Raw genomic sequence first — 111,348 nt, forward strand, 5'->3', positions numbered from 1 at the left:
CGACCGCACGGTGCAGCTCGGCCCCGCCGCGGCCGGCCAGCCGGCGCACATAGTGGCCGGTCGCCAGCGCCTCCGCCCCCAGTTCGCGCGCGGTGTTCAGCAGGTCGCGGAACTTGACCTTCTGGTTGCAGCGCACGCAGGGGATCGGCGTCTCGCCGCGCAGATAGCTGTCGGCGAAATCATCCATCACGTCGCGGGTGAAGCGCCCCTCGTAATCCAGCACATAGTGCGGGATGCCGATGCGGTCGGAGACCCGGCGGGCGTCGTAGATGTCCTGGCCGGCACAGCAGGCGCCCGCCTTCTGCACCGCCATGCCGTGGTCGTAGAGCTGCAGCGTGATGCCGACGACGTCATAGCCCTCCTCCCGCAGCAGGGCGGCGGTGACGGAGGAATCGACCCCGCCCGACATGGCGACGACCACGCGGGTATCCTGGGGGCGCTTGGGAAGTCCGAGGGAGTTCATGGCGCCCTATATGGGCGGCGGCGGGGGCCGGGCAAGCGCTGTCCGCCCGCCGGCCCCGGTCCGCGCCTTACTTCATGGCGTTGTTGCTGCCGCCGGGCAGGCGGACGGCCAGGCCGTCCAGCTCTTCCTTCATGATGATCTGGCAGCCGAGACGCGAGGTCTTGGTCAGGCCGAAGGCGAGGTCGAGCATGTCCTCCTCGTCCTCCTCGGCCTCCTGCAGCACGTCGAACCATTCCGGCTCCACGATGACGTGGCAGGTGGAGCAGGCCAGTGAGCCCTCGCAAGCGCCTTCCAGGTCGATGCCGTGCTTGTGCGCGATCTCCAGGACGGAGAGGCCGAGCGGGGCGTCCACCTCGCGGCGGGTGCCATCGGGCTCGATGAAGGTCATCTTGGGCATGAACGGAAACCTCTGTGGTCGGTCGTTGAGACAGGTGAGTGGGATACGGGTGAGGGGGAACCGGGCGAGGCGATCACGGCCCGCGCGGCGCCAGCGCGGCGCGGCGGTCCCGCGCCTCCTGGGCGAGCGCTTCGAGCTGTTCCAGGCGGGCGAGGATGCGCAAGGCCCCCTCCGACCTCGCGGGATCGGCCTGGGCGTTGCGCAGCGCCGGGGCGAGATACTTGATGCAGGCCTCGATCCGCTGGGTCACCGCGTTGCCCAGCCGGTCGACCGCCACGGCATCCTCGGCGGCCGCGGCCGCGGCGAGCTGCTCGGCGAGGTCGGCGACCTCCTCGTCCGGCGTCTCCGGCGGCGGCAGGGGAGAGACGTCCATCAGGGCGAGCAGCGCGCGGGCACGGCGCACCGGGTCGCGCAGCGTCTCGAACGCCTCCTCCAGCGCGTCGGCCTGGGCGCGGGCGTTGGCCTGTTGGCGGGCGCCGCGGGCAGCGAAGCGCTCGGGGTCGAGCGCACGGCTGAAGCCGGCGAACTGGCGCCCCACCTGTTCGAGGTCGAGGTCGAAGCGCCGCTCCAGCCCCAGCCGGGTGAAGGGGTCGAGCGCGCGGGGCGGCAGGACGGCCCCGCAGGCATGGCAGAACAGCGCACGCGCCGCCACCGACCGGCCGCACAGCCAGCACGGCTCCAGATCGCCGTCGATGGTGCCGGCGATGCCCCGCTTGCCGGGAGGAAGGCCGGAATCGGAAGTGGTCATGGTCGCTGTCCGTCGAGCCGCCTTGGCCGTTGCCGCTTCGGCGGGGATCCGGGCGGGTCATACCGGACACCGGGCGCCGACGCAACGGCCGAAATATGACGCCCCTGTCCCGTCATGCGGCGCGGGCACGCCGCGCCATGGCGATCCAGGCCTCCAGGAAGCGGTCGACCGCCGCCTCGTCGCTGTCCCAGCCCAGGCTGACACGGATGGCGGAGGAGGCGGTGGAGGCATCCTCGCCCATCGCCGACAGGACGTGGGAGGGCTTCACCTTGCCGCTGGAGCAGGCGGAACCGGCGCTGACCGCCACGCCTGCGAGATCCAGCGCCATCACCTGCGTCTCTCCCGACAGGCCCGGCAGCACGAGGCAGCTCGTGTTGGCGACGCGCGGCAGGGTGGCGCCCATCACCCGGGCCTGCGGGGCGGCGGCCAGCGCCTCGCGTTCCAGCCGGTCGCGCAGGGCGGCGAGATCGCCGGCCAGCGGCAACTCGTCGCGGGCCGCGCGGGCCGCGGCGCCGAAGCCGACGATGCCCAGCAGGTTCTCGGTCCCGGCCCGCCGCCGCCGCTCCTGTCCGCCGCCGCGGATCAGCGCCTCCGGCTCCAGACCCTCGGCCACCAGCAGGGCGCCGACGCCGGCCGGTCCGCCGAGCTTGTGGGCGGACAGAGTCAGCAGGTCGGCGCCGAGCGCGCCGAGCTCGACCGGCAGACGCCCCGCCGCCTGCACCGCGTCGCAGTGGAGCAGCGCGCCGCGGGCGTGGGCGAGGCGGGCGGCCTCCGCCACCGGCTGGATCACCCCCGTCTCGTTGTTGGCGAGCATCAGGGAGACCAGCGCCGGCCCGGCCCCGTCGGCGAGCAGGCGGTCGAGCGCCTCCAGGTCGACGGCGCCGGCGCGCGTCACCGGAATGCGCAGCGCATCGGGCTCGGCGGCCAGCACCGAGTCATGCTCGATGGCCGAGACGAGGATGCGGCGGCCGGGGAAGCCGCGCAGTGCCAGGTTGTTGGCCTCGGTCCCGCTGCCGGTGAACAGGACCTGCGCCGGCTTCGCCCCGACCAGGGCGGCGACCGTGGCGCGCGCCTCCTCCACCGCCCGGCGCGCCGCGCGGCCATGGGCGTGGACGGAGGACGGGTTGCCGGCGATCTCCATCGCCTGGAGCATCGCCGCCTTCACCGCCGGCTTCAGCGGAGCCGAGGCGTTGTGGTCGAGATAGACGCGGGTCATGGCGGCAGCGGCCGGGCGGGCGCGAGGGGTCACTCGGCGGCGACCGCCGCTCCCTCCGGCGAGGCGGGGGCGCGCAGCGTCAGGCCGCTGGTGCCGATGATCCGCCGCTCCACCACGTCGGCCACGGTGACCGAGCTGAGATACATGTGGATCTGGTTGCCCAGCTCCTCCCACAGGTCGTGGGTCAGGCAGCGCGAGCGGTTGGTGCGGCAGCCCTGCGGCGTGCCGTTGGCGCAGCGGGTCGTGCGGATCGGCTCGTCCACCGCCAGGATGATGTCTGAGATGCGCGTGGCGTCCGAGGCGTGGGCCAGCAGATAGCCGCCGCCGGGGCCGCGCACGCTCTTGACCAGGCCACCCTTGCGCAGCTTGGCGAAGAGCTGCTCCAGGTAGGAGAGCGAGATCTCCTGCCGCTCGGCGATGTCGGCCAGGGCGACCGGGCTGCCCTTGCTGGTGGCGGCGAGGTCGACCATCGCCATGACGGCATAGCGCCCCTTGGTGCTCAGTCTCATCGCGTGTCTCCTACCTTGATAAGCGGTTCCGCCTGATGCGGGATATCGTGAAACTGTCCGGCCGGATCAACAGCGCGGGGCCGCGGCGCCGTCGGCCAGAACCTTCTCGCCGGCCGGCGCGGCCGGGGCATGCCCGGTCTCCAGCTCCTCCACCCGGCGGCGCAGGGCGGTCACCTCGTCCAGCAGGCCGGTCAGCGCGCGGGCGACCGGGTCCGGCAGGTCGCCGCAGGGCGTGCCGTAGGGGAGGAAGCGGCCCGTGTCGGTCCTGTCGCGCGGCGTCACCGGCTTGGCGGGAATGCCGACCACGGCGGTCGCCGCGGGCACGTCGGCCACCACGACGGCGTTGGCGCCGACGCGCGCGCCGTCGCCGACGGTGATGGCGCCCAGCACCTTGGCCCCGGCCCCGACGATCACGCCGTTGCCGAGAGTCGGGTGGCGCTTGCCCTGGTTCAGCGAGGTGCCGCCCAGCGTGACGCCATGGTAGAGCATCACGTCGTCGCCGATCTCCGCCGTCTCGCCGATCACCACGCCCATGCCGTGGTCGATGAAGAAGCGGCGGCCGACGGTGGCGCCGGGGTGGATCTCGATGCCGGTGAGGAAGCGCGAGGCCTGGGAGACGGCGCGGGCCGCCAGCGTCCAGCCGCGGGTCCAGCAGGCATGGGCAAGGCGGTGCAGCAGGATCGCGTGCAGGCCGGGATAGCACAGGGCCACCTCCAGCCGGGACCGCGCCGCCGGGTCGCGGGCCATGATCCCATCGATCTCTTCGCGAAGAAGCTTGAACACGCTGTCACCCGCCGTGATATAGTCCGCCCTCTTGCCGGGAGAGCGATCTTTCGCAAGAAAACTCGGACCCACGCCCGGCGGGTCATCCGGTTCATCCGGTGGCCGTATGCCGGGGTGTCTTGCGGGTTGCCCCGATGGACCTGTGGACGCATATAAGATGACCAAGCAAAACGGTCAAGAATTGTATGCGCCGCTCCTGGTCCGCGACGGGCATCCTCTTGCGTGCAGCGGGGTTGCTACCTGCCGGCTCCGCGGAGGAACCGCCAAACCTTTGTTCGCGTCAGGATCGTCGCTCCCATGCCTGAAGTGATCATCAATGGACCGGCCGGTCGCCTGGAAGGTCGCTACACCCACGGCACGACGCCGAACGCGCCGGTGGCGCTGCTGTTGCACCCGCACCCGCAGCACAACGGGACGATGAACAACAAGGTGGTCTTCACCCTGTTCCAGTCCTTCACCAAGCGCGGCTACTCGGCGCTGCGCTTCAACTTCCGCGGCGTGGGCCGCAGCCAGGGCACCTACGACAAGGGGGAGGGGGAGCTGGCGGACGCCGCGGCGGCGCTCGACTGGCTGCAGACCTACAACCCGAACGCCCCGGTCTGCTGGATCGCCGGCGTGTCGTTCGGCGCCTGGATCGGCATGCAGCTTCTGATGCGCCGGCCGGAGATCGACGGCTTCGTCGCGGTGTCGCCGCCGGCCAACCTGTTCGACTTCTCGTTCCTGGCGCCCTGTCCGTCGTCCGGCCTGATCATCAACGGCGAGCGGGACGAGCTGGTGCCCCAGGCCGCGGTGACCAAGCTGGTGACCAAGCTGTCGCACCAGAAGGACATCCGCATCGACCACCGCGTCGTTCCGGGGGCGAACCACTTCTTCGCCAACCGGACCGACGACCTCGCCACGCAGGTGGACGAGTATCTGGACCGGGCGCTCGGCAACCCGATCGCCGAGGTGGCGGAGTAAGGGCGCCGGACGGCGCCCCCTCCCCGGGTCACGTCATTTCGGTTCGCCGGCCGTCCTTACCCGCCGCCGGCACCGGTCACTGTTCGGCGCAGCCCAGCACCCACACGTCGTAGATCGCGTGTTCCATCGCCGACAGGGCGGGGCTGGAGGCGAACATCCAGCCGCTGAAGACGGGTTCGGCCTGCTCCCCCGGCTTGATCTCCACCACCTCGAGGAAGGCTGCGGATTCCGGCGGCTCGATCGGCGGGTTCTCCCGGCAGGCGCGCAGCGTGATGCGCAGGCTGCCTAGCGCCCTGGTCTCCCCCACCTTGATCGTGAAGGTGGAGGTGCGGGCGGTGATCTTGTCGAGGCCCTGCAGCTTCGCGGCGGGGCGGTTGATCATCTCGTCGGGCGTCGCGGCGAAGGCGGGCGACAGCCCGGTCGGCAGGAACAGAAGCGCGGCCGCCAGGGCCGCGCTCCGCAATTGGAACATCATCAGGTCCATCGCTTCCGTTGTTTCGGACGGCGCGGTTAAGGCTCCGCCTTACTAGCCCGGAAACGGGGTGCCGTCCACTCTACTGGGCGACGCCGTCCGCAGCGGCGCCATGCGCCGGCGCGGTGTTGTAACCGCCGCCCGTGGTCCCAGCGGTGGTGCCGGTCGTCGTTCCGGTCGTATCGGTCGCCGCGGTGCCGGTCGAGCCGCTGCCCGATCCATCGGTGGTGGTCGTGGTGGTCGTGGTCGTGGTGCCGGCCGGTCCGGTGGTCGTCGTGCGCTTCGTCGCGGTGTGCCTGCGCGGGGAGGACTCGCCGCCGATGCCGCCGTCCTTCTCCACCTTGTCGGTCACCGCGCCGGCGCCCGCACCCGCGCCGGCACCGACCACGGCACCGACCGGGCCGCCGACCAGCGCGCCGGCCGCCGCGCCGCCGAGCATGCCCGACCCGGCCTTCTCCTCCACAGTGTTGCCACAGGCGCTGACCATCAACCCAAGGCCGAGAGCGGCCAGGACATGCGCGCGCATCGTCTTCCTCCTGCAATCATCGACGCGATTTGCGGGAGAAACGCAGGCGGGGCCGTGGAGGTTCCGGTCCTCCCCCGTTCGGAGGAGGGGCGGTCAGGCGGCCTTCACGGCGGCGAAGCGCAACCGCACATAGTCGGCGGTCCACCGCCCGCCGGCGTCGCGCAGGTCCGGGGCGGCGGCCTCCATCACCTCGGCCAGCAGGGCGGGGCGGTCGGCCTCGGGAACGCGGTTGAGGAAGCTCTGCGCGAAGGTGCCGAGCCAGCCGGCCATGTCGGTCGGCAGCGGGGTCGGCCGCGGGATCAGGGCGATGCTGGTCACCGTGAAGCCGTGCGCGGCGAGGCGGGCGCCGTATTCCTCCGTGGTCGGGAAATACCAGGGGTTGGCCGCCTTGCCGTCCAGCCCGCGGCGGCCCAGCGCGTCCTCCAGCGCCGCGACGATGCGCTGCACGTTGCCGGCGCCGCCGAACTCGCCGACGAAGCGTCCGCCCGGCTTCAGCGCGCGGGCGACACCGGCGATCACCGCATCCGGCCGGGTCATCCAATGCAGGGCGGCGTTCGAGAAGACCGCGTCGAACTCCTCCCGGAAGGGCAGGGCGTGGCCGTCGGCCAGACGGGCATCCAGCCCGCGCGCCGTGGCGGCGGCGACGAAGTCGGGGCTCGAATCGACGCCGACGACGCTGCAGCCTGCGGTGACCAGCCGTTCCGTCAGCGTGCCCTCGCCACAGCCGAGGTCGAGGATGCGTTCCCCCGGCCGCGGGGCGAGAAGCTCCACCACCGGCATCCCGAGTTCCGGCACGAAGCCGGCATGCTGCTTGTAGCCCTGTGCTTCCCAGCGGGTTCCGGTCGTCACGGCGGTTGTCCTCCTGGTGGTGGCTGGTGCCGGAATGCGAACGGGGGCCGGCGGGGCGTCATGCCCCGCGGCCCCCGCGTCCGATGGCAACTGCGTCGCCCTTACAGCTTCGGCGGCTGGCCGCCCTGCTGCTGGTCGCCGCCCTTGCTCATGTTCTGCAGCGAGAAGATGACCTGGCCGAGGAGCTGCTCGATGCCCGGCGTGCTCTGGGTGTATTCGATCCGGCCGTTCGGCGCGATGGTGTCGGGATCGCCGCCCGGCTCCAGCGACAGATACTTGCCGCCCAGCAGGCTTTCCGAGGCGATGACCGCCGCGGTGTCGCGCGGCAGCTTGATGGTGGGGTCGACCGACAGGTGGACGACCGCCTGATAGCTCTTCGGGTCGAGCGTCAGCCCGACGACCGTGCCGACCTTCACGCCGCTGATCCGCACGTCGGACCCGCTCTGCAGGCCGGAGATGCTGGAGAAGTTGGCGGTCAGCGCATAGCCCTGCACCTTGCGCAGGTCCGCACTGGTGTAGGCGAAGGCCAGGAAGAAGGCGGCGACGACGAGCACGACGCCGCCCATCACGGTTTCGATCACATTCCGGCGCATTGGATGTTCCTATCGGGCGTCCGGGCGGCTCACGCCGGCGTCCACGGCTCGTAATCGCCGGTCGCCGACACGCGCTTGCCGCCGGCGAGCTGGTGCCCGGGCGGACGGTAGGCCTGGGTCGAACCGGACATGTTGGGCTGATGCTCCTTCACCCACGGCTTGTGGAAGGGGCTGGAGCCCTCGGGAATCGGGTCCTTGGTGATGTAGTGCAGCCAGGCGTGCCATTCCGGCGGGATCTTGGAGGCGTCCGGCTCCCCGGCATAGATCACCCAGCGGCGCTCGCGCAGGTGCGTCTTGCCGTTCTTGTCGCGGTAATAGACGTTGCCGAAGCGGTCGGTGCCGACCTTGACGCCGCGGCGCCACGTCACGAACCGGATGTGGATGTTCGCCAGTCGGGTGAACAGGGAGACTTTCTCGCTCATCGTCGCTCGCGGATACGGGGGACGGCGGCGCCCGGCAAGGGGCGGCCCGTCATCCATCGGGTGGGCCGGTCGAATGCGGGCGGCACTATGACACCGCCCATGCGGTACGTCCACAGGCAGCAACGCGCTTTTTGCCGCTGCGTCAGGCGACGGGCGGTCGGGCGATGCGGCGTCAGGCGATGCGCCGCTCGGTCAGCAGCAGCCGGACGGCGAAACCCAGGAACAGGATGCCCGCCATGCCGTCGAGCACCACGCGGACCCGCGGGCTGGCGAGAATCCGCCGGGCCGCGCCGGCGCTGAGCGCCGCGATGGCGGTCATGTAGAGGCCGCCGAGGCTGCCGAGGATGCCGCCGAGGATGAAGGTCTGCAGCCCGACATGGCCGAGCGCGGGCGCCACGAACTGCGGCACGAAGGCCAGGTAGAACAGGATGACCTTCGGGTTCAGCAGGTTGGTCAGCAGGGCCTGGAGGAAGACGGTCCGGCTGCGCGCCGGTGCCGCGGACGGCAGGGCATCCGGCCCCGCACGGCGAGTCGCCCAGGCGGCCTTGAGCGAGCGCAGACCGATCCAGGCGAGATAGGCGCCGCCGGCATAGCGCAGCGCGTCGAACAGGGCCGGCGAGGCGGCGATCAGCGCGGTGATCCCGGCGGCGGCGAAGGAGGCGTGGAGCAGGTTGCCGGCCGTGATGCCGGCGGTCGCCACCAGGCCGCCCCGCCGCCCGTCGGAGATGCTGCGCGACAGGACCAGCAGCGAATCCGGTCCCGGCGCGAGCACCAGGACGATCGCGGCGACGAGATAGAGTTGCAGCAGATGCGGGTCGAGCGGCATGGATGGACCTCCTTCGGCCGGGGCCGGTCAATCGGGCCAGCGGCGGTGCAGCCACAGCCATTGCTCCGGCCGGTCGCGCACCCATTCCTCCAACAGGCGGTTCAGGGTTTCCATCAGCAGCCGGGCGTCGGCGTTGCGGTCGCCGCCGGCCGGATAGGCCACCGGCGGCAGGACGGTGACGCGGAAGCGGGCGCCCTCCAGCCGTTCGGTCCGCGCCGGGCAGAGCGGCACGTCGAACTTCATGCCGAGTTGGGCGGCGGCCGGGGCGGTCATGGCGTCGCGGCCGAAGAAGGGGACGGGGATGCCGTCGTTCATCTTCTGGTCGATCAGCATGCCGACATGGCCGCGCCGGGCCAGCACCTTCAGCAGGGCGCGGGCGCCGTCCGGCCCCTTGGGGATGTGGGTGCCGGTGGCGGCGCCGCGCAGCCGCACCAGCATCTCCCCCACCTTGGGGTTGTTGGGCGCGCGGTAGACCAGCGCCAGCTCCATCCCCAGCTTGCGGGAGACGACCGACTGCACCTCCCAGTTGGCGAGGTGGCCGGAGACCATGATGCCGCCCTTGCCGTCGTCGCGCATCGCCCGGACATGCTCGAGGCCGACGACCTCGCAGCGGCTCTCGCCGATCTCGTCGAGGTGGGGGTACTCGGCGATGGTGCGGCCGAGATTGTCCCACATGCCGCGGATGATGCGGTCGATCTCCTCCCGGCTCTTCTCGGGGAAGGCGCGGGTCAGGTTGCGCCGCGCGGTGCGGGTGCCGGGCAGCCAGGGGCCGAGCGTCCGGCCGATCCGGCCGCCCAGCGCCGAGGCGCGGTCGAGCGGCAGGGCGGCGAACAGCCGGCAGGCGGCCCCCACCAGCGCGGCCTCCACCGGGTGGGCGATATGGCGGGTCAGCCACTTCTGGAGCGGGCTACGCGGCTTCGCCATGCGGTCCTCCGGCCGGCGGCAGCCGGTCGAGCAGTCGGTTGAGGGCGGACGGATCCTGCCAGGCGACGCCGACCCGGACGACGGTGAGCTGGTCGCGCAGGTCGGGCGGCAGGCGCACCGCGTCCTTGGCGGTCGTCACCAGCAGGGCACCCAGCCCGGCGGCACGGTCGAGCAGGGTGACGACCTCGTCGCGGGCATAGGGATGGTGGTCGGCGAAGCCGGTCCGCTCCACCACATGGGCGCCGATCTCCTCCAGCGTCGCGAAGAACTTGGCCGGCCGGCCGATCCCGGCGAAGGCGAGCACCCGCCGCCCGGCGAGGGCGCGGCTCTCCGCGTCCGGTTCCAGCCGGGCGTGCAGCACCGGCAGCCCGGGGGCGTGCCGGCCGGCATCGTCGGTGACGCCGGCGCGGTCCTCGCCCATCACCACCAGCGCGTCGGCGCGCCGCAGGCCGCGCGACACCGGCTCGCGCAGCGGGCCGGCCGGGACGATGTGGCCGTTGCCGAACCCGACGGCGCCGTCCACCACCACCAGGGAGAGGTCCTTGGCAAGGCCGGGATTCTGGAAGCCGTCGTCCATGACGATCGCGCCGGCCCCGGCGGCGGCGGCCATCTTTGCGCCGGCCACCCGGTCGCGGGCGACCCAGCAGGGGAAGCGGCCGGCGAGCAGCAGCGCCTCGTCCCCCACCGCCTGCGCGTCGTGGTGGTCGGGGTCGACCCGCAGGGGGCCGCGCTCGTGGCCGCCATGGCCGCGGATCAGCGTGTGGACGGCGAGGCCGCGCGCCGCCAGCGCGGCGGCGACGGCCAGCGTGACGGGGGTCTTGCCGGCGCCGCCGGCCACCAGGTTGCCGACGCAGACGACGGGAATGCCCACGCGCCGGGGCCGGCCGGTGGCGAGGCGATGGCGGACGGCAAGGCCATAGACCAGCCCCAGCGGCGCCAGGGCCCAGGCGGCGGGACCGGCCGGGCGGTACCAGAAATCGGGCGTCCTCACCGCGACGGCCCCCTCCTCACGCCGCGGTCCGGATGCCGGCGGCATCCAGGACGGGGGCAAGCTGGCCGAGCGCCCGGTCGATGATCCGCCGGTTCTCCTCGGTCACCCGGGCGGCGGCGGCGGTGACGCGGCTCCTCGCCGTCTCGTCGGTCAGCAGGCGCTGCACCGTCTCGGCCAACGCCGCCCCGTCCGCCACCGGCAGGGCGCCGCCCGCCTCCTCCAGCATCCCGGTGATCTCGCCGAAGTTCCACATGTGCGGGCCGTAGAGCACCGCGCAGCCGAGCAGGGCCGGCTCAACCGGGTTCTGCCCGCCGTGCGGCACGAGGGAGCCGCCCATGCACACCACCGGGACGGTCCGGTAGAACAGGCCGAGCTCGCCCATGGTATCCGCGACATAGACCGCGTCGGCCGGGCCGGGCAGGGCGCCGGCCGAGCGCTGCGCCACGGCAAGCCCGCGGTCGCGCATCAGCCCGGCGAGTGCCGTCCCGCGGTGGGCGTGGCGCGGCACGATGACCGTCAGCAGTCCGGGCAGGCGCGGGGCCAGCGCCTCATGCACCGCGGCGGCGATCTCCTCCTCCCCCGGATGGGAGCTGGCGAGCAGCCAGACCGGCCGGCCGGCGAGGGCGCGGCCCAGCGCCTCCATCGGTTCGGCGGCGGCGGGCGGCGGCTCGGCGGAGAATTTCAGGTTGCCGACGCTGGTGACGCCGGAGGCCCCCAGCCGGCGCAGCCGGTCGGCGTCGCCCTCCGTCTGGGCCAGCGTGACCTGGAAGGTGGCGAGCAGGGCGGAGACGAAGCCGGACAGCCGCCGCCAGCGCCCGAAGGAACGCTCCGACATGCGGGCGTTGACCAGCGCGGCGGGGATGCGGCGCGACCGCACGGCGGCCAGCAGGTTCGGCCAGATCTCCGACTCCGTCCACAGCACCGCGTCGGGGCGCCAGTGGTCGAGGAAGCGGTTCACCGCCCCCGGCAGGTCGACCGGCACATACTGGTGGATCGCGCGGTCGGGCAGGCGGCGGCCCATCAGCTCGGCCGAAGTGACGGTGCCGGTGGTCATCAGCACCGTCAGGTCGGGGAAGGTGGCGAGCAGCCGGTCGATCAGCACCAGCATGGAATTGGCCTCGCCCACGCTGGCGGCGTGGATCCAGACCAGCCGGCCGGGAGGACGCGGGCGCGAGGCCATGCCGAAGCGCTCCGCCTGGCGGGCGGAGTCCTCCTTGCCGGCGGCGCGGCGTCGGTCGAGGTAAAGACGTACCGCCGGCCCGGCGATGGTCGTCAGGCCGCGGTAAAGGGCAAGCAGCATTCGGTGCGACACATGGGCAACTGGACTGGTGCGGCCGGCCCCTCCGCGAAGGGGCCCGACCGCCCGACGGCCGGCACCTTAGCATGCCGCCGTTGCCGGAGCGAAGGGGAAGCTCAGGCCGTCCGGCGCAGGAATGCCGGTGACCGGCGCAGCCGCGGCAAGACGCCGCTGCGGGTGAAGATGACGAGGTTGCCGGCCAGCACCAGCGGCAGCCCGGCCGCCGCCCAGATCGTCCAGTGATAGCCTTCCAGCAGGGTGGAGACGGCGAGCGCGATCACCGGGAACAGCACCGTCGCATAGGCCGCCCGGTCGGCCCCGACCCGCGCCACCAGCGACAGGTAGGCGAAGAAGCCGACGACCGAGCCGATCACCGCCAGATAGGCGAGGCTCAGCAGGTAGCGCGGCGTCGGCTCGATCGCCGGCGGCAGGCCGCGCAGCCCGATCCACAGGCCGAGCAGCGCCGCGCCCCAGCTCATGCCGCGGACGATGGCGTTCGGCAGGTCGGTACCGTCGGCCGTCGCCCTGGTCGAGACGAAGTTGCCGACCGAGAAGACGTAGGTGCCGCAGAAGGCCAGCGCGATGCCGATGGCGGTGTCGCGCCCGCCCTGCACCTCCAGGACGGACTCGCCGAACAGCAGCGCGATGCCGGCGATGCCGAGCGCCGACCCGGCGAGGGTGCGCGGCGATGGCCTCCGGGCGAGGAAGATCCACTGGTTGACGGCGTTGAAGACGGTTGCGAAGGTGAAGACCAGCGAGACGATGCCACTGGCGACGTAGCGGGAGCCGCCGTAGATCAGCACGAAGTTCAGCCCGAACAGGCAGACGCCCATCGCGGCGAACCAGAGATGCCGGCGCCACGCCACCCGCCGCAGCCGGCCGGTCAGCGCCAGCCCGGCCCACAGCACCGCCGCGGCCAGCAGGAAGCGCCAGAAGATCGAGACCTCGGTCGGGACGACGCCGAACTGGAGCTTGATCGCGTACCAGGTGAAGCCCCAGGCGAAGACGACGGCGGCGAACAGCAATGCGGTCATGGCGGTCGGATTCCTTTCTTCGACGGACAGGATCTGCCATGGCCGGGGCCGGACGGTCTGTCAGCGCCTTGCGCATTTGGCGGGGGCGGTCTTGTCAGCTTCTTGCTGCAAAGAACGGCCGAACCCGTTCCCGCCCTTGCGCGCGGCGGGCCGCCGGGTGTCTGCTGGGGACACCATGCAGAGCTTCGACGGCTATACCATCCACGACGTGCTGAGCCGCGCCGGCGTCCCGCTGCGCAGCGGGGCGGCGCTCGGCGACGGGGTGGCGGTCGCCCTGTGGGAGCGGGACGAGACGGCCGACACCCGCTACGAGGCGCCGAACCACCACACGCTCAGCCTCTATCTCGACGGCGGCACCGGCATTGCCCGGCGCGACGGCCGCCGCGTGCTGCGCGGCGGCGGGCCGGGCAGCCTGTGCGTGATGCCGCAGGGCGTCACCACCGACTGGGACGTCAGCGGCCCGGTGCGGATGCTGCACCTCTACGTCCCGCGCAAGGCCTTCGAGCGGGCGGTGGTGGAGGGGCTGGACGCCGATCCGGCCGCCGTCACGCTGCGCGACGACACCTATGTCCAGGATGCGCTGGTCGAGGGGATGATCCGCGGCGCGCTGCTGCCGCTGCGCTGGGAGGAGCCGGCCGACCGGGTGGCGGCCAGCCATGCCGCCCGCATGCTGGTCGCCTGCCTCGCCACCCGCTTCACCAACCGGGCCGCGCCGGCGGCCTTCGCCCGCGGCGGCCTCGCCCCGGCGGCGGTCCGCCGGGTGCGCGAGTTCGTCGAGACGCGGCTGGAGAGCCCGCTGACCATCGACGATCTCGCCGCCGTCGCCGGGCTCAGCCCCTACCACTTCGCCCGCGCCTTCAAGCGGGCGACGGGGGAGGCGCCGCACGGCTATGTGCTGGGCCGGCGGGTCGAGCGGGCCAAGGCGATGATCGCCGCCGGCCGGCCGCTGGCCGAGGTCGCCGCCGCCACCGGCTTCAGCAGCCAGAGCCACCTGACCGCCCGCTTCCGCGAGCGGGTGGGGGTCACGCCGCTCGCCTACGCGAAAGCCCTTCTCTAGGGCCGGTCCTCAGGGCGTCGCGCCGGTGAAGGGGCGCAGGTTGGAGAGGAACTGTTCCGCCGACCGCCGCCAGGAATAGCCGAGCGCGTAGTCGCGGCATTTGTCCGCCGGGATGGCGAGCGCCCGTTCGACCGCGCGCTTGAGGTCGGTGTCGAGGCAGCCGACGCCGGCCCCGTCCACCACGTCGAGCGGCCCCGGCACCGGGTAGGCCGCCACCGGCACGCCGGACGCCAGCGCCTCCAGCAGCACGAGGCCGAAGGTGTCGGTGCGCGAGGGGAAGACGAAGACGTCCGCGGCGGCATAGTGGCGGGCCAGCTCCTCGCCCTGCTTGGCGCCGGTCCAGTGGACGTCGGGGTACTTGCGCTGAAGCTCCTCGCGGGCGGGGCCGTCGCCGACCACCACCTTGCTTCCCGGCAGGTCGAGCTTCAGGAAATCCTCCAGGTTCTTCTCCACCGCCACGCGGCCGACATACATGGCGATGGGGCGCGGCAGGGCGAGGAAGTCCTTGCCGCGCGGCCGGAACAGCTCGGTATCGACGCCGCGGGTCCAGCGCCGGATGTTGGTGAAGCCGCGCGCCTTCAGCGTGTCCTCGATCGTCTGGGTCGCCACCATCACCGCCGCGGAGGGCTTGTGGAAGCGGCGGACCACCGCATAGGACAGGGCGAGCGGCACCGGCGCCCGGTCGCGCACATATTCGGGGAAGCGCGTGTGGTAGGCGGTGGTGAAGGGCTTGCCGTGCTTCAGGCAGTAGCTGCGCGCGGCGAAGCCGAGCGGCCCTTCGGTGGCGATGTGGATGCAGTCGGGCCGCATGCCCTCGATCATCGCCCACAGCCGCCGCCGGGCGCCGATGGCCAGGCGGATTTCCGGATATGTCGGCATCGGCACGGTGCGGAAGCGGTCGGGGCCGATCACCTCGACCGTATGGCCCATCGCCTCCAGCTCCTGCCGGACGGTGCTGATGGTGCGGACGACCCCGTTGATCTGCGGATACCAGGCGTCGCTGACGATCAGGATGTTCACGCCGCCGCCTTCGCCTTCTCCGGAGTCCTGGCCGGCGGCTGCCTGCCGCTGTCGCGCGACCGCATCACCTCCGCCCAATGGATGATTTCGAGGGCGCCACTGTGGTGTTCGACCAAAGCGGTGCAGGACTCGACCCAGTCGCCGTCGTTGCAATAGAGAACCCCTTCCATGTCGCGCATCTCGGCGGTGTGGATGTGGCCGCAGATGATGCCGTCCACCTTGCGCCGGCGGGCTTCCTCGCCCAGCGCCTCCTCGTACTTGCCGATGAACTCGACCGCGGTCTTGGCCTTGTGCTTCAGGTAGGCCGACAGCGACCAGTAGCTGAAGCCCAGCTTGCGGCGCGCCCAGTTGAACAGGGTGTTGAGCTGCAGCAGCACGACGTAGGCATGGTCGCCCAGCAGGGCCAGCCACTTGGCGTAGCGCACCACCGCGTCGAAGCGGTCGCCGTGGGTGATCAGGAAGCGCCGGCCGTCCGCGGTGGTGTGCACCCACTCCTCCACCACATGCACGCCGCCGAACTGCAGCCCGACATAGTCGCGCGCCGCCTCGTCGTGGTTGCCGGGGATGTAGTAGACCTGCACGCCCTTGCGCGCCCGGCGCAGGATCTTCTGCACCACGTCATTGTGCTGCTGCGGCCAGTACCAGGACTTCCGCAGCCGCCAGCCGTCCACGATGTCGCCCACCAGGAACAGGTGGTCGGACTCGGTGTGCTTGAGGAAATCCAGCAGATAGTCGGCCTTGCAGCCCCGTGTCCCCAGATGGACGTCGGAGATCCAGATGCTGCGATAGCGCGTCACCTCGGGTACGGCGTCCATGCCCCGCTCCATCGCCGTTTCGCAAAAGGTGCCAGAAAGACGACGACCGTATAACGGCAATCACCCATCTTGACAACGGCTAGTCAAAAGCGCACCTCCATGCGCGAAGATTTTGTATATGGAGCGATGATCTGTCGTTTTACTGTAATGGTCTCGACCATTTTTCGTCATGGATGTGAAACACTACCGGCCTGGCCGGGCAGCGGACGGAGCGAATCGTTGCGTGACTACTCGGAGCCGCAGGCGCGGCGGCGTTTCCTGGTGATCCACAACCCCGTCGCCGGCGCCCGCCGGGCGCGCCGGCTGCGCGCCGTGGTCGCGGCGCTGGAGACGGACTTCGGCGCCGCGGTGACCGTGCGGGCGACCACCGGCCCCGGCGACGCCGAGGGCATCGCCCGCAGCCTCGTCCCCGGCGCGACCGACGCCCTGGTGGTGGCCGGCGGCGACGGCACGATCAACGAGGTGATCAATGGCTTGGCCACTCGTGGGGGCCTTGCCGCCGGCGGGGAGGAGGCGGTGCCGGTGCCGCTGGGCATCGTGCCGCTCGGCACCGCGAACGTGCTGGCCGGCGAGCTGGGACTGCCTGTCGCCTCGGCCGATGCGGCGGCGGCCCGCGCGGTGGCCGAGGTGCTGGCGCGCGGCGCCGTGCGGCCGGTCCATCTCGGCGTCGCCAACGGGCGCTGCTTCGCCATGATGGCCGGGGTGGGGCTCGACGCGCGGGTGGTGGAGACGGTCGATACCCGGCTGAAGCGGCTGATCGGCAAGGGCGCCTATGTCGTGGAGACGCTGGTGCAGCTCGCGCTGCGGCCGGACGTGCGCTACCGCGTCACGGTGGACGGGCTGACCAGCGAGGTCGCCTCGGTCATCGTCGCCAAGGGGCACTTCTACGGCGGCCGCTTCGTCTGCGCGCCGGAAGCCCGGCTGGAGGAGCCGCTGCTGCAGGTCTGCCTGTTCCCGCGTCCGGGGCGGTGGAACGCCGTCCGCTACATCTGGGGCGTGACCGCCGGCCGGCTGCGGCATTTCCCCGACTATCGCGTGGTGCCGGCCGAGCGCGTGGTGGTCACCGGCCCGCCGGGCGACGCGGTGCAGGGGGACGGCGACGTGGTGGCCCGCCTGCCGGTGGAGATCGCGGTGGCCCCCTGGACCCTGCCCGTTCTGGTCGGGCCGGTTCCGGTCAGCGCGGTCCCGGCGGGGCAGGGGGGCTGACCTCCGGCCTCCGCCATTGGGCCGACTGCAAGCCTGCCGACCCGGGGGCTATAGTGTGGGGGATCATGGCCGGGAGGAGCGGCGGCCGGCGAACAGGAGAAGGTCCCGCGCGATGAGGAAGCCCACGACAGTCACCCTCGCCACGGCGCTGACCGCCGGTCTGCTGCTGGGGGCGTCGCCGGCGCCGGCCGAGAAGCCGGACTGGGCCGGCGGAGGCCAGGGGGCCGGCCATGGTGGCGGTCACGGCAGGGGGCAGGGTCCCGACAAGGAGGCGCCGGGCGGACGCCCGGACCGCGGCCCGCCCGCCGACCGTGCGGAGCCTCGCCCGCCCGGTCCCGGCCGCGTCTCGCCCGCGGAGGTCACGGTCATCCGCGGCTGGTTCGAGGCCCATCCGGTCGGCGTCGAGCCCTTGCCGCCGGGGATCGCCCGCAAGGTCGGCCGCGGCAAGCCTCTGCCGCCGGGCATCGCGAAGAAGATGGCGCCGGTCGAGCTGCGCCAGCGCATCCCCGCCTGCATGACCGGGTGGGAGTGCATCCTGCTGGGTGCCGACCTGCTGATCCTCGACGCCGTCCACGACACCGTCGCAGACATCGTCCGCGATGTGGTGCGCTGACGCGCGCGGCGTGGCGCGCTGACGCGAAGACGGCCCCGCGGGCCTGACCCGCGGAGCCGTCTCGTTCGGGCTGGCCTCACAGCCCGGCGATGGTCATCCCGTCGAGGCGGACGGTCGGGGCGTCCATGCCGAAGCGCAGCTCCAGGTCGTCGGCGGCCTCCAGGTTCAGGAACATGTCCTTCAGGTTGCCGGCGATGGTCACCTCGTTGACCGGGTAGGTGAGCTGGCCGTTCTCGATCCAGAAGCCGCCGGCGCCGCGGCTGTAGTCGCCGGTGACGCCGTTGATCCCCATGCCCATCAGGTCGGTGACGTAGAAGCCGTCCTTGATCTCGCCGAGGATCGCGTCGCGGCTGCGCTTGCCCGCCGCCATGTAGACGTTGGCCGGCGCCGGGCTCGGCGGGCCGGAGGTGCCGCGCGCCGCATGGCCGGTGGTGGAGAGCCCGAGCTGCCGGGCCGAGCGCAGGTCGAGCAGCCAGGTGGTCAGCCGTCCGTCCTCGATGATGGTGCGCCGCTGCACTGCCACGCCCTCCGCGTCGAAGGGGCGCGAGCGCAGGCCGCGCTTCACGTGCGGGTCGTCGATGATGGTGACCGACTCGGGGAAGATGCGCTGCCCCATCTTGTCCTTGAGGAAGCTGGTGCCGCGGGCGATGGCCGGGCCGCTGATGGCGCCGGTCAGGTGGCCGAGCAGGCCGCGCGATATGCGCGGGTCGAACACCACCGGGACGCGGCAGCTCTTCACCCGGCGCGGGTTCAGGCGGCGGACCGCGCGCCGCCCGGCTTCGCCGCCGATTTCGCCGGCGTCGCGCAGGTCGGTCCCGTAGACCTTCGTGTCATAGTCGTAGTCGCGCTCCATGCCGGTGCCGCTGCCGGCGAGGACGGAGACCGACAGCGACTGGCGCGACACGGCATAGCTGCCGGCGAAGCCGTTGGAGGCGGCAATGGCGATGGTGGAGCGGCTCCACCCGGCATCGGAGCCTTCGGAGTTGGTGACGCCCTCGATCGCCAGGGCGGCCTCCTCGGCGCGGCGGGCCCGTTCGATCAGCAGTTCCGGCGCCGGCTCGTCGGGATCGAGGATGTCGAGCGACGGGAACTGGCGGGCGAGTTGCTCGGGGTCGGCGAGGCCGGCGAAGGGGTCCTCCGGCACCACCCGCGCCATGGCGACCGCGCGCTCCACCAGCTCGTTCAGCGCCGCGGCGCTGCGGTCGGTGGAGGAGACGATGGCCTGCCGCCGGCCGACGAAGACGCGAAGGCCGAGGTCGCCCGACTCCGACCGCTCCAGCTTCTCCGTCTTGCCCAGCCGCCAGCTCAGCGACACCGACGCGCTGTCGAACAGCACGGCGTCGGCGGCATCGGCGCCGGCGGCACGGGCCTTGCGGATCAGGTCGTCCAGCAGGTTCAGCAGGTCGGGCTGGTCGTAGGGCGATGCGGACATGCGGATCTCCGGTGGGTCTCGGACTTGTCTAGCAAATGGGGGCCCGTTTCAGAAGTGGAAGCGGCGCGGAGGGGAAAGAGGCATGCCGCCCCTTGCCCCTCCGCGTGCCGCGCAATCCGGACCGGCGCGCCGTCCCGCCCCGGTCAGGCGGCCGAGTGGCGGCCCGCCGCCTCGGGGACCGGCAGCTTCAGCGCGAAGGCGCCGTTGCCGAGCAGGGCCTGGACCAGCAGGGCGACCGTCCAGAAGACCGGGAACTCCCATCCGCCGTTGGCGGCGGTGAACAGCCAGCCGTTGCCGGTGTGCTGCAGCGTCGCGCCGATCATGATCGGCAGCAGGGCGAGCGCGATCCAGCGGGTGTAGAGGCCGGCGATCAGCAGCAGGCCGCCGCCGATCTCGCCGAGGATGACCAGATAGGCGAAGACGCCGGGATAGCCGATGCTCTCGAAGAAGCCGACGGTGCCGGCGACCCCGAAGGTCAGCACCTTCAGCAGCAGGCCGTGGGCCAGGAACAGCACCCCCAGGCTGACGCGCAGCAGGAAGGCGGCATAGGGGGCGGTGCGGCTGTCGACGGTGGCGTCCTTGCCGGCGGTGGCGGTGTCGATGCTGATGGTCATGATCGTGATCCTCATCCCGTTTGGTGAAGCCCCGGCGGGGCGGTTCGTCTGGAGATGAGATTAGCGGTTTCCAAGAGAGGGATAATCCGCTGACCATAGGAATGATTGTTCTCCTAAAAGGAACAGTTGTTGCGGGGCGGGATGATTCGGTACCGACTGCTTGATCCCGTATCTGCGCAGGATTAAATCATCCCTGGACGCGGATGAGTTTTTCGGGAGGGGACGATGGCGGTGATCCAGGAGCGCCTTCCTGCGCATGGCCTCTACACTGTGGCTGAAGCGGCCTATGTGGCGGAACTCGACAGCAAGGCCATCAACAACGAGTTCGAGCAAGCCATCCTGGAGTCGGCCTCCGCCGAGCGTCTAGTCTCCCGCCCGTCGCTGTTCTACGTCGTAGCCGTGAAACCGCTCCGCGCGCAGATGAGCACAGAGGCTCGGCGGATGCTCCATCGCGGCTTTCTCGACGCCTTCAATGACGGTCGGCCGCTGGTCGAATTCGGTTACTTCCAGATCGCGATACCGCGCATCGAGGAGGACGTGGCACCGCGGCTTACGCTCGTGGAAAAGCTCCGCGACATGATCGAGATCGTGCCGGGTGTCGCCGGGGGGGAGCCGGTATTCACCGGAACCCGGATCAAGCCGCGGCTGGTTGCGGAAATGGTCCGAACCGGAGCGCCGGAGGCGGAGCTGTGCCGGGACTATGGCCTGTCACGGGAACAAATCGAGCTTGCCACGCTTTTTGACGCCCTGTATCCAAGGCGTGGCCGCCCGCCCGCAGCCCGCCGGAATGTCAGGACGCATGTTCTTCCTCCTCGATGAGAATGTGGCAAAGTGCTGTGCGGAACCGACCCCCGTCTATACCGCCCAGCGCAGCATTCATGTGGAGGGGCTGGGGCCGCAGGCGCCCGATCTCGACATTTTCCGCTTCGTCCTTGCGGCCGGCTGCATTCTGGTCACCAAGGACGGCGACGATTTCGAATCGATCATGCGCGAGTGGGGGGAACCGGTTCCCATGGTGGTGTTTCCCGGTGCCACCCGTGCGGCCGAGCAGCGTAGCCTGCTGCTCCGGGCGGCCGCGATCATCGAGGACGAAGTGCGGCAGGCGCCCGTGCGGCAGTTCACCTTCGACGGGGACGGGACCCTCGTCAGCTACGATTTCTGATTCGCGGACGCGCCCTCACTTCCAGATCGGCGTTCCGCTGCCGGGCAGGCCGTAGCTGGCCCATTTGCGGGTGACCTCGTCGACCACCGACTGGTCCATGCGGATCTTCTCGCCCCACTCGCGCTTGGTCTCCGGCGGCCACTTGTTGGTGGCGTCGAGCCCGACCTTGCCGCCGAGGCCCGACTCGGGGCTGGCGAAGTCGAGATAGTCGATCGGCGTGCCCTCTATGACGGTGATGTCGCGCGCCGGATCCATGCGGGTGGAGACCGCCCACATCACGTCCTTCCAGTCGCGCGCGTTGATGTCGTCGTCCACGACGATCACCCACTTCGTGTACATGAACTGGCGCAGGAAGGACCACACGCCCATCATCACGCGCTTGGCGTGGCCGGGATAGGCCTTCTTCATGCTGACCACCGCGATGCGGTAGGAGCAGCCCTCCGGCGGCAGCCAGAAATCCACGATCTCCGGGAACTGCTGGGTCAGCAGCGGGATGAAGACCTCGTTCAGCGCCTCGCCCAGCACCGAGGGCTCGTCGGGCGGCCGGCCGGTGAAGGTGGAGAGGTAGATCGGGTTGCGCCGCATGGTCATCGCCGTGACGGTGAAGACCGGGAAGCTGTCGACCGAGTTGTAGTAGCCGGTGTGGTCGCCGTAGGGCCCCTCGTCGGCGTACTCGTCCAGGCTGACATGGCCCTCCAGGATGATCTCCGCCTGGGCGGGGACCTTCAGCGGCACGGTCTTGCAGTCGACCAGCTCCACCTTCTTGCCGCGCAGCAGGCCGGCGAACTGGTATTCCGACAGGGTGTCGGGCACCGGCGTGACGGCGGCCAGGATGGTGCCGGGGTCGGCGCCCAGCACGACGGCGCAGGGCAGCGGCTCGGTCCTGCCGCTCGCCTGCCAGCGGCGATGGTGCTGGGCGCCGCCGCGATGCTTCAGCCAGCGCATGATGGTCTTGTTCCTGCCCAGCACCTGCATGCGGTAGATGCCGAGGTTGAAGTCGTCCTCGCGCTTGCCGGTCGGCCCCTTGGTCACCACCAGAGGCCAGGTGATCAGCGGCGCCGGTTCGCCCGGCCAGCAGCTCTGTACCGGCAGCCGGCCGAGGTCGATCCGGTCGCCGGTCAGCACGACCTCCTGACAGGGGGCGGAGCCGACGGTCTTCGGCTTCATCGCCAGCACCGTCTTGGCGAGCGGGATCAGCTCCAGCGCCTCGCGGAAGCCGCCGGGCGGCTCCGGCTGCTTGAGGAAGGCCAGCGTCTCGCCGACTCCGCGCAGCTCCAGCGGCTCGCGGTCCATGCCCCAGGCGACCCGCTCCACCGTGCCGAACAGGTTGACCAGAACCGGCATCTCCGACCGCGTGCCGTCCGCCTTGACGACGTTCTCGAACAGCACCGCCGGCCCGCCCTCGGCCAGCAGGCGGGTCTGGATTTCGGTCATCTCCAGCACGGTGGACACCGGCTCCTTCACCACCACCAGCCGGCCGGTCTTCTCCAGCCGGTCGAGGAAGTCGCGCAACGAGGTGTAGGGCATGGGCGGGCGTCCGTGATGATGAGGCGTTTGCGAGGGGGTAACCTTCGACTGCGCAGCGCCGGCGTCAAGGGGGCGCCGCCGAACGGGAAGGCTCAGGCCTCCGGCAGCAGGCGCCAGATCACCGTCTCGCGGGAGGTGCGGTCCTCCAGCTCCAGCGAGGTGGGAACGGTGTAGCTGCCGACCTTCTCAAGCCCGCTCTTCGGCACATAGGCGCGGCCTGGATCGCCCATCAGCACGATGGTGCCGGTGGCGGCCACGGCGCGCAGCCAGGCGGTGACCCGCTCGGCCATCGGCCGTTCGTAGCAGACGTCGCCGGCCAGCACGACGTCGATGCCCGGCAGCGGCCGGCCGACGAGGTCGGCGCTGACCGCCTTCACCTCCACCCCGTTGATCCCGGCGTTCAGGCCGATGGCGGCCAGTGCGAAGCGGTCGATGTCGCAGGCCTGGGCGCGGGCGGCGCCGGACTTCATCGCGGCGATGGCGGCCACCCCGGTTCCAGCCGCGAAATCCAGCACCGACCTGCCCGCCACCAGCTCCGGCCGGTCGAGCACCAGCCGTGCGACAGCCTGTCCGCCCGGCCAGGCAAAGGCCCAGTATGGAGGAGGGAGATTGCCCTGCGACAAGGTCTCCTCGGTGGCCTGCCAGAGTGGGGTGACTTCGGTTGCGAGATGAAGCTGTATTTCGGGAATCAGCGGAGTCGTCGTGACGGTCGTGTTGTCGCGGACGAAGTCTAGCGGGGCGATGTTGTTCATGTCTGGATTCCGACGGTTCCGCTGCGGGAGCGATCTTCTGGCCCCGGCCCGGTCAGGTTACAGATTTCAAACGGTGTAGACAGGGCTGGGCTCCCGTGTTACCCGTTCGGAAAGGGGAAAACAAAGGGTAAGGGGGACATATGCGGCCGAAGGCATCCGTTATCGGCCTTTCGCTCGCTGTGATCGTCGCGCTCGGCCCTCTGTTGGCCAAGCCAGCCGCGGCGCAGGACTGCGTGCGGACGGTGCGGGCCATCTCGGACTTCACGATTCGCGGCGATGCCTGGACCTGGTGGAACACCGCCGCCGGCAAGTATGAGCGGGACCACACCCCCGCCGTCGGATCGGTCCTCGTCTTCAAGCGGACCGGCCACATGCGCCGGGGCCATGTCTCGCTGGTGAGCGCGGTGATCGACCGCCGGACCATCGAGGTCGACCACACCTGGATCGACGGCGACGGGCTGCGCCGCGGCATGCGGGTGGTCGATGTCTCCCGCAACAACGACTGGTCCGCCGTCCGCGTCTGGCACGAGCCGACCGACCAGCTCGGCATGCGGGTCTACGCCGCCTACGGCTTCATCATGCCGGAGGGCGAGTCGCCGAATGGCGGGCGCCTGCTCGACGCCGGCGACCGTGGCATGGACACCGGCTTCACCGTGGCGCCGAAGGGCCGCCGCGCCGCTCCCGGCCCCGGTCCGCGCCTGATCGAGGCCTCGCTGAAGGGCCACGCCGTCGGCGTCCCGGGCCGCAAGCCGCAGATCCTGACCGCCTCGCTCGACAAGGCCCCGAAGCCGGAGCGTGTCGCCGAGGCCGTGCTGCCGGCGCGCAAGCCGACGGTTCCGGCCGCGACGGTGGGGATGGTGGCCTCGGTCGAAGGGCTGCGCACCCTGATGCCCGGCCGCAAGCCCGGCTCCAGCGCGGTGGCGGAGCTGGCGGCGGAGTAAACCGCCCGACACGTGAACCGCCCGACATCTGTCGAGACGACCCGAAAAGGCGCCCGCCACCGGCAGGGCGCCTTTCGCGTTTCCGAGATCGCCGCGCCGCGGATTTCCGTGTCAGATCTTGCCGGCCAGGATCGCCGCCAGCACCAGCCAGCCGAACCAGCGGTTGGACTTGAACTTGTCCAGGCAGTCGTTCTGGTCGTCCGGGTTCCAGGTCGCCACCTGCCAGGAGAGCTGCAGGGCCGCCAGCGTCAGCGCCGGCAGGAAGAGGCCGCCCAGCCCGCGAGGCGGCCGGCCAGACCGATCCCGACGAAGGTCAGGGTGTAGAAGGCGTAGATCCAGATCTTGCTGGTGTCGCCCAGCCGCAGCGCGGTGGACTTCACGCCGATGCGCGCGTCGTCCTCCTTGTCCTGGTGGGCGTAGATGGTGTCGTAGCCCAGTGTCCAGGCGACGCCGGTGACATAGAGCACCACCGCCGGCCAGCCCAGCCCGCCCTGCACCGCGGTCCAGCCCATCAGCGCGCCCCAGTTGAAGGTCAGCCCCAGGAAGGCCTGCGGCCACCAGGTGATCCGCTTCATCAGCGGGTAGGTGAAGACCAGCGCCAGCGACAGCACGCCGAGCCCGACCGCCTGCCAGTTGAACTGCAGCAGCACCGCCAGCCCCAGCAGGAGCTGCAGCAGCAGGAAGGCCAGCGCCTGCTTCACCGACACCTGCCCGGACGGGATGGGGCGGGAGCGGGTGCGCTCCACCATCGCGTCGAACTTGCGGTCGAGGATGTCGTTGACGGTGCAGCCGGCGCCGCGCATCACCACCGCCCCGATGGCGAACAGCACCATCATCCACAACAGCGGCGCCCAGCCCGCCGGGTCGCGCGGGGCGGCCAGAGCGACGCTCCACCAGCAGGGGAACAGCAGCAGCCAGGTGCCGATCGGCCGGTCGAGTCGCGCCAGCGTCACATAGGGCCGCAGCGCCGCCGGGGTCAGGCGCATCAGAAGGCTGTCGCGCCGGATGTCGGTGTAGCCGGCCGGTTTCGGCGAATCGGTGGTGGTCATGGCGGACGGACCCCTGGTCTGACCTGTCGGTGCTATGGAGACGGATGGCGTGCGCCGCCGACCCTATCGGCCCGGCGATTCCACAGCAAGCGGGTCCGCGTTCCGGCAAAAGCACTTGTTCCGGAGTGTCGGGGCCGATACAGATTCAGGGGTATACCCAGCAAGGCTCTGCAACCCGGCATGGACATGATGAAGAACGAGGCGCGGCTGGTCGTCGTGATCGATGACGAGGCCATCATCCTGGCCGGTATGGAAATCATGCTGGAGAGCTGGGGCTATCAGGTCGTCGCCGCCGAGGGGGTGGAGGAGGCGCTGGGCGCGCTGGCCGGGCGCGGCTGTCCGTCGGTCATCGTGTCGGACTACCGGCTGCGCGGCGGCCTGTCGGGGGTCGAGGCGATCAAGACGCTGCGGCAGGCCTGCGGTGCCCAGGTCCCCGGCATCGTGCTGACCGGCGACACCAGCAGCACGCTGTCCGCCGCGATCACGCGCGACGGGCTGAAGGTTGTCCACAAGCCGGTGAAGCCGGACGATCTGCGCCGCCACATCGACCACGCCATCGAGACGGCCGGCTGACCCGTCGCGGTCGACGAAGGCTCCCCCGGCCAACGCCCGACTGACGGACGCCTGCCGGCCCGCTATAGTCGGACCCGCCGAACGCGGAGACCGAACGATGACCGACGAACCCAGGACTCGCCTGTTTGTGGACAGCCCGCTGGCCGAAGGGCTCAGCGTCGGGCTCGACCATGAGCGGGCGCATTTCCTGCGCCATGTGCTGCGGCTCGACCGCGGCGACGCGGTGGCCGTCTTCAACGGCCGCGACGGCGAGTGGCTGGCGCTGATCGACGGCTTCGGCAAGGGCTGGTGCTCGCTGGCGGTCCGGCATCAGCGCCTCCCCCAGTCGGGGGAGCCGGACCTCTGGCTGCTGTTCGCGCCGCTCAAGAAGGCCCGCATCGATTTCGTGGCGGAGAAGGCGACGGAGATGGGCGTCTCGCGTCTGTGGCCGGTTTTCACCCGCCGTACCGATCCCAACCGCGTCAACCTGGACCGGCTGCGCGCCCACGCCGTCGAGGCGTCGGAACAGTGCGAGCGGCTGACCGTGCCGGATCTGTCGGAGCCGGTGCCGCTGTCGCGCGCCCTGGCCGACTGGCCGGAGGGGCGGACGCTCTTCCTGTGCGCCGAGTCCGGCGCGGCGCGCCCGGTCGCCGAGGCGATGCGCGAGCGTGGCCGCGGCCCTGCCGCCCTGCTGATCGGACCGGAGGGCGGGTTTGAAAAGTCGGAACTTGACGAAATTTCCAAACTCTCCTTTGTTGTGCCGGTGGGGTTGGGGCCGCGCATCCTGCGGGCCGATACGGCAGTCGTGGCGGCACTGGCCTGTTGGCAATCCCTGGCCGGCGACTGGACGGCCGACGGCGGCGAGCTGCGCCCTCCCTTCCGCTCACCGGTCGAACCGACCGTCTGATCCCTTTTCCTTCCTGCGGGAGCTTCCATGTCCGCACCCCCGAAATCGCGCGGCGAACCGATCACCGACCGCCGGCAGCTCGTGGCCTATCTTGAGTCCGGCTGCAAACCCGCCGCGGACTGGCGCATCGGGACCGAGCACGAGAAGTTCGCCTACCGCACCTCCGACCTGCGGCCGCTGCCCTATGAGGGGCCGGACGGCATCGGCGAGCTGCTGAAGCGCCTGACCCGCTACGGCTGGGATCCGGTGGAGGAGAACGGCAACATCATCGCGCTGACCCAGGGCATGGCGAACATCACGCTGGAGCCCGGCGGCCAGGTGGAGCTGTCGGGCGCCCCGGTGGCGACGCTGCACCAGACCTGTGCGGAGGTACACACCCACCTGCGCCAGGTGAAGGAGGTCGGCAACGAGCTGGGCATCGCCATGATGGGGCTGGGCTTCCAGCCGAAATGGCGCCGGGACGAGATCCCCTGGATGCCCAAGGGCCGCTACAGGATCATGCGGGACTACATGCCGAAGGTCGGCTCGCTCGGCCTCGACATGATGACGCGGACCTGCACCGTGCAGGTCAACCTGGACTTCTCGTCGGAAGCCGACATGGTGAAGAAGTTCCGCGTCTCGCTGGCCCTGCAGCCGATCGCGACGGCGCTGTTCGCCAATTCCCCCTTCACCGAGGGCAAGCCGAACGGCTTCCAGAGCTACCGCAGCCACATCTGGACCGACACCGATCCCGACCGCACCGGCGATCTGCCCTTCGTGTTCGAGGACGGCTTCGGGTTCGAGCGCTATGTCGACTACCTGCTCGAAACCCCGATGTACTTCGTCTACCGCGACGGCACCTACGTCGACGCGGCCGGCCAGTCCTTCCGCGACTTCCTCGCCGGGCGGCTGCCGGCCCTGCCGGGCGAGGTGCCGCTGATCACCGACTGGGCGGACCATCTGACCACCGCCTTCCCCGAGGTGCGGCTGAAGAAGTACCTGGAGATGCGCGGGGCGGACGGCGGCCCGTGGCGGCGGCTGTGCGCCCTGCCGGCCCTGTGGGTCGGGCTGCTCTACGACGATCAGGCGCTGGACGCCGCCTGGGATCTGGTGAAGGGCTGGACGCAGGAACAGCGGGCCCATCTGCGCGCCGAGGTGCCGCGCAGCGGCCTGCGCACCGCCATCGGCGACCGCACCGTGCGCGACGTCGCGCTGGAGGTGCTGGCGATCGCCCGCGGCGGCCTCGTCCGGCGTGCCCGCAACGACAACTGGGGCGACGACGAGAGCCACTTCATCGACACGCTGCAGGCGATCGCCGAATCCGGCCAGAGCCCGGCCGACGAGCTGCTGGAGAAGTTCAACGGCCCGTGGGGCGGCAGCGTCGACCCGGTGTTCCGCGATTACGCCTACTGAGCCCGCGCCTGCTGAGCCGGCATCGCCCGGCCCCGTCCCGTCCGGCGGGGCGCGGATAAGGAAAGGCCCTTCCCCGGGAGATCGGGGAAGGGCCTTTTCCGTGTGCGCCCAGCATTGGCGCGTTCTTGAGGGTGTAAGTCCCTCCGTAAGCTGGTCACGGCGAACGAAGAGAAGCGCAACTGCGGAAGGGCAACCGACCGTGGGAAGGAAGCGTGGATCGCAGCTGCGGGCCGATGAACAAGAACCGGATATGAGGCGGTGCCGACCAGGGCGAGCGGGCATGGAACCGCGAAGCTCTTGTGACCAAGGGTCGGTGGCGTAAATCCGGCGGTCGTGCAGCGAAGGAACGCGTTCTTACCTGGGGAGATCCCGCCTTGCGCCTGAAAGGGCGACGGCGTCGAGCCGGAGCGGGAAGTCAGCAGAGGCCATAGTAGGCGAGGCGCGAGCCGGACCGAAGGGCCGAACGAGGGAGAATGGAGTCCACCCGACGATGCGTGAGGCCATGCGTCAGATGCCGGAGTGCTGCAAGTTCTCCAGCCGATCCTCGATCCCGGCTTCAGCGACCACAGTTACGGCTTCCGTCCCGGCCGGAGTGCGCACGACGCCGTCCTTGCGGCGCAAAGCTTCGTGCAGTCCGGCCGGCGGATCGTCGTGGATGTGGACCTGGAGAAGTTCTTCGACCGGATCGACCATGACCTTCTGATCGACCGTCTGTCCAAGAGGGTCCCGGACCCGGCCATCATCCGGCTGGTGCGGGCCTACCTGGATGCCGGCGTCATGGAGGACGATGGGGCGGTCGCACGGCGTCGGACGGGTTCCCCGCAAGGGGGACCGCTGTCGCCGCTGCTGGCCAATCTGATCCTGGACGAGGTGGACAAGGAACTGGAACGCCGGGGCCATGCCTTCTGCCGCTACGCCGACGACTGCAACGTCCATGTGCGGTCGCGTCGGGCGGGAGAGCGGGTGATGGCCCTGCTGCGGCGCCTCCATGGCCGGTTGCACCTGACGGTGAACGAAGCCAAGAGCGCCGTGGCCCCCGTCTTCGGCCGCAAATTCCTCGGCTATGCCTTCTGGGCCGGACCGAAGGGAGAGGTCAGGCGGAGGGTCGCCGACAAGGCGATCACGGCGTTCAAGGACCACATCCGCGACCTGACGCCCCGGCTGACGGGACGGTCGATGGCCGCGGTGGTGGCGAGGCTGCGCGATTTCCTGCTGGGCTGGAAAGCCTACTTCCGACTGGCGCAAACTCCAAAGGTCCGGCGAACGCTGGACGAATGGATACGCCACCGGCTGCGGGCCATTCAGCTCAAGCAGTGGAAGCGGGGGAAGACCATCTTCCGGGAACTGACGGCCAGAGGGGCCAAGCCCGCCGTCGCCCAACAAATCGCGGCCAATGGCCGACCCTGGTGGGGCAACAGCGGCAAGCTTCTCAATGCAGTCCTCACGATCAAATGGGCAGACCAACTCGGACTGCCCAGGCTCGCATGACCTCAATCCCCCGAACCGCCCGGTGCGGACCCGCATGCCGGGTGGTGTGGCAGGGGGGCGACCTTCTCGGGTCGCCCCCTATGCCGATTGGGCGGGATGGTCTCCGCCGGTGCCGGCGTCGTCAGTAGAGCCCGCCGGTTCCCAGCGTCGGCGCCGCGGCCGGGGCCGAGGGCGTCTGGCCGCCGGAGAAGGCGGCGTTGGGGTCGCCGTACTCCGAGCCGGGGACCGCGCCGCTCCAGGCGCCCAGGCCGCCGCCCTGGCCGGAACCGTCGAGCACGATCTGCGGACGGTCGGGGTTCGGTTCGGTGCCCGGCAGGAAGGCCTCCCAGATCGCCTTGCGGTCGCCCGGCTGGGCGAGCTGGCCGTTCGACGGATTGACGCGGACCAGCCGCAGCCCCGGCGGCACGCGGAACGGGGTGGCCGGCTTGTCCTTCAGCCCCTCCGCCATGACCTCCTTGAAGATCGGCACGGCTGCCGAGCCGCCGGTCTCCCGCGCGCCGAGCGAGCGCGGCTGGTCGAAGCCGATGTAGGTGCCGACGACGAGGTCGGGCGAGAAGCCCATGAACCAGGCGTCCATGCTGTCGTTGGTCGTGCCGGTCTTGCCGGCCAGCGGCTTGCCGAGCGACAGCAGGGTGGTGGCGGTGCCGCGCTGCACGACGCCCTCCAGGATGGAGACCATCTGGTAGGTGGTGCGCGGATCGTTCACCTGCTCGCGCGTGTCGGGCACCGACGGGGCGGGCAGCCCGTCCCGCCAAGCGGCGTTGGTGCAGCCCTCGCAGGGGCGGTTGTCGTGGCGGAAGATGGTCTTGCCGGTGCGGTCCTGCACCCGGTCGATGAAGGTCGGGGTGATGCGCCGGCCGCCGTTGGCCAGCATGCCGTAGGCGGTCGCCAGGCGCAGCACCGTCGTCTCGCCGGCGCCGAGCGCCATCGGCAGGTAGGGCTGCAGGTTGTCGACGATGCCGAACTTCTCGACCAGCGCCTTGACCTTGTCCATGCCGATCTGCTGGGCGAGGCGGACGGTCATGACGTTGCGCGACTTCTCGATGCCGACGCGCAGCGGGGTGGGGCCGTAGAACTCGTGGCTGTAGTTCTCCGGCCGCCAGATCGGCTGGCCGCCGCCGGGATTGTATTCGAACGGCGCGTCCATCACCAGCGAGGACGGGGTGAAGCCCTGGTTCAGCGCGGTCAGGTAGACGAAGGGCTTGAAGGAGGAGCCCGGCTGCCGCATCGCCTGGGTGGCGCGGTTGAAGGCGCTCATGTGCGGCGAGAAGCCGCCGACCATCGCCAGCACGCGGCCCGTGTGCGGGTCGAGCGCCACCAGCCCGCCCTGGACGGCCGGGATCTGGCGCAGCGCATAGGTGGCGGGCGGATAGTCCTTGCCCTTGTCGTCCTTGGCGGCCGGCTCCACCAGGATCAGGTCGCCGAGCTTGGCGACGTCGGACGGGCGCCGCACCTCCGGCCCCAGCCGGTCGTCGTCCCGCACGGCGCGGGCCCAGCGCAGCTCGGCCAGCGGGATGCGCCCGCGCGACCCGTCGGGAAGCCCGATGTCGAGCGCGTCGGGCAGGTCGTCCTTCAGCACCACGGCCAGCTTCCAGCCCTCCGACCCGGTGGGCGGGGCGGTCGTGGACAGCTTCTTGGCCCAGTTGTCGAAATTGTCCATGCGGCCGACCGGGCCGCGCCAGCCGTGGCGGCGGTCGTACTGGACCAGCCCGTGGCGCAGCGCGCGGGTCGCCGCCTCCTGCAGCTTGGGGTCCATCGAGGCGCGCACCGACAGGCCGCCCTCGTAGAGCGCCTGTTCGCCGTAGAGCTTCACCAGCTCGCGCCGGATCTCCTCGGAGAAATACTCGGCGGTCACCACCTCCTGCTCGTCGCGCTTGCGCACGGCCAGCGGCTTGGACTGGGCGATGCGGCCTTCCTCGGGCGTGATGTGGCCGTCCTCGACCATGCGGCCGATGACCCAGTTGCGGCGCGCGACGGCGGCGTCGCGCTGGCGCTCCGGATGATAGTTGCTGGGGGCCTTGGGCAGGGCGGCGAGATAGGCGGCCTCCTCGATGTCCAGCTCGTCCAGCGCCTTGTTGAAATAGTTCAGCGCGGCGGCGGCGACGCCGTAGGAGCGGTATCCCAGGAAGATCTCGTTCAGGTACAGCTCGAGGATGCGGTCCTTGGTGAAGGCGCGTTCGATGCGCACCGCCAGGATGGCCTCCTTGATCTTGCGGGTGATCGAGACCTCGTTGGTCAGCAGCATGTTCTTGGCGACCTGCTGCGTGATCGTGCTGGCGCCGACCGGGCGGCGGTCGCGGCCGAAATTCTCCAGGTTCACCAGGATGGCGCGGGCGATGCCGATGGGATCGACGCCCTTGTGCTCGTAGAAATTCTTGTCCTCGGCCGCCAGGAAGGCGTTGATGACCCGCTTGGGCATCGCGTCGATCGGCACGAACACCCGGCGCTCGGAGGCGAACTCCGCCATCAGCCGGCCGTCGCCGGCATGGACGCGGGTGGTCACCGGCGGCTGGTAGTTGGCGAGCTTCGTATAGTCCGGCAGGTCGCGGTCATAATGGTCGAGCAGATAGACCAGACCGCCGGCGCCCGCGAGCGCGAGCATGACGAACGCCATCAGAAGCGACAGAATAAGGCGCATGACCAATCCCAACAGGCAACGGCGACACCGCGCGTCCCCCTCGGGGGAGGCGCGGAATGGCACGGGCGGGCGGCATCCTACACCGGCCGGTGCGGCGCGCCGACTCCCTTCCCGGCATGTCAGGAAAATGTGACGCGCCCAAGGCACCCGCAACAGAAGCTTGGGCGGGGCAGACCGGCGGGGGCGGCATAAGACGGGGCACCCCGGGCGGGTGTCCGGTGGGGAAACCGGAGACCCTCCGTCAGCCGCGCCGGCCGGAGGAGAGGGAGCGGAAATAGGCGTCAACCGCCCGGGTCAGCGCCCGGCCCAGCCGCTCGCGGTGCTCCGGCGTGGTCAGCAGGTTCACGTCCTGGCGGCTCGACAGATAGCCCATCTCGATCAGGACGGAGGGGATGTCGGGCGCGGTCAGCACGGCGAAGCCGGCCTGACGGTGCGGCTTGTTGGGGATCAGCTTGACCTCTCGGCCGAGCTGTTCCAGCGCCGTGCGGGCGAAGCGCTTGGAGTGGTTCCGGGTGTCGCGCTGGGCGAGGTCGATCAGGATCGTGGCGACGAGGTCGTTCTCCGCCGACAGGTCGAGCCCGGCCAGCGCGTCCGCCCGGTTCTCCTTGGCGGCGAGCGTCTCCGCCTCGCGGTCGGACGCCTTGTCGGACAGGGTGTAGATCGACAGGCCGCGGATCGAGCCGCTGCCGATGCTGTCGGCATGCAGCGAGATGAACAGGTCGGCGTCGGCCTCGCGGGCGATGGCGACGCGCTCGCGCAGGCGGATGAACACGTCCTTGTCGCGGGTCAGCAGCACCCGGTAGCGGCCCGACGCCTCGAGCTGCCGCTTGGCCTCGCGGGCGGCGGCCAGCGTTATGTCCTTCTCGTGGATGCCGTTCACCCCGATGGCGCCGGGATCGACGCCGCCATGGCCGGGATCGAGCACGATCAGCGGCTTCTCCGCCTTGGACGGGGCGCGCGGCGCCTGGGGCGCCTGGGTCGGGGCGGCCGGCGGAGCGGCGGGCAGGGCGGCGGGGATGATCGGCGGCGGCGGGGCAGGGGTGGGAACCACCGGGACCGGCCGCACCTCGCCGCCGTGACGCGGGGTCGGCGGTGCCGCGGACGCGGTGCGGCGGAACTCCTCCGCCGAGACCCGCTCGATGTCGAGGACGAGGCGCGACTGCCGGCCGTCGCGCGGCGGCAGCATCATGGCGTCGCGCACCTTGGCCGGTCCGGCCGTCTCGAAGGTCAGGCGCAGCGTTCCCGGCTCCACCACCGCATAGCGGTAGCGCGAGACGATCCCCTTGCCTTCCACGGGAACGGAACCGCCGGGCCACGCCAGCTCCGGCAGGTCGACGACGATGCGGTAGGGGTTGGCGAGCGTGGTGATGCGGAAGGGCACGGCCTCCGTCACCTCCAGCACGAAGCGGGTCATGTCCGGGTGGAGGCCGAGCCGGGCGTCGATCACCGCCGGGCGCGCCACCGGCGGCGCCATCAGGGCGGCGGTCGTCTGGGCCGAGGCCGGGGTCAGGCCGGCGGCGAGGCCGGAGGCCAGACCGGCGGCGAGCGCCCACAGCAGCACCATCGCCGCGGCGAGGGCCGCGCCTGCAGTCGTGCCGAACCAACGTCGCGTCGGCCGGCGAAGGAAAGGCAGCCGCGGCATGCGTGGGGAAACCGGTGGGCAAACTCAGGTCAACGCTATCTCCAGCTATAGCGGAGCGAAATCAACGTCTTCAACGGTGACGGTGAGGCGCCGCATCAATTCCCGCCGAGGGTGCCGTTCGTGCAACACCCGGTCCGGTATTGGCCGGTGTTGCGGCCGGGGTTCCGGTCGGGCGAATCGGTCGCGCTGCTGTGCAGCCTGCGGGCGATTTCCGCATTGTGCGAGAGAAAGCGCTTGTCTATGGTAGCGATGCGACATACCGCGAACCGCCAGATCCCACTCCGGGCCGTCTTTCGACGGACCAGCCGGCGCCGGGGCCTGCGGCGTCGTCCCGGGAACCGCTCCGCCGGCTGCGATCGGCGATGCTTCCTCCCGGGCATGACGCGATCGGTTGGTGGTCAGAGGACGAAACCTCGAAGCCGGTTGCGGCCGCAAGGCCGGAACCCGGTGCCTGTTGACCGACCCGTCCTGGCTGCTTTCATCAGCGCCGTTCGACGGACTCGCCGCCGGTGCCGCAGGCTTCGCCCACAACAGATGACGCGTCCGGGTGGCCTTTGTCGGTCGCGCGGGCCGGCCGGGGCCGCGTCATGGGGATCTTGTATGGCAAAACGCATGCTGGTGGACGCCACGCATCCGGAAGAAATCCGGGTTGCCGTGGTGAACGGGAACAGGCTCGAGGATCTGGATTTCGAGATCGCGAGCCGCAAGCAGCTCAAGGGCAACATCTACCTCGCCAAGGTGACCCGGGTCGAGCCGTCGCTGCAGGCGGCCTTCGTCGAATACGGCGGAAACCGGCACGGCTTCCTGGCCTTCTCGGAAATCCATCCCGACTATTACCGCATCCCGATCGCCGACCGCGAGGCGCTGCTGGCCGAGGAACGCCGCCTGGAAGAGCAGGCGGAAGCCCGGGCCGAGGCCGCCGCCGACGGCGCCGTGATGGCCGAGCCGGTCCGTCCGGAGCAGGTGGTCGAGGAATGGTCGCCGATGCCCAGCCCGATCGGCGGCGACAACGACGCGGCCGACGGTGACCTGGAAGCCGGCGACGACGAGACCGGTGCCGAGGACAATGGGGTCGATCTTGCCGGCTCCGACGAGGGCGGCTCCGACGAGGGCGACGCCGGCGCCGAGGCCGCCGCCGCTCCGGAGAACCCGGACGTCATCGGCGGCGACGAGGTGGACGAGGTCCAGCGCCGCCGCCCGCGCCCGCTGCGCAGCTACAAGATCCAGGAGGTCATCAAGCGCCGGCAGGTCATGCTGGTGCAGGTGACGAAGGAGGAGCGCGGCAACAAGGGTGCGGCGCTGACCACCTACCTGTCGCTGCCCGGCCGCTACTGCGTGCTGATGCCCAACACGGGCCGCGGCGGCGGGATTTCCCGCAAGATCACCAACCCGGCCGACCGCAAGCGGCTGAAGGAGATCCTGTCGGACCTGGACATTCCGGACGGCATGGCGGTCATCCTGCGCACCGCCGGGCTGGAGCGCTCCAAGCCGGAGATCAAGCGCGACCTCGAATATCTGCTGCGCCTGTGGGACGACATCCGCGAGCAGACGCTGAAGTCGACCGCGCCCTGCCTCATCTATGAAGAGGCGAACCTGATCAAGCGGTCGATCCGCGACCTCTACTCCAACGACATCGACGAGATCTGGGTCGAGGGCGAGGGCGGCTTCCGTACGGCGCAGGACTTCATGGGCATGCTGATGCCCAGCCACGTCAACCGCGTGCAGCTCTACCGCGACACCTCGATCCCGCTGTTCCACCGCTACCAGGTGGAAACGCAGATCGAGGCGATCCACAGCCCGGTGGTGCAGCTCCGCTCCGGCGGCTACATCGTCATCAACCCGACCGAGGCGCTGGTCGCCATCGACGTCAACTCGGGCAAATCGACGCGCGAGCGCAACATCGAGGAGACCGCCTACAAGACGAACCTGGAGGCCGCCGAAGAGGTGGCGCGCCAGCTTCGCCTGCGCGATCTCGCCGGGCTGATCGTCATCGACTTCATCGACATGGAGGAGTCGCGGAACAACGCCGCGGTCGAGCGTCGCCTGAAGGAGGCGATGAAGAACGACCGGGCGCGCATCCAGCTCGGCCGCATCTCCGCCTTCGGCCTGCTGGAGCTGTCGCGCCAGCGCCTGCGCCCGTCCCTGCTGGAGACGAACTTCGAGCGCTGCCCGCACTGCGCCGGCACCGGCGTCGTCCGTTCGGTCGAATCCGCCGCTCTTCATGTGCTGCGCGCCATCGAGGAGGAGGGCATCCGCCGGCGGTCGTCCGAGATCACCGTCGCCGTCCCGACCTCCATCGCGCTCTACATCCTCAACCAGAAGCGCGGCGAGCTGGCGAAGATCGAGGAGCGGCACGGGCTGCGCGTCATGGTGCAGGCCGACGACACGCTGATCGCCCCCGACCACCGGCTGGAGCGGGTGCGCGCCCGCACCGGGGCCGAGGAGGGTCCGCTGGTCAGCGCCGACCGCGTGCTGGCCGAGACCGACCGGGTGCTCGCCGCCGAATCGGCTGAGCAGGCCGCCGCGGAGCTCGAGGCCGACGAGGAAGGCGACGAGGAGGCCGAGGGCGAGGGCGCCGAGCGCTCCGAGGCCGAGGCCAACGGCGGCAGCGAGACCGAGCGCCGCCGCCGCCGCCGCCGCCGCCGCGGCCGTGGCCGCGGGGAGCGCGACGAGGGCCGCACCGGCGAAGAGGCGGGGAGCGAGGCCGCCGCCGAGGGCATCGCTGCCGACAGCGTTTCCGAGGAGGGTGTCGCCGCCGACGCTTCGGCCGGTGAGGCCGATGCCGACGCCGATGCCGACGAGGACGGCGAGGACGAGGGCGCGCCGGAGGGCGTGGAGGCCGGTGACCGTGCCGGCGGCGAGCGCAAGAAGCGCCGCCGCGGCAAGCGCGGTGGCCGTCGCCGGCCGCGTCGCGAGGGCGCCGAGGGGCTGGAGGCCGGTCAGGCCGCCGGGTCCGAGGATGCACCGGTCGAGGCCGCTCCGGCCCAGGCCGACGTTCGCCCGCAGCCCGCTCCGGCGGCCGAGGTCGACGATCTCGACTACATCCTGACCGGCGAGGAGCCGGCCGAGGCTGCCGCGCCGGAGGTCCCGGCCGACACCGCGGTCGCCGCTGCCGAGGCTCCGGCCGTCGCCGAGGAGGCTCCCGCGAAGGCTGCCAAGCGGCCGTCGCGCAAGGCCCCTGCGGCGAAGGCTCCCGAGGCCAAGGCTCCGGCCAAGAAGGCGTCGACCCGTGGCGGCAGGAAGGCCGCCAAGGAGACCCCGGCCGAGGCGCCGGCCGCCGCTGCTCCGGCTGCCCCTGCGGATGCCCCTGTGGATGCCGAGGCCGCGACCGAGAAGGCTCCGGCCCGCAAGCGGTCGTCGAAGAAGGCCAAGTCGGCCGCTGCCGAGGCTCCGGCCGAGGCTCCGGTGGCAGCCGCCCCGGTCGAGCAGGCGGCCCCGGCCGCGGCTCCGGCCAAGAAGCGGTCGTCCAGGAAGGCCAAGGGCGGTGCGGCGGAGGCTCCGGCCGAAGCGGCGCCGGCACCGGCGGCGGTGGAGGCTGCTCCGGCTGCCGAGGCTGCGAAGAAGCGGCCGGCCAGGAAGCGCAAGACCGCGGCCGAGGCTCCGGCCGAGGCGGCGCCCGCTCCGGCGATCAGCGAGCCGGTTCCGGCCCCGGCCGCCGGACCGACGCCCGCGCCGGACGCGGAGGCTCCCGCGCCCGCTGGCAAGCCGCGCCGCGGCTGGTGGCAGCGGTAAGCCGCTCGGGTCACGATCCGGGACTGGAAAAGGCGCCGCGAGGCGCCTTTTCCTTATCCGGGACCAGAACGAGGGACGGACGAGGATGAGCAAGGCCTTCACGCGGGAGACCGATGCGCCCGACGACGATGACGACGTCGAGGACGCGCAACCACTGCCCAAAGGCTCGAAGAACTACATGACCCCGCCGGGTTTCCAGCGCATGCAGGAGGAACTGCGCCATCTGCTGCGCGTGGAACGGCCGAAGGTGGTGGAGGTGGTGTCCTGGGCGGCGGGCAACGGCGACCGCTCGGAGAACGGCGACTATCTCTACGGCAAGAAGCGGCTGCGCGAGATCGACCGGCGCATCCGCTATCTGAACAAGCGGCTGGAATCGGCCACGGTGGTCGATCCCGCCGACCAGAAGAACCGCGACCAGATCTTCTTCGGCGCCACCGTCACCTATGCCCGCGAGGACGGGGCGGAGAACACCATCAAGATCGTCGGGGCGGACGAGGTCGATCTCGACCGCGGCCATGTGAGCTGGGTGTCGCCCATCGCCCGCGCCCTGCTGAAGGCCCGCAAGGGCGACCTCGTCGACCTGCGCACCCCGGCCGGGGTCGAGCAGATCGAGGTGTTGGACATCCGTTACGACGTGGGGTGAGGCGCGGCCCCCTTCCGCGGCGGGCCCTGCCGCGGAAGGGGGCGCCGTCCCTTACTTGCCCTCGCGCCAGGCGATCAGGCGGCGGGCCGCCTCGGCGATCGTCTCCTCGGAGCCGGCGAAGCTGAAGCGCAGGAAGCGCCGGCCGCGGGCAGGGTCGAAGTCGATGCCCGGGGTGCAGGCGATCCCCGTTTCGGCGAGGATCCGCTTGGCGAGTTCCTCGCTGTCGTCGGTCATGTCCGACACGTCGGCATAGATGTAGAAGGCGCCGTCCGCCGGGGCCATCCTGCCGAATCCGGCCTTCGGCAGTTCGCGCAGCAGAAGCTCGCGGTTGCGGGCATAGCGGGCGATGTGGCCCTCCAACTCCTCCACGCAGTCGAAGGCGGCGACGGCCGCGATCTGGCTGATGGTGGGGGCGGAGATGAACAGGTTCTGCGCCAGACACTCGACCGAGCGGATCAGGTCGTCCGGCACCACCATCCAGCCGAGCCGCCAGCCGGTCATCGAGAAGTACTTCGAGAAGCTGTTGACGATCAGCGCGCGGTCGCTGATCTCCGCCGCCGTCACCGCCTCGGTGCCATAGGTCAGGCCGTGGTAGATCTCGTCGGAGACCAGGCGGACGCCGTTGGCGTCGCACCAGCGGGACAGGGCGGTCAGCTCGTCCCGGCTCAGCATCGTGCCGGTGGGGTTGGCCGGGCTCGCGACGATCAGCCCCTGCACCGGGCGGTCCAGCTTCTCCAGAAGCTCGACGGTCGGCTGGAAGCGATGCTCCGGCCCGGTCGGCAGCTCGACCGGCTCCACCCCGATGGCGGTCAGGGTATGGCGGTAGGCGGGATAGCTGGGCGAGGCCATGGCGACCCGGTCGCCCGGATCGAAGGCGGCGAGAAAGCCGAGCTGGAAGGCGCCCGAAGAGCCGGTCGTTACGCAAACGCGCTGTTCCGGCACCGAAACCTTGTAGCGATCCTGGTACCAGCGGGCGATGGCGCTGCGCAGCGGCGGGATGCCGAGCGCCGTGGTGTAGCCCAGCGGATCGCTGCCGGCGAGCGCGCGGGTGGCGGCCTCCACCACGCCCTTCGGCGCGCCGGAGGAGGGCTGCCCCACCTCCATGTGCAGCACCTCCAGCCCGGCGGCTTCCCGCTCGGCGGCGGCGCGCATCACTTCCATGACGAAGAACGGAGGAATTTGCCCACGCTTAGAAATTCCAGGCACTTAGCGATACTCCGTTGCCCACTGGGAAACTATTGGGAAACACAAGCGCGCCGAAAAAGGGCAGCTAGCGCCGCCCTTGGTATCACGTAGCCTGCTCAAACACCATTGCCCCACTGTTGACCCAGCCAACCACGTCAGAGCGGCGATAGCGGACGGATCGGGTTCCCATTTGAATGGGAGCAGGAAAGCGCCCAGCGCAGCGCATCCGCCACAGCGTCGTGCGACTCACGCCAAGCATCATCCGCACTTCGGACTCTGTTAAAACCAGCTTCTCAGTCATCTAGCGCCTATCGGATTTCCGGTCGCGCGGGATTGCGGACCAAAAAGCCGTTGGGCTTCCGGATCCAAGAGGTTGGGCACCTCCCACATAGAAGGTCGGCAGGTCTCCTCTATAGGGAGGATTTAGCCCGACCTCCGCATAGCGTGGTCGCTCTTGAGGAACAAAAAGGGAACATGGTATCGTCTGTGCTGGGTTGCGGAGAGGGAACGATGAGGGCGGAACGATTTGGTACTTTAAGTAGCTACATGGCGCGCGGCGCACGCATCCCGCTCCGCTGCCGCCTATGCGGCCATGCGGCAGATGTCGATCCCGCACCCCTTGCGGAGCGAATCGGCGCAGACGCCGATCCGAACGCTCTGAACTGGAAGTGTTCACGCTGCGGCGCATTTGGTAGCCAGATCGGCATCAGTCGACCAAAATGACCAAGGGGCCGAAACCGGCCCCTCTGTCTCACCACGCAACGAAGTAACCTCTCTCCCATCCTCCAAGCCGCCGCACCTTACGAAGCGCCGCCCGCTTCGACATGTGGACGCTCAGTAGGTCATCTCCACTATATACAAGGTACATCGCGCCTTCTCCTCACACAGCGGCGCCGCTCGACACCGTGCCGCGAAGCTCGCGGCACTCCGCCCTAACTGCTTCAAGCTCGGTACGGATCGACGCAGCATAGTTAAGCACATCACAAACAACCGCAACCATCCCGGACATTAGATCCCGTTCCGAGATGTTTGCTCCAATATCACGCTGTAGCCTATCCAAGTGATCTACAAGAGAATCAAAGGATCCGCTCTCAAACATGCGTGCCTCATCATCATATGTGTTATTGTGATAAAAAGTGTTACCCATATCGTTTTATCAAGTCAACGGTAAAAATGCGGCTAAATAATAATATGGTAAAGCCATATTCTGTCCGGCTCCGCCGGATCATGTGTCGTCAAGGGCCGCGTATTTAAAGTACTTTGCCAAGCGCGCGGAGCGAACGGTTTAGGCATTAGAGAGAACCAGCGGATTTCATCCGGCCACATCCCGCCGCCAAAAGAAGGCGCTTCACTTCTGGTGAAGCGCCTTCTTTTAAATTAGGCTGTCTAGAGCATCCTCGGCCGTCTCGACATAAAACCGAGCAAAGACGTTCTGCTGTTCCGCATCGTCCACTAGGGTGTTACTCCAGACTTCCTGAGTAACACGCTTGCGAAGATCCGGCTTAATATCCTTCTCTATGCACTTATCGACTGCCTTTTTGCTTGCATTTGGCAGCTTCTCCCGACACATCTCGGCAATATCTCCAAGGATAGCCGCTATATAATCTTCTCTTGTGCTATACATTACTCTCACACCAAGTTGTTGAAGTGCTGACGAACAATTGCGGAATGCGATCCGTCGCGTGTAGGATCCATCCCGCACGCGATGTCAGCCGCGAACGCGACAACAAATGTCCCCATCGCCATGCAATCATCCTCTGATTTGTTAAGTCCGCTCTACCAATTACTTTGGCTAAACAGGATGTCAGCCAATTGATAAGCAGGCTTAAGTTTACGATGCGCAAGACGTCTAAGCGTATCGCTCGTGCAGTTCTCCATGTATGTCTCATACGCGGCCTTTTTTACGCCGCGAATGCATGCCAGTCTCAAAATATTACTCATCAAGTCCATCCTTTATTCTGGTAGCTTGCTAACCACATCAACCCTGAAGCAGCCATTTTTGACGGTGTAGAGCCACAGCCGCCCGCCAGAGGCTGTGCGTCCGGCCGTAGAATAGGTTTGGTGTTGCACGAGCGCGGCCTTCTTCAGCAGTTCCGCGCCTCCCTTCGGCGGCAGGGTCGCGCCGACAAGGGCCGGATACAGGTGGATGCCGTCCCCGAGTTCCCTCACACGGGCGGGGACACAGGTTGCAGTCTGCTCGACGGTGTTGAATTCGACCGCTGAGACCTCAGCCGCCCGCACACGCTTGCGCTCAGGATCGTACCCGGCAATCACGTAAAGTTCGCCGTCGTCCAGGTCCCAATAGTCAATGGCCTCGTCAAGCCCGACGCGGGCAATCTCGCATAGGTCATCGAAGGACGTTGCGTCGGTGGATTCGATGTGATTGACGAGACGCCACGTCACAAGCTGAGTGCCCTACCCGCAAAGGGCAATACCCTTTGCGGGTAGACACACTACTTTTGTCATCGCGTGTTTGGGCTGATACTCCAGGTCAAACGCCAGTTCATCGCAGAGGATTTCCGCCCTCGCGGCTGTTAATGACAGGTTGAAAATTGACATGTTAGTCCTTCATTAGCTTAGATCAACCGCAACGAATTGCGGAACAATGACAGGGCGCGCAATGGCAACAAATGCCATTTCTGCCAGCGCCTTCGTGAAGATGTCCTTCAGGCTGTCGGTAAAGTCGCGGAACGTCACCTTCCCGCCCTTCAGCATCTTGGCAAAAAGGTCTTCCCACGCATCGCCGATATTGTCGAAAGCCCTCAAAAAGGCGCCTTCCATCGTGTTGGTTTGCTTGGCGATGTCGATTGCGGCGCTCTGATAGGCGTTCACCAGTTCCGGAGTCATCTTTCCGTTGTCGGAGAGGATCTTGAAACTCTGCTGTAGACGATCCAACCCAAGGCGAAGCTTCGTCTCCCCGTCGCCGTAGTGTTCAAGGATCGACTGCCCTTCCTACGCCGCCTTGGCGTACTCGCGGGAGGCTTCCACGGCTTCCAGCTTCAACCGGATTTCCTCGCGGGTGGATGCAAGATCCTTGTCCTTCGCGTCCAGTCCCAGCGCGCGAAGCTGTCGCTCCACTTCGATTTCACGGGAGACCTTGGCGTATGCGTCGGCACCGTCCAGCGTCGCCGCTGCGAGGCGCTTGGTTTCCTCCGTCTCGATTCCCAGATCCTTCGACCGCTTCAACGCCTGTAGCTTGAGCGTTTCCGCTTCGATGGCGCGGAACCCTGCCTGTAGCTCGTTCAGGCTCACGCCTGCGCGCTGGGCTAGGTCATCCAGCGAAGTGGGAATAATCTTCGCCTGCTTGGCGAAGTTGGTGAGGAAATCCACGGTGCGTTCAAGCGCCTTTGTATCAAGCACAGTCATGTCGCCCATGGAGAGCGCTTCGGCTGCTACCTTCGCATTGGCGAGTTCAAGCCGCAAAGCGGAGTATGCTACCTCCGTGCGCCACACGGCTTTTTCTTCCGTCGTCATGGACTCGGCTGCCTTGTTGGCGCGCTCAATCGCCGCGTCGCGGGTTTGGGTGATGGCGTCCAGCGTGGTCTTGTAATCCTCAGCCGAGATAAAGGGCTTGGACTGGTCCAGCTTCTTAAGCGATTCCTGATATTCCGCGTTCGCTTTGAAGACCGGATCGTTGGCTTTCCGCAGTTCGGCGGCACCGCGCTTCGCAGTGTCAATCCGCTGCTGCCAAGCCCGTTCGTCGGCTGACATAGCCTATTCTCCTGCCTCAACGGCGGAACGGAGCATATCCGTCTGAATTCCATCCAGTTCCTTCACCAGTTCGGCGCGTTGATTCTGGAGCCCCTTCCGCATCCAACTGATGGGGTTGTGAGCAATCTGCGAATTAATGGTGTTGATTTGGCTCTACAGGTCAGCAGCGCGTTCCTGCGGCTTTGGACCGGCAAGGAAGTTGTTCGCCGCTTGAAGGGCTTTCTCCGGGAGCTATAGGAAGAACTTGTACAAGTCAGAGAGATGCAGTTTGTTATCAAGATTGATTAGAAGCTGATCCCACTAATTCGAGATCCCAGCGTTTATCTGTTCAACGGTCCGGGGAATGGTAGAGAAATCCTTGTTCACCTGATCCGTCATGTTGCGCAGCGCTTTCAACACAACATCGGTTGTGATTAGCCCCTCGCTGGCAAGGCTCTTCAGTTCCCCGGTCGTTACGCCCATCGTGCGGGCGATCTCCCGAGTCAGGGCGGGCATGTTCTCGGCAAGGGACCGGTACTCGTCCCCCTGAAGGCGTCCGCTGGCAAGAGCCTGTGACAGCTACGTCAGGGAGGAAGCCGCTTCCTGCGCCGTCTGACCGGACACCTTGCCCAGCTTCAGGAAGGTTTCGGTAAGGCTGGAAACGTCGCTGTTCGCCAAGCCGATGTCCTTGCCGACACCCGCGAACCGGGCCATGGCCGAACCCACGTCGCCCACGGCCACGCCAAGGCGGTTCGCGATGGCGACCGTATCGGCGTACAGCACCTTGGCCGATTCCATGCTGCCGCTCGAAGCGTTCAGCTTCCCGATCAGCAGGTTCATGGCGTCAACCGGCCTTGCCATAGCCGCGCCCGCTGCAAGGGCCGCTGCGCCCAGTACGGTGAAGCCCAAGGCAACCCCGCCGATGACACCCACAGCCGCACCAGCGGCCACGCCAGCAGCGCGTAGGCCCGTTGCAACCGCGCCCACGTCTCGTGCGACGCCGCCCGCCGCAGGGGACAAGGTGCCAAGTGCGGAGATGACTCCACCAAATCCCCGGTTCAGGGTCGGGAGAAGGCCGTTGGTGCGCGCGATCTCATGATTGAGAGTGTTCATGCTGCGGGCGAATTCGCCCTACGCCTTCGCGCCTTCCATGGACCGGGCACCGAACGTCTGGAGGGTGCTGCTGTAAGTGGACAGGGCTGCGCGGGCGCGGTTGATCATATCCGCGTTGCCGTCCATCTATCGCCCAATGCGCTGAACCATAGATTCGGTGCGGGTAAGAGCGGCCTGATAGGCGCGCTCATTGGCAAGAGCCTGCCGAGCGATATCGACGGCGTTGCGCCCGGCATTCGATCCACCCGAGCTACCGGGACGGAAGTTGGAACCACCCGGCGCGTTGGCGCGGGCCTGGATATCGGACAGGCGCCGGACCTTGCGTTCCGTCTCGGTGACGAACTGATCGACCTGCTTCTAAGCTGCGGAGAAATCGATACTCGCCGAAAGAACAAAATCACTCATAATCATAACTCCTCTGATGTTCTTGTGGAGCTATCACAGCGTGATCGCGAAAAAAATCTACTGAGATCAAAATCTATCCGCTGCGCCCCCTCCCGCGTCGCTCAACATAACCAGCGAACATTCCTTTTCTGAACGCTCGCCGGATCGTCTCGGGATGCTTACCAACTAAGCTCGCAAACTGATCTACAGTCAAAAATGACCGTACAGTTTCGGAATATTCTTGAAGAAATAACATAGCTCCTCCTGACTAAAACACGCAGTATTATACGACATTTTGCTGTATATTGGAAGTCATTGGAGCAATATGCTTGAGTAATTAAAGAGATTTAGTAGGTCAGCGGTTAGCATCGGGAGTGTATCCGCTCCAAATGCACCATCCGCGCCGATAGCGAATCCAGTTTGATCAACCTGCGATCCGGGCGCTGGATCGAAACGGCGGTGTTGGTGTAATACTATTGAACCAACATTTCTCGTGGCAGGTAAAAATGCTCGTTAGGGCAGCAATAGCTATAGCGCTAATCGTGGCCGCAACCTCCGCTGCAAACGCCGCGCAGAAGACTAATAACGCCAAAATGATTCAGCAGTGCGATCAAACTCTTCGAGAGTATCTGGTGGCTCCGCTGGAGGCAAAGAAGATGTATGGAGGCTACGGGCAGTATCCGGACGGAAGAGTGTTCGTGAGTATATGCTTCCAAGCCCGCAACTCCATAGGAGGTTTCGGAACGGCTGGTGGAGAATGCATATTCAATGTATCCGGCATCATGACGGATTCTCATATGGGACAGTCATCTGTGCAGAACGCGGCTATATGCGCGATGGCGGAAAGTCTATCTAAGAAAAAATAGGAACCTTCTGGTTCCTTTTGTTAACCGTTGACACGCCTCTGACGCAAGCGCCAATGGTATAAGGAAGACCACACTTCGGTGTGGTCTTTTGATCCTCCATTTTCTATGCCTTCTTCAGCAACTCGCGGAAGTCAGCTACGAACTTGTTCCTCCTGATTCTTCTGGAGGATGTCGTAGTCGGCCTTGAGTGCGACGACCTCACCGAACTCCTTCTTCATCTCCCCACGCAGTTCGGCCTTCGCCTGCTCCAGCATCTTGCGGAAGTCAGGCATGAACTGCTCTGCCGCCGGATGGACGTATGCGCCGTCCTTCTCGATGGAACCCGCGACCGTCATGTTCATGAAGGTCTGGAACTCACGGGCGGCGGGAGTATTGGAGCGCTGGGCGACGCGGCGAACGGCGGTAGCGTTGATGAACAGCGGGGGACGGCCGCGCTTTTGAGCATAATTTATGATTTTAACCTCATCGTCGCGCGCGCCCTGCTGCTTGAGGTAGCCGCTGGCTGCGTTAGTGTTGATGTAGAGCGGCGGACGGCCACGACGATTTTCCGAAACGACGTTTTGGAAATTCCTGACTTCATCGTCCTTGACGCCGTGGATCGCGGTGCGATCCGGCGAACAGCAGCAGCGTTCAGGAAGGCCGGTTCGTGAACGCTGCTGTTGATCGGCGGGGCTGCATGGCGGAAACGCCGTTTTTGGGGCGCTTTTTGGGGAGCGAGAACCGCGCGAAAAGCTAGGGTTTCCAACGGGTTGAAGGCGATTTTGAGTAGCTGTGGAGCTTGGAACCCTATACGCACTATACGTATTTGGAAAAAAAAACGTGTGTTAGCTATACATACAAAAAAAAAGGAAATACCTGTGTGAGAATAGGTCCCAAGGTACATAGGTCCCCTTTTTTCTTAAAATAGCTAGGATTTTCAACGGTTTGAGAGGTGGGGAGCGTCGTCTAGCAGGCCCGTTTTTCGGCCATTTTCGCCTAGTAGGCCCCCTCCACGAAGCCCATTCCTGTTCTTTTATTGCTTCTCAACGTGCTATTTTGTTCAATCATTACTTGCACCCCCCTACCACTCGTTTGCGTCCGCGCGATGACGCGCGGTGCAGACGCCTTTGGTGGGAAGCCCGTCCGAACCGTCACCGGCAACGGTGAGACTTGGTTCTGCGCCATGGATGTGTTCAAGGCGCTTGGGAATGACAACCCCAACGTCGCTGAACTGACCAAATGGTACGGCGTCGAAAATGGCGAAGCGCGCGTTCTGACTAAGAAGCAGGCTAACATCAGGACGCCTGAGCTTAGGGCCGCTTTCCCCAACCGTGGCCTGACCTTCATCAACGCTACCGCCGTTCGCCGCGTCGCCCAGCGCTCCAATACTCCCGCCGCCCGCTTTTACCAATGGGTCGATAGGACGCAGGCATCATTACTGAAGCGGCATTCTGCCAGTGTCCAGTAAAGTACTTTACGGAAGAAGGTCGGTTCCGATCTCCTATGCCAGACGCCCGAAACCATGCTTCAACGATCTGTTGACATCCTCCCTCTATAGGGAGGATTTGGCTTCCAGGGATCTGTCATCGCTCCGCATGAAGAATTCCGACCTATTCTCTCGCGCTACGCAGTGCCCATCTCCCGCGTATAGCTTCTTGCGACTTCGAGGGGCCAACACTCTCCTTCGTACTCAAGATCAAGCTGAAGAAGTCGGCGCTCTACGCGAAGGAGTAGCAGCTTTGTCTCCGCGCCATGGCAGGCGCGACTATGCTCGCGCACCAGACAGACTGCCCTACAGGTGGGGGATTCGCCTGTTACCATGCTGCGCGCCATAGCCGTACCTCCAACTTCCAGAGTCGGGAGATTCTACTACTTTTAACGTATCTGGCGCAGCACGTAATTCGAGGGATGAGAGCGGGAATACGGATATCCACCCGCCGCCGCGCACATAAACTAAAGCCCAGCTTACGCAGCTTTACCTTCAAGCGAGCGGTGCCCTGTTGCTCGCGGTGATATTAGACCATATCTACCAGCTTGCGCTTTGCATCACTGTCGCCTTGAATGTACCGCTGCGTGGTGGCGAGCGACGAATGCCCGGCCAACTCCTGAACGTCGCGGAGCGATCCACCGGCTTCCACAACACGCTTGGCGGCTTTGGTGACGAAGGTGCGGCGCCCCGAGTGGGAAGAACACCCGTCCATACCAAGCGCGTCATAGAGCCGATGAAACCACACCGTGACGGACGCAGCGCTCATGCCGGGGCCGCGTTCGGAGTGGATCACGGGCTTATCGGTTCCGGCTTTCCCGTCGCGCAGGGCGATGGTGTGAAGGTCTACCAGCGCAGCGCGCAGTTCGGTGTTCAGAGGGATGGTCCGTCCGCCGCGCTTCCCCTTGGAAGCCTTGTTTTCCAGGGCGATTGCGTCCCCCACGGTGCCGTTACTGTCCGTGACCATGCCCCAGGTCAAGCCCGCGATCTCCTTTGCGCGCAGCCCCGCCTTGACGCTCAGCAGCACCATGACGCGGTCGCGGGCGGGATAGCGCGTCCCCTCGACGTGGGAGAGGACGGCCTTGATCTGCTTGTCGCTGAGCGTCTTCGCCTGTTTGCCAAGTGCCATAAATCGGGCCTCCCTGCGCCCTGGTACCGATAAGGTTTCGACCGCTGTTCCAATTTTCTTATCAGTTTAGCGGGTGCTTGGCAATGCTAATGTGCTGAAGCCCTTGCTGCACCTAGACTGATAATAGAACATAAATTTCCTTATCAGTCCAAAGTTATGCAAAGCGCTACACCTGCAAAGTTGCCCATCTATCCCCTTGCGCCAGAAGGTCATACGCTGCTAAGAGCCAATCTAGCGCTAAAGCTAGGCAACCTTATAGCGTTGTTCCGAGTAAAGTAAGTAAAGCATAAGCGCCATACCCGGCATTGCATGATATAGTTCTACCTATTCACGATTGGTAACGAAAACGTCACTTATCGCTACCAATTTTGTTAAGTAAATCTCTCCGGAGGGACCCAGAGGGGTAGTACCCCCACTGTCCGAAAACTGCGACAGGTGGCGCACATGGCGCACGCTAATGCTTAATCACAGGATCCAGGTTCGAGTTATAAGGAACCAGAGTTGAAACCACAATTGTGCATAAAGGATCCAGGTTTCAACGCACGCCACCGTTCGGACAATACCGCTACGAATACAATATATAGCACGGAAAACACAATATTTGGTTCTCAACGTCTCTGGTTCGGGGGCTTAGTGCAAGAAAGTCCATCTTGCGGGGGACTTCCATCAGGCGCATCGTTACAAGAAAACCTAGACGCGGCAACGTGTTGGACGCACTTTTGGGGGATCTACGGACCTTGGGTGCCTCGGAGCCTGTGTTCTACATTATGATTCTAAGAACAATATGCGTATAGATTTTGGTGTGCTCCACCCCCATCGGCACAGTTTCACGTCGTTGCATTGCATTCTGTGGCAAGAAAGTGATAGAATAATGCAAAGTCGTGGACAAAACTAGCGACGATGAAAAGGAGAATTGCACAATGAAAATAAATGAGTTTTGCAAGCAAAACGGATTGGGTGTTAGAGCCTTCAAGGCATTACATCTTTCCGCAGTTCAGAGAGGAGACGAAATCGCGCGTAAAGTACTTTACGCCCTAGGTCCAGACGGTGGATGGGAACTGGCTGACCCAGGCTAGGCTAGGGAGTGGCTTTACTATGAGCGCGCAAGGGGAAGCAAACAACATTCTGGAGCAAAGACGCGAGCGGAACCAAAAAAGCCTTAGACTTTTGATCATATTGAACCTCCGGCGGGCTTTATCCGGGTACCCAGTGCTTCGCGCTATGCAATTAAATTCAGCGACGTGCCGGTTATCATCGACCTTAAAACAGGCCAGCCAGTCCACACCTTCCAAGTCAATAGTGCTGCCCGCGTGATGCTTCACGTCTACATTGCCGGTGTTCGCAAGACGATGAGATGGGCGCGGTTCGTATCTGCCGCAGCCGCACAGGTAGCGGTAGGCGTTCCGGCGGACCTATCACGCCTTGAAGCCTCGCACATTAATCATGCTAGCGACTCCATGGAACTTTCTGAAGTGACCCTAGAGCCAAGATCGCGTAATCTTGCACGCGAAAAGTACCGTGGAAAACTAACCACGCAGAAAGTTAAGGAGATCGCGGCAGTCGCTCAGAACGAACTGAATATATCCCAGCTAACTGCTGCTGACTTCCCCAAGAATTACAATCCGTTTAAACCAACCCTATCGAAATCCGTGATTGTGGCGTTTGTGAAGCGCCAAGCCGCAGCACACTCTGTGTCCCAAACAACTATCCGTAAATTAATCAGCTTCACACACTCAAACGAGTCGTTCAATGCTCTGATGCGCGACGCATATCCAGACTTCCAAGATGTTATTATGCGGTCATTGAGCAAAAGCGAATAATTTCTTGGAAAGAAAGCGGCGAGATTACTATCTTGCCGCTATTGCGGCATTGACTTTGCAGTGTTATAATATTGTCGAAACAGTAAGTTCTCTCCCTCAACAAACAAATAAAGGACTATGATGAATCATGATGAACTAATTTCCCTTGACGACGCCGCTCGATACTGCGGCGTCACCAAGGCAACAATCCGCAGCCGAATTCGGCGCTTCGGCTTTACCTCGATCTAGCGCTTTGGCCGACGCATCTACCTACGGCGCAAAGAATTCCTTGCCAGCCCCATTTCCTTTGCACTGTGAGTAAAAGAAATGCAATATCACGATCCTAAATTCTTCAAGGGCGCGGATGGCAGCTAGCTTGTGTCGCGCTTCCCGTATCCGGGAGAATACACCGTAACGTCCCACGCCAGCCCTTTGGAGCGCGCCATTGCTCAAGCGGCGGGACTTCGCATTGTAGAACCTGACGCAGAGGGGCGAATTACTCAGCCTCTCTCTGAGTATTTGGCTGATGACAATAGCCTTCTGGACCGGAAGTGGACCGCGGTAGTGGATGAGATTCGCAACGGCCTAACTCCACCCGCCACCGAACCCGACGCCAAGCCCACGATGGAACGTGCACCCGCGCGCTTCATCCGCGGCGACCTTGGCGGTATTGAGATAACTCGCTTTGCAGACGGCAGCGAGTGCACCCACTCGACTGGAACGCGCAGCCGCTTCGTTGAGCCTGCACTGGAAATCAAACCCCGGACCTTCGATCCGTTCAAGACGGATATGCAGGGGTATGTTGAAGCGCGCAGCAAGGGCCTGACCCCTTCAGTCCATATCAACACATCGTCCGGCCGAGCCGATCTTTCCGAGTCGTTTGACCTCGACGCATACCGGGAGTACCGGGAGGCGACCGCCTCACGCGGATGGCTGGACGACTGGCGCGCAGCGCGCGAACGTGGAGAGGTACCCGAGGTGCCCGCATGATCACCCTCCCGCACTGCTTCGACGCTGATATCCCGGAGGGCTTCTCGCCCTCACCGGATGCGCAACGTCCTGCCCCTCTACCGGACGGACCCGCTACAGGCCCAACACAGCCTGATTCAAAAGACGCCCCGTCCCCCACACGCCGCGAACTGTTCGCAGACCTCAACCGGCTGAAGCGCCGCGCGCACCGCGCGCCTGGAGAGGAGCCCAAGACGTGGGGCGCGCCATGACGCGCGCCGAGGCACTCGTGATCATCGCGCTCGATACCATCCTCCATCTGAGAGACGAAACCATCGCCCAGCGCCAGCGCGCGCAAGACGCCAAACCTCGCACGAAGCGGCGGAAGCGCCGCAAGGTGAAGGCCAGGAAGAGGCTGGCACGCCATGTATGAGCCTGATTTCACCCCCTTTGGCGACGGCGACGGCGAATATGCCGCCATCAGAATCCCCGGTTGCGCGCCCATCGTCGTCATTCGCGAGCGGGTGCGCGGCTATAGCTGGTTTAAATGCCCTGCCGCTATCGGCGGCGCGCTTGTTCTGGTGCTCAACCCCAACACCCGACAATACGACGTAAAAGGGTATTGTTAAGCATGAGGGGGTGCCCCACAGACGCCCTGTTCGCGCGGCAGCACGCTTCGCCGGAAGCTCCCGGCCCTGTAGCGCGCTCCGATCACTTCATGCGAGGCTCATACCGCCGCGCGTCGGCACTCAAGACGTCCTGTCCGCCTTGATCTACCACCACAACGCCCCACCGCACCAATGCGGCGGGGCGTTGTCGCTGGGGGATAAAAATCACAGCGACCGCAGGTAATCGCGCCACTTCTCCATAACAGCGCGCTTCGCCTCCATGTAGGCGAATTGATTGTAGTGTCGCGACGTTACATCACCAAATGTATGGTTAAGAACTCGTTTCAAATCTTCTAGGCCAACGCCTAGTTCTGCGAGGTTAGTTGTCATCGTACGCCTTAAATCGTGCGCTGTGAAGTTTGGAACGATATTCCTCATATCGTTGTAATCTCTTACCGTATGGGACAAAGAACGTGGATTGTATAGTTCATCTGTCTTCGGATTGACGAAGTAGAAGCCGCTCTTCGTTGCTTCTCCGAGAAGTTCGATGTGCCATTCAGTCAGGGGGAGGACGTGGATTTGTCCGTTCTTCGTCCGGTTTCCCTGAAGAGTCCATGTCCTCTCAACAAGATCAATCTCGCTCTTGTGAATGAAAAGACACTCGGACTTCCGTTGTCCTGTTGCGATAATCCAGCGAATTGCCCGGCGCATTGGGTCGGCATTTGCCGCTTCGGTGTTGAGGTACCGCCAGAAGTCCTTAAGTTCTTGTTTGGACAGGTAGCGGTCCCGCCGCTCCACTGGCGCAGGCATCTTCATGCCCGCCATCGGAGAGAACTGGATAAGCTGTTCTTCTACCGCATGGTTTAGGATGGCGCCTAGGTACTGCTTCACGAAGCGCGCCATGGACTCTTTCCCTTCGTCCATGTAGCGGGCAATTACGTCTTTAGCGTCTTTGCGCGTGAACTCGCCCACATCGATTGATCCGACGTGCGGTATTATCGATGTCCGAATCGTTCGTGCACGGTCGTTGGCTGTCTTGTTTCGCTGGAAAGCCGCGCTGGCGATATAGTCTTCAGCCACTTCGGCAATCGTCTTCGACGCCTTCGACGCCTTCGACGCCTTCGCGCCGTGCGTGGCTCCCTCCGTGCCGGATTGCTCCTTAGCCGCTTCGGCTGCAATTCGGGCATCCTTCACGCCCATCGTAGGAAACTTGCCAAGGGTTACGGTTTTGATTGCCTTGCCGACTCGGAACCGAGCAACCCAGACCTTCGAGCCATTATCACCGGCACCGACGCGCAGCCACAGGCCAGGAACGATATCGTCTTTGAAGTCCGTCCGCGCCTGGACCTTAAGCCCACGAACGGCTGTGTCTGTCAGCCTTGGCATGGGTACCCTCCCGATCATTTTGACCGGGCGGAGCTTACGCTTCCCTGTTTCCCATATCAAATGTCATGTTGCCCATTGGGAAACTTTTTGGGAAACAGGGGCGGATCACGGTGGACAGGGTGAAACCAGTGCATTCTATAAGCAGTTGAAATCACGGCTATATTGGTTTGCGCTGGTTTCGGTTTGTTTCAACGAACTTCCATGACGAAGAAGGGCGGAATGGCGCCCCGCTTGGAGACTTTCGGCGGCTTGGTCATTTGTTGTCTTGTCTCTCGTTTCTCCCGGGGGAAGGACGGGGGAGGGGGCGCAAGCCCTTACTCCCGCGGCCGTTCCTTCGCGATCATGGCGCCCATGGCGGCGCCGCGCGGATCAGCGCCCGTCTTGCAGGTCTTGACGCCGTTCTCCTGCGCCACCTGACAGGCGACGAACTGCGACCGGCCCGGCTGGTCGGGCGCGATGCTGGCGGCGATGGCCTCGGCGCCGCGTTCGTCCAGCGCCGACGGCAGGATCGCGGCCAGCAGGGCGGCGGGGCCGGCGGCCGGGCCGTCGTCGCCGGTGGCGGTGCCGACCCCGGTGAACAGGCTGCGGCCGACGATGGAGTTCGCCACCAGTCCCGGCGCGCCGAAGCCGCCGGTCGTCACTCCCTGGGCGGCGAGCAGCCCGGTGCCGGGAATGCTGCGGCCATTGCCGAAGGGGGCGCCCATGGTCAGCGCGCAGGCGACGCTGTTCTCGTTCATGTCCATGGCGACGAGGCCGGCGCCCGGAACGCCGGCGCCGCGCCCGCCGGCGCCCAGCAGGCGGGCGGCGCGGGCGGCCCGCTCGGCCGGCGGCAGCTCGGCCACCGCCTTCCAGGCCTCCGCCAGGCCGGTGCCCGTCGCGGTCTCCGGCAGTTGCGCGAAATGGGCGTCGACGATGCCGAGCGGCACCTTGACCGTCCCGGTGATCTTCGGCTGGAAGGCGCGCAGCGTGGCGAGGTCAATGCCCAGCCCCTGGGCCAGCGCGGTGCCGATCTGTCCGGTGTAGAAGGCCGGCACGCCGTTGCGGCGGATCTGCGACAGGGTGGCGGCCAGCTCCGGCTGGCTGAGCGTCGTACCGATCGCCGGTACGCCGCCGGCCGGCATCAGGCGCCGCCGCATCTCCGAGTCGCCGGGCAGGCGGTTGCCGTAGTCGGTCAGATCCTGGACCAGCGCGCGGCTGACGCCGGGGCTGAACTGGGCGACCTGTTCCGCCGGGACGGCCACCTGCTCCCACCGCATGGTGCCGGCGGTCGCCTGCAGGGCGGCGATGCCGCGCAGCAGGGCCGGCATGGCCGCTCCGCCCGGGCCGGCGGTGCGCGGCAGGAAGTCGATGGTGCGCGCCTCCTTCTTCGCGGCGTCGAAGGCGACGCAGACTCCGCCGCCCGTCAGCCCGACGCGCGACGGCAGCGTCGCGGTCATGGCGAGCGCCATGGCGGCGGCGGCATCGCCGGCGGTGCCGCCCTGGTTCAGGATCTCGCGCCCGATGGCGGCGGCGCGCGGCTCGTCCGCCGAGACGAAGCCGGGCAGGGCGGCGTCGGTCCTGAACTTGGTGTTGACGCAGCCGGGCAGCAGTGCTGCCACTATCGCAATCGTGCCCAACCGATGCCAGATTCGGTGGGAAGAGTGGCGAGGGGAATGCGGGCCGGTCGCCGGCCCCGGCACCCGGTCAGCACAGGCGGAGGTCGTAACGGTGCGCAAGCCCAGCAGGCTGGTTTCGGTCATCGCCATCGTCGTCGTGATGATTGCGTCGGTCGTTTCGGGGGTCTCGCCCGCAGGCGCCCAGCGCCGGCAGGAACTGCAGCTCCTCAGCGACGCGGAGACGGAACATATCATCCGCAACATGGCGCGGCCAATCTTCCAGGCGGCCGGCATCGATCCGGAGGCGGTGAACATCGTCCTGGTCAACGACCCGACCCTGAACGCCTTCGTCGCCGGCGGCCAGAACATCTTCCTGCATACCGGCCTCCTGCTCAGCGTCGACGATGTCGGGCAGTTGCTCGGCGTCATCGCGCACGAGACGGGGCACATCGCCGGCGGCCATCTGGTGCGCGGGCAGGAGGCGATGGAGAACGCCTTCCTCTCCTCGCTGCTCGGCATGGGGCTGGGCATCGTCGGCGGCGTCGCGGCGGGCAACGCCGGGGCCGGTGCGGCCGGCGCGATGCTGGGCCAGCATCTGGCGGAGCGCAACCTGCTCTCCTTCTCCCGCAGCCAGGAGGCCTCGGCCGACCAGGCGGGGCTGTCCTTCATGGAGCAGGCCGGCCTGTCCTCGCGCGGGATGCTGGCCTTCCTGGAGAAGCTGGGGGCGGACGAGCCGGTGCTGACCGACCGCGACGCCGGCTATCGCCGCACCCATCCGCTGACCCGCGAGCGGGTGGACGCGGTGCGCAGCTTCGTCCAGCGGTCGCGCTACAGCGACCGGCCGGTCCCGGCGGTGTGGAACGAGGATTACCGCCGCATCCAGGCCAAGCTCTACGCCTATCTCAACCCGACCGGCGCGCTCGCCCGCTACAAGCCGGAGGACCGCTCCTTCGTCGCCCGCTACGGCCGGGCCTATGCCTATTTCCGGCGCGGCGACGTCAAGCAGGCGCTGCCGCTGGTCGACGGGCTGATCGCCGAGGAGCCGCGCAACGCCTTCATGCACGAGATGAAGGGCGACCTGATGCTGCAGACCGGCCGGGCCGCCGACGCCGTCGCCCCCTACCGCAAGGCGGTGGAGCTGGCCGGCAGCGAGGCCGGGACGATCCGCGTCTCGCTCGCCCATGCCCTGCTGGAGCAGCACGATCCGCGGCTGGCCGACGAGGCGCTGAAGAACCTGCAGATCGCCGCCAAGACCAAGGCGCAGTCCGCCTTCCTGTGGCGGCTGAGCGCCCAGGCCTGGAGCATGAAGGGCGATGCCGGCATGACCGCCTACACCACCGCCGAGGAGGCGCTGGCCCGCGGCGACCTGCCGATGGCCAAGGCCCAGGCGGAGCGGGCGGAGAAGCTGCTGCCCGCCGGCTCCCCCGGCTGGCTGCGCGCCCAGGACATCCGCGGCCAGACCGGGCGCGCCGGGCGCGACAGGGAATAGACCGCGCCGCCGGCGCGTCCCTCATCCGGAAGGGCGGATCGGTGCTTGCAGCCGCGTTGCTCCCGGTCCACCTTCACTGCTCTTTCACCGCTGTCGAAATCACCCTGCTGTCGAACCGGAGGTTCTCGTTCATGGTCCGCATCCGCTCCGCCGCCCTGGCGCTTTCCGTCGCACTGGCGGCGCTGCCGGCGCTCACCCTTCCCGGCACCGCCTCGGCCCAGTCCGCCGCCCCGGCGATGGACGACGGCCAGCGCAAGGCGATCGAGCAGGTCGTGCGCGACTATCTGATGCGCCATCCGGAGGTGATCCTGGAGGCCGTCGAGGCCATGCAGCAGCGCGAGAAGCTTGCGGAAGCGGAACGGGCCAAGCAGGCGCTGGCCGCCAACCGGCAGGCCCTGGTCGCCAACCCCGGCGATCCGGTCGCCGGCAACCCGCAGGGCGACCTGACGGTGGTCGAGTTCTTCGACTACAACTGCGGCTACTGCAAGGCCGTGCAGGCCGACGTCACCCGGCTGATCAAGGACGACGGCAAGCTGCGCTTCGTCTTCAAGGAGTTCCCCATCCTCAGCCCGTCCTCGCTGGTCGCGGCCAAGGCGGCGCTCGCCTCGCGCGGACAGGGCAAGTATGTCGAGTTCCACAATGCGCTGATGGGCCAGCGCGGCCAGCTCGACGAGGAGGTGATCTTCCGCCTCGCCAAGTCGGTCGGGCTCGACACCGACCGGCTGAAGAAGGACATGGACGGCCCGGACATCCAGAAGACCATCGCCATGAACCAGGCGCTCGCCGAATCGCTGGGCATCCGCGGCACCCCGGCCTTCGTCATCGGCGACGAGCTGGTGCCCGGCGCCATCAAGCTGGACGAGATGAAGCGCCTCGTCGCCGCGGCGCGCGGCAAGAGCTGAGGGCAGGTCGTTCCATGATCGAATCGATTACGCCGGACCATCGCCCGACCAAGGTGGTGTTCGACATCGGCCGGGTGCTGATCGAATGGGATCCGCGGCACCTCTACCGCGAGCTGTTCGACGGCGACGAGGATCTGATGGAGGAGTTCCTCTCCACCGTCTGCACGCCCGCCTGGAACCTGGAGCAGGACCGCGGGCGCCCCTGGAGCGAGGCGGTCGCCCACCTGACCGCCGAGCACCCGCACTGCGCCGAGCTGATCCGCGCCTATGACGAGATGTGGGACGCCATGGTGCCCGGCGCGATCGCCGGCACGCCGGAGATCCTGGCGGAGCTGAAGGCCCGCAAGGTGCCGGTCTATTCCATCACCAACTTCTCGGTGGACAAGTTCAAGCGGGCGCAGCAGCGCTTTGACTTCCTCAATCGTTTCGATGGCGTCATCGTTTCGGGTGAGGAACGGCTGATCAAGCCGGACCCGGCGATCTATCGCTGCCTGATGGATCGTTACGGGCTCGATGCGGCGGATCTGCTGTTCATCGACGACAACCGCGAGAATGTCGAGGCGGCGATCGGGCTCGGCATGGCGGCGCATCACTTCAGCGATGCCGACGCCCTGCGGCTCGACCTGGAGCGGGTCGGGCTGCTCTGAAGCGGGGGCCGGGGACAAGAGGGGTGCATCGGCGGCGATGAGCCGCTACATATGCACCGGATTGTGTTCAACTTTGGCTGACGAGGAGGACCGCGATGCGGGCCGAGATCGAAGCGGCCGCTGGCGAGATCAGGGAATCGCTGGCGCTGCTGAGGAGGCATCTTTGACTGGGACAACGCACTGCGACGTCTCGACGAACTGAACGCGCTGGCCGAGGACCCCAAGCTCTGGGACGATCCCGACCGGGCGCAGAAGATCATGCGCGAGCGCACCCAGCTCGAGACCTCGGTCTCCGGCTACCGGGCGCTGGAGCGCGACCTGTCCGACAGCCTGGAGCTGATCGAGATGGGCGAGGCGGAGGGCGACCAGACCGTCGTCACCGACGCCGAGACCCAGCTCTACGCGCTGCGCGACCGCGCGGCCAAGCTGCAGCTCGAAAGCCTGCTGTCGGGCGAGGCGGATGCCAACGACTGCTATGTCGAGGTCAATGCCGGCGCCGGCGGCACGGAGGCCCAGGACTGGGCGCTGATGCTGATGCGCATGTACACGCGCTGGGCGGAGCAGCACGGCTTCAAGACCGAGTGGCTGGACGAGACGCCGGGCGAAGAGGCCGGGCTGAAGTCCGCCACCGTGCAGATCAAGGGCCACAACGCCTACGGCTGGCTGAAGACCGAGGCCGGCGTGCACCGGCTGGTGCGCATCAGCCCGTTCGACAGCCAGGCGCGGCGCCAGACCAGCTTCGCCGCCGTCTCGGTGTCCCCGGTGATCGACGACAAGATCAACATCGAGGTCAACGAGAAGGACTGCCGCATCGACACCTTCCGGGCGTCGGGCGCCGGCGGCCAGCACATCAACAAGACCGACTCCGCGGTGCGCATCACGCACATGCCGACCGGGATCGTGGTGAGCTGCCAGCAGGAGCGCTCCCAGCACAAGAACCGCGCCAAGGCGTGGGACATGCTGCGCGCCCGCCTGTACGAGCGCGAGCTGAAGATCCGCGAGGACGCAGCGGCGGCGCTGGAGGCCACCAAGACCGACATCGGCTGGGGCCATCAGATCCGCTCCTACGTCCTGCATCCCTACCAGATGGTGAAGGACCTGCGCACCGAGGTGGAAACCTCCCAGTCGCAGGCGGTGTTGGACGGCGACCTCGACATGTTCCTGGAAGCGGCGCTGGCGTCGCGCATCAAGGGACAGAGCGACGAGGCGGACGCCTGATCGCGGCGCCCGATTGCGGCATGACCGGGGTGGAGGAACGAACGATGACGCTGAGACTGCTCGCCGCCGGACTTTTCCTTGCCCCGCTCCTGCTCGCGGGGCCGGCGTCCGCGGCTTCGCCGGCGTCGGGCTGCGGCTACGAGGGCATGCCGCCGGAGATGTTCCGGGCCTATGTCCAGGGCGCCCAGGAGGCGCTGAACGAGCACGGCTTCCGGGCCGGGGCGGTGGACGGCAGGTTCGGCCCCCAGACCCGGTCGGCCGTCCGTGCCTACCAGCGCGCGGCGAAGCTGCCGGTGGACGGCTGCGTCAGCCAGCAGCTTCTCGACCACCTGAACTTCGCCCAGCCGAAGGTCTACGCGAAGGGGCGGCGCGGCTGAGCCGCCCCCTCCGCGTCAGCACGGCCGCGACCCTCGATGCAAGCGAAGGTCGCCGGTGCAAACAAAGATTGCATAAGAAAGAAGATTGCCGACCAGAAGCAATCTTCTGATCGTTCAAAGAAACCTTGCGACAGTCACCCGTATATTTAATGCCGAGTTAATGAACTCACGCGTCCGTGCTGCTCCTGATCTTGAAAAATCGACCCGGCAGTGAAAATATCAGTCATATACTGAATGGCTGAGGGCCGGGATGCTGCCGGGCAGTGTTAAAAGAGGCATTTTCCGGCTCTGGCCGCGCATAGGGTTGCGCGCGCAGGTCGAGATCTTCGTCTTGATCGCGATCATGCCGCTGATCCTCCTGATCTTCGTCCACTTCCTGGAGCACCGGGAGGACCAGCTCGCCCAGGCGCGGGACCGGGTGATCAGCCTGGCGGAGCGCGGGGCGGCGGATCATGCGGCGACCATCCTTCATGTCCACAGCACGCTCCGCATGCTGGCGCTGGTCCCCGACGTGCGCTGGGCGATGCCGCGGAGCTGCAAGGACATCCTGTACCAGGCCAAGGATCTGAACCCCTGGGCGGTCGGCTTCGCCGTGGCGGACACCAAGGGGACGCTTCTCTGCAGCACGGTGGACGGCGCGCCGGACGCCACCGTGGGGGAGCACGACTTCTTCCGCCGGACGCTGCGGGAGAAGACCTTCGTGACCGGCGGCTATTGGCACCGGGGGGAGGGGAAAGGCCGGCGCTGGCGGCCGGGCTTCCCATCCTGAGCCGCAAGGGCGCCGTGGAGCATGTCATCCTCACCGGCATCGATCTGGAATGGATGTCGGGCATCTCCCAGGAGATCGCCCGGTCGACCGGCGGCGCCGTCGCCCTGGTCGCCTCGGACGGCACGGTGATCACCCGGGTTCCGGATGCGCAATCCTTCTCCGGGCGCATGATGGCGGACCATCCGGTCATCGCCCATGCCATCCGCAACACGAAGGGCACCGTGGACGGGACAGGTCTCGACGCCGTGCCGCGAATCCACGGATTTGCGCGGCTGCCGGCGTCCGACTCCACGCTGATCGTCGGCATCGCGCGCGACGACGTGGTCGGCCCGATCAATGCGGAGGTCATGACCAGCGCCGCCGTCGTGCTGGCGGTGGTGCTGGGCATCACGGTCGGCGTCTGGTTCCTGATGGATGTGCTGGTGCTGCGGGGGCTGCGCCATCTCCAGCAATCGGCCGCGCGGCTGTCCACCGGGCAGATCGACGGCCTGTCCCCCTGTGCGCCGGGCGGGATCCCGGCGCTGGAGGTCGGCAAGGCCGTGCAGGCGGTCCGGCGCATGGGGCAGACGCTGCACACGGTCGCCTTCACCGATCCGCTGACCGGGCTCGCCAACCGCCGCTTCTTCGACGCCTTCGTCGAGCGGTGCGAGGCCCTGCCGCCCGAGGAGAGGACGCCGCAGGCCATCCTGTGCATCGACCTCGACGGCTTCAAGCCGGTCAACGACCGCTACGGCCATGCCGTCGGCGACGCGGTGCTGAAGGCGGTCGCCAGCCGGCTGATGCGCTGCGTGCGCGAGGTCGATCAGGTGGTGCGGTTCGGCGGCGACGAGTTCGCCATCCTGCTGGACATGGCCGATCAGCCGGACGAGGAGCAGGCGCTGCGCGTCGCCGAGCGGGTCGTCAAGGCGCTGTCGGTTCCGGTCAAGGCGGAGGGGGTGGAACTGCAGATCGGCTGCAGCGTCGGCATCGCCGTCTGGCCGACCGACGACCGGCGATTCGACACGGTGCTGCGCTATGCCGATCAGGCGCTCTACAGCGCCAAGCGGCGCGGGCGCGGGCAGGCCCGGCGCCATCGCGACCTGGTCGAGGAGCGGGAGCAGCGGCCGGACGCGGTGTGATCCCCGTCCGGTTCCCGCTGCCCGTCCCGGCGGCTGTCGTCGTTATTGGCCGACGAAGCTGAGGTCCATGACCGACCTGGCGTCCAGCGCCTTGTCCACCTGTCCTTCGGACTGCCAGAACTTCACCTGGTTGACCACGTCGTCGACCAGCAGGCGGCCCTGCGGATCGACGTAGGGCAGGCCGATGGCGACCAGCTCCGGCTTCTGCTTGGTCGCCTCTGCGATGATGCCCAGCAGCTCGTCATAGCCCGGCCCCTTGACGATGGTGCCGGCGGCGTCCTTCGTGTTGAAGGCGGCGTGGTATTCCGCCAGCGCCGTCCTGTAGGCACGGACGAACTTCTCCACCACCGGGCGGCGGTCCTTGATGGTCCTGGGCGCGGTGAAGAGGGCGCCGAGCTGCCAGGGCGTCTCGTCGCCCGCCCAGCCGATCACCTTGCCGGCCCCGTCGGCGACGAGCTGGCGCGCCACCGTCGCCGGGGAGAGGATGGCGTCGACCTGGCCGCCCTTGAAGGCGGCGGTCATCTTCGGCACGTCCTGCAGCGGCACCATGGTCACGTCCTTGACCGTGAAGCCGTATTTCTGGCCGAGCAGGCCGATCATGTAATGGAAGGTCGAGCCCGCCGTGGTGATGGCGATGCGTTTGCCCTTCAGGTCGGCCGGCGTCTTCAGCCCGGCGTCCCAGGCGGCATTGGTGGCGAGATAGGCGGAGAGCTGGAAGCCCGGCTCGTCCCGGCTCTGCGCCGCGACGATGGTGGCGGCCCCCTTGGCGGCCAGATTGTAGAAGCCGGCGGTCAGCCCGGTGACGCCGAAATCCACGTCGCCCGAGGCGACCGCCACCGGCACCTGCTGGGCCGAGGTGAACATCTTCAGCTCGACGTCCAGCCCTTCCCTGGCGAAATAGCCCTTGGCCTTGGCGATGAAGATCGGTCCCGACGACGAGAGCGCCAGCACGCCGACGCTGGCCTTCTCCAGCCCCTGGGCGAAGGCCGGCAGGCTGGTGGCGGCGACAGTCGCGGCGGCGGCGCCCAGAAAGGCCCGCCGGGTCCAACGCGCAAAGCTCATTCGCAAATCCCCCCTGTTCAAGCTCGGATCGAATTCCGCCGACCGCGACCGGTCGCCGGGTGGCATTGTCAGCGCCAGCGCAGCAGCCGGCGCTCCAGGACCGACAGGACGGTGCCGATGGCCAGCCCCAGCAGGGACAGCACCAGCACGCCGGCCAGCAGCGCGTCGGTCTGCATCAGGTTGCCGGCGGTCAGCACGAAGGCGCCGATGCCGTACTCGGCCCCGATCATCTCCGCCGCCACCACCAGGATCAGCGCGATCGAGGCGGTGATGCGGAAGCCTGCCAGGATGCCGGGCATGGCGCCGGGCAGCACGATGGAGCGCAGGATCGACCGCCAGGGCAGGCCGAAGCTCTGCGCCATGCGGATCAGGTTGCGCGGCACCGCGTCAATGGCGCTGTAGGTGGCGATCACCGTGGGGAAGAAGACGCCGAAGCCGATGGTGGCGAACTTCGACGGCTCGCCGATGCCGAACCACAGGATGAACAGCGGCAGCAGCGCGATCTTCGGGATCGGGAAGAAGGCGGAGACCAGCGGCACCCCGACCGCCCGCGCCACCGAGCCGATGCCCATGGCGAAGCCCACCAGCATCCCGCCCAGCGTGCCCAGCGCCCATCCCACCCCGATCCGCATCAGCGAGGCGCGCAGGTTCTGCCACAGCGACCCGTCGGCGATCATGGCGACCAGCGCGTTGGCGACCGAGCTCGGCGGCGGCAGGAACAGCGGGCTGACCAGTCCGCTGCGGTTCGCCCCTCCCACAGCCCGACCAGGACGAGGAAGGCGACCAGTGCCGCCCAGGGATGGCGGCGCACCGTGAAGCCGCCGCCGCGAAAGCGCACCGGCTGGCGGTTGATGTCGGCGGCCGGTCCGTCAGGCATCGGCGATCTCCCGGTCGGCAAGCTGCGCCTCGGCGCGGATCAGGTGCCAGAGCCGGTCGCGCACCTCGGCGAGATGGAGCTGGGCGGCCGGCGTCTGGCGGGCGTCGCGCGGCTCCTCGACGGCGACGATCTCGCGCAGCCGTCCGGGCCGCCGGCTCAGCACCGCCACGCGGTCGGCCAGCCGCAGCGCCTCGTCCAGATTGTGGGTGACATAGACGGCGGTGGTCCGCTCCCGCCGCCAGAGGTCGAGGAAATCCTCCATCAGCAGCTCGCGCGTCTGGGCGTCCAGCGCCGACAGCGGCTCGTCGAGCAGCAGCAGGGCCGGGCGGACGGCCAGCGCCCGGGCGATGCCGACGCGCTGGCGCATGCCGCCGGACAGTTGCTTGGGCAGCGCCTTGCGGAAGTCCCACAGCCCCATGCGGCGCAGGCCGGTCTCCACCCGCTCCCGCCGCTCGGCGGCCGGCAGGGGATGATGCTCCAGCACCAGCGCCACATTGTCCTCGACGCTGCGCCAGGGCAGCAGGGCGAAGTCCTGGAAGACGAAGGTGATGGGGTTCAGGCAGCCGTCCGGCCGCTCCCCGTCACCTCCACCCGGCCGGCGGTCGGCGCGACGATGCCGCCGGCGATGCCCAGCAGGGTGGATTTGCCGCAGCCGCTGGGGCCGATGACGGCCAGCACCTCTCCCTCCCGCACCGTCAGGTCGATGCCCTCCAGCACGGTCAGCTCGTCATAGCGATGGGTCAGGTCGGAAAGGATCAGCCTCATGCCTTCGGTCCGGATGCCGGGAAGCCCTTCGCGAGAAGGCCCGCCCAGGCGATGAGCAGGTCGTCGCGGGACTTCAGCCCCGGTTCCGGCAGGGCATGGTTGACCACCGCCTTGGCGGCCCCGCCGGTCGCCTCGGGCAGCCGGTTCTCCCACATCGCCTGATGAAGCGTCGGCAGATCGTCCCAGGGTCCGAGGTATGTCGGCGGGACGCGCACCGCACCAGAGGCGATGACGCGGTTCAGCCCTGCGATTTCCGCCGCATTCGACAGATGGGTGCCGATGATGGCGGCGGTCGGCATCAGGATGCGGCGCTGGCGCATCCACACCTGCGGCGCATAGAAGCTGTAACGCCGGCCCGCCATGTCGCCGCAGTAGACGACGCGGCCGGTGTGCGGCCGCAGGATCATGGTGGAGACGGCCAGCGTGTCGCGCCGCGCCCGCTCCACCACCACGTCCGGCATGCCGCGCGGGTTGTCGGAGGAGCGCAGGATGCGGCCGACCGCCTGGCCGAGCGGCTTGAAGGTCTCCTCGGTGAAGAGGCGGACGGCCTCCTTGAAGGCGGCGGTCTCGCGCTGCGGGTCGGGCAGGTCGGGCATGGTGTCCGGCCAGACGAAGTGCGGCACGCGCCGCGCGATCTCGGCCAGCGACACCGCGCCGGCCAGCGCCTCGCCATAGCCGAGCGACAGGACGAAATCGCGCTCGGCATCCTGGTCGGTGACGACGCAGATGCGCCCGCCCGCCTCGCGCGCCGCCTCGATGGCCGCCAGCGCCGTGTCGTCGCGCAGGCCGACCGCGCCGGCGCCGTAGAAGACCAGCACCGCCTCGCCGGGGCGCAGCCGGGCGCGGGCGAGCATGTCGGCCGGCGTGGCGCTGCCCGGCTTGCCGAGGAAGGTCATGTGGTAGCCGCTGGAGGCGCCGAAGAAGGTCAGCGCCCCGCCATCCGCCAGCGCCTGGAAGCTGCGCGGGAAGGCCGTCTCGCCGGCATGGCTGACCGCGGCGTCGACCAGCCGGCCGTCGTTGACGGCGCGCACCGCGTCGAGGAAGGGGCGGCCGGCCTCCTCCCAGGCGCGCCATCGGGCGGGATCGGCCGGAATGCGGGTGAAGGCGGCCTCGTGCGGGCTGCGGTCGACGGCGCCGGCGCCGCGGGCGCGGATGGCGGCGGCGCGGCGCTCCGACGACACCATGCCGGTGACCTTCACCCGGCGGGCCAGCGCCAGTTCCACCGTCCAGGCGCCGGTTCCGCCGGCCGCCCCCTCCACCAGAAGCCGCTGGTTGGGCCGCAGGTCGAGCGCGGTGAACAGGGCGCGATAGGCGGTGCCGGCGGCCAGCATGTAGCTGCCGGCCTCCTCCAGCGTCAGGTCGGGCGGCAGGTGGAAGAGCTGCGGGCCGTCGGCCAGCATGAACTGCTGATGACTGCCGTCCGGCGACTGGTAGCCCTGGATGTGGAAGTCGGTGAACATCGGATCGGCGCCGGCCTCCGGATCCAGCAGGTCGGAGACGCCGGAATAGACCGCCACGAGGTCGCCGACGCCGAGGCGCCCCTGCGCCTGCAGCGCCTCGCCCAGCCGGACCACCAGCCCGACGCCGCCGCTGCCGGTGATGTGGGCATCCTCGTCATGCTCGTCGAACAGCGAGATGGGGATGCCGGTCAGCGCCCAGACGTCGTTGTAGTTGACCTCCGACGCCAGGACATAGACGAGCGCCTGGTTGGGACCCGGCTCCGGCACCGGGACGACGAGCTCGACCTCCGAGTCGATCGGGTCGCCGTGGCGGGCAGCGCCGGTCTCCGCGTCCCGCACCACCGCCTGGGCGAGCTGCCAGCGCGGCAGCGGCGTGGCGCCGGGGAAGAAGGGGCTGCCGATGGGCAGAAGCGCGCCGGCCGCCGCGAGGTCCGACTTCGGCGTCCGGACCCGCGGCCGGGCGGGCAGCGGCGGCGACCGCTTTTCCAGGAAGAGCGCGATGCCCTTGCGCGCGCCGGTCTCGCTGTCGAGCAGGAACCGGGCGAAGGCGGCGATCTCCGCGGCGCATCCGGCCTCGAAGCCCTCGCGCAGCCCCGTGTCGACCAGGGCGACGATGGTGTCGGCGACGGGGCCGCGGCCGACCGCGTGGGCCTGGCGCAGCAGGGCGGCGATGCGCTCGTCCCGCGCCGGGACGGGCCGCGGGACGGTGTCCTCGTCCGCTCCCCGTCCCGGCGGGGGAACGGCGTCCGCGTCGCCCAGCGCCATCCGCCGCGCCATGCTGCGGGCGAGCGTCAAGGCGTCGTCGGCGCCGCGGGCGATCACGTCGACCAGCCCGCAGTCGAGCGCCGTCTGCGCGTCGATCTGGCGGCCGGACAGCAGGATCTCCAGCGCGCGGGCGTAGCCGGCCTCCGGGTCCTTGCGCAGCAGGAGGCGCGGCAGCCGCTGGGTGCCGCCATAGCCGGGAGGCAGGAACAGGTTGATCTCCGGCTGGCCGAGCCGCGCGCGCGGATCGGCGACGCGCAAATGGCAGGCCATCGCCAGTTCGCAGCCGCCGCCGAGCGCCACGCCGCGGATGGCGGCGATCACCGGCTTGCCCATCGTCCCGATGGCGCGGAAGACGGCATGGGCCTTGGCGGGCAGGGCGCGCGCCTCGTCCTCGTCATGCACCTCGTCGGCGAGCTGGCGGATGTCGGCGCCGGCGACGAAGCTGCGGCCGCCCGCCCCGGTGATCACCACCGCCCGCACGTCGGCCCGACGGGCGAGGTGGTGGACCAGCGTATCCAGCTCGTCCAGCAGCCGGTCGGACAGCGCGTTGACCGGAGGGTTGTCGATGGTCAGGGTGGCGAGCGTCACCCCCTCCGCCAGCCGGTCGTACTGCACGGTCAGGAAGCGCTGGCGCTCGATCAGCGTCTGCTCCTCCGCCCGCTGCTGGCCGCGGGTCCACGCCTCGACCTGCGCCCGCAGCGCCGTCAGGCATTCCGGATTGCGCAGGGTGGAGGTGTCGCCGAGCGGCTCGCCGGTCATCATCGCGGTCAGGAAGCGGCGCATGTATTTGCCGGACCGTGTCTCCGGAAAGGCCTGGACCACCAGGATGTCGGAGGGCACGGCGACCGCCCCCTTCTCCTGGCGCACGAGGTCCTTCAGCCGCCGCTCGTCGTCGGCGGTCAGGTCGCGCCCCTTGGCCGGCAGCACGAAGGCGACCGGGGTCAGCCCCTTCTCGCGGTGCGGGGCGCCGACGACGATGACGTTGCCGACCGGGCTGTCGGGGTTGATCTGCTTGTCGCGCAGGATGGCGCCCTCGATCTCCTCGGTGCCCATACGGTGGCCGGACACGTTGATGACGTCGTCGGAGCGGCCATGCAGGCTGAAGGAGCCGTCCTCGTACCGGCGCGCGAAGTCGCCCTGCAGATAGGCCAGCACCGGCCGGCCGTTCCCGTCGCGGAACCGGCCGAAATAGGTCCTGGCGAAGCGGTCGAGATCGCCTGTCCAGTCCGGCCGGCCGACCCGCCCGGCATCGCCCCAGATGGTGCGGGCGAGGTAGGGGTAGGGGGCGGTGATGACGATCTCGCCCTTCTCCTCCAGCTCCGCCGGGCGGAAGGCGTGGCGCCCGTCGGCGTCGGGCTCGCCCTCCGTCACCCAGACGTCGCCCAGCACCCAGGGCAGCGGGTAGGTGTGGGCGTCGGCGCGCAGCGGCTGGTCGGGGTTGCCGTAGGGGTGCGTCCAGACGATGCCGCCATGCTCGGTCGCCCAATAGCTGTTGATGTATTGCGGGGTCATCACCTGCATGCCGAAGGCCTGCACCGGCGGGCTGGTCGGTTCGGCGCAGAAGGTGGCGACGCGCAGGCTGGAGCGGTCGTAGCGTTCGACGTCGGCGCGGTTCTCCGGGTTGGTCATCACCGTCTTCAGGAAGGTGACGCCCGCCTTGAAGATGGTCACCCGATGCCGCTCGATGATCGAGGCGAAGCGGCCGGCGTTGGGGAAGACCGGCGCCCCCTCCGTCACGATGCCGGGGATGCGGGCGGCGAGGCTGGCGGTGATGAGATAGCTCTGGCCGGTGATCCAGCCGGGGTCGGCGACGACATAGATGACGTCGCGGCCGGGCAGCGCGTCGAAGCTGACCGTCATGGTGTGGGCGAGGCCGGCGACATAGCCGCCATGGACATGCACCACCCCCTTGGGCTTCCCGGTCGAGCCCGAGGTGTAGATGATGAACAGCGGATAGTCGGCGTCGACCGGCCGGCAGGGCACCGCCTTCGCCAGCACCGCATAGAGCGCCCGGTCGTCGAGTGCCCGCAGCGCCGCCATGTCCGGCAGCCCGGCCTCGCGGCAGATCTCCCGCTCCGCCGCGGCCAGCAGGTCGTGCGCCCAGACGTCGCGCCCTTCGGTCCAGGCCATCTCCGGCAGGGCGGCGTGGCGGACGACGATCACCGTCCCGACGCGGGAGGGGGCGTGGGCCAACGCCTCGGCCACGCTGGCGCGCAGGTCGGCGACGGTGCCGGCGTCGAGCCCGCCCGTCCGGTCGAGTGCGCGGCCGAGCTCGCGCATCAGGTCTGCCGGGGCGACGGTGATCTCGGACCCCAGCGCCTCGCGCACCGGCTCCATCAGCGCCCCCATCAGCGCCTCGTCGCCGAGCTTGGCGCGCACCACCTCGCCGGCGATGCGCAGGGCGGTCGGGACCGCGACGTAGCGGTCGAGCGCCGGGTCGGTGTAGGCCTCCTTGAAGGGGGCGACCTCGGCGTTGCGGCTGGCGCCGTCGGCGGTGATGACGACGCGGGCGCCGGCATTCTCGATGCGGTCGGACAGCGTCTTGTCGGAGAAGCCGCCGAAGACCGCGGTGTAGATGACGCCCAGCCGCTTCGCCCCCTCGGTCCAGACGATCTGGTCGAGGATGTTCGGCATGTTGAGCGCGATGCGGTCGCCGGGCTCCAGCCCCAGGCCGGTCAGGGCCCGGGCGGCGAGGACGGAACGGATCAGCAGTTCCCGGCGGGTCAGCGCGACATGGTGGACCGGGCCGCCGCGCCCGCCGTTGGCGGTGGCGTCCCAGCGGTCGCCCTCGTACCAGTAGGCGACCTCGCCGCCGTGGCCGGACAGGACGTGGCGGTCGACCTCGTTGAAGGCGGCGTTGGTCAGCCCGCCGGAGAACCAGCGGTAGAAGGGCGCGTCGCGGTCGTCGAAGGCGGTGGTCCAGGCTGTCCAGTCCCGCCGCTCCGCCGGCTCGCCCGTCGTGGCGTTCCAGCCGCGCCATGTGCCGTCCGCATCGCGCATCAGCCAGTTGGCGCCGTCGAACCAATGGATGGTGGTGGCCGCGATGTCGCCGTGGAAGGCGCCGGGATCCCGCTCGCAGGCCGTGCGCATCGCCTGCCAGTCGGCGGCGCTGCGAATCGGGTTGACGGCGACGTCGCGCGGCACGGGCGGCAGGGTGGCGGTCTCGCCCATCGTCTCACTCCCCGGACTGTTATCATTGGTGGCCGCTGATGATCAGCGGCACCAGCACTATAGCGCGACGCCGCGGCCCGCATTCAAGCACTTGCAATCCAGAGAATTGAAATCGCGGGGGAAAGCGCGGACAAAGGGGACCCTCCCGCGGCGCGGGCGGACGACAGGCTCACTGGCAGGGACCGGCAGATGCAACCCGTGGAGATCACGCGCGAGGAGTCGACGTCCGGCCCGGTCTTCATCGCGACCCCGGCCAAGGCGCCGCCGATCCGGACGCGGGCGCTGCTGATCGCCGGAGCGATCTCCATCATGCTGATCGGGCTGGCCGGACTGGCGCCGGAGCCGCATGCCGGCCTGCTGCGCTGGCTGGCGGCGCTTTGCACCCTGCCGGTGCTGCTGATGTGGGTGGTGGCGCTGGTGCGCACCGTGCGCAGCCACGGGGTGCGGCTGGCGGTGACGCCGGTCGGGCTGACGGTGAACGGCCGGATGATCTATCCGCACAAGACGATCCGCGACCTCGTCCTGATGCCGATGACGAGCAGGAAGCCGCTGTTCATCGCCCATGTCTCGCCGGACGCCGACTATGGCCACCGGGCGGAGCTGGATCTCGTCACCGGGGCGGTGCCGGTGGAGGGGCCGGAGGAGCTGAAGCGGGCGGCGGCCCGGCCGGTCCGTCTGGTGATGCGCCGCAAGGGCAAGCAGCCCGCCATCGTGCTGGTGCGGGGCCTCAGCCTGTCGGCGGGGGAGACGCTGCTGGCGGCGCTCGCGGCGGAGCTGCGGCCCCACGCGCGTTGAGCGCCCCCGGCGGACGGACCCCGTCGGCGCGTCTCAGCGCTTGGACGGAAGCTCCGGCAGATCCTCTTCCAGGATCACCACATGCAGGGCGTAGGACACCTCGCCCTCGTCGAAGTCGCGGTGGAGCGTCCCGACGAACTCGCCGTCCAGCGTGACCTCGGCCGACTGGCCGGCCTTGGCGGGCGGTTCGATGGTGATCTTGGTGTTGCCCAGAGTCTTGCGCAGGTAGGCCTGCACCCGGGCGATTTCGGTGTCGGTCATCTTGGCGACCGTCGGCTTTGCGGGCGGCATGGCGCTTCCTCGCTGTCTATGGAAAGGGCGTCATATAATGGTGTTCGCCGCAAAGGGAAAGCGCCGTGCCGCAAGCGGGGTGCCACCGCGGTGCCGGGCAGATGTGCGCATCGGTCACTACGCCCGATCGTTCCGGCTAGGCCCCCTTCCTTCGGGCTATCCGAAAGAGCCGGACCGGCCGGCGCCCGCCGCCGCTACTGTCCTGTTGGTTTACGGGCATGGTGCAGGTGCGAAAGGAACGGGTCGGGACGATGGTTTGGCGCAGGCTTCTGGTCGCCGCAATGCTCGTCGTCGCGGGCAGCGGGGCCGCAGCGGGGCAGGAGCGCCGGGTGGCGCTGGTGGTCGGCAACGGTGAGTACCGCAACGCCGGGGGGGCTTCGCAGTCCGCCGCGGCGGTGGCGGCCAATGTCGGCGCCATGGCGACGGCGCTGCGCCGCGCCGGATTCGAGGTGACGACCATCGACAACCTCGACCGTGCCGCGATGGCCGCGGCGCTGGCGCGCTTCCGCGACGCGCTGGGCCAGTCGGAGCTGGGCTTCCTCTATTACAGCGGCGGCGCCCTGAGCGTCGGCGACCGCGAGTATCTGCTGCCGGTCGACGCCCGGCTGGCGGCGGCGGGCGACGCGGCGGGCGAGGCGATCGAGCTGGACGGGCTGCTGCGCCAGATGCAGCAGACCGGCCGGCGGGCGGTCGTCGTGCTCGACCCGGTGCCGGGGAATCCGCTGGCCGAGCGGCTCGCCAAACAGTCGGCCGGGGCGGCGAGGCCGGTGCTGGGCGCCCCGCCGGAGGTGGAGAGGCTGTTCGTCGTCTATGCCCACCGGCCCGACACGCCGCCCGTCGCCGGCGCCGGCGGTTCCGGCCCCGACTCCTTCACCGCCACGCTGGCGCGGGAGATGGTGAAGCCCGGCGTCGGCTTCCGCGATTCGCTGGCGGAGGTCGCCCGCACGCTGGTCGCCCGGACCGGCGGCCGGCAACACCCCTGGCTGCAGGACCGGCTGGGCGGCGACCTCGTCCTCGTGCCCGCGACGGCGGCCGCGCCGCAGGCCGCGCCGACGCCCCGTCCCCCGGCCAAGCCGGACACGCCGAAGGGCGAGCAGATCGCCCGCGCCGAGGCGCCGAAGCCGCCCCAGCAGGAGGAAGCGGCTCCGCAGCTCCCGCCGCCGCCCGCGGCGCTGGCGCCCGGCATCTATGCCGTGGTGCGTCCCGGCATGATGTTCACCCAGCCCGTACTGGGAGCCCGCGGCATCAGGGAACTGGAGCCGGGCGGCATGCTGACCGTGCTGGACTCGGTGCCCGACAGCAGCTGGGTGCGCGTGCGCGACCGCTTCGGCCAGGAGGGCTTCGCCACCGCCTCGATCCTGTCGGACCGCTGGAGCGAGGCGGCGCCCGGCACGGCGGTCGCGGTCAGCCCCGGCGCGGTGGCGGCCAGCCCGCCGCCGCAGGTCGGGGCGCCGATCCCGATCCACGGCAGCAGCGGCCGGGGGGAGGGCGGGGCGTCCGGTTCCTCGCCGAACCCGCCCTCCGGGTCGCCATCCGGCTCCTGGGGCGGCAGTTCCGATCCGGCCGCCCGTGCCGCGGCAAAGGCCGCCGCCCAGGCTGCCGAGAAGGCCGAGAAGGAGGCCCGCTCCGCCCAGACCGAGGCGCGCCAGGCCGCCGCAAAGGCGCAGCGCGGCCGGTCCGACAGCCACTGGGAGTACAGCTTCCCCAACGGCGACGTCTATCAGGGCGCGTGGGCCGTTCCGTCCGATCAGCCCGGCGACCGCCGGCAGCTTCGCCAGGGGACGGGGGTCTACCGCTTCGCCAACGGCCAGCTCTACGAGGGCGAGTGGGCGGACGATGCGATGAACGGCTATGGCGTGATGAGCTTCTCGAACGGCGACCGTTATGCCGGGGCCTTCCGCAACAACCAGCCGGAGGGGGCGGGCGTCTACCGCTATGCCAACGGGATGGAGCGGGCCGGCACCTGGCGGGGCACCACGCTGGTGGAGGGCGAGTAGGGGCGTCCCGGCCTGCCGCCTCCGGCCGCCGTCGCCGGAGAGCGCCGCGCCGCCCTACCGGGGCTTCAGGGCCTCGACCACCTGCACATGGCCCTGCAGCGCGCCCAGCGTCAGGGCCGAGTTGCCGTTGGTGTCCATGCGGTAGGGATTGGCGCCGTGGTCGACCAGCAGCCGGGCGACCCGGTCGTGGCCGTTGTTGGCGGCATACATCAGGGCGGTCCAGCCGTTGGCCGTGCTGCGGTCCACCTGGACGCTGCGCTGGATCAGCGCCTGCACCACGCCGAGATGGCCCCGCGCCGCCGCCGCCATCAGGGCGGTCTTGCCGTCGTCGTTGGTGGCGTCGAGGTCGGCCCCGCCGTCGGCCAGTGCCGTCACCGTGCTCTCATGCCCGCCCCAGGCGGCATACATGACCGCGGTCGCCCCGTCGGCGGTGCGCAGGTCGGTGCGCGCCTTGCGGTCCAGCAGCAGCTTGACCGCATCGGTCAGCCCCTGCTCGGCGGCGATCATCAGCAGCGTCTTGCCGTTGCCGACCCGCGTGTCGGGCGCGGTGCCGGACTGCAGCATCCGCGACAGCTCCGCCGGGCGGCGCAGCAGGGCCAGGACGGCCTCGCGGCTGTCCAGGCCGGGCTCGACCTCCGGTGTGGTGCTTGTGGTGGCCGTGGCCGCCATGTCGGAGGCGAGGCGCTTGTCTCCTGCGGACTTCAGCCGTTCCTGCAGGTCTGCGCTGTCGGGGGAGACGGACAGGGCGCGTTCGTAGAAGCGGCGCGCCTCGCCGAAGTCGCCGTCGCGCTCGGCGGCGGCGGCCCAGCGGCGGTAGGTCTGCTCGATGGCGCCCTGGATGTCCGCGGCCTCCGGTGCCGTCGGCGCGATCTGCCGCAGGCGCTGCAGCGTTTCGAAGGCGTTGTCGCCCGGCGGGGTGGTCAGGCGCTTGCCGGCGATCTGCCGCTTCGCCTGATCGGCCAGCGAGCGCACCCGCTGCTGCTGCCCCTGGTCGCCGTCGCCGCTCCCCGTGGAGGTGAGGGCGGAGCCGGCGGCAGGACCGGCGGCGGGCTCCTCCAGCGGGGGCAGGGCGGCGGCACCGGCCGGCGCGGCCTCGGCATTGGGCGACTTGCTGGGCACCGGCCCGCCGGGGCCCGCGTCGGTGCGGACGGTCGTGTCGGAGGGCGGAACCGCGGCGACCTGCGTCCCGGACGGCGCGGCGGCGGGCGGGGTCCCGGCCGGCGGCTTCGCGGCGGCCTCCGGCCCGGGGGCCGCGGAGGGTGCCGCGTCGGCCCGCGGCGCAGGAGCGCTGCCGGTATCCTTGGCCGCGGCATCCTTGGTGGTCACGATCGACGGCTGGGCAGGCACGATGACCCGGGAGCCGGCCGAGGCGCCGGCCGCGGGGTCGGCCCGCGGTTCGGTCATGCGGGAGGCGAGCGCCAGCGCCTCGTCCTCCTGGCGGTCGCCGAGCAGGCTGCGCACCGCCCGCTCGACGGCGCCGGTGGCGCGGTCCCAGCTCCGCTCGATGCCGCCGAGGGCCTGGGCGGCACCGGAGTGGGCGGCACCGGAGTGGGCGCTGCCGGGCTGGGCGCTGCCGGGCATGGCGGTCCACACGGCGACGCCGGCCCCGGCCAGCAGGACCAGGGTGGTCAGCGCGGCGCCGGCGACCAGCGCGGTCCGGCGATGCGGGCGCGACGGCGGCGGGAAGGAGGGATCGCGCGCCGTCCAGTCGAAGGACCGGTCCCAGTCGTCGACCGGCTCCGGCCGCGCGGCCGGCGTCGTCTCGGAACGCGGCATCATCTCGGGCGGCGCCGGGGCGCTGGGTGCCGGCTCGATGAATCTGCGCGGACGGGGGGAGGAGGGCGCCGGCTCCGCATCCTCCTCCGGCGCCCGGGGCGTCACGGTGGGCGATGCGCCCGGCGACAGCCGGTAGATGACGCCGAGATCGCGAACCGCCTCGGCCAGGCCGGGGCGGGCGAGCGTGCGCTCCAGCTCCGGCGTGCCGCACAGCAGGATCTGCAGGAACCGGCCGCTCGGGGTTTCGGAGCGGCTGAGGTCGATCAGGTCGCCCAGCACCGGCGGGGCGAGCAGCCCGGCGTTCTCCACCGCCAGCAGGCCGGTGCCGGCGAGCTCCAGCCTCTCCTCCAGCGCTTCGATCAGCGCGTCGAAGTCGCGCTCCTCGTCCTCCTCCGCCGGCAGGGCGGCCTCGCCGGCTTCGCGCATCAGGTCGTCGACCTCGGCCCCCAGCCGTGCGGTGACGGGCAGCACCATGGCGCCGTCGGAGGCGACATGCTCGACCAGATCGCGGAAGATGGCGCGGCGGCCGGACCCGACCTCGCCGACCAGCACCAGCAGGCGCTTGCGGGCCAGCAGGGCGAGCAGGAGACCCTCGTAGACCTCGGCCCGCTGCGCATCGGCTCCGGCCGGCCCTGCGGCGGCGGCCGGCGGGCAGGAGGTCTGGGGTCGTGGCGCCTGCGATGCTGAACGGTCCATGGGTGCTGCACAAGCCTCTGGGGACGCGGATACTCGATCCTGACTTTAGCGACCGCTTGTCTGCGCGCGGACGGTGCAAAGGGCGGGTGGTCCCCCTCTTCCGGGGTGGGCCACCCGTTCGAGGTCTGGTATGCCGTTCGGCGGGCGGTATAGGGTTGCTCCCAAAGCCGAACCCACCCCGAAAAATCCACGTCTCCGGAACGTCCAGGCAGGGCAGCCCATGCGCATCGGCATCGACCTCGGCGGCACCAAGATCGCGGCCGTCGCCCTCGACCGGCAGGGCGAGCGCGCCCGCTGCCGTGCCGCCACGCCCCGCGACTATGCCGGCACCCTGGCGGCGCTGGCGGCCGCGGTGGCGGAACTGGAGAACCGGGCCGGCGACGGCCCGCTCGGCATCGGGATCAGCCTGCCGGGGATCGTCGACGCGGCGGCCGGCACCGTGCTGCGTGCGGCGAACCTGCCCTGGCTGGAGGGCCGGCCGCTGGCCGGCGACCTGTCGGAGCGGACCGGCCGCCCGGTACGCATCGCCAACGACGCCAACTGCTTCGCCCTGTCGGAGGCGGTGGACGGGGCCGCCGCCGGCGCGCCGGTGGTGTTCGGCATCATCCTCGGCACCGGGGTCGGCGGCGGCATCGTGGTGGACGGCCGCGTGCTGCCCGGTGCCAACGCCCTGGCCGGCGAGTGGGGGCACGCGCCGCTTCCCTGGCGGGAGGAGGCGGACGGCCCGCCGGTGCGCTGCGGCTGCGGCCGGCCGGGCTGCATCGAGACGGTGCTGTGCGGCGCCGGGCTGGCGCGGCTGCACGCGGCGCGGGCCGGTGAGGTGGTGGAGCCGCCGGAGATCGCCGCCCGCGCCCGGTCCGGCGACGCGGCGGCGCTCGCCACGCTGGAGGCCCATGCCGATGCGCTGGCCCGCGCGCTGGCCCCGGTGCTGAACCTGCTCGACCCCGATGTGGTGGTGGTGGGCGGCGGGCTGTGCGACCTGCCGGGACTCTACCGGACGGTGCCGGAGCGCTGGGGCCGCTGGACACTGGCCGCCAGCCCGCGAACCCGCTTCGTCCAGGCCCGCTTCGGGGCGGAAAGCGGAATGCGCGGGGCGGCCTGGCTGGTGCCGGACCCGGCGTGACGGCCGGGACCCGTCCGGCGGCCGGCGTCCGGCAATCGTTGGCGGACAATCGATCGTTGGGTTGGCACGGCTTTTGCCCGTTTTAGGGGCAGACAACAGGGGGCCAGCCCATGATTCGCAGAAGACCGGGGATTCGAAGCGTCTCTGCCGCGACGCCTTTGCATTCTGCAAACCGTTTCGCAAATCGAGCCGGAGGGCTTCACGGCGAACTGCAATTTGCAAAGCCGCTGGAGACCTCCCGCCATCTCGAGGAGGCCTGCGCGCGCCTGCAGGAGGCGGCGGCCGAGCTCGAGTCGGCGCTGCCCGCCGTGCCGGATGCCGGCGGACGGGCCGACCTGACGGAGGCCATCGGCTCCATCATGGAGACGATGCGGATGATCTCCGCCGCCCATTCCCATCTCGGCCCGCAGGGCGCCGACTGAGCGCCGGCGGGAAGGCCGGCCTCGGAAGACGGAACTGCCGCAAACCGGAAAGGGCGGCCCTGGAGACCGGGGCCGCCCTTTCCGTGTTCTTGGTGCTGGGTTTCTTGGTGCTGGGTTTCTTGGTGCTCGGGCAGTCCTGCCGCCGGGCGCAGACCGGCCGCTCTCCGGGTGGGTTACTCGGAGATGGTCTGCCAGAAGAAGAACACGACGGCCAAGACCATCAGGGCGATGTCCATGGGGTATCTCCTCGCTCCAGGTTCGCCGGCTTCTATACGACAGATGCGGCTGCGGTGGCAGTGATTCCATGTCGCGGGGCGAGCATTTTTGCGCGGGAGTCCGGCCGGGCCGGAGGCGAAGTCGGTCGCAAGGCAAAAAATCAGCAGTCCGAAGGATTATCCCGCATGTCGGGGGTTGCCTTCGGGGCCGGGTTTCTGGCAGAAAAAAGGCCGCTGAAACCAGCGGCCTTGAGTTTAGGGAGGAAACGCCCAAGAAGGGCGAAGCAGCAATCGCTTGCTGCACTGCAACATTAACAAATCCCCAGGGGGGCGCAACCCCCTAATGCATCGGCCCCGTCACGGGGCCGAAGCTTTTGGAGGGGGTCTGTGGCGGTTGGGCCACAGATTGTTGGCGATCCTTCCAATATGGGGCCGGTATCCGCCGCCGCCGCTCTCCGGACCTTTCCGCAGCCTGACCCGTTGAGAATGTCGAGCCCAAGCCGACTGCGGCTGGGATCGGCCGGACCCTTGCCGGCCGGAGACAGGACGGAGACGCATCCCGTGGCACAGGCGACAGACACCGGCAGACCAGACACCGGCAACCAGGAAACCGGCGCGGACCGCGCGGCCGGCCCGTCCGCGCTGGCCTGTTTCGGCGATTTCATCGCGGCGCTGGCCGGCCGGCGGCCGGCCCTGTTCCTCGACTATGACGGCACGCTGGTGCCGCTCGCCCCGCGGCCCGAGCTCGCCGTGCTGGACGAGGCGGTGCGGGGCACGATCCGGCGGCTGTCCGCCCTGTGTCCGGTGGCGGTGGTCAGCGGCCGCGACCTCGACGACGTGGCGCGGATGGTCGGGCTGGAGGGGCTGGTCTATGCCGGCAGCCACGGTTTCGACATCCGCGGCCCCGGACTGCGCACGCAGATCGGCCAGGAGTATCTCGGCGAACTGGAAGGCGCCGACATCGACCTGCGTGCCCGCCTCGCCGCGATCCCCGGCACGCTGGTCGAGCGCAAGCGGTTCGCCATCGCCATCCACACGCGTCAGGTCGCCCCGCCGGACAAGCCCGCGGTGGCCGCCGTGGTCCGGTCGGTCGCGGCGGAGCGGGCGCAGCTCCGCGTCACCGGCGGCAAGGAGATCCTGGAGCTCCGCCCCAACCTGCCCTGGGACAAGGGGCGGGCGGTCCTGACCCTGCTCGACGCGCTGGGCCTCTCGGGGGAGGGGACGGTGCCGCTCTATCTCGGCGACGACGAGACGGACGAGGATGCCTTCCGCGCGCTGTCCGGCCGCGGCTTCGGCATCCGGGTCGGCGACGACACTTCCGGGACCGCCGCGCAATGGCGCCTGCGGGACCCGGCGGAGGCGGCGCGCTTCCTCGACCGGCTGGCCGGCCGGCTCGCCGGCTCCTGACGGCCGCGGGCGCCATTCAGGAAGGCTTTACCGGTGCGGCTGTAGGATCATGGCTCGACCGATCGCGGGAAGGGCTTCGCCATGGACATCGGGTCCGTTTCCAGCATGCCGCTGCCCGGCCAGCCCCAGCCGGCCGCGGTACCGCCGGGCCTGGAAGGGCTGCAGGCCGCGCAGGCGCGGCTGGACGGTGCGGCGGAGCGGATCGCGGCCGGCAGCGTCGATCCAGCCGTGGTGCTGGACATCTCCTCCGCCAGGATCGACTTCGCCGCCAGCGCCAAGGTGATGGAGGCGAGCCAGGAGAACACCAGGCGGCTGCTGGACATGCTGGCCTGAGCGCAGGCGCCGTCAGACCGCCAGCCAGTTGCGCCGGGCCTGCTCGTCCTGCAGCAGGGCCGGCATCGCGCCGGTCCAGCGGATGCGTCCCGTCTCGATGACCGTGGCGCGGTCGGCCACCGCCGCCGCGAAGCCGAGGTTCTGTTCCGACAGCAGGATCGACAGCCCCTCCGCCTTCAGGGCCTTCAGCGCCTCGGCCATCTGCTGGACGATGCGCGGGGCCAGCCCCTCCGACGGCTCGTCGAGAAGGAGGAGCGACGGGTTGCCCATCAGCGTGCGCGCCAGCGTCAGCATCTGCTGCTCGCCGCCGCTCATCCGGGCGCCGCGGCGGCCTCGCATCTCCGCAAGGTTGGGGAACAGGGCGTAGAGCCGGTCCGGCGTCCAGTGCGGCGCGCCGGGGCGGGGCGGCTGGCGGCCGACCTCCAGATTCTCCTCGACCGTCAGCTCGGCGAAGACGCGCCGGTCCTCCGGCACATAGCCGACGCCGAGCCGGGCGATGCGGTGCGGCGGCAGCGCCGCGATCTCCCGCCCGTCGAAGCGCACCGAGCCGGCGCGGGCGTCGATCAGCCCCATGACCGCCTTCAGCGTGGTGGTCTTGCCGGCACCGTTGCGGCCGACCAGCGCCAGGACCTCGCCGCGGCCGACGGTGAGATCCACGCCGTCCAGAATGTGGGCGCGCCCGTACCAGGCCTGCAGGCCGGTGACGCTCAGCAGCGCGTCGCTCATGGCTCGCTCCCCAGATAGACCGCCCGGACCCGCGGGTCCGCCCGCACCTGCGCCGGACTGCCCCCGGCGATCGGCTGGCCGCGGTCGAGCACCAGGATGCGGCTGGCGTGGCCGAAGACGACGTCCATGTCATGCTCGGTGAACAGCACGGCGAGGCCGCTTTCCCGGACCAGCGCGGCGGTCAGCGCCATCAGCTCCAGCCGCTCGGCGGGCGCCATGCCGGCGGTCGGCTCGTCCATCAGCAGCAGCTTCGGCGCGCCGGCCAGCGCCATCGCCAGCTCGACCCGCTTCAGGTCGCCATAGGCCAGCACGGCGCAGGGCCGGTCCGCCTGGTCCGCCATGCCGACGCGGTCCAGCACCTCCAGCGCCTCGGCGCGGAAGCGGCCGGCCGCCGGGCGCCACAGGCCGAACAGGGCACGGGCCTTCGACAGCAGGACCATCTGGACATTCTCCGCCACCGTCATGGAGGCGAAGGTGGCGGTGATCTGGAAGGTGCGGCCGACGCCCAGGTCCCAGATGCGCCGCGGCGGCAGCCCGACCAGCGGCGTGCCGTCGAGCGTGACGCTGCCCTCGTCGGGGCGGAGCTGGCCGTTCAGCAGGTTGAAGCAGGTGCTCTTGCCCGCCCCGTTGGGGCCGATCAGCGCCAGCAGCTCCCCGCCGTCGAGCGTGAAGGACACGCCGCGCACCGCCTTCACCCCGCCGAAGGAGCGGTGCAGGTTCTCCACCACCAGCCGGCTCACGACGCGCCTCCGCCCATCCGTTCCCGCAGGAAGCCGACGACGCCCTTGGGGAACGCCAGCACCAGCGCCAGGATGACGACGCCGAGCGCCAGTCGCCACAGGTCGGTCAGCCGCATCACCTCGGCCTCCAGCAGGTGGAAGAGGGCGGCGCCGGCCACCGGGCCGGACAGCGTCTGCAGCCCGCCCAGCAGGACCATCACCAGCCCGTCCACCGACATCGGCACCGCCAGCAGGGTGGGGAAGACGCTGCCCTTGGCGAAGGCGTAGAGCCCGCCGCCGAAGCCGGCGGCAGCCCCGGCGAGGCCGAAGGCCGCCCACTGGTGCGCCCGCACGTCGATGCCCACCGCCTCCGCCCGCAGCGCCGAATCGCGCCCGGCCCGCAGCGCATAGCCGAAGGGGGCGAAGGCGGCCCGCCGCAGCAGGGCCAGCGCGCCGCCGCAGAGCGCCAGCGTCAGCAGGTAGAAGGCCGGCTTGCCCGCCGCCCAGCCCGGCGGCCAGATGCCGAGCAGGCCGTTGTCGCCGCCCGTCACCTCGTACCACTGGAAGGCGACCGACCAGACGATCTGCGCGAAGGCCAGCGTCAGCATGGCGAAATAGAGACCGGAGCGGCGCACGCAGAACCAGCCCGCCGCCAGCGCCCCGGCGCCGGCCAGCAGCGGCGCGGCGGCCAGCGCCAGCGGCATCGGGGCGGCCAGATGCTTCACCGCGAGCGCCGCGCCATAGGCGCCCAGCCCGAACCAGGCGGCATGGCCGAAGGACACCAGCCCGCCCAGCCCGATCAGCAGGTGGAGGCTTGCCGCGAAGAGGGCGAGGATCACCATCTCCGTCAGGACGATCAGCGTGTAGTCGCCGGCCGCCAGCGGCGCCAGGGCCAGCAGCCCCAGCAGCAGGGCCGGCGCCCGGCCCCGCCATCCCGTGGCGGCGACCAGCGGCGGGCCGGGATTGGCGGCGGTCGGCGGCACCTCCTCCGCCCGGCCGAGCAGACCGTGCGGGCGCAGGACAAGCACCACCGCCATGAACAGGAAGACCAGCACCAGGGTGATCTGCGGGAAGACCAGGATGCCGAAGGCCTGAAGTTGGCCGATCAGCAGCGAGGCGAGGAAGGCGCCCGGCAGGCTGCCCATGCCGCCGACCACCACCACCACGAAGGCCTCCACCACGATGGCCATGTCCATGTGCAGGGTCACCGCCTCGCGCGGGACCTGCAGCGCGCCGCCGAGACCGGCCAGCGCCGAGCCGAGGAACAGCACGCCGGTGAACAGGGTCGCCTGGTTGACGCCGAGCGCCGCGGTCATCTCGCGGTCCTGGGTGGCGGCGCGGACCAGCGTGCCCCAGCGCGTGCGGTTGAACAGCAGCCACAGCGCCCCCAGCACCAGCGGCCCCAGCGCCACCAGCACGAGGTCGTAGAGCGGGAAGGGCTGTCCCAGGATCTCGACCGAGCCCTTGAGGCCCGGTGCCCGGCGGCCCAGCAGATCCTCCGGTCCCCAGAGGGCGGCGGCCGCGTCCTGCACCACCAGAACGACACCGAAGGTGGCGAGAAGCTGGAACAGCTCCGGCGAGCGGTAGAGCCGGCGCAGCAGTGCGACCTCCATCACAGCACCCAGCAGCCCGACCGCCAGCGCCGACCCGGCGACACCGCCCCAGAAGCCCAGCGGCGTGCTTCCCCAGCGCTCGATCAGCGACCAGCCGACATAGGCGCCGAGCATGTAGAAGGAGCCGTGGGCGAAGTTCACGATGCGCGTAACGCCGAACACGATGGTCAGCCCCGACGACACCAGGAACAGCGTCGCCGCGGTCGCCAGACCGCTGAGGCACTGGACGAGCAGGAAGGACATGGGACGGGCCGGGTTACGGCGCCGGCCGCAGGGCCTTCACCGCCTCGTCCGACGGCAGGTAGGCGGCACCGTCGGCATAGCGCCAGCCCGTCAGCGTACCGCGCCCGTCCTTCACGGCGGTGGTCCCGACGTACGCGCCCATGGTCGCCTGATGGTCGGAGGCGCGGAAGACGACCCGGCCGAAGGGGCTGTCGATGGTCAGACCGGCCAGTGCCTCCACCAGCTTCTCCGGATCGGTCGACCCGGCCTTCTCCACCGCGGCGGCGATCGCCTTCATCGTGGCATAGCCGACGACCGAGCCCAGCTTCGGCAGATCCTTGAAGCGGGCCTGATAGGCGTCGCGGAAGGCCTTGTGCGCGGGGGTGTCGATCTGCTCGACAGGGTAGCCGGTGACGATCCAGCCCTCCGGCGCCTCGTCCTTCATCGGTTCCAGATACTCGGGCTCGCCGGTCAGCAGGCTGACGACCTTGCGGTTGCGGAACAGGCCGCGCCCCTCGCCCTCGCGCACGAACTTGGCGAGGTCGGCGCCGAAGGTGACGTTGAAGATGGCCTCGGGATTGGCGGCGGCCAGCGCCTGCACGGTCGGCCCGGCCTCCAGCTTGCCCTGGGCCGGCCACTGCTCGGCGACGAACTCGACGTCCGGGCGCTTCTCCTTGAGGAGCTGGCGGAACCACCCCACCGCCGACTGGCCGTATTCATAGTTGGGCGCCACGGTGGCCCAGCGCTTCGCCGGCAGCTTCGCCGCCTCCTCCACCAGCATGGCGGCCTGCATGTAGGTGCTTGGGCGCAGGCGGAAGGTGTAGCGGTTGCCCTTGGACCAGGTGATGGCGTCGGTCAGCGGCTCCGCCGCGACGAAGGGCACCTTGTTGCGGGCGGCGAAATCGGCGACCGCGAGGCCGATGTGCGAGAAATAGGTGCCGGCCAGCAGGTCGACCTTCTCGCTGCTGAGAAGCTCCTGCGCCACGCGGACGGCGTCGTCCGGCTTTCCGGCGTCGTCGCGCGACACCACCTCCAGCCTGCGTCCGCCGAGCAGGCCACCCCCGGCGTTCACCTCCTCCACCGCGAGCTGCCAACCCTGGCGGTAGGGGATGGTGAAGGCGGGCAGGCCGGTATAGCTGTTGATCTCGCCGACGCGGACGGGATGCGCCGCAGCGCCCTGCGCACCGGATGCGCCGGCGCCCTGGGCCCGGGCTGCGGAGGGAAGCGCGACGACGGTCGCCGCGCAAGCGGCGGCGCACAGGGCTGCGCCGAAGAGCGGGAGGAGCTGGCGGCGGTTCATGATGCTGCGGTCGTCCGGAGTGGTTGAAGCCGGAATGGGTCGGGCCGGCTGTCGCCCGGCGGGCACGGCCGCCCGACGGACGACGCGCACCCCGGCGTTCATACCAAACCCCGAGCAAAAGCCAAACCCGGCGAAACGGGTCCGCACCGGCTCCCGGTCCGCAGCGGCGCCTTACATCAGCCGGGCGAGCAGCCCCATCAGGGTCGCCTGCTCCTCGGCGTTCAACGGCTCCAGCGTCTTGTCATGGGCGCTCGCGGCTCTGGCGAGCAGGGAGGTGACGATGGTCTGGCCGCTGCGCGTGAGCTGGACGCTGGTGCGGCGGCGGTCCTGCGGGTCGGGGTGGCGCTCCACCAGCTTGCGCTCCACCAGGCGCAGGATGACGCCCTGGGTGGTCGCCGGATCCATGTAGGTCAGCCGGCCGAGCTGGTTCTGCGACAGCGCCCCTTCGGTGTGCAGGGTCACCAGGGCGGCCCACTGGGTGGGCGTGAGCTGGGCGTCGCCGATGCAGTCGAGGAAGACCGCCGACGCGCGCTGATGGACGCGGCGCAGGCGGTGATGCACCTGATCCGAAAGCTGGTAGAGCACGGGCGGCGGCCGGGCGAGATCGTCCATGGAACCCACATGCGTTCGCGTCCGCCTTCCGTCCGGGCAAAGGCGGACCGGTCATGGAGCGCCGCTCCCGGTGTCGGTGATGGCGTCCGGCCGGATGGCGGGTGCAGGCTGCCGTTCCACCCCGCTCCGCCGTTCCGTTCCGGCACGCGCATCAACGGACGCGCTCCGTACAAAACCGTACGGAGGCAATGACCGGGAAGCAATGTTCGCAACTGCGGCATACAGCCACAGTTGTAGAGTGCTCATGCATTTATAACCAGTAGCATCCGCCAGGAAACGTGGTGGAGCCAACCGCGATGCATTATCAAAAGTGGGGGGATTGCATTGCGGCTCGCAGGCCTCCGCTCCACCCGCCCTTCCGTTCGTCACGGGTTCTGTTTCGGAGGATAGGTTCGCGGTGGAACGGTTTTCTCCGTATCTGATTTAGGGACTTCACCGTCGGGCGCGGTTACGCCGCCGGGGGTGTAGGGCGGGGTGGTCCGGTCCTCCGGTCGCTTGGGCGAACTCGGCGGCGGCGGGGTGTCCAGGTGCTTGGCCATGTCGGTTCCGTCTTTCGCTTCCTCTCCGATGCTGCCGACAGAACGGCGGCACCCCGCGACCGGTTCCCGCCCCTCGGCGGTGAATACCTGCCTCCTATGCCAATAGGCTTAGACCAAGGAGGTAAAAGCGCGACCGAATGCGCCAGGTGGCAAGTCTTGTGGCGCGGACAACACAGGCAGTGGCAAAAACGGTATTGCCGTGGCTTGGCTGTTGCATTGCGGGCACGCAGTAAGTTGACTTGCGGCAACTCGGTGCTTCCCGAAGGGGCGCCAGCCGACCGCTCTTTCCACCGCCGGCCGCCGCCGGACCGCCGGAAGGGAAGGGCCGGGCGGCCGACTGAACCAGCCACGCGCGGTGACACGAATGAAGTCCAGCACCCTGTCCGTCCTCGCCCTCGCGCTCGCCACCACCGGGCTGTCGTCGCTCCCGGGGGCCGCCCCCGCGTCCGCCCAGGACCTTCAGCGCGGCGAGACCGTTCTTGAGCGCCGGCGTCCGGAGGTGGAGCAGCTCGGCATCCGGGCCGGCTCCTTCAACATCCTGCCGCGCCTGGAAACTGGCGTGACCTATGACAGCAACGTCTTCGCGACCAGCTCCAACCGGCGCGACGACTACATCTGGGTCGTGCGGCCGCGCCTGGACATCCGCTCCGACTTCTCCTCGCATGCGCTGAACTTCTCGGCGCTGGCCAACGCCGGCCGCTACAGCGACTACACCAGCGAGAACTACACCGACTATCAGGTGCAGGCGGACGGCCGGTTCGACGTGTCGCGCAACGGCTCGCTGGACGGCGCGCTGTTCCACCGGCGCAACCACGAGGGCCGCGGCGACACCGACAGCTTCACCGGCAACGCCGAGCCGGTGGTCTACCGCGTCAGCGGCGGCGAGGCCGGCTATACCCAGCGCTTCAACCGCATCCGCGCCCGCCTGGCCGGCCACGCCAACTACTACGAATACGACGACACCCCGCTGAACGCCGGCGGCGTGTCCCGACAGGGCGACCGCGACCGCTGGGAGTATGCCGGCACCGGCCGCGTCGGCTACGAGTTCATGGACGGCTACGAGACCTTCATCCAGGGCACCTATTCCTGGACCCGCCACCGCATGGACCGGGACTTCTCGGGCGTCAACCGCGACTCGGACGGCTACGAGATCGTCGCCGGCCTCAGCACCGACCTGACCGGCCTGATCACCGGCGAGGTGTATGCCGGCTATCTGGCCAAGAACTACGACGACTCCCGCCTGAAGGACTTCAGCGGCGTGTCCTTCGGCGGCCGGGTGAACTGGTCGGTGACGCAGCTCACCACCGTCAGCGGCTCGGTCAGCCGGTCGGTGCGCGAGACCAGCAGCAGCATCGGCCGCAGTGCCGCCTCCAGCTACACCCGCACGCTGGTGGCGGTCGGCGTCGACCACGAGCTGCTGCGCTCCCTGCTGCTGAACGCCCGCGCCCAGTACCGCCTGGACGACTTCAACGGCATCAGCCGCCAGGACGACGTCTATACGCTGGGGGCGGGGGCGACCTATCAGCTCAACCGCTATCTGTCGCTGACCGGCGGCTACACCTATGAAAAGCGCAAGTCCGACGCGGCCGGTCTGGATTACAGCAACAACCTCGTGTATCTGCGCGTCGGCGCCCAGATGTAGGCCGAATATCCATACCGGCCGATTACCTCGGAAAAAGGGCGTCCGTCTTGCGGCGGGCGCCCTTTGCATAGGACCTCCTCGGCCGGAAGCGTTCCTGGCCGGCGTCCGAAGGCGGTAATTCCTCTCCACTTTTTCCCAGGCGCGTGCGAGTTGCTAGTCTCCGGCCCGAGATCATTGGGGGTCGGGGAGCGGGCCGCAGCAGCGCCGTTTCCCTTGCCGCCCCCGCGAGCCAGGGAAGGGTTTGGGATGAAACGACGTCAGATGTTCCGTGGGCTGGGCCTCGCCACGGTCGCGCTCGTCATGGCCGGCTGCGCCGGGCAGGACTACCCGCTGGAGCCGCCTGAGGCCGCCCAGGTGTCCGAATACAGGCTCGGCCCGGGAGACGCCCTGCGCGTGATCGTCTTCGGCGAGGAGCAGCTCTCCGGCGAGTTCCGCGTGGACGGCGGCGGCAAGGTCGCCATGCCGCTGATCGGCGACATCAACGCGCGCAACCGCACCACCCGCGACCTGGAGAAGGACATCACGCAGCGCCTGTCGCAGGGCTATGTGCGCGATGCCAAGGTCAGCGTGGAGGTGATGAACCACCGCCCGTTCTTCATCCTGGGCGAGGTGCGCAACCCCGGCCAGTACCAGTATGTCAACGGGATGACCGCCATGTCCGCGGTCGCCATGGCCGGCGGGTACACCTACCGCGCCAAGGAGGAGTATGTCCTCATCACCCGCGGCAACGATCCGCAGAAGCAGATCCGCCGCGCCCCGGTCACCACGCCGGTGATGCCCGACGACGTGGTGCGCGTTCCGGAGCGCTACTTCTGAGCAACCAGGGATCCGGGATCAGCTTTCCAGCGTATCGCCGCCCTTCTTCTGGCCGGGCGGGATGCGCTGGTCCTCGGGCACGGCATCTCCCGTATCGCGGATCAGGGGGGAGGTGCCGGCCGCCTCGTCGTCGGTTCCCAGCGGGGCGGCGGCCGGGTCGGTCGCCGGCACCTTGTCGCCGGTCAGGCCCTGGTCGATCCGGTGGCGCAGCCGCTGGGCGTCCGCCGTCGCGCTCGGGTCGCGGCCGGTGCGGTTCGGAGGCTCGGGGGTAGGGGGCATGGGGCGGCCTCTGCTTTCGGGAATGGGGATGACTGCCCATTCCAACCGCGACCTGCCGCCGGGGTTCCGTGCCGCCGGGAGAGCCGCCGGTCAGGAGGCGGTGAACTCCGGGTGCTCCAGCGCAGCCATCATCCCCTTCATCGTTCCCAGATCCGGCAGGGCGCCATGTGGCCCGGCCGACTCGGCAAGCTCCGCATCGGCCGTGTTGGAATGGACGACGAACCACAGCATCAGCGGATAGATGTCGGCGTTGCCCACGGGCTGGCCGGTGTCGCCGCGCGCCAGCAGCCCGTCGACGGTGCGCAGGAAATGGTCATGGGCCTCCTGGTGCGCCGTCCGCCGGTCCGGCCGCAGCCGCGGAAACTCCCGCGCCTCGGTGGCGAAATGGTCGGCCATCATGCGCCGCAGGCCCCGCAGGGTGTCGGGCGGGACCACCTCCTGCCCGAGCATCAGCGTCAGGGAGCCGAGGATCGCCTCATGCTCGGCATCCAGCTCGGCGGCGCCGGTCGGGAGCAGGTCGCAGCCGCAGACAGACCCGGAGAGGACAGACCCGGAGACCTCGATCGTCATCGCCCACCATCCCGTTCGCGTCGGACAGCAGGGGTGGTGCCGGATACAGGATTCGAACCCGTGACCTTCTGATTACAAATCAGCTGCTCTACCAGCTGAGCTAATCCGGCGCGCCTCCCAAGCGGGCGGCTACACTAGCGTTCCGGCGCGACGGGAACAACCCCCGGCGCATGCCCGCCCACGGCTATCGCATTTGAGCGAGGATTGAACGGGCGTAGTCGTCGGACCATCCGGCGCGCTTGCGTCTGGCGCGGATGGAGTCGTCGTTTTTCGCGGCGCGCACGACGTTGAGGGCGAGCTTTCGCAGGATGGCGAGGTTTTCGGGGCCATGGTCCTTGCGGTTGCGGGCGCGGTCCTCGTCAAAGCTGGTGTCGAGCACCCAATGGACGGCGGCCTCGATGCTCCAATGGGCGCGCACGGCGCGGGCCAGGGCTTTGGCATCCAGTCGAGCGGAGGAGAGATAGAGGGTGCGGGTGGTCGTCGTGCGCTGGTCGGCCGCGGTGACGGTGCGCTCGATCAGGCCCAGGGTCTTCAGGCCCGGCAGGGCGGCCTCGTCGGGAAAGCGGCGGTCGGAGGCCAGCCACGCCACCTCCGGGCTGGTCCAGTGCCGGCGAACCTCGATGCGGCCGTGATCGGCGTCGGTGGTGACGTGGGCGTCGCCCAACGCCGCCGCCGGGTCGGCGAAGTAGCGCTCCACCTCGGCCCGCAGCGCCGGGCGGTTGTCCTTGAGCGGGAACAGCCAGTCGCCACCCCGCTCCAGAATGGTCTGCGCGGTCTGCGCCTGACAATGAAGGGCGTCGCCGGTGACCAGCACGCCGTTGAGGTCGAACAGTTCCAGCAACGCCCGCGCCGCGGTGATCTCGTTCTCGCCCGCCGCCACCGCCCGCTGCCCCACCACCATCCGGGCGCCGGAGGCAAACGCGGTGACGACATGCAGGGCCGAGCGGCCGGCGGCCCGATCGAAGGAGCCGCGCAGCGTCTTGCCGTCGATCGCCAGCACTCCGGCGCCATCCTCGCCCAACTGGCCGAGAAATTGCTCAAAGCAGCGCGCGAGCGCCGCCGGGTCCAGCAAGCGGAAGATGCGTGAGAAGGTGTCGTGGCTGGGCAACCCGCCCGCCAGTTCCAGAAACTCCGCGAACAGCGCCCGCCGGTCGCGGGCGAACAGGGCGAAGTCCACGCAGCTTTCCGCCCCGCAGATCGATGCCGTCAGCGCGATGGTCAGCACCTCCAGCAGGTCGTGACGCCGGGCATTGCCCGTTCGCGGATCGGGTAGCCCTTGAAAGGAAATGCGAAACACACCGGCCATCGACACAGTTCCTCTGCCTTGGGCCGATAGTCAGAATCCATTTCCACCCACGACGCTACTCCTCTTTTTCAAATGCGATTCCCGTGCATGCCCGCCGCCTCCCGACCACTTCCGCGCTCAGCCCGGGCGCTCAGCCGCGCAGCCGGGCCACCTCGTAGAGTGCGACCGCGGCGGCGTTGGAAACGTTCAGGCTGCCGATCGGTCCGCCGGTGGGCAGGCGCGCGATCATGTCGCAGCGCTCCATGGTCAGCCGGCGCAGCCCGGCGCCTTCCGCCCCCAGGACCAGCGCCGTCCGCCCGGAAAGGTCGAGCTGCGCCAGCGTGCTCTTTCCCGATTCGGCGAGGCCGACGCTCCAGAACCCCGCCTCCTGCAACTCGCCGAGCGCCCGCGACAGGTTGGTGACGCGCACCAGCGGAACCGCCTCCAGCGCGCCCGACGCGCTCTTGGCGAGCACGCCCGTCGTCTCCGGCGCATGGCGCTCCGTCACCACGACCGCCTTCGCCCCGAAGGCGGCGGCGGACCTCAGGATGGCGCCGACATTGTGCGGGTCCGTCACCTGGTCGAGGACGACGACCACCGCGGGCGCCTCCTCCTCCAGCTCGGCGACGACATCTTCCAATCCGAGCTCGGGCAGCGGGGCCGTGTCCAGCACGACGCCCTGGTGGACCGCGCCGGGCGGCAGCATGCGCTCCAGGTCCGGCTTGTCGGCCGGGCTCGGCATCGGCCGGACGAGACCCTTGGCCCGCGCCTCGGCCAGCACCGGCTCCATCGCGGCGCGCCCGGCCTCCGTCACCAGCAGCCGGTGGATGCGCCGGTCCGGGTTCAGCCATGCCGCGGTCACCGGGTGCAGGCCGTAGAGCAGCACGCCCTGGGCGCCGCGCGGCCGCTCGCCGCGGTTGCCGCCGCGGCCGGAGGAGGGCGGCTGGTCGTGGCCGTGCTGGGGCTGCGGCCGGCTCTGCGCATAGGGGGAGTTGGACGGGGCGGCGGGCTTGCGGGGGCGGGTCATGGTATCCGGTATGGGAGGGGGAGGGGCGCCGGAACGGCGTGCTCACGAAAAAGTGATTTGAACCGCTTCGGACGTGTTGACAAGGCGCAAAAAATTCGCATAGTGCCGAACTCCGCGGCGGGCACAACCCGCTGCGGACCTGAGGAAGGGTGGCCGAGTGGTTAAAGGCAGCAGACTGTAAATCTGCCCGCGTTAGCGTACGCTGGTTCGAATCCAGCCCCTTCCACCACTTACTTTCCACGGCTTGTCCGTGACCACGTTACCCCGGAGGGTTGTGCCGGCGGGATGGCTTAGGCGGGTGTAGCTCAATGGTAGAGCAGAAGCCTTCCAAGCTTACGACGGGGGTTCGATTCCCCTCACCCGCTCCATTCCGCGCGCACCAGGGAGCGACGGTCCCGGCCGGGCCATTGTGTGCGTCCGGAACGTCGGGAACGAAAGACCAAAGCGATGGCGAAGGCAAAGTTTGAGCGGAACAAGCCGCACTGCAACATCGGCACGATCGGGCACGTCGACCACGGCAAGACGTCGCTGACGGCGGCCATCACGAAGGTGCTGGCGGAAAAGGGCGGCGCGACGTTCACCGCCTACGACCAGATCGACAAGGCGCCGGAAGAGAAGGCGCGCGGCATCACGATCTCGACCGCCCACGTGGAGTACGAGACCGACAACCGCCACTACGCGCACGTCGACTGCCCGGGCCACGCCGACTATGTGAAGAACATGATCACCGGCGCCGCCCAGATGGACGGCGCGATCCTGGTGGTGTCGGCCGCCGACGGCCCGATGCCGCAGACCCGCGAGCACATCCTGCTGGCCCGTCAGGTCGGCGTGCCGGCGCTGGTGGTGTTCATGAACAAGGTCGACATGGTCGACGATCCCGAGCTGCTGGAGCTGGTGGAGCTGGAGGTGCGCGAGCTGCTGTCCTCCTACCAGTTCCCGGGCGACGAGATTCCGATCGTCAAGGGTTCGGCGCTGTGCGCGCTGGAGGACCGCGAGCCGGCGATCGGCCGTGACGCCATCCTGCAGCTGATGGCCGAGGTCGACCGCTACATCCCGCAGCCGGAGCGTCCGAAGGACCGTCCGTTCCTGATGCCGATCGAGGACGTGTTCTCGATCTCGGGCCGCGGCACCGTGGTGACCGGCCGCGTCGAGCGTGGCGTGGTGAAGGTCGGCGAGGAAGTCGAGATCGTCGGCCTGAAGGCGACGGTGAAGACGACGGTGACGGGCGTCGAGATGTTCCGCAAGCTGCTCGACCAGGGCGAGGCCGGCGACAACATCGGCGCGCTGCTGCGCGGCACCAAGCGCGAGGACGTGGAGCGCGGCCAGGTTCTGGCCAAGCCGGGCTCGATCACCCCGCACACCAAGTTCAAGGCCGAGGCCTACATCCTGACGAAGGAAGAGGGCGGCCGCCACACCCCGTTCTTCACCAACTACCGTCCGCAGTTCTACTTCCGCACGACCGACGTGACGGGCATGGTGAAGCTGCCGGAAGGCACGGAGATGGTGATGCCGGGCGACAACGTCGCCATGGAAGTCGAGCTGATCGCTCCGATCGCCATGGACGAGGGCCTGCGCTTCGCCATCCGCGAGGGTGGCCGCACCGTCGGCGCCGGCGTTGTTGCGTCCATCATCGCGTAATGCTATAAGCCTGCCTCCGCCGCCGGGCAGCAATGGTCGGCGGCGGAGTTCTTGATGCACCGGACCCGTTCCCCTTCTGTCAGGCCGAGCCTGATCGGTCAGGCCAAGGCGGCAGGGAACATGTAAGGTGCAGGCCAAGGGGGGTCTCCGGACTCCCCCGGCTGACGGGTTCTAGGAGTGTAGCTCAATTGGTAGAGCACCGGTCTCCAAAACCGGGGGTTGGGGGTTCGAGCCCCTCCACTCCTGCCACCCGTCCCTGATCATCGGACATGGTTTATGTCAAGGGCACAAGCGACGCCCCAAGTCGCCCCGGAGCTCGCACGGTCGGTTCAATGGCTAAAGTCAGTCCTGCAGAATTTGCGCGCGAGGTCCGCCGCGAGGTTGCCAGGGTGACCTGGCCGACCCGCAAGGAAACCGGTATCACGACCGCCATGGTCTTCGTCATGGTCGTTCTGGCCGCTCTGTTCTTCCTCGTTGTCGATCAGGTGATGGCTGTCGCCGTCCGACTGGTCCTGGGGCTGGGGGGCTGATCCATGGCTATGCGCTGGTACGTCGTTCACGTTTATTCCGGATTCGAGAAGAAAGTCGCCCAGTCCATCCGCGAGAAGGCGGCCCAGAAGGGACTGGAGGACAAGTTCGAAGAGATCCTGGTGCCGACCGAGCAGGTGGTCGAAGTCCGCCGCGGCGCCAAGGTGAATGTCGAGAACAAGTTCTTCCCCGGCTACGTCCTCATCAAGATGGACCTGACGGACGAGTCTTGGCATCTGGTCAAGAACACGCCGAAGGTCACCGGCTTCCTGGGCGGCGGCGGCAAGCCGCAGCCGATCAGCCAGCGTGAGGCGGAGCGGATCATCCATCAGGTGCAGGAAGGCTTTGAGCGCCCGAAACCGTCGGTCACCTTCGAGGTGGGCGAGCAGGTCCGCGTGAGCGACGGCCCCTTCACCTCCTTCAACGGCGTCGTCGAGGAAGTGGACGAGGAGAAGTCCCGCCTCAAGGTGGCGGTGTCGATCTTCGGCCGCTCCACCCCGGTCGAGCTGGAGTACACCCAGGTCGAAAAGGTCTGAGTGGTCTGAACAGCGTTTCGCGGAGCCGCCGGCCTCGAGCCGGGGGCTCCATTCTGTTGCGGGAGGCACGCCATAGCCGTACCGCAAAGCCCCGACGGCGCTGAGGCAGCGTCGCAGCGCCGTCCCAGGAGGTTCTGACATGGCAAAGAAGATTGTCGGATACATCAAACTGCAGGTCCCGGCCGGCAAGGCGAACCCGTCGCCGCCGATCGGCCCGGCGCTCGGTCAGCGCGGCCTGAACATCATGGAGTTCTGCAAGGCTTTCAACGCCAAGACGGCGGACCTGGAAGTCGGCATGCCGATCCCCGTGGTGATCACCGCCTACGGTGACCGTACCTTCACCTTCGTGACCAAGACCCCGCCGGCCAGCTACTTCCTGAAGAAGGCCGCCGGTCTGGACAAGGGTTCGCAGACCCCGGGCAAGGGTGGCTTCGTCGGCAAGGTGACGATGACCCAGGTCCGCGAGATCGCCCAGAAGAAGATGGCCGATCTCAACGCGAACGACGTCGAGCACGCCGCCAGCATGATCGCCGGCTCGGCCCGCTCGATGGGCCTCGAAGTGGTGGAGGGCTGATCAGATGGCGAAGGTCGGTAAGCGTCTGACGGACGCCCGCAAGAACATCAACCGCGACGCCTTCTACAAGCTGGAAGACGCCGTGTCGCTGGTCAAGAACAACGCCAAGGCGAAGTTCGACGAGACCATCGAGATCGCCATGAACCTCGGCATCGATCCGCGCCACGCCGACCAGATGGTCCGCGGCGTCGTGAACCTGCCGAACGGCACCGGCAAGACCGTGCGCGTCGCCGTGTTCGCCCGCGCCGGCAAGGCCGACGAGGCCCTGGCCGCCGGTGCCGACATCGTCGGCGCCGACGATCTGGCCGAGAAGATCCTGGCCGGCAACATCGACTTCGACCGCTGCATCGCGTCCCCGGACATGATGGGCGTGGTCGGCAAGCTCGGCAAGGTGCTCGGCCCGCGCGGCCTGATGCCGAACCCGAAGCTCGGCACCGTGACCCCGGACGTCGCCTCGGCCGTCAAGGCCGCCAAGGCGGGCGCCGTGGAGTTCCGCGCCGAGAAGACCGGCATCGTCCACGCCGGCATCGGCAAGGCCAGCTTCTCGGAGCAGGCCCTGGTCGAGAACGTCCGCGCCTTCGTCGACGCCATCACCCGCGCCAAGCCGACCGGGGCCAAGGGCACCTACATCGAGAAGGTGTCGCTGTCCTCGACCATGGGCGCCGGCCTGAAGCTCGACGTCGCCACTCTGGCCGCGCAGGCCTGAGTGTCATGAGTTTCGCCGCCGGTTCCTCCGGGACCGGCAGCGATCGGACGGAGGGCCTCGTGTCCTCCCTCCACCCCTGTCCGAGACCGCTGGTGCCCGTCCCCTCCCGTAGGGGAAGGGCTTAAAACCCAAAGCCGGCGCAGACAGGAGTTGAAACCGTTGACCACCGCGGGTTCGCCCGCGTCAGGAACGGCTTGAACTTCTGGGACAGGTTCGCCGGAGCCCCCGACCGTCCGCGGGACGGGGTTCCATGTACACCTCTGTGCAAGGAGGCGATCCGTGGATCGTACACAAAAAGAAGCGACGATCGCGGACCTGCACTCGAAGCTGCAGGACACGGGCCTGGTGGTGGTGACCCACCATCTGGGCCTGACGGTGAAGGAAGTCACCGACCTGCGCGGAAAAGTGCGGGCCGCGGGTGCCGGCTTCAAGGTGACGAAGAACCGGCTCGCCCGTCGCGCCCTTCAGGGCACGCAGTTCGAAGGTCTGGACGGCCTCTTCAAGGGCCCGACGGCGATCGCTTACTCGAAGGATCCGGTTGCGGCGGCGAAGGCCGTCGTCGACTACGCGAAGACCAACGAGAAGCTGCAGATCGTCGGCGCCGCCCTGGGCAACCAGATCCTCGACGCCGAGGGAGTCAAGGCGCTCGCCACGCTCCCGTCGCTGGACGAACTGCGCGCCAAGCTCGTGGGCATGATCCAGACCCCGGCGACCCGTATCGCCGGTGTCCTCCAGGCTCCGGGCGGCCAGGTCGCCCGCGTGCTGGCGGCCTACGCGAAGAAGGACGAGGCGGCCTGAGCCGCATTGTCGCGTTTTCTACCGAACCCAGAACTCAAGTCGTTGGAGTAGTTAAATGGCTGATCTGCAGAAGCTGGTCGACGATCTGTCGGCCCTGACCGTTCTCGAGGCCGCCGAGCTGTCGAAGATGCTCGAGGAGAAGTGGGGCGTGTCCGCCGCCGCTCCGGTGGCCGTCGCCGCCGCCCCGGCCGCCGGTGGTGGCGCCGCCGCCGCTCCGGCCGAGGAGCAGACCGAGTTCACGGTCATCCTCGCCGACGCCGGCGACAAGAAGATCAACGTCATCAAGGAAGTCCGCGCCATCACCGGCCTGGGCCTGAAGGAGGCGAAGGATCTCGTCGAGGGCGCTCCGAAGACCGTCAAGGAAGGCGTGTCGAAGGACGAGGCCGGCAAGATCAAGAAGCAGCTTGAAGAGGCCGGCGCGAAGGTCGATATTAAGTAAGACCTTGCAGCGTAACGGGTTACATAGTTCCACGTCGGACGGCGGCCGGCCCCCAGCGGGGGTCTGCCGCCGCACGGCGTTTTCTGCCTTCCACCGGACCGGGTTTCCCGGCCCGGCTCTTTCCGTCCCTTTTTTCGGGACGGTCCGCGCGGTCGCCATTGCGGTTGGTTGAGCGCATCACGTAGCAGACGCTTGGGGACATCCATGGCCAAATCCTTTACGGGTCGTAAACGTGTTCGGAAGAGCTTCGGGCGCATCCCGGAAGTCACCCAGATGCCCAACCTCATCGAGGTGCAGCGCAGCTCCTACGACCACTTCCTGCAAATGGACGTCCCGCCGGAGAAGCGGGCCAACCTCGGCCTCCAGGAGGTCTTCCGGTCGGTCTTCCCGATCAAGGATTTCTCGGACCGCGCCGTGCTCGACTTCGTGAAGTACGAGCTGGAGCAGCCGAAGTACGATGTGGAAGAGTGCCAGCAGCGCGGCATGACCTTCGCGGCGCCGCTGAAGGTGACCCTGCGTCTGTCCGTCTTCGACGTGGAGGAGGACACCGGCCTCCGCTCCATCCGCGACATCAAGGAGCAGGACGTCTACATGGGCGACATGCCCTGATGACGGCCAACGGCACCTTCATCATCAACGGCACCGAGCGCGTCATCGTCTCCCAGATGCACCGCAGCCCGGGCGTCTTCTTCGACCACGACAAGGGCAAGACCCACTCGTCGGGCAAGTATCTCTTCGCCGCCCGCGTCATCCCGTACCGCGGCTCCTGGCTGGACTTCGAGTTCGACGCCAAGGACCTCGTCTACGTGCGCATCGACCGCCGCCGCAAGCTGCCGGCCACCACGCTGCTGTTCGCCCTGGACGGCGCGGATACCGAGGCTCTGCGCGCCGAGCGCAAGGCGCAGCGCAAGGACCTGCAGCCCTATGAGGCGCAGGGCATGTCGAAGGAGGAGATCCTCAACTTCTTCTACGACACCATCACCTATGCCCGCGCGTCGGGCGGCTGGAAGACCCCTTCAACGCCGACCGCATGAAGGGCGTGAAGCTCGCCTCCGACCTGGTGGACGCCAACTCGGGCCAGGTGGTCGCCGAGGCCGGCACCAAGATGACTCCCCGCCTGATCAAGAAGCTGGTCGAGGGCGGCCTGACCGAGATGCTCGTCTCGACCGAGGAGCTGACCGGCCGCTATCTCGCGGTGGACATCATCAACGAGCGCACCGGCGAGGTGCTCTACGAGGCGGGCGACGAGCTGTCGGCCAGCGATCTCGACAAGCTCGAGAAGGCCGGCGTCGACGAGCTGCCGGTGCTGGCGATCGACCACCTGAACGTCGGCGCCTACATCCGCAACACCATGAATGCGGACCGCAACGCCAGCCGTGAAGACGCGCTGATCGACATCTACCGCGTCATGCGTCCGGGCGAGCCGCCGACCCTGGAGTCCGCCGAGGCCCTGTTCAACGGCCTGTTCTTCGACAGCGAGCGCTACGACCTCTCGGCCGTCGGCCGCGTGAAGATGAACGCCCGCCTGGGCTTCCAGACGGACGACCAGATGCGCGTGCTGCGCAAGGAGGACATCCTTGCGATCCTGAAGATCCTGGTGAACCTGAAGGACGGCCGCGGCGAGATCGACGACATCGACCACCTCGGCAACCGCCGCGTCCGCTCGGTCGGCGAGCTGATGGAGAACCAGTACCGCGTCGGCCTGCTGCGCATGGAGCGCGCGATCCGCGAGCGCATGAGCTCGGTCGAGATCGACACCGTCATGCCGCACGACCTGATCAACGCCAAGCCGGCGGCGGCCGCGGTGCGCGAGTTCTTCGGCTCCTCGCAGCTCTCGCAGTTCATGGACCAGACCAACCCGCTGTCCGAGATCACGCACAAGCGTCGTCTCTCGGCCCTCGGCCCGGGCGGTCTGACCCGCGAGCGCGCCGGCTTCGAGGTGCGCGACGTGCACCCGACGCACTACGGCCGCATCTGCCCGATTGAGACCCCCGAAGGTCCGAACATCGGCCTGATCAACTCGCTCGCCACCTATGCCCGCGTCAACCAGTACGGCTTCATCGAGAGCCCGTACCGCAAGGTCGCGGACGGCCGCGTGACCGACGAGGTCGTGTACCTCTCCGCCATGGAGGAGGGCCGCTACGTCATCGCGCAGGCCAACGCCGAGCTGGACGAGAACAACCGCTTCGCCAACGACCTGGTGTCCTGCCGCCAGGCCGGCGAATACCTGATGTTCCGCCCCGAGGCGATCGACCTGATCGACGTGTCGCCGAAGCAGCTGGTGTCCGTCGCCGCGGCGCTCATCCCGTTCCTCGAGAACGACGACGCCAACCGCGCGCTGATGGGCTCGAACATGCAGCGTCAGGCGGTGCCGCTGGTCAAGGCCGACGCCCCGCTGGTCGGCACCGGCATGGAGGCCACCGTCGCCCGCGACAGCGGCGTGACCATCGTCGCCAAGCGCAAGGGCATCGTCGACCAGGTGGACGCCACCCGCGTCGTGGTGCGCGCGACCGACAACGCCGACTCCACGGCGCCGGGCGTCGACATCTACAACCTGCTGAAGTTCCAGCGCTCCAACCAGAACACCTGCATCACCCAGCGTCCGCTGGTGAAGGTGGGCGACCGCGTGGCGGCCGGCGACATCATCGCCGACGGTCCCTCGACGGAGCTGGGGGAGCTGGCGCTCGGCCGGAACGTGCTCGTCGCGTTCATGCCGTGGAACGGCTACAACTTCGAGGACTCGATCCTCATCAACGAGCGCATCGTCAAGGATGACGTCTTCACCTCGATCCACATCGAGGAGTTCGAGGTCATGGCCCGCGACACCAAGCTGGGCCAGGAGGAGATCACCCGCGACATCCCGAACGTCGGCGAGGAGGCCCTCAAGAACCTCGACGAGGCCGGCATCGTCTACATCGGCGCCGAGGTCCGCCCGGGCGACATCCTGGTCGGCAAGGTGACGCCGAAGGGCGAAAGCCCGATGACGCCGGAAGAGAAGCTGCTGCGCGCCATCTTCGGCGAGAAGGCGTCCGACGTCCGCGACACCTCGCTGCGCCTGCCGCCCGGCGTCGCCGGCACGGTGGTCGAGGTCCGCGTGTTCAGCCGCCGCGGCGTCGACAAGGATGAGCGCGCGCTCGCCATCGAACGGGCGGAGATCGAGAAGCTGGCCAAGGACCGCGACGACGAGCGCGCGATCCTGGAGCGCAGCTTCTACACCCGCCTGAAGGAAGTGCTGCTCGGCCAGACCGCCCAGTCCGGTCCGAAGGGCATGAAGGCCGGCACCATCATCACCGACGAGGTGCTGGCGGGTCTGTCTAAGGGGCTGTGGCGCCAGATCGCCATTGCCGACGAGCAGGTGATGGAGACGGTCGAGAACCTGGGCAAGGTGTTCGACGACTCCATCCAGGCGCTGCAGAACCGCTTCGAGAACAAGGTCGAGAAGCTGCAGCGCGGCGACGAGCTGCCGCCGGGCGTCATGAAGATGGTCAAGGTGTTCGTCGCGGTGAAGCGCAAGCTGCAGCCCGGCGACAAGATGGCCGGCCGTCACGGCAACAAGGGTGTCGTCTCGCGCATCCTGCCGCAGGAGGACATGCCGTACCTCGAGGACGGCACCCCGGTCGATCTCGTGCTGAACCCGCTGGGCGTGCCGTCGCGCATGAACATCGGTCAGATCCTCGAGACGCACCTGGGCTGGGCCGCCGCCGGTCTCGGCCGGCAGATCGGCCAGGCCGTCGACCAGTACCGCCTGGCGATGCGCGGCAAGGGCGACGCGCAGCAGGGGATCGAGACCCTGCGGCAGCGCCTGAAGACCGCCTACGGCGACAGGATCTACGCCGAGGACATCGCCGACATGAGCGAGGCGGAGCTGCTGGAGCTGGCCGGCAACCTGCGCAAGGGCGTGCCCTTCGCGACGCCGGTCTTCGACGGCGCCCGCGAGGACGACATCTGCCGTCACCTGGAGCTGGCCGGCTTCAACCGCTCGGGCCAGTCCACGCTGGTCGACGGCCGTACGGGCGAGACCTTCGACCGTCCGGTGACCGTCGGCTACATCTACATGCTGAAGCTGCATCACCTGGTGGACGACAAGATCCACGCCCGGTCGATCGGTCCGTACTCGCTCGTCACCCAGCAGCCGCTGGGCGGCAAGGCGCAGTTCGGCGGCCAGCGCTTCGGTGAGATGGAGGTGTGGGCACTCGAAGCCTACGGTGCCGCCTATACGCTGCAGGAGATGCTGACGGTGAAGTCGGACGACGTGTCCGGCCGCACCAAGGTCTACGAGGCGATCGTCCGCGGTGACGACAACTTCGAGGCCGGCATCCCCGAATCGTTCAACGTGCTGGTCAAGGAGCTCCGCTCGCTCGGCCTGAACGTCGAGCTGAACCAGCGGACGTACTGAGCCATCAAGACTTGAACTCGCCGGAAGAGGGCCTACCTAGGCCCCTTTCGGCGAGCACTGCCCCTAACCGACAACGCGGCGCCGCCAGCGGGAGACGGTCATGAATGAGTTGATGAACATTTTCGGCCAGGTCCAGGGTCCCCAGAGCTTCGATCAGATCCGTATCCAGATCGCGAGCCCCGAGCGGATCCGCTCCTGGTCGTTCGGCGAGATCAAGAAGCCGGAGACCATCAACTACCGCACCTTCAAGCCGGAGCGCGACGGCCTCTTCTGCGCGCGCATCTTCGGGCCGATCAAGGATTACGAGTGCTTGTGCGGCAAGTACAAGCGCATGAAGTACCGCGGCATCATCTGCGAGAAGTGCGGCGTCGAGGTGACGCTGTCGAAGGTCCGGCGCGAGCGCATGGGCCACATCGAGCTGGCGTCGCCCGTCGCGCACATCTGGTTCCTGAAGTCCTTGCCGAGCCGCATCGGTCTGCTGCTCGACATGACGCTGAAGGATCTGGAGCGGATCCTCTATTTCGAAAACTACGTCGTCATCGAGCCGGGCCTCACCCCGCTGAAGCTGCACCAGCTTCTCGGCGAGGAAGAGTTCATGAACGCCCAGGACGAGTATGGCGAGGACGCCTTCACGGCGTCCATCGGCGCCGAGGCGCTGCGCATCATGCTGTCCGCGCTCGATCTCGAGGAGGAGAAGAAGCGCTGCCGCGAGGACCTGCGCGACACCTCGTCCGAGGCCAAGCGCAAGAAGCTCGTGAAGCGGCTGAAGCTGATCGACGCCTTCCTGGCGTCGCAGTCGCGTCCGGAATGGATGATCCTGGAAGTCATCCCGGTCATCCCGCCGGAGCTGCGCCCGCTCGTCCCGCTGGACGGCGGCCGTTTCGCGACCTCGGACCTCAACGACCTGTACCGCCGCGTCATCAACCGCAACAACCGTCTGAAGCGGCTGATCGAGCTGAAGGCGCCGGACATCATCGTGCGCAACGAGAAGCGCATGCTGCAGGAGGCCGTCGACGCCCTGTTCGACAACGGCCGCCGCGGCCGCGTCATCACCGGCGCCAACAAGCGTCCGCTGAAGTCGCTGTCAGACATGCTGAAGGGCAAGCAGGGCCGCTTCCGCCAGAACCTGCTCGGCAAGCGCGTCGACTACTCCGGCCGTTCGGTCATCGTGGTCGGCCCGGAGCTGAAGCTGCACCAGTGCGGCCTGCCGAAGAAGATGGCGCTGGAGCTGTTCAAGCCCTTCATCTACGCCAAGCTGGAGCTGTACGGTCTCGCCTCCACCATCAAGGCCGCCAAGCGGATGGTTGAGAAGGAGCGTCCCGAGGTGTGGGACATCCTGGAGGAGGTCATCCGCGAGCATCCGGTGATGCTGAACCGCGCGCCGACGCTCCACCGCCTGGGCATCCAGGCCTTCGAGCCGACGCTGATTGAGGGCAAGGCGATCCAGCTCCACCCGCTGGTCTGCACGGCCTTCAACGCCGACTTCGACGGCGACCAGATGGCCGTGCACGTCCCGCTGAGCCTCGAGGCCCAGCTGGAAGCGCGCGTCCTGATGATGTCGACCAACAACATCCTGTCGCCCGCGAACGGCAAGCCGATCATCGTGCCGTCGCAGGACATCGTGCTGGGTATCTACTACATCACGATGGAGCGTCCGGGTGAGAAGGGCGAGGGCATGACCTTCGCCAACGTCGGCGAGATCGAGCAGGCGCTGGACGCCAAGGTCGTGACGCTGCACGCCAAGGTGAAGGCCCGCTACAAGGGCGTCGACTCCGAGGGCAACCCGATCACCACGATCGTGGAGACGACCCCGGGCCGCATGCTGCTGTCCGAGATCCTGCCGCGCCACCCGCAGGTGCCGTTCGCGCTGATCAACCGCCTGCTGACCAAGAAGGACGTCGGCAACGTCATCGACGCCGTCTACCGCCATTGCGGTCAGAAGGAGACGGTGATCTTCGCCGACCGCCTGATGAAGCTGGGCTTCGGCCACGCCTGCCGCGCCGGCATCTCCTTCGGCAAGGACGACATGGTCATCCCCGAGGCGAAGAAGAAGCTGGTCAACGACGCCAAGGACCGCGTCAAGGAGTACGAGCAGCAGTACCTCGACGGCCTGATCACCCAGGGCGAGAAGTACAACAAGGTGGTCGACGTGTGGTCGGAGTGCACCGAGAAGGTGGCCTCCGAGATGATGAAGGTCATCTCCGACACCGCCCCGGGCAAGCAGGTCAACTCGGTCTACATGATGGCGCACTCCGGTGCCCGCGGCTCGGCGGCCCAGATCCGTCAGCTCGCCGGCATGCGCGGCCTGATGGCCAAGCCGTCGGGCGAGATCATCGAGACGCCGATCATCTCGAACTTCAAGGAAGGCCTGACCGTGCTGGAGTACTTCAACTCCACCCACGGCGCCCGCAAGGGCCTGGCCGACACGGCGCTCAAGACCGCGAACTCCGGTTACCTCACCCGCCGTCTGGTCGACGTGGCGCAGGACGCCATCATCGTCGAGCACGACTGCGGCACCGACAAGGGCATCACGGTCAAGGCGGTGATCGACGGCGGCGAGGTCATCTCCCCGCTGGGCGACCGCATCCTGGGCCGCACGGTGGTGGGCGACCTGATCGACCCGCTGAACGGCGAGCTGATCGTGCCGGACGGCGGCCTGATCGACGAGCCGACGGTCGACCGCATCGAGCGGTCGGGCATCGACTCGGTGAAGATCCGCTCGGTGCTGACCTGCGAGACCAAGGACGGCGTCTGCGCCAAGTGCTACGGCCGTGACCTGGCCCGCGGCACGCTGGTCAACGTCGGCGAGGCGGTCGGCGTCATCGCGGCGCAGTCGATCGGCGAGCCGGGCACCCAGCTCACCATGCGTACCTTCCACATCGGCGGCGCCGCCCAGCGCGGTGCGGAGCAGAGCCAGGTGGAGGCGGCGTTCGACGCCACGGTGCGGATCGTCAACCGCAACGTCGTCATCAACTCCGCCAGCATCCCGGTGGTCATGGGCCGCAACACCGAGGTGGTGCTGCTCGACGAGCAGGGCCGCGAGCGGGCGCGTCACCGCGTGCCGTACGGTGCCAAGCTGCTGGCCGACGAGGGGGCGAAGGTCGCGCGCGGCCAGAAGCTGGCCGAGTGGGACCCCTACACCCTGCCGATCATCACCGAGCGCGACGGTACCGCCAGCTATGTCGACCTGGTCGAGGGCGTGTCGGTCCGCGAGGTGATGGACGAGGCGACGGGCATCTCCTCGCGCGTCGTCGTCGACTGGCGTCAGCAGCCGCGCGGCGCGGATCTGAAGCCGCGCATCGTGCTGCGCGACGAGCGCGGCGATGCGATCACCCTGCCGAACGGCCTGGAGGCCCGCTACTTCCTCTCCGTCGACGCGATCCTGTCGGTGGAGAACGGCGCGAGCGTCAAGGCCGGTGACGTGCTGGCCCGTATCCCCCGCGAGTCCTCCAAGACCCGCGACATCACGGGCGGTCTGCCGCGCGTGGCCGAGCTGTTCGAGGCGCGCCGTCCGAAGGACTTCGCGATCATCTCGGAGATCGACGGCCGCGTGGAGTTCGGCAAGGACTACAAGACCAAGCGCCGCATCGTCGTCCGCAACGACGAGACCGGTGACGAGAAGGAGTATCTGATCCCGAAGGGCAAGCACATCTCCGTGCAGGAGGGTGACTATGTCCAGCGCGGCGATCTCCTGATGGACGGCAACCCGGTGCCGCACGACATCCTGTCGGTGATGGGTGTGGAGGCTCTGGCCGACTACCTGATCAACGAGATCCAGGACGTCTATCGACTGCAGGGCGTGAAGATCAACGACAAGCACATCGAGGTGATCGTCCGCCAGATGCTGCAGAAGGTCGAGATCACCGACGCCGGCGAGACCACCTTCCTGGTGGGCGAGCAGGTCGACCGCCAGGAGTTCGACGAGGAGAACGAGAAGACCATCGGCGAGGGCCTGAAGCCCGCGTCGGGTCATCCGGTCCTGCAGGGCATCACCAAGGCGTCGCTGCAGACCCGCTCCTTCATCTCCGCCGCGTCGTTCCAGGAAACCACCCGCGTCCTCACGGAAGCGGCGGTCGGCGGCAAGGTCGACAACCTGGAAGGCCTGAAGGAGAACGTCATCGTCGGCCGCCTGATCCCGGCCGGCACCGGCTCGGTGGTCAACCGCCTGAAGCAGATCGCCGCGGAGCGCGACCGGGCCGCCAGCCTGGAAGCCGGCGCGCCGGAGGAGGCTCCGGCCCTGCCGCAGCCGGGCGAGGAGAGCACCGCCGCCTGACGTCCGGGCAGCGGAAGAGCGCAGGGGAGGGGGCTGCCCGCGAGGGCGGCCCCTTTCTTTTGGTGGTGCGGCCTTTCAAGGTCGCGGGAGGGCGGGTTCCTCGCGGATCGCGAGTCATTGCGCTTGACGCTCCCGGGGCGCTTGCCTATAGTCCCGCCACTTCAAAGGGACCCTGAGGCCGGAGTGTATCCTGTCCCGGACCCGCTGAACTCATGGACATAGCCGGTCGAAGCGATTTGATTGGCGTTCGCTCATTGGGCTCGCTCGAAGCCACCATGCTTCGAAGGCGGGCCTTTGCATCGTCCGGCTCCGCCGGGCGACTTACCGGAATCGACCGGCTCCGCCGGCCGAGTGACCTGAAGGGATGAAGGGCAGATATGCCGACGATCAACCAGTTGATCCGTAAGCCGCGCGAGCCTTTGGCCGCGCGCAACAAAGTGCCCGCGATGGAGGCGTGCCCGCAAAAGCGCGGCGTCTGCACCCGCGTGTACACCACGACGCCGAAGAAGCCGAACTCCGCTCTTCGTAAGGTCGCCCGCGTGCGCCTGACCAACGGCTTCGAAGTCACCAGCTACATCCCTGGCGAGGGTCACAACCTCCAGGAACACTCGGTGGTGATGATCCGCGGCGGCCGCGTCAAGGACCTTCCCGGTGTCCGCTACCACATCATCCGCGGCACGCTCGACACCCAGGGCGTCAAAGATCGTAAGCAGCGTCGTTCGAAGTACGGCGCGAAGCGTCCGAAGTAAGGAGTATTCACGATGTCCCGTCGTCGTCGCGCCGAGAAGCGTGAGGTCCTGCCGGACGCCAAGTATGGCGATCGCGTCCTGACCAAGTTCATGAACTGCCTGATGCTGGACGGCAAGAAGTCGGCCGCCGAGCGCATCGTCTACGGCGCCCTGGGGCGTATCGAGACGAAGACCAAGAACGACCCGGTTCAGGTCTTCCACGACGCTCTGCTGAACGTGAAGCCGCACCTGGAAGTCCGCTCCCGCCGCGTCGGCGGTGCGACCTACCAGGTTCCGGTAGAGGTCCGTTCCGACCGCGCCCAGGCCCTGGCCATCCGCTGGCTGATCAGCGCCGCCCGCGCCCGGTCCGAGAACACCATGACGGAGCGCCTGTCGGGCGAGCTCCTTGACGCGGCCAGCCAGCGCGGCACCGCGGTCAAGAAGCGCGAGGACACGCACCGCATGGCCGAAGCCAACAAGGCGTTCTCGCACTACCGCTGGTAAGGCACGCGCCGCTCCGGGTGATCGTCCATGCCTCGTTCGCATCCTCTCGACCGTTACCGCAACATCGGCATCATGGCCCACATCGATGCCGGCAAGACGACGACGACCGAGCGGATTCTGTTCTATACCGGAAAGTCCTATCGCCTCGGCGAGGTCGATAACGGCACCGCCGTGATGGACTGGATGGAACAGGAACAGGAACGCGGCATCACGATCACCTCGGCGGCCACGACCTGTTTCTGGCGCGATCACCGCATCAACATCATCGACACGCCCGGCCACGTCGATTTCACCATCGAGGTCGAGCGGTCGCTGCGGGTGCTGGATGGCGCCGTTGCCGTGTTCGACGCCGTCTCCGGCGTCGAGCCGCAGACCGAGACGGTGTGGCGGCAGGCCGACAAGTACGGCGTGCCCCGCGTCTGTTTCGTCAACAAGCTGGACCGTGTCGGCGCCGACCATCCGCGCACCGTCGCGATGATCCGCGAGCGGCTGGGCGTGACGCCGGCCGTGCTGACGCTCCCCATCGGCTCGGAGTCCTCCTTCGTCGGCCTGGTCGATCTGGTGACCATGCAGGCGACCATCTGGAAGGAAGAGACCCTCGGCGCCGAGTTCTACCACACCGACATTCCCGAGGACCTGCGCGAGGCTGCCGCCGATGCGCGCCAGCAGCTCCTCGACACCGTGCTCGATTTCGACGAGGCGGCGCTCTCGGCCTATCTCGAGACCGGGGCCGAGCCGTCGCCCGACGTGCTGCGCCGCTGCATCCGCGCCGGCACGCTGCGCGCCGCCATCGTCCCGGTGCTGTGCGGCTCCGCCTTCCGAAACAAGGGCATCCAGCCGCTGCTCGACGCCGTCGTCGACTATCTGCCGGCGCCGGTCGATGTCGGGCCGGTGAAGGGCCATCGCGTCGACTCGTCCGAGGGCGACGAGCGCGATCCGTCCGACGCCGCGCCCTTCTCGGGCCTCGCCTTCAAGGTGATGAACGACCCGGTGGTCGGGCCGCTCACCTTCTTCCGCATCTATTCGGGCACGCTGCAGTCCGGCGCCACCGTCCTCAACCCGCTGAAGGGCGAGCGCGAGCGCATCGGCCGCATGCTTCTGATGCACGCCAACAGCCGCGAAGACATCGAGACCGCCTTCACCGGCGACATCGTGGCGTTCACCGCGCTGAAGAGCACGGCGACCGGCGACACCCTGTGCGATCCCGCCAGGCCGATCGTGCTGGAGCGGATGGAGTTCCCGCTGCCGGTCATCGAGGTGGCGGTCGAGCCGAAGTCCGACGCCGACCGCGAGAAGATGAGTCAGGCGCTCTTCCGCCTCGCCCAGGAGGACCCGTCCTTCGGCGTCTCCACCGATCCGGAGAGCGGCCAGACGGTGATCCGCGGCATGGGGGAGCTCCATCTGGAGATCATCGTCGACCGCATGCGGCGCGAGTTCAAGGTCGACGCCACCGTCGGCCTGCCCAAGGTCGCCTACCGCGAGACCATCACCCGCAAGGCCGAGCTGGACCACACCCACAAGAAGGTCATCGGGCCGACCGGCCAGTTCGCCCGGCTGAAGCTGCTGTTCGAGCCGCAGGCGCCGGGCAGCGGTTTCCAGGTCGACGCGCGGCTTCCCGCCGCCTCGCCGGTGCCCCGCGAGTTCGTCTCGGCCGTCCGGCAGGGACTGGAGATCGCCAAGGAGGCCGGCACGGTCGCCGGCTTCCCGACCATCGACTGCCGCGTCTCGCTGACCGACGCGACGGCCCACGACGTCGACTCCTCGGCGCTCGCCTTCGAGATCGCCGCCCGCGCGGCCTTCCGCGAGGGCATGGCGCTCGCCGGCCCGGTGTTGCTGGAGCCGGTGATGCGGATCGAGGTGGTGACGCCGGAAGATTATACCGGCGACATCATCAGTGACCTGAACAGCCGTCGTGGTACGATCACCGGCATGGATCGCCGCGGAAACGCCGGGGTGATCACGGGAATGGTGCCATTGGCAACCATGTTCGGTTATGTGAACAGCCTGCGTTCCATGAGCCAGGGACGCGCGCAGTACAGCATGCAGTTCGACCACTACGAGCCGGTGCCGCAGGCCATTGCGGAAGACATCCGCGCGAAAGTGGCCTGATAAACCGCTGGAACGCTTGATAAACGGAGAGAGCAAACCATGGCGAAGGCAAAGTTCGAGCGGAACAAGCCGCACTGCAACATCGGCACGATCGGGCACGTCGACCACGGCAAGACGTCGCTGACGGCGGCCATCACGAAGGTGCTGGCGGAAAAGGGCGGCGCGACGTTCACCGCCTACGATCAGATCGACAAGGCGCCGGAAGAGAAGGCGCGCGGCATCACGATCTCGACCGCCCACGTGGAGTACGAGACCGACAACCGCCACTACGCGCACGTCGACTGCCCGGGCCACGCCGACTATGTGAAGAACATGATCACCGGCGCCGCCCAGATGGACGGCGCGATCCTGGTGGTGTCGGCCGCCGACGGCCCGATGCCGCAGACCCGCGAGCACATCCTGCTGGCCCGTCAGGTCGGCGTGCCGGCGCTGGTGGTGTTCATGAACAAGGTCGACATGGTCGACGATCCCGAGCTGCTGGAGCTGGTGGAGCTGGAGGTACGCGAGCTGCTGTCCTCCTACCAGTTCCCGGGCGACGAGATTCCGATCGTCAAGGGTTCGGCGCTGTGCGCGCTGGAGGACCGCGAGCCGGCGATCGGCCGTGACGCCATCCTGCAGCTGATGGCCGAGGTCGACCGCTACATCCCGCAGCCGGAGCGTCCGAAGGACCGTCCGTTCCTGATGCCGATCGAGGACGTGTTCTCGATCTCGGGCCGCGGCACCGTGGTGACCGGCCGCGTCGAGCGTGGCGTGGTGAAGGTCGGCGAGGAAGTCGAGATCGTCGGCCTGAAGGCGACGGTGAAGACGACGGTGACGGGCGTGGAGATGTTCCGCAAGCTGCTCGACCAGGGCGAGGCCGGCGACAACATCGGCGCGCTGCTGCGCGGCACCAAGCGCGAGGACGTGGAGCGCGGCCAGGTTCTGGCCAAGCCGGGCTCGATCACCCCGCACACCAAGTTCAAGGCCGAGGCCTACATCCTGACGAAGGAAGAGGGCGGCCGCCACACCCCGTTCTTCACCAACTACCGTCCGCAGTTCTACTTCCGCACGACCGACGTGACGGGCATGGTGAAGCTGCCGGAAGGCACGGAGATGGTGATGCCGGGCGACAACGTCGCCATGGAAGTCGAGCTGATCGCTCCGATCGCCATGGACGAGGGCCTGCGCTTCGCCATCCGCGAGGGTGGCCGCACCGTCGGCGCCGGCGTCGTGGCGTCCATCATCGCCTGACGATCCTTCGGGATCACGGGACGCGGGGCCGGTTCGCCGGCCCCGTTTCCGTTTCCGGACCCGGCCGGTTTCCGCCGCTGCGGCCGGCCCGCGACTCCTCCTGTCCAAGGGGGAAAATGTGGGTTGACACCGAAGCGGGGAGGGCATACAAGTTGCGCCCTCAGGATCAAGGGTTGGTGGTAGGCAGGTCTCGGCCTAGACGCAGCCCGCTACGAACGGCAGGACACCTTCTTCCACGGATGTGATCCGCCGCTTGAACATCCCCAGGTCGCGGTACGCGCGGGGGGTGCTCTTTTCGTATCGGCTCGTCATATGGTCAGCCTGGGCCAGCCGCCCGCCGCTTCGGTGGATCGGTGCGCGGCCTCGCGCTGCGTTGTGGTTCGCGGAAAGATTGTTTTGTCGGTTTTCGATGGCGCCGTCGCCGTCGACACGAGGTGCAAGGGACGTTTGGACATGGATAGCCAGAACATCCGCATCCGCCTGAAGGCGTTCGATCATCGCGTGCTGGATCAGTCCACCAGCGAGATCGTCAACACCGCCAAGCGGACCGGTGCGCGCGTGCGGGGCCCGATCCCGCTGCCGACGCAGATCGAGAAGTTTACGGTGAACCGTTCGCCGCACATCGACAAGAAGTCGCGGGAGCAGTTCGAGATCCGCACCCACAAGCGTCTGCTCGACATCGTCGACCCGACGCCCCAGACGGTGGACGCGCTGATGAAGCTCGATCTCGCCGCCGGCGTGGATGTCGAGATCAAGCTCTGATTTTCAGTTGGTAAAGGGACCTCTCCGGTAAGCGGATGTCCCTGGTCAGGAGAGAAAGAACAATGCGATCCGGTTTGATCGCGCAGAAAGTCGGCATGACCCGCGTCTTCACGGACGACGGGCAGCATGTGCCGGTGACTGTGCTGAAAGTCGACGGCTGCCAGGTGGTCGCGGTTCGGACGGAAGAGAATGACGGCTACACCGCCGTCCAGCTCGGCGCCGGCACCGTGAAGGTCAAGAACGTCACGAAGCCGATGCGCGGGCATTTTGCCAAGGCGCGTGTCGAGCCGAAGCGCAAGATGGCCGAGTTCCGCGTCAGCGCCGACGCGCTGATCGAGGTCGGCGCCGAGCTGTCGGCCGCCCACTTCGTGCCGGGCCAGTTCGTCGATGTCACCGGTACCTCCATCGGTAAGGGCTATGCCGGTCCGATGAAGCGCTGGAACTTCGGCGGTCTGCGCGCCACGCACGGCGTGTCGGTGTCGCACCGCTCGCACGGCTCGACCGGTAACCGCCAGGACCCCGGCAAGGTCTTCAAGAACAAGAAGATGGCCGGCCATCTCGGCGACGAGAAGGTGACCGTCCTGAACCTGCAGGTCGTGTCGGTTGACGAAGACCGCGGTCTGATCCTGCTCAAGGGTGCCGTCCCCGGCGCCGAGGGCAGCTGGCTGCGCATCCGCGACGCGGTGAAGAAGAAGGCTCCGGAAGGCCTGCCCTTCCCGGCGGCCATCAAGTCGGCTCCGGCGGCGGAAGCCCCGGCCGAGTCGCAGGAGTGAGCGCCATGAAGGCCACGATCAAGAACCTCAACAACGAGACGGTTGGCGAGATCGAGCTGTCGGATGACGTGTTCGGCCTGCCCGCCCGTACCGATCTCCTGGCCCGCATGGTGAACTGGCAGCTGGCCAAGCGCCGCTCCGGTAACCACAAGACCAAGGGCATCAGCGAAATCCAGGGTACGACCAAGAAGCCGTACCGTCAGAAGGGCACCGGTCGCGCCCGCCAGGGTTCGACCCGCTCGCCGCAGTTCCGCGGCGGCGCGACCATCTTCGGCCCGGTCGTCCGCTCCCACGAGCACGACCTGACCAAGAAGGTCCGCAAGCTGGCCCTGAAGACCGCCCTGTCGGCCAAGGCCGCCGAGGGCAAGCTGGTGGTGCTCGAGGCCGCCAAGGCCGAGACCCACAAGACCAAGGAGCTGGCGGCCCGTCTGGCCGGCCTGGGTCTGACGTCGGCGCTGATCATCGATGGCGCCAACCTGGACGTGAACTTCGCTCGTGCCGCCGGCAACATCCCGTTGATCGACGTGCTGCCGGAGCAGGGCGCCAACGTCTATGACATTCTCCGCCGCGACACGCTGGTCCTGACCCGCAACGCGGTCGAGCAACTGGAGGCTCGCCTGAAATGAGCAAGCAGTCGAAACCTGCGGTGAGCCGGGAGCGGATGTACGACCTGATTCTGGCTCCTGTCATCACCGAGAAGTCGACGATGGCCTCGGAGCATAACCAGGTCACCTTCCGCGTTCCGCTGACGGCCTCCAAGCCGGAGATCAAGGCGGCCGTCGAGGGCCTGTTCAATGTGAAGGTTACCGCGGTCAACACCCTGATCACCAAGGGCAAGACCAAGCGTTTCCGCGGCACCATCGGCCGTCGCTCGGACTTCAAGAAGGCCGTCGTCACCCTCGCCGAGGGTAACAAGATCGACGTGACCACGGGCATCTGAGCGGGAGTGTGATCCGATGGCTCTGAAGCAATACCGCCCGATTACGCCGTCGCTCCGCCAGCTGGTCATCGTCGACCGCTCGGAGCTGTGGAAGGGCAAGCCGGTCAAGACCCTCACCCAGGGCCTGACCAAGTCCGGTGGCCGCAACAACACCGGCCGCATCACCGCGCGCCGGATGGGCGGCGGTCACAAGCGCGTCTACCGTCTGGTGGACTTCAAGCGTCGCAAGTTCGACGTTCCGGCCACCGTTGAGCGGCTGGAATACGATCCGAACCGCACGGCCTTCATCGCGCTGATCAAGTACGAGGACGGGACCCTGTCCTACATCCTCGCGCCGCAGCGCCTGAAGGTGGGCGACATGGTCGTGTCGGGCGAGCGCGTCGACGTGAAGCCCGGCAACGCCATGCCGTTGAAGAACATCCCGGTCGGCTCGGTCGTGCACAACGTCGAGCTGAAGCCGGGCAAGGGCGGCCAGATCGCCCGCTCCGCCGGCACCTACCTGCAGCTGGTCGGCCGCGATGGCGGCTACGCCCAGCTCAAGCTGCCCTCGGGCGAGCTGCGCATGGTCCGCGGCGAGTGCATGGCCACCCTGGGTGCGGTGTCGAACCCCGACCAGATGAACATCAATCTGGGCAAGGCCGGCCGCAACCGCTGGCTGGGCAAGCGCCCGTCGGTCCGCGGCGTCGCCATGAACCCGATCGACCACCCGCACGGTGGTGGTGAGGGTCGCACCTCGGGCGGCCGTCATCCGGTCACGCCGTGGGGCAAGCCGACCAAGGGCAAGAAGACGCGTCACAACAAGAAGACGGACGGCCTGATCCTGCGCCGCCGTCATTCGAAGTAAGGAGGTCGGACGATGGCACGCTCCGTCTGGAAGGGCCCGTTCGTCGACGGCTATCTGCTGAAGAAGGCGGACAAGAGCCGGGCTTCGGGACGCAATGAGATCATCAAGATCTGGTCGCGTCGTTCGACCATCCTGCCGCAGTTCGTCGGTCTGACGTTCGGCGTCTACAATGGCCACAAGTTCCT

105 protein-coding genes, 4 tRNA genes and 2 pseudogenes (2 of these 111 cut by a window edge) are annotated in these 111,348 nt (G+C 68.3%); 58 read left to right on the plus strand and 53 right to left on the minus strand.

Features of this window, described 5'->3' with window-relative positions; translation table 11 throughout:
• The 6 genes from mnmA to cysE all read right to left on the minus strand — a co-directional run.
• Nucleotides 1–463 carry the 5' portion of a tRNA 2-thiouridine(34) synthase MnmA gene (gene mnmA / locus DEW08_RS09895; protein ID WP_109326660.1) on the minus strand. It extends 662 nt beyond the left edge of the window, so 463 of the gene's 1,125 nt are visible here — the first part of the coding sequence; it begins with the start codon at nt 461–463; the stop codon falls past the left edge of the window.
• A gap of 67 nt (nt 464–530) precedes the next feature.
• Nucleotides 531–860, minus strand: a complete 330-nt coding sequence (locus DEW08_RS09900) for a ferredoxin family 2Fe-2S iron-sulfur cluster binding protein (RefSeq protein ID WP_109326661.1) — start codon at nt 858–860, stop codon at nt 531–533.
• A gap of 73 nt (nt 861–933) precedes the next feature.
• A complete protein-coding gene (locus DEW08_RS09905; protein WP_109326662.1) occupies nt 934–1,608 on the minus strand; it encodes a molecular chaperone DnaJ in 675 nt (224 codons plus the stop codon).
• Between the two features lie 112 nt (nt 1,609–1,720).
• Nucleotides 1,721–2,824: a cysteine desulfurase family protein gene (locus tag DEW08_RS09910; RefSeq protein WP_109326663.1), complete on the minus strand. Its 1,104-nt coding sequence runs from the start codon at nt 2,822–2,824 to the stop codon at nt 1,721–1,723.
• Nucleotides 2,825–2,853: 29 nt separating this feature from the next.
• Entirely contained in the window at nt 2,854–3,333 is a 480-nt protein-coding gene (locus DEW08_RS09915; protein WP_109326666.1) for an Rrf2 family transcriptional regulator, read from the minus strand.
• A 66-nt stretch (nt 3,334–3,399) separates the two neighbouring features.
• The gene (gene cysE, locus DEW08_RS09920) at nt 3,400–4,116 is read right to left on the minus strand and encodes a serine O-acetyltransferase (RefSeq protein ID WP_109326669.1); all 717 of its coding nucleotides are present in this window, start codon (nt 4,114–4,116) and stop codon (nt 3,400–3,402) included.
• A 297-nt stretch (nt 4,117–4,413) separates the two neighbouring features.
• Between cysE and DEW08_RS09925 the strand changes: the two genes are divergently transcribed.
• Nucleotides 4,414–5,076 (plus strand): alpha/beta hydrolase, encoded by a 663-nt coding sequence (locus DEW08_RS09925; RefSeq protein ID WP_109326670.1) that lies wholly within the window; start codon nt 4,414–4,416, stop codon nt 5,074–5,076.
• Between the two features lie 76 nt (nt 5,077–5,152).
• Here the strand turns inward: DEW08_RS09925 and DEW08_RS09930 are convergent, their stop codons facing one another.
• The 10 genes from DEW08_RS09930 to DEW08_RS09975 all read right to left on the minus strand — a co-directional run bounded on the left by DEW08_RS09930 (nt 5,153) and on the right by DEW08_RS09975 (nt 13,010).
• Entirely contained in the window at nt 5,153–5,560 is a 408-nt protein-coding gene (locus tag DEW08_RS09930; protein ID WP_245986552.1) for a DUF2155 domain-containing protein, read from the minus strand.
• Between the two features lie 70 nt (nt 5,561–5,630).
• Nucleotides 5,631–6,074, minus strand: a complete 444-nt coding sequence (locus tag DEW08_RS31530) for a hypothetical protein (protein ID WP_109326671.1) — start codon at nt 6,072–6,074, stop codon at nt 5,631–5,633.
• A 93-nt stretch (nt 6,075–6,167) separates the two neighbouring features.
• On the minus strand, nt 6,168–6,923 hold the full coding sequence (locus tag DEW08_RS09940) for a class I SAM-dependent methyltransferase (protein ID WP_245986553.1): 756 nt from the start codon (nt 6,921–6,923) through the stop codon (nt 6,168–6,170).
• 101 nt (nt 6,924–7,024) lie between these two features.
• Nucleotides 7,025–7,516: an outer membrane lipid asymmetry maintenance protein MlaD gene (mlaD, locus tag DEW08_RS09945; protein ID WP_109326672.1), complete on the minus strand. Its 492-nt coding sequence runs from the start codon at nt 7,514–7,516 to the stop codon at nt 7,025–7,027.
• Between the two features lie 29 nt (nt 7,517–7,545).
• Nucleotides 7,546–7,938 carry an NADH:ubiquinone oxidoreductase subunit NDUFA12 gene (locus tag DEW08_RS09950; protein ID WP_109326673.1) on the minus strand — a complete coding sequence of 131 codons (393 nt, stop codon included), beginning with the start codon at nt 7,936–7,938 and terminating at the stop codon, nt 7,546–7,548.
• 172 nt (nt 7,939–8,110) lie between these two features.
• Entirely contained in the window at nt 8,111–8,764 is a 654-nt protein-coding gene (locus DEW08_RS09955; RefSeq protein ID WP_109326683.1) for a LysE family translocator, read from the minus strand.
• A 27-nt stretch (nt 8,765–8,791) separates the two neighbouring features.
• Entirely contained in the window at nt 8,792–9,688 is an 897-nt protein-coding gene (locus tag DEW08_RS09960; protein WP_109326688.1) for an LpxL/LpxP family acyltransferase, read from the minus strand.
• Nucleotides 9,672–10,679, minus strand: a complete 1,008-nt coding sequence (lpxK, locus tag DEW08_RS09965; protein WP_109329715.1) for a tetraacyldisaccharide 4'-kinase — start codon at nt 10,677–10,679, stop codon at nt 9,672–9,674. The genes DEW08_RS09960 and lpxK overlap by 17 nt, the downstream gene beginning before the upstream one ends.
• Before the next feature lie 16 nt (nt 10,680–10,695).
• Nucleotides 10,696–11,979 (minus strand): 3-deoxy-D-manno-octulosonic acid transferase, encoded by a 1,284-nt coding sequence (locus DEW08_RS09970; protein WP_109326689.1) that lies wholly within the window; start codon nt 11,977–11,979, stop codon nt 10,696–10,698.
• Nucleotides 11,980–12,092: 113 nt separating this feature from the next.
• Nucleotides 12,093–13,010, minus strand: coding sequence for a DMT family transporter (locus DEW08_RS09975; RefSeq protein ID WP_109326703.1), 918 nt, complete (start codon nt 13,008–13,010; stop codon nt 12,093–12,095).
• Between the two features lie 175 nt (nt 13,011–13,185).
• On the opposite strand from DEW08_RS09975, the gene DEW08_RS09980 reads away from it, so the two are divergent.
• Complete coding sequence (locus DEW08_RS09980; protein WP_109326704.1) at nt 13,186–14,067, plus strand: helix-turn-helix domain-containing protein; 882 nt, start codon at nt 13,186–13,188, stop codon at nt 14,065–14,067.
• Between the two features lie 9 nt (nt 14,068–14,076).
• Here the strand turns inward: DEW08_RS09980 and DEW08_RS09985 are convergent, their stop codons facing one another.
• Both DEW08_RS09985 and DEW08_RS09990 read right to left on the minus strand, forming a co-directional pair.
• On the minus strand, nt 14,077–15,087 hold the full coding sequence (locus DEW08_RS09985) for a glycosyltransferase family 4 protein (RefSeq protein WP_109326705.1): 1,011 nt from the start codon (nt 15,085–15,087) through the stop codon (nt 14,077–14,079).
• Entirely contained in the window at nt 15,084–15,902 is an 819-nt protein-coding gene (locus tag DEW08_RS09990) for a UDP-2,3-diacylglucosamine diphosphatase (protein WP_109326706.1), read from the minus strand. The genes DEW08_RS09985 and DEW08_RS09990 overlap by 4 nt, the downstream gene beginning before the upstream one ends.
• A gap of 219 nt (nt 15,903–16,121) precedes the next feature.
• On the opposite strand from DEW08_RS09990, the gene DEW08_RS09995 reads away from it, so the two are divergent.
• Nucleotides 16,122–17,108: a diacylglycerol/lipid kinase family protein gene (locus DEW08_RS09995; RefSeq protein WP_245986554.1), complete on the plus strand. Its 987-nt coding sequence runs from the start codon at nt 16,122–16,124 to the stop codon at nt 17,106–17,108.
• 112 nt (nt 17,109–17,220) lie between these two features.
• Nucleotides 17,221–17,721 (plus strand): hypothetical protein, encoded by a 501-nt coding sequence (locus DEW08_RS10000; RefSeq protein WP_109326711.1) that lies wholly within the window; start codon nt 17,221–17,223, stop codon nt 17,719–17,721.
• 76 nt (nt 17,722–17,797) lie between these two features.
• On the opposite strand, the gene DEW08_RS10005 is transcribed toward DEW08_RS10000, so the two are convergent.
• Nucleotides 17,798–19,153, minus strand: coding sequence for a TldD/PmbA family protein (locus DEW08_RS10005; protein WP_109326713.1), 1,356 nt, complete (start codon nt 19,151–19,153; stop codon nt 17,798–17,800).
• Between the two features lie 143 nt (nt 19,154–19,296).
• Entirely contained in the window at nt 19,297–19,767 is a 471-nt protein-coding gene (locus tag DEW08_RS10010) for a DoxX family protein (RefSeq protein ID WP_211107197.1), read from the minus strand.
• 225 nt (nt 19,768–19,992) lie between these two features.
• On the opposite strand from DEW08_RS10010, the gene DEW08_RS10015 reads away from it, so the two are divergent.
• Both DEW08_RS10015 and DEW08_RS10020 read left to right on the plus strand, forming a co-directional pair.
• Nucleotides 19,993–20,586 (plus strand): DUF433 domain-containing protein, encoded by a 594-nt coding sequence (locus DEW08_RS10015; RefSeq protein ID WP_109326718.1) that lies wholly within the window; start codon nt 19,993–19,995, stop codon nt 20,584–20,586.
• Nucleotides 20,567–20,929, plus strand: coding sequence for a DUF5615 family PIN-like protein (locus DEW08_RS10020; RefSeq protein ID WP_109326719.1), 363 nt, complete (start codon nt 20,567–20,569; stop codon nt 20,927–20,929). Before DEW08_RS10015 ends, DEW08_RS10020 begins: the two co-directional genes overlap by 20 nt.
• A 15-nt stretch (nt 20,930–20,944) precedes the next feature.
• On the opposite strand, the gene DEW08_RS10025 is transcribed toward DEW08_RS10020, so the two are convergent.
• Nucleotides 20,945–22,456 (minus strand): UbiD family decarboxylase, encoded by a 1,512-nt coding sequence (locus tag DEW08_RS10025; RefSeq protein WP_109326722.1) that lies wholly within the window; start codon nt 22,454–22,456, stop codon nt 20,945–20,947.
• 92 nt (nt 22,457–22,548) lie between these two features.
• A complete protein-coding gene (locus DEW08_RS10030) occupies nt 22,549–23,208 on the minus strand; it encodes a class I SAM-dependent methyltransferase (RefSeq protein ID WP_109326723.1) in 660 nt (219 codons plus the stop codon).
• Between the two features lie 203 nt (nt 23,209–23,411).
• Between DEW08_RS10030 and DEW08_RS10035 the strand changes: the two genes are divergently transcribed.
• Nucleotides 23,412–24,149 carry a CHAP domain-containing protein gene (locus tag DEW08_RS10035; RefSeq protein WP_245986555.1) on the plus strand — a complete coding sequence of 246 codons (738 nt, stop codon included), beginning with the start codon at nt 23,412–23,414 and terminating at the stop codon, nt 24,147–24,149.
• A gap of 111 nt (nt 24,150–24,260) precedes the next feature.
• Here the strand turns inward: DEW08_RS10035 and ubiA are convergent.
• Nucleotides 24,261–25,198, minus strand: a pseudogene (gene ubiA, locus DEW08_RS10040) (4-hydroxybenzoate octaprenyltransferase).
• A 180-nt stretch (nt 25,199–25,378) separates the two neighbouring features.
• Between ubiA and DEW08_RS10045 the strand changes: the two are divergent.
• The 4 genes from DEW08_RS10045 (at nt 25,379) to DEW08_RS10065 (ending at nt 29,537) form a co-directional block, all read left to right on the plus strand.
• A complete protein-coding gene (locus DEW08_RS10045; RefSeq protein ID WP_109326728.1) occupies nt 25,379–25,771 on the plus strand; it encodes a response regulator in 393 nt (130 codons plus the stop codon).
• A 97-nt stretch (nt 25,772–25,868) separates the two neighbouring features.
• Nucleotides 25,869–26,657 carry a 16S rRNA (uracil(1498)-N(3))-methyltransferase gene (locus tag DEW08_RS10050; RefSeq protein ID WP_109326729.1) on the plus strand — a complete coding sequence of 263 codons (789 nt, stop codon included), beginning with the start codon at nt 25,869–25,871 and terminating at the stop codon, nt 26,655–26,657.
• Nucleotides 26,658–26,684: 27 nt separating this feature from the next.
• Entirely contained in the window at nt 26,685–28,049 is a 1,365-nt protein-coding gene (locus DEW08_RS10055; protein ID WP_109326730.1) for a glutamate--cysteine ligase, read from the plus strand.
• 519 nt (nt 28,050–28,568) lie between these two features.
• The gene (locus DEW08_RS10065; RefSeq protein ID WP_168220334.1) at nt 28,569–29,537 is read left to right on the plus strand and encodes a reverse transcriptase domain-containing protein; all 969 of its coding nucleotides are present in this window, start codon (nt 28,569–28,571) and stop codon (nt 29,535–29,537) included.
• 121 nt (nt 29,538–29,658) lie between these two features.
• Here the strand turns inward: DEW08_RS10065 and DEW08_RS10070 are convergent, their stop codons facing one another.
• Together DEW08_RS10070 and DEW08_RS10075 are read right to left on the minus strand one after the other, a co-directional pair.
• Entirely contained in the window at nt 29,659–32,175 is a 2,517-nt protein-coding gene (locus DEW08_RS10070; protein ID WP_109326731.1) for a penicillin-binding protein 1A, read from the minus strand.
• Nucleotides 32,176–32,416: 241 nt separating this feature from the next.
• Nucleotides 32,417–33,817 (minus strand): N-acetylmuramoyl-L-alanine amidase, encoded by a 1,401-nt coding sequence (locus DEW08_RS10075; RefSeq protein ID WP_109326732.1) that lies wholly within the window; start codon nt 33,815–33,817, stop codon nt 32,417–32,419.
• A gap of 600 nt (nt 33,818–34,417) precedes the next feature.
• Between DEW08_RS10075 and DEW08_RS10080 the strand changes: the two genes are divergently transcribed.
• On the plus strand, nt 34,418–37,549 hold the full coding sequence (locus DEW08_RS10080; RefSeq protein WP_109326734.1) for an Rne/Rng family ribonuclease: 3,132 nt from the start codon (nt 34,418–34,420) through the stop codon (nt 37,547–37,549).
• Nucleotides 37,550–37,634: 85 nt separating this feature from the next.
• Nucleotides 37,635–38,192: a transcription elongation factor GreB gene (gene greB / locus DEW08_RS10085; RefSeq protein ID WP_109326735.1), complete on the plus strand. Its 558-nt coding sequence runs from the start codon at nt 37,635–37,637 to the stop codon at nt 38,190–38,192.
• A 51-nt stretch (nt 38,193–38,243) separates the two neighbouring features.
• Here greB and DEW08_RS10090 read toward each other — a convergent pair whose 3' ends face one another.
• The 6 genes and pseudogenes from DEW08_RS10090 to DEW08_RS33435 form a co-directional block, all read right to left on the minus strand.
• Entirely contained in the window at nt 38,244–39,344 is a 1,101-nt protein-coding gene (locus DEW08_RS10090) for a pyridoxal phosphate-dependent aminotransferase (protein ID WP_342760763.1), read from the minus strand.
• Between the two features lie 136 nt (nt 39,345–39,480).
• Nucleotides 39,481–39,678: a helix-turn-helix transcriptional regulator gene (locus DEW08_RS33745; protein ID WP_109326738.1), complete on the minus strand. Its 198-nt coding sequence runs from the start codon at nt 39,676–39,678 to the stop codon at nt 39,481–39,483.
• Between the two features lie 1,652 nt (nt 39,679–41,330).
• Nucleotides 41,331–41,780 carry a hypothetical protein gene (locus DEW08_RS10100; RefSeq protein WP_109326741.1) on the minus strand — a complete coding sequence of 150 codons (450 nt, stop codon included), beginning with the start codon at nt 41,778–41,780 and terminating at the stop codon, nt 41,331–41,333.
• A gap of 168 nt (nt 41,781–41,948) precedes the next feature.
• Complete coding sequence (locus tag DEW08_RS10105) at nt 41,949–42,224, minus strand: phage tail tape measure C-terminal domain-containing protein (RefSeq protein ID WP_109326743.1); 276 nt, start codon at nt 42,222–42,224, stop codon at nt 41,949–41,951.
• A 105-nt stretch (nt 42,225–42,329) separates the two neighbouring features.
• Nucleotides 42,330–43,088: a hypothetical protein gene (locus DEW08_RS10110; RefSeq protein WP_109326744.1), complete on the minus strand. Its 759-nt coding sequence runs from the start codon at nt 43,086–43,088 to the stop codon at nt 42,330–42,332.
• Nucleotides 43,089–43,388: 300 nt separating this feature from the next.
• Nucleotides 43,389–44,180 (minus strand): annotated as a pseudogene (locus DEW08_RS33435) (tape measure protein).
• Here DEW08_RS33435 and DEW08_RS30715 point away from each other — a divergent pair.
• A complete protein-coding gene (locus DEW08_RS30715; RefSeq protein ID WP_146214674.1) occupies nt 44,163–44,717 on the plus strand; it encodes a hypothetical protein in 555 nt (184 codons plus the stop codon). The pseudogene DEW08_RS33435 and the gene DEW08_RS30715 overlap by 18 nt on opposite strands.
• 844 nt (nt 44,718–45,561) lie before the next feature.
• On the opposite strand, the gene DEW08_RS10125 is transcribed toward DEW08_RS30715, so the two are convergent.
• A complete protein-coding gene (locus DEW08_RS10125; RefSeq protein WP_146214675.1) occupies nt 45,562–45,771 on the minus strand; it encodes a hypothetical protein in 210 nt (69 codons plus the stop codon).
• 821 nt (nt 45,772–46,592) lie between these two features.
• Between DEW08_RS10125 and DEW08_RS10130 the strand changes: the two genes are divergently transcribed.
• Nucleotides 46,593–46,877: a Bro-N domain-containing protein gene (locus DEW08_RS10130; protein WP_245986556.1), complete on the plus strand. Its 285-nt coding sequence runs from the start codon at nt 46,593–46,595 to the stop codon at nt 46,875–46,877.
• A gap of 547 nt (nt 46,878–47,424) precedes the next feature.
• On the opposite strand, the gene DEW08_RS10140 is transcribed toward DEW08_RS10130, so the two are convergent.
• The gene (locus DEW08_RS10140) at nt 47,425–48,024 is read right to left on the minus strand and encodes a tyrosine-type recombinase/integrase (RefSeq protein WP_109326783.1); all 600 of its coding nucleotides are present in this window, start codon (nt 48,022–48,024) and stop codon (nt 47,425–47,427) included.
• Nucleotides 48,025–49,265: 1,241 nt separating this feature from the next.
• Here DEW08_RS10140 and DEW08_RS30720 point away from each other — a divergent pair.
• The 4 genes from DEW08_RS30720 to DEW08_RS30730 all read left to right on the plus strand — a co-directional run bounded on the left by DEW08_RS30720 (nt 49,266) and on the right by DEW08_RS30730 (nt 51,400).
• Entirely contained in the window at nt 49,266–49,844 is a 579-nt protein-coding gene (locus tag DEW08_RS30720; protein WP_146214676.1) for a hypothetical protein, read from the plus strand.
• Between the two features lie 543 nt (nt 49,845–50,387).
• On the plus strand, nt 50,388–50,813 hold the full coding sequence (locus DEW08_RS30725) for a hypothetical protein (RefSeq protein ID WP_146214677.1): 426 nt from the start codon (nt 50,388–50,390) through the stop codon (nt 50,811–50,813).
• A gap of 226 nt (nt 50,814–51,039) precedes the next feature.
• Nucleotides 51,040–51,204, plus strand: a complete 165-nt coding sequence (locus DEW08_RS31130) for a hypothetical protein (RefSeq protein WP_168220335.1) — start codon at nt 51,040–51,042, stop codon at nt 51,202–51,204.
• A complete protein-coding gene (locus tag DEW08_RS30730) occupies nt 51,197–51,400 on the plus strand; it encodes a hypothetical protein (protein ID WP_146214678.1) in 204 nt (67 codons plus the stop codon). The genes DEW08_RS31130 and DEW08_RS30730 overlap by 8 nt, the downstream gene beginning before the upstream one ends.
• A gap of 204 nt (nt 51,401–51,604) precedes the next feature.
• Here the strand turns inward: DEW08_RS30730 and DEW08_RS10145 are convergent, their stop codons facing one another.
• Nucleotides 51,605–52,765 (minus strand): tyrosine-type recombinase/integrase, encoded by a 1,161-nt coding sequence (locus DEW08_RS10145; RefSeq protein ID WP_168220336.1) that lies wholly within the window; start codon nt 52,763–52,765, stop codon nt 51,605–51,607.
• A 314-nt stretch (nt 52,766–53,079) separates the two neighbouring features.
• The gene (locus DEW08_RS10150; protein ID WP_245986557.1) at nt 53,080–54,363 is read right to left on the minus strand and encodes a gamma-glutamyltransferase; all 1,284 of its coding nucleotides are present in this window, start codon (nt 54,361–54,363) and stop codon (nt 53,080–53,082) included.
• A gap of 109 nt (nt 54,364–54,472) precedes the next feature.
• Here DEW08_RS10150 and DEW08_RS10155 point away from each other — a divergent pair, with 109 nt between their 5' ends.
• The 5 genes from DEW08_RS10155 (at nt 54,473) to DEW08_RS10175 (ending at nt 58,993) form a co-directional block, all read left to right on the plus strand.
• The gene (locus tag DEW08_RS10155) at nt 54,473–55,849 is read left to right on the plus strand and encodes a M48 family metalloprotease (protein ID WP_245986558.1); all 1,377 of its coding nucleotides are present in this window, start codon (nt 54,473–54,475) and stop codon (nt 55,847–55,849) included.
• A 131-nt stretch (nt 55,850–55,980) separates the two neighbouring features.
• The gene (locus DEW08_RS10160; RefSeq protein ID WP_109326786.1) at nt 55,981–56,751 is read left to right on the plus strand and encodes a DsbA family protein; all 771 of its coding nucleotides are present in this window, start codon (nt 55,981–55,983) and stop codon (nt 56,749–56,751) included.
• A 14-nt stretch (nt 56,752–56,765) separates the two neighbouring features.
• Nucleotides 56,766–57,398 (plus strand): HAD family hydrolase, encoded by a 633-nt coding sequence (locus DEW08_RS10165; RefSeq protein WP_109326787.1) that lies wholly within the window; start codon nt 56,766–56,768, stop codon nt 57,396–57,398.
• 95 nt (nt 57,399–57,493) lie between these two features.
• Nucleotides 57,494–58,616 (plus strand): peptide chain release factor 2 gene (gene prfB / locus DEW08_RS10170; RefSeq protein ID WP_109326788.1). Its coding sequence is split into 2 segments (ribosomal slippage): nt 57,494–57,562 and nt 57,564–58,616, totalling 1,122 coding nucleotides; the frame shifts between segments, so codons are not numbered across the junction.
• Nucleotides 58,617–58,660: 44 nt separating this feature from the next.
• Nucleotides 58,661–58,993: a peptidoglycan-binding domain-containing protein gene (locus tag DEW08_RS10175; protein ID WP_109326789.1), complete on the plus strand. Its 333-nt coding sequence runs from the start codon at nt 58,661–58,663 to the stop codon at nt 58,991–58,993.
• Between the two features lie 219 nt (nt 58,994–59,212).
• Here the strand turns inward: DEW08_RS10175 and DEW08_RS33145 are convergent, their stop codons facing one another.
• Complete coding sequence (locus DEW08_RS33145) at nt 59,213–59,338, minus strand: hypothetical protein (RefSeq protein ID WP_281262054.1); 126 nt, start codon at nt 59,336–59,338, stop codon at nt 59,213–59,215.
• Between DEW08_RS33145 and DEW08_RS10180 the strand changes: the two genes are divergently transcribed.
• The gene (locus DEW08_RS10180) at nt 59,337–59,762 is read left to right on the plus strand and encodes a PDC sensor domain-containing protein (protein ID WP_146214679.1); all 426 of its coding nucleotides are present in this window, start codon (nt 59,337–59,339) and stop codon (nt 59,760–59,762) included. The two genes, DEW08_RS33145 and DEW08_RS10180, sit on opposite strands and share 2 nt — an antisense overlap.
• Before the next feature lie 14 nt (nt 59,763–59,776).
• Nucleotides 59,777–60,880 (plus strand): GGDEF domain-containing protein, encoded by a 1,104-nt coding sequence (locus DEW08_RS10185; protein ID WP_146214680.1) that lies wholly within the window; start codon nt 59,777–59,779, stop codon nt 60,878–60,880.
• Between the two features lie 42 nt (nt 60,881–60,922).
• Here DEW08_RS10185 and DEW08_RS10190 read toward each other — a convergent pair whose 3' ends face one another.
• The 5 genes from DEW08_RS10190 to DEW08_RS10205 all read right to left on the minus strand — a co-directional run bounded on the left by DEW08_RS10190 (nt 60,923) and on the right by DEW08_RS10205 (nt 68,980).
• Nucleotides 60,923–61,942 (minus strand): ABC transporter substrate-binding protein, encoded by a 1,020-nt coding sequence (locus DEW08_RS10190; protein WP_109326802.1) that lies wholly within the window; start codon nt 61,940–61,942, stop codon nt 60,923–60,925.
• 68 nt (nt 61,943–62,010) lie between these two features.
• Nucleotides 62,011–62,700 (minus strand): ABC transporter permease, encoded by a 690-nt coding sequence (locus DEW08_RS10195; protein WP_245986559.1) that lies wholly within the window; start codon nt 62,698–62,700, stop codon nt 62,011–62,013.
• A gap of 111 nt (nt 62,701–62,811) precedes the next feature.
• The gene (locus DEW08_RS33150; protein WP_281262055.1) at nt 62,812–63,312 is read right to left on the minus strand and encodes an ABC transporter ATP-binding protein; all 501 of its coding nucleotides are present in this window, start codon (nt 63,310–63,312) and stop codon (nt 62,812–62,814) included.
• A gap of 62 nt (nt 63,313–63,374) precedes the next feature.
• Nucleotides 63,375–63,584, minus strand: coding sequence for an ATP-binding cassette domain-containing protein (locus tag DEW08_RS33155; protein ID WP_281262056.1), 210 nt, complete (start codon nt 63,582–63,584; stop codon nt 63,375–63,377).
• Nucleotides 63,581–68,980, minus strand: a complete 5,400-nt coding sequence (locus DEW08_RS10205) for an AMP-binding protein (RefSeq protein ID WP_109326804.1) — start codon at nt 68,978–68,980, stop codon at nt 63,581–63,583. The genes DEW08_RS33155 and DEW08_RS10205 overlap by 4 nt, the downstream gene beginning before the upstream one ends.
• Before the next feature lie 189 nt (nt 68,981–69,169).
• On the opposite strand from DEW08_RS10205, the gene DEW08_RS10210 reads away from it, so the two are divergent.
• Complete coding sequence (locus tag DEW08_RS10210; protein WP_245986560.1) at nt 69,170–69,775, plus strand: hypothetical protein; 606 nt, start codon at nt 69,170–69,172, stop codon at nt 69,773–69,775.
• Between the two features lie 33 nt (nt 69,776–69,808).
• On the opposite strand, the gene DEW08_RS10215 is transcribed toward DEW08_RS10210, so the two are convergent.
• A complete protein-coding gene (locus tag DEW08_RS10215) occupies nt 69,809–70,066 on the minus strand; it encodes a DUF3126 family protein (RefSeq protein ID WP_109326809.1) in 258 nt (85 codons plus the stop codon).
• Nucleotides 70,067–70,317: 251 nt separating this feature from the next.
• Here DEW08_RS10215 and DEW08_RS10220 point away from each other — a divergent pair, with 251 nt between their 5' ends.
• A complete protein-coding gene (locus DEW08_RS10220) occupies nt 70,318–72,063 on the plus strand; it encodes a caspase family protein (RefSeq protein WP_168220337.1) in 1,746 nt (581 codons plus the stop codon).
• 54 nt (nt 72,064–72,117) lie between these two features.
• Here the strand turns inward: DEW08_RS10220 and DEW08_RS10225 are convergent, their stop codons facing one another.
• Nucleotides 72,118–74,535: an ankyrin repeat domain-containing protein gene (locus DEW08_RS10225; protein WP_109326814.1), complete on the minus strand. Its 2,418-nt coding sequence runs from the start codon at nt 74,533–74,535 to the stop codon at nt 72,118–72,120.
• Between the two features lie 220 nt (nt 74,536–74,755).
• On the opposite strand from DEW08_RS10225, the gene DEW08_RS10230 reads away from it, so the two are divergent.
• The 4 genes from DEW08_RS10230 (at nt 74,756) to DEW08_RS10245 (ending at nt 78,035) form a co-directional block, all read left to right on the plus strand.
• On the plus strand, nt 74,756–75,658 hold the full coding sequence (locus DEW08_RS10230; protein ID WP_109326816.1) for an ROK family protein: 903 nt from the start codon (nt 74,756–74,758) through the stop codon (nt 75,656–75,658).
• 158 nt (nt 75,659–75,816) lie between these two features.
• Nucleotides 75,817–76,080, plus strand: a complete 264-nt coding sequence (locus tag DEW08_RS10235) for a hypothetical protein (RefSeq protein ID WP_245986561.1) — start codon at nt 75,817–75,819, stop codon at nt 76,078–76,080.
• Between the two features lie 776 nt (nt 76,081–76,856).
• The gene (otsB, locus tag DEW08_RS10240) at nt 76,857–77,702 is read left to right on the plus strand and encodes a trehalose-phosphatase (RefSeq protein WP_245986562.1); all 846 of its coding nucleotides are present in this window, start codon (nt 76,857–76,859) and stop codon (nt 77,700–77,702) included.
• Nucleotides 77,703–77,783: 81 nt separating this feature from the next.
• Nucleotides 77,784–78,035, plus strand: coding sequence for a hypothetical protein (locus DEW08_RS10245; protein ID WP_109326822.1), 252 nt, complete (start codon nt 77,784–77,786; stop codon nt 78,033–78,035).
• A gap of 12 nt (nt 78,036–78,047) precedes the next feature.
• On the opposite strand, the gene DEW08_RS10250 is transcribed toward DEW08_RS10245, so the two are convergent.
• From DEW08_RS10250 to DEW08_RS10270, 5 genes are all read right to left on the minus strand, one after another.
• The gene (locus DEW08_RS10250) at nt 78,048–78,761 is read right to left on the minus strand and encodes an ABC transporter ATP-binding protein (protein ID WP_109326824.1); all 714 of its coding nucleotides are present in this window, start codon (nt 78,759–78,761) and stop codon (nt 78,048–78,050) included.
• Nucleotides 78,758–79,501, minus strand: a complete 744-nt coding sequence (locus DEW08_RS10255) for an ABC transporter ATP-binding protein (protein WP_109326825.1) — start codon at nt 79,499–79,501, stop codon at nt 78,758–78,760. The genes DEW08_RS10250 and DEW08_RS10255 overlap by 4 nt, the downstream gene beginning before the upstream one ends.
• Nucleotides 79,498–81,336 carry an ABC transporter permease gene (locus DEW08_RS10260; RefSeq protein ID WP_109326830.1) on the minus strand — a complete coding sequence of 613 codons (1,839 nt, stop codon included), beginning with the start codon at nt 81,334–81,336 and terminating at the stop codon, nt 79,498–79,500. Before DEW08_RS10260 ends, DEW08_RS10255 begins: the two co-directional genes overlap by 4 nt.
• 13 nt (nt 81,337–81,349) lie before the next feature.
• Nucleotides 81,350–82,615: an ABC transporter substrate-binding protein gene (locus DEW08_RS10265; protein ID WP_109326831.1), complete on the minus strand. Its 1,266-nt coding sequence runs from the start codon at nt 82,613–82,615 to the stop codon at nt 81,350–81,352.
• 171 nt (nt 82,616–82,786) lie between these two features.
• The gene (locus tag DEW08_RS10270) at nt 82,787–83,227 is read right to left on the minus strand and encodes a MarR family winged helix-turn-helix transcriptional regulator (protein ID WP_109326833.1); all 441 of its coding nucleotides are present in this window, start codon (nt 83,225–83,227) and stop codon (nt 82,787–82,789) included.
• 903 nt (nt 83,228–84,130) lie between these two features.
• On the opposite strand from DEW08_RS10270, the gene DEW08_RS10275 reads away from it, so the two are divergent.
• The gene (locus DEW08_RS10275; RefSeq protein WP_109326838.1) at nt 84,131–85,408 is read left to right on the plus strand and encodes an outer membrane beta-barrel protein; all 1,278 of its coding nucleotides are present in this window, start codon (nt 84,131–84,133) and stop codon (nt 85,406–85,408) included.
• A gap of 246 nt (nt 85,409–85,654) precedes the next feature.
• Nucleotides 85,655–86,224, plus strand: a complete 570-nt coding sequence (locus DEW08_RS10280; protein WP_109326839.1) for a polysaccharide biosynthesis/export family protein — start codon at nt 85,655–85,657, stop codon at nt 86,222–86,224.
• A gap of 18 nt (nt 86,225–86,242) precedes the next feature.
• Here the strand turns inward: DEW08_RS10280 and DEW08_RS10285 are convergent, their stop codons facing one another.
• From DEW08_RS10285 to rlmB, 5 genes are all read right to left on the minus strand, one after another.
• On the minus strand, nt 86,243–86,503 hold the full coding sequence (locus tag DEW08_RS10285) for a hypothetical protein (protein WP_109326840.1): 261 nt from the start codon (nt 86,501–86,503) through the stop codon (nt 86,243–86,245).
• A 90-nt stretch (nt 86,504–86,593) separates the two neighbouring features.
• Complete coding sequence (locus DEW08_RS10290; RefSeq protein WP_109326841.1) at nt 86,594–87,073, minus strand: hemerythrin domain-containing protein; 480 nt, start codon at nt 87,071–87,073, stop codon at nt 86,594–86,596.
• A gap of 34 nt (nt 87,074–87,107) precedes the next feature.
• A tRNA-Thr gene (locus DEW08_RS10295) sits at nt 87,108–87,183 on the minus strand.
• A 74-nt stretch (nt 87,184–87,257) separates the two neighbouring features.
• Nucleotides 87,258–88,379 carry an ISAs1 family transposase gene (locus DEW08_RS10300; RefSeq protein WP_109326842.1) on the minus strand — a complete coding sequence of 374 codons (1,122 nt, stop codon included), beginning with the start codon at nt 88,377–88,379 and terminating at the stop codon, nt 87,258–87,260.
• 130 nt (nt 88,380–88,509) lie between these two features.
• A complete protein-coding gene (gene rlmB, locus DEW08_RS10305; RefSeq protein WP_109326843.1) occupies nt 88,510–89,385 on the minus strand; it encodes a 23S rRNA (guanosine(2251)-2'-O)-methyltransferase RlmB in 876 nt (291 codons plus the stop codon).
• A 143-nt stretch (nt 89,386–89,528) separates the two neighbouring features.
• Between rlmB and DEW08_RS10310 the strand changes: the two genes are divergently transcribed.
• The 24 genes from DEW08_RS10310 to rpsS all read left to right on the plus strand — a co-directional run.
• Nucleotides 89,529–89,614 (plus strand) — tRNA-Tyr (locus DEW08_RS10310).
• A gap of 65 nt (nt 89,615–89,679) precedes the next feature.
• Nucleotides 89,680–89,753 (plus strand) — tRNA-Gly (locus DEW08_RS10315).
• 79 nt (nt 89,754–89,832) lie between these two features.
• The gene (tuf, locus tag DEW08_RS10320; protein ID WP_109326847.1) at nt 89,833–91,023 is read left to right on the plus strand and encodes an elongation factor Tu; all 1,191 of its coding nucleotides are present in this window, start codon (nt 89,833–89,835) and stop codon (nt 91,021–91,023) included.
• 173 nt (nt 91,024–91,196) lie between these two features.
• Nucleotides 91,197–91,272 (plus strand) — tRNA-Trp (locus tag DEW08_RS10325).
• A gap of 83 nt (nt 91,273–91,355) precedes the next feature.
• Nucleotides 91,356–91,553: a preprotein translocase subunit SecE gene (gene secE, locus DEW08_RS10330; RefSeq protein ID WP_109326848.1), complete on the plus strand. Its 198-nt coding sequence runs from the start codon at nt 91,356–91,358 to the stop codon at nt 91,551–91,553.
• Nucleotides 91,554–91,556: 3 nt separating this feature from the next.
• Nucleotides 91,557–92,087 (plus strand): transcription termination/antitermination protein NusG, encoded by a 531-nt coding sequence (gene nusG / locus DEW08_RS10335; RefSeq protein ID WP_109326850.1) that lies wholly within the window; start codon nt 91,557–91,559, stop codon nt 92,085–92,087.
• A gap of 139 nt (nt 92,088–92,226) precedes the next feature.
• Nucleotides 92,227–92,661, plus strand: a complete 435-nt coding sequence (gene rplK / locus DEW08_RS10340; RefSeq protein WP_109326851.1) for a 50S ribosomal protein L11 — start codon at nt 92,227–92,229, stop codon at nt 92,659–92,661.
• Between the two features lie 4 nt (nt 92,662–92,665).
• Nucleotides 92,666–93,367, plus strand: coding sequence for a 50S ribosomal protein L1 (gene rplA, locus DEW08_RS10345; protein WP_109326852.1), 702 nt, complete (start codon nt 92,666–92,668; stop codon nt 93,365–93,367).
• A 279-nt stretch (nt 93,368–93,646) separates the two neighbouring features.
• Entirely contained in the window at nt 93,647–94,165 is a 519-nt protein-coding gene (gene rplJ / locus DEW08_RS10350; RefSeq protein ID WP_109326859.1) for a 50S ribosomal protein L10, read from the plus strand.
• A gap of 55 nt (nt 94,166–94,220) precedes the next feature.
• Nucleotides 94,221–94,604, plus strand: coding sequence for a 50S ribosomal protein L7/L12 (rplL, locus tag DEW08_RS10355; RefSeq protein WP_109326860.1), 384 nt, complete (start codon nt 94,221–94,223; stop codon nt 94,602–94,604).
• Between the two features lie 273 nt (nt 94,605–94,877).
• Nucleotides 94,878–95,213 carry a hypothetical protein gene (locus DEW08_RS33750; protein WP_425429114.1) on the plus strand — a complete coding sequence of 112 codons (336 nt, stop codon included), beginning with the start codon at nt 94,878–94,880 and terminating at the stop codon, nt 95,211–95,213.
• On the plus strand, nt 95,213–95,638 hold the full coding sequence (locus tag DEW08_RS33755) for a hypothetical protein (RefSeq protein WP_425429115.1): 426 nt from the start codon (nt 95,213–95,215) through the stop codon (nt 95,636–95,638). The genes DEW08_RS33750 and DEW08_RS33755 overlap by 1 nt, the downstream gene beginning before the upstream one ends.
• Nucleotides 95,639–95,757: 119 nt before the next feature.
• Nucleotides 95,758–99,000, plus strand: coding sequence for a DNA-directed RNA polymerase subunit beta (gene rpoB, locus DEW08_RS10360; RefSeq protein ID WP_425429118.1), 3,243 nt, complete (start codon nt 95,758–95,760; stop codon nt 98,998–99,000).
• 100 nt (nt 99,001–99,100) lie between these two features.
• Entirely contained in the window at nt 99,101–103,273 is a 4,173-nt protein-coding gene (rpoC, locus tag DEW08_RS10365) for a DNA-directed RNA polymerase subunit beta' (protein ID WP_109326861.1), read from the plus strand.
• A 377-nt stretch (nt 103,274–103,650) separates the two neighbouring features.
• Nucleotides 103,651–104,022 carry a 30S ribosomal protein S12 gene (gene rpsL, locus DEW08_RS10370; protein ID WP_012973201.1) on the plus strand — a complete coding sequence of 124 codons (372 nt, stop codon included), beginning with the start codon at nt 103,651–103,653 and terminating at the stop codon, nt 104,020–104,022.
• Between the two features lie 12 nt (nt 104,023–104,034).
• The gene (gene rpsG, locus DEW08_RS10375; protein ID WP_109326862.1) at nt 104,035–104,505 is read left to right on the plus strand and encodes a 30S ribosomal protein S7; all 471 of its coding nucleotides are present in this window, start codon (nt 104,035–104,037) and stop codon (nt 104,503–104,505) included.
• A gap of 27 nt (nt 104,506–104,532) precedes the next feature.
• On the plus strand, nt 104,533–106,614 hold the full coding sequence (gene fusA, locus DEW08_RS10380; RefSeq protein WP_109326868.1) for an elongation factor G: 2,082 nt from the start codon (nt 104,533–104,535) through the stop codon (nt 106,612–106,614).
• A 39-nt stretch (nt 106,615–106,653) separates the two neighbouring features.
• Nucleotides 106,654–107,844, plus strand: a complete 1,191-nt coding sequence (gene tuf, locus DEW08_RS10385) for an elongation factor Tu (RefSeq protein ID WP_109326847.1) — start codon at nt 106,654–106,656, stop codon at nt 107,842–107,844.
• 453 nt (nt 107,845–108,297) lie between these two features.
• Entirely contained in the window at nt 108,298–108,606 is a 309-nt protein-coding gene (gene rpsJ / locus DEW08_RS10390; RefSeq protein WP_085555136.1) for a 30S ribosomal protein S10, read from the plus strand.
• A 62-nt stretch (nt 108,607–108,668) separates the two neighbouring features.
• A complete protein-coding gene (rplC, locus tag DEW08_RS10395; RefSeq protein WP_109326869.1) occupies nt 108,669–109,379 on the plus strand; it encodes a 50S ribosomal protein L3 in 711 nt (236 codons plus the stop codon).
• 5 nt (nt 109,380–109,384) lie between these two features.
• A complete protein-coding gene (gene rplD / locus DEW08_RS10400) occupies nt 109,385–110,005 on the plus strand; it encodes a 50S ribosomal protein L4 (RefSeq protein WP_109326870.1) in 621 nt (206 codons plus the stop codon).
• Nucleotides 110,002–110,319 carry a 50S ribosomal protein L23 gene (locus tag DEW08_RS10405; protein ID WP_109326871.1) on the plus strand — a complete coding sequence of 106 codons (318 nt, stop codon included), beginning with the start codon at nt 110,002–110,004 and terminating at the stop codon, nt 110,317–110,319. The genes rplD and DEW08_RS10405 overlap by 4 nt, the downstream gene beginning before the upstream one ends.
• 16 nt (nt 110,320–110,335) lie before the next feature.
• Complete coding sequence (gene rplB, locus DEW08_RS10410; protein WP_109326872.1) at nt 110,336–111,163, plus strand: 50S ribosomal protein L2; 828 nt, start codon at nt 110,336–110,338, stop codon at nt 111,161–111,163.
• 12 nt (nt 111,164–111,175) lie between these two features.
• On the plus strand, nt 111,176–111,348 hold the 5' portion of the coding sequence (rpsS, locus tag DEW08_RS10415; protein ID WP_012973209.1) for a 30S ribosomal protein S19. 106 nt of this gene lie beyond the right edge of the window; the window shows 173 of its 279 coding nt (coding positions 1–173); the start codon lies at nt 111,176–111,178; its stop codon lies beyond the right edge, outside the window.

The organism is Azospirillum thermophilum, assembly GCF_003130795.1.
Lineage (GTDB): Bacteria > Pseudomonadota > Alphaproteobacteria > Azospirillales > Azospirillaceae > Azospirillum > Azospirillum thermophilum.

Excerpts from the sequence above, each read along its gene's own strand:
- DEW08_RS09975 (WP_109326703.1), bottom strand. The coding sequence starts at position 13,010 with ATGACCGCATTGCTGTTCGCCGCCGTCGTCTTCGCCTGGGGCTTCACC.
- rplL (WP_109326860.1), top strand. The coding sequence starts at position 94,221 with ATGGCTGATCTGCAGAAGCTGGTCGACGATCTGTCGGCCCTGACCGTT.
- DEW08_RS10220 (WP_168220337.1), top strand. The coding sequence starts at position 70,318 with ATGGTTTGGCGCAGGCTTCTGGTCGCCGCAATGCTCGTCGTCGCGGGC.
- DEW08_RS10275 (WP_109326838.1), top strand. The coding sequence starts at position 84,131 with ATGAAGTCCAGCACCCTGTCCGTCCTCGCCCTCGCGCTCGCCACCACC.
- rpsJ (WP_085555136.1), top strand. The coding sequence starts at position 108,298 with ATGGATAGCCAGAACATCCGCATCCGCCTGAAGGCGTTCGATCATCGC.
- fusA (WP_109326868.1), top strand. The coding sequence starts at position 104,533 with ATGCCTCGTTCGCATCCTCTCGACCGTTACCGCAACATCGGCATCATG.
- DEW08_RS09950 (WP_109326673.1), bottom strand. The coding sequence starts at position 7,938 with ATGAGCGAGAAAGTCTCCCTGTTCACCCGACTGGCGAACATCCACATC.
- DEW08_RS09930 (WP_245986552.1), bottom strand. The coding sequence starts at position 5,560 with ATGGACCTGATGATGTTCCAATTGCGGAGCGCGGCCCTGGCGGCCGCG.
- tuf (WP_109326847.1), top strand. The coding sequence starts at position 89,833 with ATGGCGAAGGCAAAGTTTGAGCGGAACAAGCCGCACTGCAACATCGGC.
- secE (WP_109326848.1), top strand. The coding sequence starts at position 91,356 with ATGGCTAAAGTCAGTCCTGCAGAATTTGCGCGCGAGGTCCGCCGCGAG.
- tuf (WP_109326847.1), top strand. The coding sequence starts at position 106,654 with ATGGCGAAGGCAAAGTTCGAGCGGAACAAGCCGCACTGCAACATCGGC.
- DEW08_RS09955 (WP_109326683.1), bottom strand. The coding sequence starts at position 8,764 with ATGCCGCTCGACCCGCATCTGCTGCAACTCTATCTCGTCGCCGCGATC.
- rplD (WP_109326870.1), top strand. The coding sequence starts at position 109,385 with ATGAAGGCCACGATCAAGAACCTCAACAACGAGACGGTTGGCGAGATC.
- rpoC (WP_109326861.1), top strand. The coding sequence starts at position 99,101 with ATGAATGAGTTGATGAACATTTTCGGCCAGGTCCAGGGTCCCCAGAGC.
- DEW08_RS10145 (WP_168220336.1), bottom strand. The coding sequence starts at position 52,765 with ATGCCAAGGCTGACAGACACAGCCGTTCGTGGGCTTAAGGTCCAGGCG.
- greB (WP_109326735.1), top strand. The coding sequence starts at position 37,635 with ATGAGCAAGGCCTTCACGCGGGAGACCGATGCGCCCGACGACGATGAC.
- DEW08_RS09960 (WP_109326688.1), bottom strand. The coding sequence starts at position 9,688 with ATGGCGAAGCCGCGTAGCCCGCTCCAGAAGTGGCTGACCCGCCATATC.
- DEW08_RS10165 (WP_109326787.1), top strand. The coding sequence starts at position 56,766 with ATGATCGAATCGATTACGCCGGACCATCGCCCGACCAAGGTGGTGTTC.
- DEW08_RS30730 (WP_146214678.1), top strand. The coding sequence starts at position 51,197 with ATGTATGAGCCTGATTTCACCCCCTTTGGCGACGGCGACGGCGAATAT.
- DEW08_RS10105 (WP_109326743.1), bottom strand. The coding sequence starts at position 42,224 with ATGACTCCGGAACTGGTGAACGCCTATCAGAGCGCCGCAATCGACATC.
- DEW08_RS10250 (WP_109326824.1), bottom strand. The coding sequence starts at position 78,761 with ATGAGCGACGCGCTGCTGAGCGTCACCGGCCTGCAGGCCTGGTACGGG.
- DEW08_RS10130 (WP_245986556.1), top strand. The coding sequence starts at position 46,593 with ATGGATGTGTTCAAGGCGCTTGGGAATGACAACCCCAACGTCGCTGAA.
- DEW08_RS33155 (WP_281262056.1), bottom strand. The coding sequence starts at position 63,584 with ATGAGGCTGATCCTTTCCGACCTGACCCATCGCTATGACGAGCTGACC.
- DEW08_RS10265 (WP_109326831.1), bottom strand. The coding sequence starts at position 82,615 with ATGAACCGCCGCCAGCTCCTCCCGCTCTTCGGCGCAGCCCTGTGCGCC.
- DEW08_RS10005 (WP_109326713.1), bottom strand. The coding sequence starts at position 19,153 with ATGTCCGCATCGCCCTACGACCAGCCCGACCTGCTGAACCTGCTGGAC.
- DEW08_RS10215 (WP_109326809.1), bottom strand. The coding sequence starts at position 70,066 with ATGCCGCCCGCAAAGCCGACGGTCGCCAAGATGACCGACACCGAAATC.
- DEW08_RS09900 (WP_109326661.1), bottom strand. The coding sequence starts at position 860 with ATGCCCAAGATGACCTTCATCGAGCCCGATGGCACCCGCCGCGAGGTG.
- rpsL (WP_012973201.1), top strand. The coding sequence starts at position 103,651 with ATGCCGACGATCAACCAGTTGATCCGTAAGCCGCGCGAGCCTTTGGCC.
- DEW08_RS10180 (WP_146214679.1), top strand. The coding sequence starts at position 59,337 with ATGCCGCTGATCCTCCTGATCTTCGTCCACTTCCTGGAGCACCGGGAG.
- rplK (WP_109326851.1), top strand. The coding sequence starts at position 92,227 with ATGGCAAAGAAGATTGTCGGATACATCAAACTGCAGGTCCCGGCCGGC.
- DEW08_RS10000 (WP_109326711.1), top strand. The coding sequence starts at position 17,221 with ATGAGGAAGCCCACGACAGTCACCCTCGCCACGGCGCTGACCGCCGGT.
- DEW08_RS10020 (WP_109326719.1), top strand. The coding sequence starts at position 20,567 with ATGTTCTTCCTCCTCGATGAGAATGTGGCAAAGTGCTGTGCGGAACCG.
- DEW08_RS10050 (WP_109326729.1), top strand. The coding sequence starts at position 25,869 with ATGACCGACGAACCCAGGACTCGCCTGTTTGTGGACAGCCCGCTGGCC.
- nusG (WP_109326850.1), top strand. The coding sequence starts at position 91,557 with ATGGCTATGCGCTGGTACGTCGTTCACGTTTATTCCGGATTCGAGAAG.
- DEW08_RS09925 (WP_109326670.1), top strand. The coding sequence starts at position 4,414 with ATGCCTGAAGTGATCATCAATGGACCGGCCGGTCGCCTGGAAGGTCGC.
- DEW08_RS10110 (WP_109326744.1), bottom strand. The coding sequence starts at position 43,088 with ATGTCAGCCGACGAACGGGCTTGGCAGCAGCGGATTGACACTGCGAAG.
- DEW08_RS10260 (WP_109326830.1), bottom strand. The coding sequence starts at position 81,336 with ATGTCCTTCCTGCTCGTCCAGTGCCTCAGCGGTCTGGCGACCGCGGCG.
- DEW08_RS10015 (WP_109326718.1), top strand. The coding sequence starts at position 19,993 with ATGGCGGTGATCCAGGAGCGCCTTCCTGCGCATGGCCTCTACACTGTG.
- rplA (WP_109326852.1), top strand. The coding sequence starts at position 92,666 with ATGGCGAAGGTCGGTAAGCGTCTGACGGACGCCCGCAAGAACATCAAC.
- DEW08_RS10010 (WP_211107197.1), bottom strand. The coding sequence starts at position 19,767 with ATGACCATCAGCATCGACACCGCCACCGCCGGCAAGGACGCCACCGTC.
- DEW08_RS09910 (WP_109326663.1), bottom strand. The coding sequence starts at position 2,824 with ATGACCCGCGTCTATCTCGACCACAACGCCTCGGCTCCGCTGAAGCCG.
- DEW08_RS10190 (WP_109326802.1), bottom strand. The coding sequence starts at position 61,942 with ATGAGCTTTGCGCGTTGGACCCGGCGGGCCTTTCTGGGCGCCGCCGCC.
- DEW08_RS10070 (WP_109326731.1), bottom strand. The coding sequence starts at position 32,175 with ATGCGCCTTATTCTGTCGCTTCTGATGGCGTTCGTCATGCTCGCGCTC.
- DEW08_RS10230 (WP_109326816.1), top strand. The coding sequence starts at position 74,756 with ATGCGCATCGGCATCGACCTCGGCGGCACCAAGATCGCGGCCGTCGCC.
- DEW08_RS10090 (WP_342760763.1), bottom strand. The coding sequence starts at position 39,344 with ATGCGCGCCGCCGCCGAGCGGGAAGCCGCCGGGCTGGAGGTGCTGCAC.
- DEW08_RS09970 (WP_109326689.1), bottom strand. The coding sequence starts at position 11,979 with ATGCTGCTTGCCCTTTACCGCGGCCTGACGACCATCGCCGGGCCGGCG.
- DEW08_RS10270 (WP_109326833.1), bottom strand. The coding sequence starts at position 83,227 with ATGGACGATCTCGCCCGGCCGCCGCCCGTGCTCTACCAGCTTTCGGAT.
- DEW08_RS10140 (WP_109326783.1), bottom strand. The coding sequence starts at position 48,024 with ATGGCACTTGGCAAACAGGCGAAGACGCTCAGCGACAAGCAGATCAAG.
- rpoB (WP_425429118.1), top strand. The coding sequence starts at position 95,758 with ATGCTCGTCTCGACCGAGGAGCTGACCGGCCGCTATCTCGCGGTGGAC.
- DEW08_RS10025 (WP_109326722.1), bottom strand. The coding sequence starts at position 22,456 with ATGCCCTACACCTCGTTGCGCGACTTCCTCGACCGGCTGGAGAAGACC.
- DEW08_RS10030 (WP_109326723.1), bottom strand. The coding sequence starts at position 23,208 with ATGAACAACATCGCCCCGCTAGACTTCGTCCGCGACAACACGACCGTC.
- DEW08_RS10210 (WP_245986560.1), top strand. The coding sequence starts at position 69,170 with ATGCAACCCGTGGAGATCACGCGCGAGGAGTCGACGTCCGGCCCGGTC.
- DEW08_RS10245 (WP_109326822.1), top strand. The coding sequence starts at position 77,784 with ATGGACATCGGGTCCGTTTCCAGCATGCCGCTGCCCGGCCAGCCCCAG.
- DEW08_RS31130 (WP_168220335.1), top strand. The coding sequence starts at position 51,040 with ATGACGCGCGCCGAGGCACTCGTGATCATCGCGCTCGATACCATCCTC.
- DEW08_RS09980 (WP_109326704.1), top strand. The coding sequence starts at position 13,186 with ATGCAGAGCTTCGACGGCTATACCATCCACGACGTGCTGAGCCGCGCC.
- DEW08_RS31530 (WP_109326671.1), bottom strand. The coding sequence starts at position 6,074 with ATGCGCGCGCATGTCCTGGCCGCTCTCGGCCTTGGGTTGATGGTCAGC.
- rplB (WP_109326872.1), top strand. The coding sequence starts at position 110,336 with ATGGCTCTGAAGCAATACCGCCCGATTACGCCGTCGCTCCGCCAGCTG.
- DEW08_RS10290 (WP_109326841.1), bottom strand. The coding sequence starts at position 87,073 with ATGACGATCGAGGTCTCCGGGTCTGTCCTCTCCGGGTCTGTCTGCGGC.
- DEW08_RS10075 (WP_109326732.1), bottom strand. The coding sequence starts at position 33,817 with ATGCCGCGGCTGCCTTTCCTTCGCCGGCCGACGCGACGTTGGTTCGGC.
- DEW08_RS10280 (WP_109326839.1), top strand. The coding sequence starts at position 85,655 with ATGAAACGACGTCAGATGTTCCGTGGGCTGGGCCTCGCCACGGTCGCG.
- DEW08_RS10045 (WP_109326728.1), top strand. The coding sequence starts at position 25,379 with ATGGACATGATGAAGAACGAGGCGCGGCTGGTCGTCGTGATCGATGAC.
- DEW08_RS10080 (WP_109326734.1), top strand. The coding sequence starts at position 34,418 with ATGGCAAAACGCATGCTGGTGGACGCCACGCATCCGGAAGAAATCCGG.
- DEW08_RS33755 (WP_425429115.1), top strand. The coding sequence starts at position 95,213 with ATGACGGCCAACGGCACCTTCATCATCAACGGCACCGAGCGCGTCATC.
- DEW08_RS09990 (WP_109326706.1), bottom strand. The coding sequence starts at position 15,902 with ATGGACGCCGTACCCGAGGTGACGCGCTATCGCAGCATCTGGATCTCC.
- mlaD (WP_109326672.1), bottom strand. The coding sequence starts at position 7,516 with ATGCGCCGGAATGTGATCGAAACCGTGATGGGCGGCGTCGTGCTCGTC.
- DEW08_RS33750 (WP_425429114.1), top strand. The coding sequence starts at position 94,878 with ATGCCCAACCTCATCGAGGTGCAGCGCAGCTCCTACGACCACTTCCTG.
- rlmB (WP_109326843.1), bottom strand. The coding sequence starts at position 89,385 with ATGACCCGCCCCCGCAAGCCCGCCGCCCCGTCCAACTCCCCCTATGCG.
- DEW08_RS33745 (WP_109326738.1), bottom strand. The coding sequence starts at position 39,678 with ATGACTGAGAAGCTGGTTTTAACAGAGTCCGAAGTGCGGATGATGCTT.
- DEW08_RS09905 (WP_109326662.1), bottom strand. The coding sequence starts at position 1,608 with ATGACCACTTCCGATTCCGGCCTTCCTCCCGGCAAGCGGGGCATCGCC.
- DEW08_RS10285 (WP_109326840.1), bottom strand. The coding sequence starts at position 86,503 with ATGCCCCCTACCCCCGAGCCTCCGAACCGCACCGGCCGCGACCCGAGC.
- DEW08_RS10405 (WP_109326871.1), top strand. The coding sequence starts at position 110,002 with ATGAGCAAGCAGTCGAAACCTGCGGTGAGCCGGGAGCGGATGTACGAC.
- rpsG (WP_109326862.1), top strand. The coding sequence starts at position 104,035 with ATGTCCCGTCGTCGTCGCGCCGAGAAGCGTGAGGTCCTGCCGGACGCC.
- DEW08_RS10125 (WP_146214675.1), bottom strand. The coding sequence starts at position 45,771 with ATGAACATGACGGTCGCGGGTTCCATCGAGAAGGACGGCGCATACGTC.
- DEW08_RS30715 (WP_146214674.1), top strand. The coding sequence starts at position 44,163 with ATGATTGAGAGTGTTCATGCTGCGGGCGAATTCGCCCTACGCCTTCGC.
- DEW08_RS10160 (WP_109326786.1), top strand. The coding sequence starts at position 55,981 with ATGGTCCGCATCCGCTCCGCCGCCCTGGCGCTTTCCGTCGCACTGGCG.
- DEW08_RS33145 (WP_281262054.1), bottom strand. The coding sequence starts at position 59,338 with ATGATCGCGATCAAGACGAAGATCTCGACCTGCGCGCGCAACCCTATG.
- rplC (WP_109326869.1), top strand. The coding sequence starts at position 108,669 with ATGCGATCCGGTTTGATCGCGCAGAAAGTCGGCATGACCCGCGTCTTC.
- DEW08_RS09915 (WP_109326666.1), bottom strand. The coding sequence starts at position 3,333 with ATGAGACTGAGCACCAAGGGGCGCTATGCCGTCATGGCGATGGTCGAC.
- DEW08_RS10225 (WP_109326814.1), bottom strand. The coding sequence starts at position 74,535 with ATGGACCGTTCAGCATCGCAGGCGCCACGACCCCAGACCTCCTGCCCG.
- DEW08_RS10055 (WP_109326730.1), top strand. The coding sequence starts at position 26,685 with ATGTCCGCACCCCCGAAATCGCGCGGCGAACCGATCACCGACCGCCGG.
- DEW08_RS10175 (WP_109326789.1), top strand. The coding sequence starts at position 58,661 with ATGACGCTGAGACTGCTCGCCGCCGGACTTTTCCTTGCCCCGCTCCTG.
- DEW08_RS10205 (WP_109326804.1), bottom strand. The coding sequence starts at position 68,980 with ATGGGCGAGACCGCCACCCTGCCGCCCGTGCCGCGCGACGTCGCCGTC.
- DEW08_RS10300 (WP_109326842.1), bottom strand. The coding sequence starts at position 88,379 with ATGGCCGGTGTGTTTCGCATTTCCTTTCAAGGGCTACCCGATCCGCGA.